This window comes from Corynebacterium ihumii, assembly GCF_028609825.1.
Lineage (GTDB): Bacteria > Actinomycetota > Actinomycetes > Mycobacteriales > Mycobacteriaceae > Corynebacterium > Corynebacterium afermentans.
The window spans coordinates 391,957-504,580 of record NZ_CP063190.1; the positions used below are offsets into that span (position 1 = coordinate 391,957).

At 66.0% G+C, this 112,624-nt stretch carries 106 protein-coding genes (2 of these 106 running past the window's edge); 69 read left to right on the top strand and 37 right to left on the bottom strand.

Annotation, left to right across the window (positions count from 1 at the left end):
- The 15 genes from rpsE to CIHUM_RS02045 form a co-directional block, all read left to right on the top strand.
- Positions 1-462, top strand: the 3' portion of a protein-coding gene (gene rpsE / locus CIHUM_RS01975) for a 30S ribosomal protein S5 (protein WP_034997281.1). Its footprint begins 183 nt before the window's first position; only the last 462 of its 645 coding nucleotides appear in the window; its start codon lies off the left edge, out of view; it ends in the stop codon at positions 460-462.
- Between the two features lie 5 nt (positions 463-467).
- Complete coding sequence (gene rpmD / locus CIHUM_RS01980) at positions 468-653, top strand: 50S ribosomal protein L30 (protein WP_034997282.1); 186 nt, start codon at positions 468-470, stop codon at positions 651-653.
- Between the two features lie 7 nt (positions 654-660).
- A complete protein-coding gene (gene rplO, locus CIHUM_RS01985; protein WP_034997284.1) occupies positions 661-1,128 on the top strand; it encodes a 50S ribosomal protein L15 in 468 nt (155 codons plus the stop codon).
- 426 nt (positions 1,129-1,554) lie between these two features.
- Entirely contained in the window at positions 1,555-2,883 is a 1,329-nt protein-coding gene (gene secY, locus CIHUM_RS01990; RefSeq protein WP_034997286.1) for a preprotein translocase subunit SecY, read from the top strand.
- Entirely contained in the window at positions 2,883-3,428 is a 546-nt protein-coding gene (locus CIHUM_RS01995; protein ID WP_034997287.1) for an adenylate kinase, read from the top strand. The genes secY and CIHUM_RS01995 overlap by 1 nt, the downstream gene beginning before the upstream one ends.
- 81 nt (positions 3,429-3,509) lie before the next feature.
- Positions 3,510-4,301, top strand: coding sequence for a type I methionyl aminopeptidase (gene map, locus CIHUM_RS02000; RefSeq protein ID WP_034997289.1), 792 nt, complete (start codon positions 3,510-3,512; stop codon positions 4,299-4,301).
- A 51-nt stretch (positions 4,302-4,352) separates the two neighbouring features.
- A complete protein-coding gene (locus tag CIHUM_RS02005) occupies positions 4,353-5,156 on the top strand; it encodes a L,D-transpeptidase (RefSeq protein WP_034997291.1) in 804 nt (267 codons plus the stop codon).
- A gap of 165 nt (positions 5,157-5,321) precedes the next feature.
- Positions 5,322-5,540 (top strand): translation initiation factor IF-1, encoded by a 219-nt coding sequence (gene infA / locus CIHUM_RS02010; protein ID WP_019193979.1) that lies wholly within the window; start codon positions 5,322-5,324, stop codon positions 5,538-5,540.
- Positions 5,541-5,715: 175 nt separating this feature from the next.
- Positions 5,716-6,084 carry a 30S ribosomal protein S13 gene (gene rpsM, locus CIHUM_RS02015; protein ID WP_034997293.1) on the top strand — a complete coding sequence of 123 codons (369 nt, stop codon included), beginning with the start codon at positions 5,716-5,718 and terminating at the stop codon, positions 6,082-6,084.
- Between the two features lie 3 nt (positions 6,085-6,087).
- Positions 6,088-6,489 carry a 30S ribosomal protein S11 gene (gene rpsK / locus CIHUM_RS02020; RefSeq protein WP_034997295.1) on the top strand — a complete coding sequence of 134 codons (402 nt, stop codon included), beginning with the start codon at positions 6,088-6,090 and terminating at the stop codon, positions 6,487-6,489.
- 26 nt (positions 6,490-6,515) lie between these two features.
- Positions 6,516-7,121, top strand: coding sequence for a 30S ribosomal protein S4 (gene rpsD, locus CIHUM_RS02025; RefSeq protein WP_034997297.1), 606 nt, complete (start codon positions 6,516-6,518; stop codon positions 7,119-7,121).
- Between the two features lie 113 nt (positions 7,122-7,234).
- The gene (locus tag CIHUM_RS02030; RefSeq protein ID WP_034997298.1) at positions 7,235-8,248 is read left to right on the top strand and encodes a DNA-directed RNA polymerase subunit alpha; all 1,014 of its coding nucleotides are present in this window, start codon (positions 7,235-7,237) and stop codon (positions 8,246-8,248) included.
- Between the two features lie 46 nt (positions 8,249-8,294).
- Complete coding sequence (gene rplQ / locus CIHUM_RS02035) at positions 8,295-8,798, top strand: 50S ribosomal protein L17 (protein WP_034997300.1); 504 nt, start codon at positions 8,295-8,297, stop codon at positions 8,796-8,798.
- A 109-nt stretch (positions 8,799-8,907) separates the two neighbouring features.
- Positions 8,908-9,738, top strand: a complete 831-nt coding sequence (truA, locus tag CIHUM_RS02040) for a tRNA pseudouridine(38-40) synthase TruA (RefSeq protein ID WP_051106259.1) — start codon at positions 8,908-8,910, stop codon at positions 9,736-9,738.
- Between the two features lie 42 nt (positions 9,739-9,780).
- The gene (locus CIHUM_RS02045; RefSeq protein ID WP_051106294.1) at positions 9,781-11,904 is read left to right on the top strand and encodes a DUF6541 family protein; all 2,124 of its coding nucleotides are present in this window, start codon (positions 9,781-9,783) and stop codon (positions 11,902-11,904) included.
- A 26-nt stretch (positions 11,905-11,930) separates the two neighbouring features.
- Here CIHUM_RS02045 and CIHUM_RS02050 read toward each other — a convergent pair whose 3' ends face one another.
- On the bottom strand, positions 11,931-13,502 hold the full coding sequence (locus tag CIHUM_RS02050; RefSeq protein WP_034997301.1) for a PTS ascorbate transporter subunit IIC: 1,572 nt from the start codon (positions 13,500-13,502) through the stop codon (positions 11,931-11,933).
- The gene (locus tag CIHUM_RS02055) at positions 13,499-14,302 is read right to left on the bottom strand and encodes a PTS sugar transporter subunit IIAB (RefSeq protein ID WP_034997302.1); all 804 of its coding nucleotides are present in this window, start codon (positions 14,300-14,302) and stop codon (positions 13,499-13,501) included. The genes CIHUM_RS02050 and CIHUM_RS02055 overlap by 4 nt, the downstream gene beginning before the upstream one ends.
- Before the next feature lie 146 nt (positions 14,303-14,448).
- Between CIHUM_RS02055 and eccB the strand changes: the two genes are divergently transcribed.
- The gene (eccB, locus tag CIHUM_RS02060) at positions 14,449-15,663 is read left to right on the top strand and encodes a type VII secretion protein EccB (RefSeq protein ID WP_034997303.1); all 1,215 of its coding nucleotides are present in this window, start codon (positions 14,449-14,451) and stop codon (positions 15,661-15,663) included.
- A 7-nt stretch (positions 15,664-15,670) separates the two neighbouring features.
- Here the strand turns inward: eccB and CIHUM_RS02065 are convergent, their stop codons facing one another.
- A complete protein-coding gene (locus CIHUM_RS02065; protein ID WP_034997304.1) occupies positions 15,671-16,744 on the bottom strand; it encodes a S8 family serine peptidase in 1,074 nt (357 codons plus the stop codon).
- A gap of 1 nt (position 16,745) precedes the next feature.
- Positions 16,746-18,047, bottom strand: a complete 1,302-nt coding sequence (gene eccD / locus CIHUM_RS02070; protein WP_273680229.1) for a type VII secretion integral membrane protein EccD — start codon at positions 18,045-18,047, stop codon at positions 16,746-16,748.
- Positions 18,048-18,176: 129 nt separating this feature from the next.
- Here eccD and eccCb point away from each other — a divergent pair, with 129 nt between their 5' ends.
- The 6 genes from eccCb to rpsI all read left to right on the top strand — a co-directional run bounded on the left by eccCb (position 18,177) and on the right by rpsI (position 24,492).
- On the top strand, positions 18,177-21,599 hold the full coding sequence (gene eccCb / locus CIHUM_RS02075; protein WP_034997305.1) for a type VII secretion protein EccCb: 3,423 nt from the start codon (positions 18,177-18,179) through the stop codon (positions 21,597-21,599).
- Positions 21,596-22,495, top strand: a complete 900-nt coding sequence (locus CIHUM_RS02080) for a type VII secretion-associated protein (RefSeq protein WP_034997306.1) — start codon at positions 21,596-21,598, stop codon at positions 22,493-22,495. Before eccCb ends, CIHUM_RS02080 begins: the two co-directional genes overlap by 4 nt.
- 103 nt (positions 22,496-22,598) lie before the next feature.
- On the top strand, positions 22,599-22,910 hold the full coding sequence (locus CIHUM_RS02085; RefSeq protein WP_034997307.1) for a WXG100 family type VII secretion target: 312 nt from the start codon (positions 22,599-22,601) through the stop codon (positions 22,908-22,910).
- Positions 22,911-22,920: 10 nt separating this feature from the next.
- Positions 22,921-23,205 (top strand): WXG100 family type VII secretion target, encoded by a 285-nt coding sequence (locus CIHUM_RS02090; RefSeq protein ID WP_034997309.1) that lies wholly within the window; start codon positions 22,921-22,923, stop codon positions 23,203-23,205.
- 298 nt (positions 23,206-23,503) lie between these two features.
- Complete coding sequence (rplM, locus tag CIHUM_RS02095; protein ID WP_034997310.1) at positions 23,504-23,947, top strand: 50S ribosomal protein L13; 444 nt, start codon at positions 23,504-23,506, stop codon at positions 23,945-23,947.
- On the top strand, positions 23,947-24,492 hold the full coding sequence (gene rpsI, locus CIHUM_RS02100; RefSeq protein WP_034997311.1) for a 30S ribosomal protein S9: 546 nt from the start codon (positions 23,947-23,949) through the stop codon (positions 24,490-24,492). The genes rplM and rpsI overlap by 1 nt, the downstream gene beginning before the upstream one ends.
- A gap of 58 nt (positions 24,493-24,550) precedes the next feature.
- On the opposite strand, the gene CIHUM_RS02105 is transcribed toward rpsI, so the two are convergent.
- Positions 24,551-25,624, bottom strand: coding sequence for an HNH endonuclease signature motif containing protein (locus CIHUM_RS02105; RefSeq protein WP_034997312.1), 1,074 nt, complete (start codon positions 25,622-25,624; stop codon positions 24,551-24,553).
- Positions 25,625-25,779: 155 nt separating this feature from the next.
- On the opposite strand from CIHUM_RS02105, the gene glmM reads away from it, so the two are divergent.
- The 4 genes from glmM (at position 25,780) to CIHUM_RS02125 (ending at position 28,936) form a co-directional block, all read left to right on the top strand.
- Entirely contained in the window at positions 25,780-27,123 is a 1,344-nt protein-coding gene (gene glmM / locus CIHUM_RS02110) for a phosphoglucosamine mutase (RefSeq protein ID WP_034997313.1), read from the top strand.
- 108 nt (positions 27,124-27,231) lie between these two features.
- Positions 27,232-27,558, top strand: a complete 327-nt coding sequence (locus CIHUM_RS02115) for a hypothetical protein (protein WP_034997314.1) — start codon at positions 27,232-27,234, stop codon at positions 27,556-27,558.
- A gap of 8 nt (positions 27,559-27,566) precedes the next feature.
- Positions 27,567-28,655, top strand: coding sequence for a hypothetical protein (locus tag CIHUM_RS02120; protein WP_148363822.1), 1,089 nt, complete (start codon positions 27,567-27,569; stop codon positions 28,653-28,655).
- A 2-nt stretch (positions 28,656-28,657) separates the two neighbouring features.
- Entirely contained in the window at positions 28,658-28,936 is a 279-nt protein-coding gene (locus tag CIHUM_RS02125; protein ID WP_034997315.1) for a hypothetical protein, read from the top strand.
- 7 nt (positions 28,937-28,943) lie between these two features.
- Here CIHUM_RS02125 and CIHUM_RS02130 read toward each other — a convergent pair whose 3' ends face one another.
- Positions 28,944-29,798, bottom strand: a complete 855-nt coding sequence (locus CIHUM_RS02130) for a dienelactone hydrolase family protein (protein WP_034997316.1) — start codon at positions 29,796-29,798, stop codon at positions 28,944-28,946.
- A gap of 80 nt (positions 29,799-29,878) precedes the next feature.
- Here CIHUM_RS02130 and CIHUM_RS02135 point away from each other — a divergent pair, with 80 nt between their 5' ends.
- The 10 genes from CIHUM_RS02135 to groL all read left to right on the top strand — a co-directional run bounded on the left by CIHUM_RS02135 (position 29,879) and on the right by groL (position 37,332).
- Positions 29,879-30,529 (top strand): GAP family protein, encoded by a 651-nt coding sequence (locus CIHUM_RS02135; RefSeq protein ID WP_034997318.1) that lies wholly within the window; start codon positions 29,879-29,881, stop codon positions 30,527-30,529.
- Positions 30,530-30,536: 7 nt separating this feature from the next.
- Positions 30,537-31,604 (top strand): alanine racemase, encoded by a 1,068-nt coding sequence (alr, locus tag CIHUM_RS02140; protein ID WP_034997320.1) that lies wholly within the window; start codon positions 30,537-30,539, stop codon positions 31,602-31,604.
- Complete coding sequence (gene tsaE, locus CIHUM_RS02145) at positions 31,605-32,072, top strand: tRNA (adenosine(37)-N6)-threonylcarbamoyltransferase complex ATPase subunit type 1 TsaE (RefSeq protein WP_034997321.1); 468 nt, start codon at positions 31,605-31,607, stop codon at positions 32,070-32,072.
- 10 nt (positions 32,073-32,082) lie between these two features.
- The gene (locus CIHUM_RS02150) at positions 32,083-32,586 is read left to right on the top strand and encodes a hypothetical protein (protein ID WP_034997323.1); all 504 of its coding nucleotides are present in this window, start codon (positions 32,083-32,085) and stop codon (positions 32,584-32,586) included.
- Complete coding sequence (gene tsaB, locus CIHUM_RS02155; RefSeq protein ID WP_034997324.1) at positions 32,586-33,218, top strand: tRNA (adenosine(37)-N6)-threonylcarbamoyltransferase complex dimerization subunit type 1 TsaB; 633 nt, start codon at positions 32,586-32,588, stop codon at positions 33,216-33,218. The genes CIHUM_RS02150 and tsaB overlap by 1 nt, the downstream gene beginning before the upstream one ends.
- Complete coding sequence (gene rimI / locus CIHUM_RS02160; RefSeq protein WP_034997326.1) at positions 33,215-33,691, top strand: ribosomal protein S18-alanine N-acetyltransferase; 477 nt, start codon at positions 33,215-33,217, stop codon at positions 33,689-33,691. Before tsaB ends, rimI begins: the two co-directional genes overlap by 4 nt.
- Positions 33,688-34,737 carry a tRNA (adenosine(37)-N6)-threonylcarbamoyltransferase complex transferase subunit TsaD gene (tsaD, locus tag CIHUM_RS02165; protein WP_034997328.1) on the top strand — a complete coding sequence of 350 codons (1,050 nt, stop codon included), beginning with the start codon at positions 33,688-33,690 and terminating at the stop codon, positions 34,735-34,737. The genes rimI and tsaD overlap by 4 nt, the downstream gene beginning before the upstream one ends.
- Before the next feature lie 65 nt (positions 34,738-34,802).
- Positions 34,803-35,264, top strand: coding sequence for a hypothetical protein (locus tag CIHUM_RS02170; RefSeq protein WP_051106261.1), 462 nt, complete (start codon positions 34,803-34,805; stop codon positions 35,262-35,264).
- A gap of 155 nt (positions 35,265-35,419) precedes the next feature.
- A complete protein-coding gene (groES, locus tag CIHUM_RS02175; RefSeq protein ID WP_034997874.1) occupies positions 35,420-35,719 on the top strand; it encodes a co-chaperone GroES in 300 nt (99 codons plus the stop codon).
- A 5-nt stretch (positions 35,720-35,724) separates the two neighbouring features.
- The gene (gene groL, locus CIHUM_RS02180) at positions 35,725-37,332 is read left to right on the top strand and encodes a chaperonin GroEL (protein WP_034997329.1); all 1,608 of its coding nucleotides are present in this window, start codon (positions 35,725-35,727) and stop codon (positions 37,330-37,332) included.
- 181 nt (positions 37,333-37,513) lie between these two features.
- Here the strand turns inward: groL and CIHUM_RS02185 are convergent, their stop codons facing one another.
- Complete coding sequence (locus CIHUM_RS02185; RefSeq protein WP_034997331.1) at positions 37,514-37,825, bottom strand: WhiB family transcriptional regulator; 312 nt, start codon at positions 37,823-37,825, stop codon at positions 37,514-37,516.
- A 270-nt stretch (positions 37,826-38,095) separates the two neighbouring features.
- On the opposite strand from CIHUM_RS02185, the gene CIHUM_RS02190 reads away from it, so the two are divergent.
- Both CIHUM_RS02190 and CIHUM_RS02195 read left to right on the top strand, forming a co-directional pair.
- Positions 38,096-38,677, top strand: a complete 582-nt coding sequence (locus tag CIHUM_RS02190) for a sigma-70 family RNA polymerase sigma factor (RefSeq protein ID WP_034997337.1) — start codon at positions 38,096-38,098, stop codon at positions 38,675-38,677.
- Complete coding sequence (locus CIHUM_RS02195; protein WP_148363823.1) at positions 38,674-39,615, top strand: hypothetical protein; 942 nt, start codon at positions 38,674-38,676, stop codon at positions 39,613-39,615. Before CIHUM_RS02190 ends, CIHUM_RS02195 begins: the two co-directional genes overlap by 4 nt.
- Here the strand turns inward: CIHUM_RS02195 and CIHUM_RS02200 are convergent.
- Positions 39,612-39,968 carry a DUF5319 domain-containing protein gene (locus CIHUM_RS02200; protein WP_081634383.1) on the bottom strand — a complete coding sequence of 119 codons (357 nt, stop codon included), beginning with the start codon at positions 39,966-39,968 and terminating at the stop codon, positions 39,612-39,614. The two genes, CIHUM_RS02195 and CIHUM_RS02200, sit on opposite strands and share 4 nt — an antisense overlap.
- 150 nt (positions 39,969-40,118) lie before the next feature.
- On the opposite strand from CIHUM_RS02200, the gene guaB reads away from it, so the two are divergent.
- From guaB to guaA, 4 genes are all read left to right on the top strand, one after another.
- The gene (gene guaB, locus CIHUM_RS02205) at positions 40,119-41,642 is read left to right on the top strand and encodes an IMP dehydrogenase (protein WP_034997340.1); all 1,524 of its coding nucleotides are present in this window, start codon (positions 40,119-40,121) and stop codon (positions 41,640-41,642) included.
- A 9-nt stretch (positions 41,643-41,651) separates the two neighbouring features.
- Entirely contained in the window at positions 41,652-42,806 is a 1,155-nt protein-coding gene (locus CIHUM_RS02210; RefSeq protein ID WP_034997346.1) for a GuaB3 family IMP dehydrogenase-related protein, read from the top strand.
- Between the two features lie 20 nt (positions 42,807-42,826).
- Positions 42,827-44,119 (top strand): PAS domain-containing protein, encoded by a 1,293-nt coding sequence (locus tag CIHUM_RS02215; protein WP_158293358.1) that lies wholly within the window; start codon positions 42,827-42,829, stop codon positions 44,117-44,119.
- 118 nt (positions 44,120-44,237) lie between these two features.
- A complete protein-coding gene (gene guaA / locus CIHUM_RS02220) occupies positions 44,238-45,797 on the top strand; it encodes a glutamine-hydrolyzing GMP synthase (RefSeq protein ID WP_034997347.1) in 1,560 nt (519 codons plus the stop codon).
- Positions 45,798-45,819: 22 nt separating this feature from the next.
- Here guaA and CIHUM_RS02225 read toward each other — a convergent pair whose 3' ends face one another.
- Entirely contained in the window at positions 45,820-46,872 is a 1,053-nt protein-coding gene (locus tag CIHUM_RS02225) for a PspC domain-containing protein (RefSeq protein WP_034997349.1), read from the bottom strand.
- Positions 46,873-46,984: 112 nt separating this feature from the next.
- Between CIHUM_RS02225 and CIHUM_RS02230 the strand changes: the two genes are divergently transcribed.
- Both CIHUM_RS02230 and CIHUM_RS02235 read left to right on the top strand, forming a co-directional pair.
- Positions 46,985-48,112 carry an ATP-binding protein gene (locus CIHUM_RS02230; protein WP_034997351.1) on the top strand — a complete coding sequence of 376 codons (1,128 nt, stop codon included), beginning with the start codon at positions 46,985-46,987 and terminating at the stop codon, positions 48,110-48,112.
- Positions 48,109-48,732, top strand: a complete 624-nt coding sequence (locus CIHUM_RS02235; RefSeq protein ID WP_034997352.1) for a LuxR C-terminal-related transcriptional regulator — start codon at positions 48,109-48,111, stop codon at positions 48,730-48,732. The genes CIHUM_RS02230 and CIHUM_RS02235 overlap by 4 nt, the downstream gene beginning before the upstream one ends.
- Here CIHUM_RS02235 and CIHUM_RS02240 read toward each other — a convergent pair.
- Positions 48,729-50,609, bottom strand: coding sequence for an FAD/NAD(P)-binding protein (locus tag CIHUM_RS02240; RefSeq protein WP_034997354.1), 1,881 nt, complete (start codon positions 50,607-50,609; stop codon positions 48,729-48,731). The two genes, CIHUM_RS02235 and CIHUM_RS02240, sit on opposite strands and share 4 nt — an antisense overlap.
- Positions 50,610-50,727: 118 nt before the next feature.
- On the opposite strand from CIHUM_RS02240, the gene CIHUM_RS02245 reads away from it, so the two are divergent.
- From CIHUM_RS02245 to CIHUM_RS02265, 5 genes are read left to right on the top strand one after another with little or no spacing between them, the layout of a single operon-like run.
- Complete coding sequence (locus tag CIHUM_RS02245) at positions 50,728-52,359, top strand: TIGR04028 family ABC transporter substrate-binding protein (protein WP_034997882.1); 1,632 nt, start codon at positions 50,728-50,730, stop codon at positions 52,357-52,359.
- Complete coding sequence (locus tag CIHUM_RS02250) at positions 52,360-53,379, top strand: ABC transporter permease (RefSeq protein WP_034997356.1); 1,020 nt, start codon at positions 52,360-52,362, stop codon at positions 53,377-53,379. It abuts the gene before it with no gap.
- Complete coding sequence (locus tag CIHUM_RS02255; RefSeq protein WP_034997357.1) at positions 53,376-54,251, top strand: ABC transporter permease; 876 nt, start codon at positions 53,376-53,378, stop codon at positions 54,249-54,251. The genes CIHUM_RS02250 and CIHUM_RS02255 overlap by 4 nt, the downstream gene beginning before the upstream one ends.
- Positions 54,248-55,852: a dipeptide ABC transporter ATP-binding protein gene (locus CIHUM_RS02260; RefSeq protein ID WP_034997359.1), complete on the top strand. Its 1,605-nt coding sequence runs from the start codon at positions 54,248-54,250 to the stop codon at positions 55,850-55,852. Before CIHUM_RS02255 ends, CIHUM_RS02260 begins: the two co-directional genes overlap by 4 nt.
- Positions 55,845-57,047, top strand: coding sequence for an alkylhydroperoxidase domain protein (locus CIHUM_RS02265; RefSeq protein ID WP_034997361.1), 1,203 nt, complete (start codon positions 55,845-55,847; stop codon positions 57,045-57,047). Before CIHUM_RS02260 ends, CIHUM_RS02265 begins: the two co-directional genes overlap by 8 nt.
- 10 nt (positions 57,048-57,057) lie before the next feature.
- Here CIHUM_RS02265 and CIHUM_RS02270 read toward each other — a convergent pair whose 3' ends face one another.
- Together CIHUM_RS02270 and CIHUM_RS02275 are read right to left on the bottom strand one after the other, a co-directional pair.
- On the bottom strand, positions 57,058-57,543 hold the full coding sequence (locus CIHUM_RS02270) for a PspC domain-containing protein (RefSeq protein WP_158293359.1): 486 nt from the start codon (positions 57,541-57,543) through the stop codon (positions 57,058-57,060).
- A gap of 276 nt (positions 57,544-57,819) precedes the next feature.
- On the bottom strand, positions 57,820-58,236 hold the full coding sequence (locus CIHUM_RS02275; protein WP_074431965.1) for a hypothetical protein: 417 nt from the start codon (positions 58,234-58,236) through the stop codon (positions 57,820-57,822).
- Positions 58,237-58,402: 166 nt separating this feature from the next.
- On the opposite strand from CIHUM_RS02275, the gene CIHUM_RS02280 reads away from it, so the two are divergent.
- Complete coding sequence (locus CIHUM_RS02280) at positions 58,403-59,134, top strand: hypothetical protein (RefSeq protein ID WP_243427115.1); 732 nt, start codon at positions 58,403-58,405, stop codon at positions 59,132-59,134.
- Entirely contained in the window at positions 59,131-60,684 is a 1,554-nt protein-coding gene (locus CIHUM_RS02285) for a Y-family DNA polymerase (protein ID WP_034997362.1), read from the top strand. Before CIHUM_RS02280 ends, CIHUM_RS02285 begins: the two co-directional genes overlap by 4 nt.
- Here CIHUM_RS02285 and CIHUM_RS02290 read toward each other — a convergent pair whose 3' ends face one another.
- The gene (locus CIHUM_RS02290) at positions 60,685-61,272 is read right to left on the bottom strand and encodes an AMIN-like domain-containing (lipo)protein (RefSeq protein ID WP_074431966.1); all 588 of its coding nucleotides are present in this window, start codon (positions 61,270-61,272) and stop codon (positions 60,685-60,687) included. It abuts the gene before it with no gap.
- Positions 61,273-61,411: 139 nt separating this feature from the next.
- Here CIHUM_RS02290 and CIHUM_RS02295 point away from each other — a divergent pair, with 139 nt between their 5' ends.
- On the top strand, positions 61,412-62,290 hold the full coding sequence (locus CIHUM_RS02295) for a sucrase ferredoxin (protein WP_034997364.1): 879 nt from the start codon (positions 61,412-61,414) through the stop codon (positions 62,288-62,290).
- Positions 62,291-62,498: 208 nt separating this feature from the next.
- Here the strand turns inward: CIHUM_RS02295 and CIHUM_RS02300 are convergent, their stop codons facing one another.
- The 5 genes from CIHUM_RS02300 to CIHUM_RS02320 are packed head-to-tail and all read right to left on the bottom strand — an operon-like array spanning position 62,499 to position 66,832.
- Entirely contained in the window at positions 62,499-63,269 is a 771-nt protein-coding gene (locus CIHUM_RS02300) for an HAD family hydrolase (protein ID WP_081634384.1), read from the bottom strand.
- Between the two features lie 11 nt (positions 63,270-63,280).
- A complete protein-coding gene (locus tag CIHUM_RS02305; RefSeq protein ID WP_034997367.1) occupies positions 63,281-63,982 on the bottom strand; it encodes a methionine ABC transporter permease in 702 nt (233 codons plus the stop codon).
- Positions 63,979-65,007: a methionine ABC transporter ATP-binding protein gene (locus tag CIHUM_RS02310; protein WP_034997369.1), complete on the bottom strand. Its 1,029-nt coding sequence runs from the start codon at positions 65,005-65,007 to the stop codon at positions 63,979-63,981. The genes CIHUM_RS02305 and CIHUM_RS02310 overlap by 4 nt, the downstream gene beginning before the upstream one ends.
- Positions 65,008-65,898: a MetQ/NlpA family ABC transporter substrate-binding protein gene (locus CIHUM_RS02315; protein ID WP_034997371.1), complete on the bottom strand. Its 891-nt coding sequence runs from the start codon at positions 65,896-65,898 to the stop codon at positions 65,008-65,010.
- Between the two features lie 43 nt (positions 65,899-65,941).
- Positions 65,942-66,832 carry a MetQ/NlpA family ABC transporter substrate-binding protein gene (locus CIHUM_RS02320; protein WP_034997372.1) on the bottom strand — a complete coding sequence of 297 codons (891 nt, stop codon included), beginning with the start codon at positions 66,830-66,832 and terminating at the stop codon, positions 65,942-65,944.
- Positions 66,833-66,998: 166 nt separating this feature from the next.
- Between CIHUM_RS02320 and CIHUM_RS02325 the strand changes: the two genes are divergently transcribed.
- The 3 genes from CIHUM_RS02325 to CIHUM_RS02335 all read left to right on the top strand — a co-directional run bounded on the left by CIHUM_RS02325 (position 66,999) and on the right by CIHUM_RS02335 (position 73,053).
- Complete coding sequence (locus CIHUM_RS02325) at positions 66,999-70,163, top strand: error-prone DNA polymerase (protein ID WP_034997374.1); 3,165 nt, start codon at positions 66,999-67,001, stop codon at positions 70,161-70,163.
- 995 nt (positions 70,164-71,158) lie between these two features.
- Entirely contained in the window at positions 71,159-71,653 is a 495-nt protein-coding gene (locus CIHUM_RS02330; RefSeq protein ID WP_243427116.1) for a PH domain-containing protein, read from the top strand.
- Entirely contained in the window at positions 71,650-73,053 is a 1,404-nt protein-coding gene (locus tag CIHUM_RS02335) for a PH domain-containing protein (RefSeq protein WP_051106266.1), read from the top strand. Before CIHUM_RS02330 ends, CIHUM_RS02335 begins: the two co-directional genes overlap by 4 nt.
- Here CIHUM_RS02335 and CIHUM_RS02340 read toward each other — a convergent pair.
- On the bottom strand, positions 73,000-73,464 hold the full coding sequence (locus tag CIHUM_RS02340) for a tRNA (cytidine(34)-2'-O)-methyltransferase (protein WP_034997376.1): 465 nt from the start codon (positions 73,462-73,464) through the stop codon (positions 73,000-73,002). The genes CIHUM_RS02335 and CIHUM_RS02340 overlap by 54 nt on opposite strands.
- A 24-nt stretch (positions 73,465-73,488) precedes the next feature.
- Here CIHUM_RS02340 and CIHUM_RS02345 point away from each other — a divergent pair, with 24 nt between their 5' ends.
- From CIHUM_RS02345 to CIHUM_RS02370, 6 genes are all read left to right on the top strand, one after another.
- The gene (locus CIHUM_RS02345; RefSeq protein WP_034997377.1) at positions 73,489-74,361 is read left to right on the top strand and encodes a bifunctional methylenetetrahydrofolate dehydrogenase/methenyltetrahydrofolate cyclohydrolase; all 873 of its coding nucleotides are present in this window, start codon (positions 73,489-73,491) and stop codon (positions 74,359-74,361) included.
- 48 nt (positions 74,362-74,409) lie between these two features.
- Positions 74,410-74,760: a DUF3017 domain-containing protein gene (locus CIHUM_RS02350; protein ID WP_051106267.1), complete on the top strand. Its 351-nt coding sequence runs from the start codon at positions 74,410-74,412 to the stop codon at positions 74,758-74,760.
- A 135-nt stretch (positions 74,761-74,895) separates the two neighbouring features.
- Positions 74,896-75,855: an ABC transporter ATP-binding protein gene (locus tag CIHUM_RS02355; RefSeq protein ID WP_243427117.1), complete on the top strand. Its 960-nt coding sequence runs from the start codon at positions 74,896-74,898 to the stop codon at positions 75,853-75,855.
- A 32-nt stretch (positions 75,856-75,887) separates the two neighbouring features.
- Positions 75,888-76,949: an ABC transporter substrate-binding protein gene (locus tag CIHUM_RS02360; RefSeq protein WP_273680230.1), complete on the top strand. Its 1,062-nt coding sequence runs from the start codon at positions 75,888-75,890 to the stop codon at positions 76,947-76,949.
- A 9-nt stretch (positions 76,950-76,958) separates the two neighbouring features.
- Entirely contained in the window at positions 76,959-78,617 is a 1,659-nt protein-coding gene (locus tag CIHUM_RS02365) for an ABC transporter permease (RefSeq protein ID WP_034997381.1), read from the top strand.
- Between the two features lie 74 nt (positions 78,618-78,691).
- Positions 78,692-79,357, top strand: a complete 666-nt coding sequence (locus tag CIHUM_RS02370) for a metallophosphoesterase family protein (protein ID WP_051106269.1) — start codon at positions 78,692-78,694, stop codon at positions 79,355-79,357.
- Here the strand turns inward: CIHUM_RS02370 and metX are convergent.
- The gene (metX, locus tag CIHUM_RS02375; protein ID WP_034997383.1) at positions 79,354-80,490 is read right to left on the bottom strand and encodes a homoserine O-acetyltransferase MetX; all 1,137 of its coding nucleotides are present in this window, start codon (positions 80,488-80,490) and stop codon (positions 79,354-79,356) included. The two genes, CIHUM_RS02370 and metX, sit on opposite strands and share 4 nt — an antisense overlap.
- Complete coding sequence (locus CIHUM_RS02380) at positions 80,491-81,825, bottom strand: O-acetylhomoserine/O-acetylserine sulfhydrylase (protein ID WP_034997384.1); 1,335 nt, start codon at positions 81,823-81,825, stop codon at positions 80,491-80,493. It abuts the gene before it with no gap.
- A 187-nt stretch (positions 81,826-82,012) separates the two neighbouring features.
- Between CIHUM_RS02380 and CIHUM_RS02385 the strand changes: the two genes are divergently transcribed.
- A complete protein-coding gene (locus tag CIHUM_RS02385) occupies positions 82,013-82,891 on the top strand; it encodes a DUF559 domain-containing protein (RefSeq protein ID WP_158293360.1) in 879 nt (292 codons plus the stop codon).
- Positions 82,892-83,138: 247 nt separating this feature from the next.
- Here the strand turns inward: CIHUM_RS02385 and CIHUM_RS02390 are convergent, their stop codons facing one another.
- Positions 83,139-85,316: an NADP-dependent isocitrate dehydrogenase gene (locus CIHUM_RS02390; RefSeq protein ID WP_034997385.1), complete on the bottom strand. Its 2,178-nt coding sequence runs from the start codon at positions 85,314-85,316 to the stop codon at positions 83,139-83,141.
- A 91-nt stretch (positions 85,317-85,407) separates the two neighbouring features.
- Between CIHUM_RS02390 and CIHUM_RS02395 the strand changes: the two genes are divergently transcribed.
- The 4 genes from CIHUM_RS02395 (at position 85,408) to bsaP (ending at position 88,494) form a co-directional block, all read left to right on the top strand.
- A complete protein-coding gene (locus CIHUM_RS02395) occupies positions 85,408-86,331 on the top strand; it encodes an exodeoxyribonuclease III (protein WP_034997387.1) in 924 nt (307 codons plus the stop codon).
- Positions 86,332-86,333: 2 nt separating this feature from the next.
- Positions 86,334-87,125, top strand: coding sequence for a trimeric intracellular cation channel family protein (locus tag CIHUM_RS02400; protein WP_051106271.1), 792 nt, complete (start codon positions 86,334-86,336; stop codon positions 87,123-87,125).
- 119 nt (positions 87,126-87,244) lie between these two features.
- Positions 87,245-88,291, top strand: a complete 1,047-nt coding sequence (gene bioB, locus CIHUM_RS02405; RefSeq protein WP_034997388.1) for a biotin synthase BioB — start codon at positions 87,245-87,247, stop codon at positions 88,289-88,291.
- The gene (bsaP, locus tag CIHUM_RS02410) at positions 88,291-88,494 is read left to right on the top strand and encodes a biotin synthase auxiliary protein BsaP (RefSeq protein WP_034997390.1); all 204 of its coding nucleotides are present in this window, start codon (positions 88,291-88,293) and stop codon (positions 88,492-88,494) included. Before bioB ends, bsaP begins: the two co-directional genes overlap by 1 nt.
- Before the next feature lie 16 nt (positions 88,495-88,510).
- On the opposite strand, the gene CIHUM_RS02415 is transcribed toward bsaP, so the two are convergent.
- From CIHUM_RS02415 to CIHUM_RS02445, 7 genes are all read right to left on the bottom strand, one after another.
- Positions 88,511-89,194, bottom strand: coding sequence for a hypothetical protein (locus CIHUM_RS02415; protein WP_034997391.1), 684 nt, complete (start codon positions 89,192-89,194; stop codon positions 88,511-88,513).
- Positions 89,191-89,874: an ATP-binding cassette domain-containing protein gene (locus CIHUM_RS02420; RefSeq protein ID WP_034997393.1), complete on the bottom strand. Its 684-nt coding sequence runs from the start codon at positions 89,872-89,874 to the stop codon at positions 89,191-89,193. The genes CIHUM_RS02415 and CIHUM_RS02420 overlap by 4 nt, the downstream gene beginning before the upstream one ends.
- Positions 89,871-90,224, bottom strand: coding sequence for a GntR family transcriptional regulator (locus CIHUM_RS02425; protein WP_034997395.1), 354 nt, complete (start codon positions 90,222-90,224; stop codon positions 89,871-89,873). Before CIHUM_RS02425 ends, CIHUM_RS02420 begins: the two co-directional genes overlap by 4 nt.
- An 85-nt stretch (positions 90,225-90,309) precedes the next feature.
- The gene (locus CIHUM_RS02430) at positions 90,310-92,109 is read right to left on the bottom strand and encodes an acetyl/propionyl/methylcrotonyl-CoA carboxylase subunit alpha (RefSeq protein WP_034997396.1); all 1,800 of its coding nucleotides are present in this window, start codon (positions 92,107-92,109) and stop codon (positions 90,310-90,312) included.
- 14 nt (positions 92,110-92,123) lie between these two features.
- Entirely contained in the window at positions 92,124-92,318 is a 195-nt protein-coding gene (locus tag CIHUM_RS02435; RefSeq protein WP_034997398.1) for a hypothetical protein, read from the bottom strand.
- Positions 92,319-92,329: 11 nt separating this feature from the next.
- The gene (locus CIHUM_RS02440) at positions 92,330-101,356 is read right to left on the bottom strand and encodes a type I polyketide synthase (protein ID WP_273680231.1); all 9,027 of its coding nucleotides are present in this window, start codon (positions 101,354-101,356) and stop codon (positions 92,330-92,332) included.
- Positions 101,357-101,392: 36 nt separating this feature from the next.
- Positions 101,393-103,024, bottom strand: coding sequence for an acyl-CoA carboxylase subunit beta (locus CIHUM_RS02445; protein WP_034997401.1), 1,632 nt, complete (start codon positions 103,022-103,024; stop codon positions 101,393-101,395).
- 124 nt (positions 103,025-103,148) lie between these two features.
- Between CIHUM_RS02445 and acpS the strand changes: the two genes are divergently transcribed.
- Positions 103,149-103,556: a holo-ACP synthase AcpS gene (gene acpS, locus CIHUM_RS02450; RefSeq protein ID WP_034997403.1), complete on the top strand. Its 408-nt coding sequence runs from the start codon at positions 103,149-103,151 to the stop codon at positions 103,554-103,556.
- Between the two features lie 156 nt (positions 103,557-103,712).
- Here acpS and CIHUM_RS02455 read toward each other — a convergent pair whose 3' ends face one another.
- Genes CIHUM_RS02455 through CIHUM_RS02465 form a run of 3 tightly spaced genes read right to left on the bottom strand, consistent with a single transcriptional unit; the run spans position 103,713 to position 104,745 of the window.
- A complete protein-coding gene (locus CIHUM_RS02455; protein WP_034997404.1) occupies positions 103,713-104,402 on the bottom strand; it encodes a type 1 glutamine amidotransferase in 690 nt (229 codons plus the stop codon).
- A 2-nt stretch (positions 104,403-104,404) separates the two neighbouring features.
- On the bottom strand, positions 104,405-104,566 hold the full coding sequence (locus tag CIHUM_RS02460; protein WP_101494221.1) for an RNA helicase: 162 nt from the start codon (positions 104,564-104,566) through the stop codon (positions 104,405-104,407).
- Complete coding sequence (locus CIHUM_RS02465) at positions 104,563-104,745, bottom strand: hypothetical protein (RefSeq protein ID WP_034997406.1); 183 nt, start codon at positions 104,743-104,745, stop codon at positions 104,563-104,565. Before CIHUM_RS02465 ends, CIHUM_RS02460 begins: the two co-directional genes overlap by 4 nt.
- A 314-nt stretch (positions 104,746-105,059) precedes the next feature.
- Here CIHUM_RS02465 and trpS point away from each other — a divergent pair, with 314 nt between their 5' ends.
- Positions 105,060-106,070: a tryptophan--tRNA ligase gene (trpS, locus tag CIHUM_RS02470; protein WP_034997408.1), complete on the top strand. Its 1,011-nt coding sequence runs from the start codon at positions 105,060-105,062 to the stop codon at positions 106,068-106,070.
- A gap of 22 nt (positions 106,071-106,092) precedes the next feature.
- Here trpS and CIHUM_RS02475 read toward each other — a convergent pair whose 3' ends face one another.
- Both CIHUM_RS02475 and cmtR read right to left on the bottom strand, forming a co-directional pair.
- The gene (locus CIHUM_RS02475) at positions 106,093-107,985 is read right to left on the bottom strand and encodes a heavy metal translocating P-type ATPase (protein ID WP_034997409.1); all 1,893 of its coding nucleotides are present in this window, start codon (positions 107,983-107,985) and stop codon (positions 106,093-106,095) included.
- Complete coding sequence (cmtR, locus tag CIHUM_RS02480) at positions 107,982-108,341, bottom strand: Cd(II)/Pb(II)-sensing metalloregulatory transcriptional regulator CmtR (RefSeq protein ID WP_034997411.1); 360 nt, start codon at positions 108,339-108,341, stop codon at positions 107,982-107,984. Before cmtR ends, CIHUM_RS02475 begins: the two co-directional genes overlap by 4 nt.
- A 155-nt stretch (positions 108,342-108,496) precedes the next feature.
- Between cmtR and CIHUM_RS02485 the strand changes: the two genes are divergently transcribed.
- Positions 108,497-109,591: a YhjD/YihY/BrkB family envelope integrity protein gene (locus tag CIHUM_RS02485; protein WP_034997412.1), complete on the top strand. Its 1,095-nt coding sequence runs from the start codon at positions 108,497-108,499 to the stop codon at positions 109,589-109,591.
- Here CIHUM_RS02485 and CIHUM_RS02490 read toward each other — a convergent pair.
- From CIHUM_RS02490 to CIHUM_RS02500, 3 genes are all read right to left on the bottom strand, one after another.
- Positions 109,551-110,807: a D-alanyl-D-alanine carboxypeptidase family protein gene (locus CIHUM_RS02490; protein ID WP_074431967.1), complete on the bottom strand. Its 1,257-nt coding sequence runs from the start codon at positions 110,805-110,807 to the stop codon at positions 109,551-109,553. The two genes, CIHUM_RS02485 and CIHUM_RS02490, sit on opposite strands and share 41 nt — an antisense overlap.
- Entirely contained in the window at positions 110,808-111,947 is a 1,140-nt protein-coding gene (locus CIHUM_RS02495) for a trimeric intracellular cation channel family protein (protein WP_187370367.1), read from the bottom strand. It abuts the gene before it with no gap.
- A gap of 67 nt (positions 111,948-112,014) precedes the next feature.
- A protein-coding gene (locus CIHUM_RS02500; RefSeq protein ID WP_034997414.1) for a hypothetical protein crosses the window boundary here: on the bottom strand, positions 112,015-112,624 show its 3' end. 629 nt of this gene lie beyond the right edge of the window; 610 of the gene's 1,239 nt are visible here — the last part of the coding sequence; the start codon falls outside the window, past its right edge; it ends in the stop codon at positions 112,015-112,017.

Here is a 112,624-nt window from a genome sequence, read left to right on the forward strand (position 1 = left end):
AAGGGCGGCCGCAACATGTCCTTCACCGCACTCGTCGTTGTCGGCGACGGTGAGGGCATGGTCGGCGTCGGCTACGGCAAGGCAAAGGAAGTCCCCGCCGCAATCCAGAAGGGTGCAGAGGAAGCTCGCAAGAACTTCTTCCGCGTCCCGATGATCGGCGGCACCATTCCGCACCCGGTTCAGGCAGAAGAGGCCGCAGGCATCGTCATGCTCCGCCCGGCTGCTCCGGGTACCGGTGTGATCGCCGGTGGCGCTGTCCGTCCGGTGCTCGAGTGCGCTGGTGTTCAGGACATCCTGGCCAAGTCCCTTGGCTCGGACAATGCCCTGAACGTGGTCCAGGCAACCGTCGCTGGCCTGAAGCAGCTTGTCCGCCCCGAAGAGGTGGCTGCCAAGCGTGGCAAGTCCGTCGAGGAAGTTGCACCGGCTCGTATGCTGCGCGCACGCGCAGGACAGGAGGCCTAAGCACCATGGCACTGAAGATTACGTTGCACCACGGCAAGATCGGCGAGAAGCCGGTTACCCGTAAGAACCTCGAGGCTCTCGGTCTGCGCAAGATCGGCCAGTCCGTCGTGAAGAAGGACAACGCTGCTACCCGCGGCCAGATCCTCAAGGTGCGCCACCTCGTCACCGTTGAAGAAGTTGCAGGGGAGTAGATACAACATGGCTGACATCATCAAGCTCCATGATCTGCGCCCGGCAGAGGGCGCAAACAAGGCCAAGACCCGCGTTGGTCGCGGTGAGGCATCCAAGGGCAAGACCGCCGGCCGCGGCACCAAGGGCACCAAGGCTCGCAAGCAGGTTTCCGCTGCTTTCGAGGGTGGCCAGATGCCGCTGCACATGCGTCTGCCGAAGCTGAAGGGCTTCAAGAACCCGAACCGCGTCGAGTACCAGGTGGTCAACGTCGCGGATCTGGCCGAGGCCTTCCCGGAGGGTGGCGACATCGCCATCGCCGACATCGTTGCCAAGGGCCTCGTTCGCCCGAAGCAGCCGGTGAAGGTGCTGGCAGAGGGCGACATCAACGTCGCGCTTAACGTCACCGCGAACAAGTTCTCCAAGTCCGCTGAGGAGAAGATCAAGGCGGCTGGCGGTACCGCCAACGTCGTTGAGTTCTCCAAGCGTGCTAACTAAAAGCATCTAGCTTTTCGACGTCACCCCCGCCCCGGGCCCAGCGCCCGGGACGGGGGTCTCGCGTTGTTTGGGGGCGTTGGTGCTGGGGTGCGCTGACAGATTACGGCGCGAAGTGTCGGGAGCGGGTGCACAATAGTTCACTCGCGCAGCACCGGGCCGTGAACTTTCCCGCACAGCCACTAAAACGACCTGCGGAAAATGAACTATCCCGCCCGCGGGTGCAGACAGGTTCATCGGCGAGTGAACTTTCCTGCACCGGGCCCGCACCGAAGCTAACCCAACCTGAAATATCAACTTTCCAACGGGTGCTGTTAGTGTAGTGGGGTCAAAAGACCGCCCCGCCGGTTTCGCGTGCCGTGAAACCAGGGCGAGGAGTCGAATGTCCACTACCTCCCGTCCGTGGCGCGGCGGGGGCCAGGAGGCTTTGTGTCCGCTATTGCTCAGGCGTTCAAGGATCCGGATCTACGCAAGAAGATCCTGATTACCCTTGCGCTGATGTTTCTGTACCGCGTCGGCGCCCAGATCCCCACTCCGGGCGTGGATTACGCGCTGATCAACTCCCGTCTCGAGGAGATCTCCCAGGGCGACCAGGCGACGATGTTCTCCATCATCGGCCTGTTTTCCGGCGGCGCGCTGCTGCAGCTTTCCATCTTCGCCATCGGCATCATGCCGTACATTACGGCGTCGATTATCGTGCAGCTGCTCACCGTGGTGATCCCGAAGTTCGAGGAGTTGAAGAAGGAAGGCCAGGCCGGCCAGGCGAAGATGACGCAGTACACCCGCTACCTCACGGTGGCGCTGGCGCTGCTGCAGTCCGCCGGCATCGTGGCGCTGGCGGACCGCGAGCAGCTGCTCGGCCAGGGCATGCCGGTGCTGATCGAGGATCGCAACATCTGGACGCTTCTGATGATGATCATCGTCATGACCTCCGGTGCGGTGCTGATCATGTGGCTCGGCGAGATCATCACTGAAAAAGGCGTGGGTAACGGCATGTCCCTGCTCATTTTCGCGGGTATCGCTACCCAGATCCCGTCCGAGGGTGCGTTCATCCTCCAGCAGTCCGGCGCTGTCACCCTGACCCTGGTGGTGCTCGCCCTGATCGCGCTCGTGGTCGGCATCGTGTTTATCGAGCAGGGCCAGCGCCGCATCCCGGTGCAGTACGCCAAGCGTATGGTGGGCCGCCGCCAGTACGGCGGGTCCTCGACTTACCTGCCGCTGAAGGTCAACCAGGCCGGCGTGATCCCGGTGATCTTCGCGTCCTCGCTGATGTACGTGCCGGTGTTGATCACCCAGATCGTCACCATGAACAACCAGACCCCGCCGGACAACTGGTGGATGAATCACGTGATGGCGTGGCTGCAGAACCCGGGTTCCTGGCAGTACATCCTCACCTACGTGGTGCTGATCATCTTCTTCTCCTACTTCTACGTCTCCATCCAGTACGACCCGGTGGACCAGGCAGAGAACATGAAGAAGTACGGCGGCTTCATCCCCGGCATCCGCCCGGGCCGCCCGACCGCAGAGTACTTGGCGTTTGTGATGAACCGACTATTGTTCGTCGGCGCTATCTACCTTGCCGTGATCGCCGTCCTGCCGAACCTGGCCATGGACGCTGGCATCACTGGCTCCGGCCAGATGGGCATGAGTGCGTTCGGCGGCACCGCGATCCTGATTATGGTTTCCGTGGCCCTGACCACGGTCAAGCAAATTGAATCCCAGCTCCTGCAATCCAACTACGAAGGACTTCTGCGATAATGCGTCTCGTTCTCCTTGGCCCTCCCGGTGCCGGCAAGGGCACCCAAGCTGCGATCCTCTCCGAGAAGCTCGGTGTGCCGCACATCTCCACGGGCGATCTTTTCCGCGCCAACATCGGCGAGGGCACCCCGCTCGGCGTTGAAGCGAAAAGCTACATCGACGCTGGCAAGCTCGTGCCCACCGACGTCACCGCGCGCATGGTCGAAGACCGCCTGAACCAGGATGATGCGAAGGACGGCTTCCTGCTGGACGGCTTCCCGCGCACCGTGGAACAGGCCGAGATCCTCACGGAGCTGCTGGCTAAGAAGGGCGAGAAGCTCGACGGCGTGCTCAACTTCGTGGTCGACGAGGACGTGGTGGTCGAGCGCATGCTCGCCCGCGGGCGCGCAGACGACAACGAGGAGACCATCCGCACCCGCCTCGGCGTCTACCGCGACGAGACCGCCCCGCTGATCCAGCACTACGGCGACCAGATCATCTCCATCGACGCTGTCGGCGACGTGGACGAGATCAACCAGCGCGCCATGGAAGCGCTGGGCAAGTAGCCCTTTCAATCGAAGGCCGGTGTGTGTTCGCACCGGCCTTTCGCATTTTTGCCTATCGACGAACCAAAGGACCACAACGCAATGGTTTTCAGAAAACGCAAGATCGCGGCCAAGACAGCGGCTGAACTCGACGCCATGGAGTCCGCCGGGCGCATCGTCGGCATCGCCCTGCAGGAGGTCCGCGCCGCTGCCAAGCCGGGCGTAAGTACGCTCGACCTCGACAAGGTGGCCGAGACGGTGATCCGCGACCACGGCGCGATCCCGACGTTTTTGGGCTACCAGGGTTTTACCGGCTCCATCTGTGCGTCGGTGAATGAGGTGGTCGTGCACGGGATACCGTCATCAAGCATTGTGCTCGAAGAAGGCGACCTGGTTTCGATCGATTGCGGCGCAACGTTGAACGGCTGGGTGGGCGACAGCGCGTGGTCCTTCGGCGTCGGCGAGTTGGCGCCCGAGGTGGATGCGCTCAACCGCGCCACCGAGTGGGTGCTCGCGGAAGGGCTCAAGGCGATGGTGCCGGGCAACAAGCTCACCGACGTCTCGCACGCGCTCGAGCTGGCCACATACGCCGCCGAGGAGCGTTTCGGGGTGGAGCTGGGCATCGTCGACGGCTACGGCGGACACGGCATCGGCCACACGATGCACGAGGATCCGTACCTGGCCAACGAGGGCAAGCCGAACCGCGGCCCCGTCATCCAGGAAGGATCTGTGCTGGCCATTGAGCCGATGCTGATCCTCGGCGGGGAAGTAGACACCGAGGTGCTCGAGGACGAATGGACCGTAGTGTCCGTGGACCGCTCGCCCGCGGCCCACTGGGAGCACACCGTCGCGGCGACCGCCGAGGGCCCGAGAATTCTTACGCCGCGCGTGTAAATTTCTGGCGCGTTGTAGTGCGTTTGTTGGCAGGGAGGTTATACTTCCGCCATGTCTTACCGTCCCCGCCACGCAAAGCAGTCGCCGCTGAAGCGGCGCGCAACCACCTTCGCTGCCGGTCTCGGTGTCGTTGCCTCCCTGGCAGCCCCGGTGAACGCACAGGCTGCGCCCGCGCAGAACCCGGTGGCCATGTCCAGCCTGGACTCGCTGTCCAACCAGGCAACCTCGTCCTTTGGCAACCTGGACAAGTCTGCGCGTGAGACCGCGTGGAACATTCGCAACGGTCTGCGCCAGCAGGCCGACGGCCTGGCCGCCATCGACCCGGAGCTGCCGGCGAAGGCGAAGAAGCGTATCGACGAGATCTTCGAGACGTTCTTCCCTGGCCTGATCGCGGAGAAGACCCCGAAGCCGAAGCCGAAGCCGGCTCCCGCCCCGAAGCCTGAGCCGGCACCGGCTCCCGCCCAGGAACCGGCACCGCAGCAGAACCCGCGCGGGGACTTCAACTACGGCCCGTGCCCGGCTGACGCGAAGGTCTGCGTCGACATCGACGGCCGCCGCTCCTGGCTGCAGAACAACGGCGTTATGTACTACCAGTCCGGCCTGATCGGCCCGGGCAAGCCGGGGCAGGAGACCCCGCGCGGCACGTTCTACGTCAACCGCAAGGTCAAAGACGAGATCTCCTGGGAGTTCGGCAACGCGCCGATGCCGTACGCGACCTACTTCACCTACAACGGCATCGCGTTCCACCAGGGCGACCCGCACTACCTGTCCAACGGTTGCGTGCGCATGTACCGCGGTGACGCGCAGCGCTACTTCAACGACCTGCAGATCGGCGACAAGGTCTACGTGTTTTAACACGCGCCCGCTTCAAGCCCCGGCTATCGCTGGGGCTTTTTGCGTTTTCGCAGGTAAATGGCTAATGTAGTCCAGCGGTGTTTGTGCATACCTGCACGAGCACCGCATGTAACCGGTAAATACGTCTGCTGCCTGCACTTTCAGGCGGCGTAGGAAGTGGAGTGTATGGCGAAAGAAGGCGCAATCGAGGTTGAGGGCCGCATTGTCGAGCCCCTGAAGAACGCGATGTTCCGAGTCGAACTGGACAACGGGCACGAAGTTCTCGCCCACATCAGTGGCAAGATGCGCCAGCACTACATCCGCATCCTCCCGGAGGACCGCGTCGTGGTGGAACTTTCCCCCTACGACCTGGACCGCGGGCGTATCACTTACCGCTACAAGTAAGCATTTCAAGCCTTCTCACCCAGATCCGCCCCACGGCGGATCGTGCACCTCTGGCCACGGTGGCTGGAGCCGCGCGTAATCTCAACCCACTCTCCGGCACGGCCCGGACAAAGTGTTGTTTGGCGTGGACGGGTGGGGAGAAAACCACCGTAACAACCCGAAAGGCACGTACCTCATGGCACGTCTAGCTGGTGTTGATCTCCCGCGCAACAAGCGCATGGAGATCGCACTTACCTACATTTACGGCATCGGTGCAACCCGAGCCAAGGAACTGCTCGAGAAGACCGGTATTTCTCCGGACCTGCGCACGGACAATCTGTCCGACGATCAGCTCGCTGCTCTGCGCGACGCGATCGAGTCCTCCTACACCGTAGAGGGCGATCTGCGTCGCGAGGTGCAGGCAGATATCCGCCGCAAGATTGAGATCGGCTCCTACCAGGGCATGCGCCACCGTCGTGGCCTGCCTGTCCGCGGCCAGCGCACCAAGACCAACGCGCGCACCCGCAAGGGCCCGAAGAAGACCATCGCAGGAAAGAAGAAGTAACCTATGGCTGCTCAGACTCGTTCCGGCGCGCGTCGCGGACGCCGCGTCGTCAAGAAGAACGTGGCCGCAGGCCACGCGTACATCAAGTCCACCTTCAACAACACCATCGTGTCCATCACGGACCCGCAGGGCAACGTGATCTCCTGGGCATCTTCCGGCCACGTCGGCTTCAAGGGCTCCCGTAAGTCCACGCCGTTTGCCGCGCAGATGGCTGCCGAGAACGCTGCCCGCAAGGCAATGGATCACGGCATGAAGAAGGTCGACGTCTTTGTCAAGGGTCCGGGCTCCGGCCGCGAGACCGCAATCCGTTCTCTCCAGGCCGCCGGCCTGGAGGTGTCTTCGATCTCCGACGTGACGCCGCAGCCGTTCAACGGCTGCCGTCCGCCGAAGCGTCGTCGCGTTTAAGGCTGAAAGGAAAGAGGTAAAGAGACATGGCTCGTTACACCGGCCCTGCTACCCGTAAGTCCCGTCGCCTCCGCGTCGACCTCGTCGGCGGCGACATGTCCTTCGAGCGTCGCCCGTACCCTCCGGGGCAGGCTGGCCGCGCCCGCATCAAGGAGTCCGAGTACCTGCTCCAGCTGCAGGAGAAGCAGAAGGCTCGCTTCACCTACGGCGTGATGGAGAAGCAGTTCCGCCGCTACTACGAAGAGGCGAACCGTCGCCCGGGCAAGACCGGCGACAACCTGCTGATCCTGCTGGAGTCCCGTCTGGACAACGTGATCTACCGCGCTGGTCTGGCTAAGACCCGCCGTCAGGCACGTCAGCTGGTCTCCCACGGCCACTTCACCGTCAACGGCAAGCACATCAACGTGCCGTCCTTCGCGGTGACGCAGTACGACATCATCGATGTCCGCGACAAGTCCCGCAGCATGCTGTGGTTCGAAGAGGCCCAGGATGCCCTGCTCGACGCCGTCGTTCCGGCGTGGCTGCAGGTCGTTCCGGACACCCTGCGCATTCTCGTGCACCAGCTGCCCGAGCGCGCCCAGATCGAGGTGCCGCTGCAGGAGCAGCTCATCGTCGAGCTCTACTCGAAGTAAACTTCAGTTTGCTTCACCCCGCGCACTGCCGACGTGTTCGGCCGGTGCTCGGAATCTTCCAAATATCCGTTCCTACCGGCTTCAAATAGCGGGAGCCGACAAAGGAGAAGTCCATGCTCATTTCTCAGCGTCCTGAACTGACCGAGGAGTACATCGATACCAACCGCTCGAAGTTCATCATCGAGCCGCTCGAGCCTGGTTTCGGTTACACCCTGGGCAACTCTCTGCGCCGCACGCTGCTGTCGTCCATCCCGGGCGCGGCCGTGACCTCCATCAAGATCGACGGTGTGCTCCACGAGTTCACCACGATCACCGGCGTGAAGGAAAACGTCTCTGAGATCATCCTCAACATCAAGGACATCGTGCTGTCCTCCGACTCTGACGAGCCGGTTGTCATGCAGCTTGCTGTTGAAGGCCCTGGCGACGTCACCGCAGGCGACATCGAGCCGCCGGCTGGTGTGGAGATCCACAACCCGGATCTGCACATCGCGTCGCTGAATGAGCAGGCTCGCCTCGAGATGGAGCTTGTCGTCGAGCGCGGCCGCGGCTACGTCCCGGCTATGCCCAACTCCGGCGGTGAGGCCGGCCGCATCCCGGTCGACCAGATCTACTCGCCGGTCACCCGTGTCGCTTACAAAGTTGAGGCGACCCGTGTTGAGCAGCGCACCGACTTTGACAAGCTGATCATCGACGTGGAGACCAAAAACTCCATGACCGCACGCGACGCCCTCGCGTCGGCCGGTTCCACCCTGGTGGAGCTCTTCGGCCTGGCGCGCGAGCTGAACACCGCGGCCGAGGGCATCGAGATCGGCCCGTCGGCGCAGGAGACCGAGTACATCGCCGCGTACTCCACGCCGATCGAGGACCTGAACTTCTCCGTTCGCTCCTACAACTGCCTGAAGCGCCAGGACATCCACACCGTCGGTGAGCTCGCAGAGTGCACCGAGTCTGACCTGCTGGATATCCGCAACTTCGGCCAGAAGTCCATCAACGAGGTCAAGATCAAGCTCGCCAGCCTGGGCCTGACCTTGAAGGACGCTCCGGAAGATTTCGACCCGACCCAGATCGAAGGCTACGACGCCGAGACTGGCGACTACGTCGACACCAGCGCGGACGAGACCGAGTAACACCACAGAGCACGCGCTCAACTAACCGCACACGAGGAGTACGAAAATGCCTACCCCGAAGAAGGGCGCCCGTCTCGGAGGCTCGGCCGGCCACCAGAAGCACATTCTGTCCAACCTGGCCCTGGCCCTGTTCGAGCACGGCGCAATCAAGACGACGGACGCGAAGGCACGTATGCTGCGTCCGTACGCCGAGAAGCTGATCACCAAGGCGAAGAAGGGCACCGTGGCTGACCGCCGCGCCGTGGCCGCTGAGCTGTCGAACAAGGAAGTCGTTGCTTACCTGTTCAACGAGCTCGCACCGAAGTTCACCAACCGCGATGGCGGCTACACCCGCTCCATCAAGCTGGAGAACCGTGCCGGCGACAACGCTGCGATGACCCAGATCTCTCTGGTGCTCGAGGAGACCGTGTCTTCCGAGGCAACCCGCGCAGCACGCGCCGCCGCTTCCCGCCAGGCCGAGGAAGCCAAGGCTGAAGAGGCTCCGGCTGAGGAGACCAAGGCTGAGGAGGCCACCGAGGCTCCGGCCGAGGAGACCGCAGAGGAGAAGTAGCAGCAAGCTACACACCCCCTTTTGCGCCGAGCGCCCGGGAGGTACTGCAACGTCAGTGCCCCCGGGCGCTTTGCTGTGCGCACCATTTCCGGCGATACAATGCCTCACCATGGACAACACGCTGCGCCTGCGCCTGGACATCGCCTACGACGGCACCGACTTCCACGGCTGGGCCCGCCAAAAGGGGGATCTGCGCACCGTCCAGCAGACCATTGAGGACGCGCTCTCACTCGTCTTGCGAACTGACGTGGCGCTCACTGTCGCCGGCCGCACCGACGCGGGCGTGCACGCCGCCGGGCAGGTCGCGCACACGGACATTCCGGCGGAGTCGCTCAACCAGCGCTCGATTGACGGGGATCCGGGGCGGCTGGTGCGTCGATTAGCAAAATTGCTCCCTGAAGACGTCCGCGTGTTCGGCGTCGCGGAAGCCCCCGCGGGCTTCGACGCGCGCTTTTCCGCACTTACCCGCACCTACGTCTACCGGGTTACCACCCACCCCGCAGGTGCCGTGCCCACCCGCGCGCGAGACACCGCCGTCTGGCCGAAACCCGTGGACTTGGGCGCGGTGCAAGCCTGCGCCGACGCACTGGTCGGCCTGAACAACTTCGCCGCGTTTTGCCGCCCGAAAGAACACGGCACCACGATCCGTGAGGTGCACAGCTTCACCTGGCGCGAAGTCGAGCCGCACCTGTTTGAGGCGCGAATCACCGCCGACGCGTTCTGCTGGAACATGGTCCGCGCACTCGTGGCCACCTGCCTCACCGTCGGCGAAGGCAGGCGCGCGCCCCAGTGGCCGGAGGAGCTTTTGCTTCTCGACGCCCGCTCGCCCGACGTCCCCCTCGCCCCCGCCCGCGGACTGACATTGGTGGGCGTGGAATACCCGGAAGATAGCGAACTGGCGGCGCGAGCCGAAGCGACCAGAGCCACCCGCGAGATGTAGCATGCTTGGGTTACATCAGAACCGGGAGGTGCCATGACCACCATGACCACAGTCGCAGCCGCGTGGTTCGCCGTGGTGTTTTTCACCCTCCCCGGCTTCGTGTTCTCCTGGGTAGCCGGCATGAAAGCCCCAGCCGCCGGCGCGGCCGCGCTGCCGGTGACCTTCGGCCTGTTCGGCGTGACCTCCTGGTTCTGGGGGCTGACCAGCGCGCCGTACGACCTGTGGACGTTCGGCGTGAGCATGGTCGTGGCCCTTCTAGCGGCCGCGGCGTGGCGGTACCTGTTCGTGCGCCGGGCCCGCCGCGGCGGGGCAGTGAGCTGGCGCCGAGCGCTGTTTCCCGGCGACGTGCGCAAAGGCAGCATCGCCGACCCGTACTGGGTGCTGCCCGCCGCCGGCGTCGGCGTGGGGGCGTTCATGGCGGCGTCGGACAGGCTGCGCTGGCTCGAGCGCATGCCCAACGGTGTTTCCAACATCGTCCAGGGTTGGGACGTGCAGTGGCACGCCAACCTGGTGCGCTTCATCATGGACGAGGGCATTGCCTCCGCCACCCGGATGGGCGAGCTGCAAAACGTGGAGTCGCAGCTGAAGCTGTTCTACCCGTCCGCCTACCACGCAGGTATTGCCCTGTTCGGGGAAACGGCGGGCCTGGACCCCATCCCGGCGCTGAACATCGCCTCCGCCGTGCTGCCCGCGCTCGCGCTGCCAGCCACACTCGCGTGCCTAGTGTTCGCGTTTTTGCGCTCCACCGGGGTCACGGCCCAGATTGCCGCGGCGCTCGCCGCGATCATGGGGTATGCCGCCCCGCAGCTGTTCTGGATCCCGGATTACGTGGGTATGTGGCCATACCTACTCGCCGTGGCGCTCACCGGCACCGTGACGTGGCTGCTTGTCACCGTCCCGCGCCGGCGCGCCAGTGCCCTGCCTGCGGCACTCGCGTTCGTGGCTGTGCTGTGCGTGCACCCGTCCGCAGTCACCATCGTGGTGCTCGCCGTGGGCCTGTACTGGCTAACCTCCACCTTGATCTCCCCGGAGCGCACGCGGCTGACGGACACGCTATGGATCGCGCTGCCCGCCGTCGCCGGCGTTGCCATGTTCGTCCCGCAGGTGCTCGCCGGCTCTGCCCAGGCGGGCGAGGTGGCCTCTTGGCGCCCCGAGGAAACCCTCGGCGTCGGCGGGGCGTGGGGCACAGCGGCGCGGATGGAAACGCGCCACGTGCTGCAGTTCTTCCCGGCGTACGACCCCACCGTGCTGCTGTGGCTCGCCGCCGCTGGCGCCGTGGTGTGCCTGCTGTGGCGCCGCCAGATCTGGCCGGTGCTGTTCTACGCGGTGTCCCTGGCCATTACCGCCAACGCTTTAGTTTCGTTCGACAACACCCTCGGCCGCGTGCTCGACTACGTGGGCAACCTGCATTACAGCACCGGCCACCGCCTGATCATGCCGGTGGTCATGGCGGTCACCGCGTCGGCCGCTATCGCCGTGGCGGCGGGCATTCGCGTGGTCACGGCAGCGCCCGTCGCAAAGCGGTATGCGAAAGGCGAACGCATCAGCGCAACCGTGAGCATCGTCGTCGCCTGCATCGTCGCCTCCGTGGCGGTCCCGATGATCCGCGAGCACACCGACCACGGCGCCGAGAAAACCTACGCCGCAGCCCGCGTCATCGACCGCATGGTCGACGCCGACGACCTCGAAGCCTTCGACTGGCTGGCCACCCAACCCGCCGCCTGGGAGGGCCTGACCGCAGGCGACCCGGCCGACGGCTACTCCTGGATGTACGCCTACAACGGCGTGCCCACGTTGAACCGCCACTACCTGTGGCCCAACGGCGGCCGCGGCACCAACGGCGACATCATGTACTGGAACGCCGACTTCATCGGCGAAGGCGAGCACAACCTCGTCGACGAGACGGTGGAGAACTTGAACGTGAAGTTCTTCCTGCTCAGCCCCGGCGCGTTCTGGCACTACCAGTACCCGCCGTACGAGATGCTGCGCGACTTCTGGGTTTCAGAAGGCGTCACACCCGTCTACCGCAAGGGCTCCACGGCGATCTTCGCGGTGAACAGCCAGTTCAGTAAGGCGGAGCTGGAGGACATGGTCGCAGACGGGCAGGAGCACGGCTCCGACGAGTTGTTTGCGCTCGCGGAGCCGGGAACTGCTGCACCGTACTAGGTGAACTGTTGCTTCGCGACGGCCGCCTACGGCTGCAGCGGAGCAGGCGGAACAGGTGCGCCGACCGGTGGCGCGATTTTCGCGTAAGTACGACGACGCGTACCAGCGGAGTCTGCGCTGAGGTCTTTCTGCTTCGGGCTGACGCGGTGCCCACCAGCATTGCGGCCAGCAGCGGGGTCCCAGTTGCCGTCTACAAGCTTCTTCTGCGAGTAGTAACCGAGTCCGAAGATTGCCACACCGAGCAGCACGATCAGCACAATGCCCACTGCCTCAGGCGCGCGGGTGGACAAGCCGAGCAGAATGCCGAACCAGCCGAAGTCGGCATCGCCGAACGTGGTGTTCTCGGAGCCGAAGCTGCCCAGGACCTGAAGGAGGAATGCGGGCAGGATCGTGATCAAGAGACCGTTGACGAAGGCGCCGCAGATCGCACCACGGCGGCCACCGGTGGCGTTGCCGTACACGCCTGCGGCACCACCGGTGAAGAAGTGCGGCACCAGACCGGGCAGGATGAGCGCGATGCCGAAAGCAGGGTTGAGCCACAGCGCGAGAACAGCCAGACCAGTGAGGCCGCCGACGAACGAGGACACGAAGCCGATGAGCACGGCGTTTTGCGCGTAGGGGAAGACAATCGGCGCATCGAGGGCTGGGATGGCCCCTGGTACAACCTTGGCGGCGATGCCCTGGAATGCGGGGATGAGTTCGCCCAGGATGGTGCGCACGCCGAAGAGGATGACCGCAACGGCCACACCGAAGGACAGACCTTGGGTCACGGCCTGCATGTAGTAGTTGCCGGCGTCGGATGCGCCGTCAGGGAAGGCGCTGAACGCTTCATCCGCGCCTACACGCAAATGCGCCAGGGCCGCGATGATGACGTACATCAGCACCATCGACAGGGCAGTGGAGACCATCGAGTCGCGGAGGAAGCGCAAGCCTTCGGGGAGTTTGAGATCCTCGGTCGAAGGTGACTTTTTCTCGCCTTTGCCTCCAACGAGTTTGCCGGTGGCCCCGGCGGCGACGTATCCAGCGGTGCCGAAGTGCCCGATCGCGATCGAATCGTCTCCAGTTACCTTCCGGGTCCACGGGTGGGCAATCGCTGGGAGGGAAACCATGAGCACGCCGAGCAGAACTGCACCGAGGATTACCACGACCCACGGGTTGTAGCCTGCCGTGGCGAGGATGATGGTGATCATCGTTGCCATAAAAAGCACGTGGTGGCCGGTGAGAAACACGTAGCGCAGCGGCGTGATGCGGGCGAGGAGAAGTGAGACGGCGAAACCGAGGATCATGAGCCAGGCGACTTGGCCGCCGTACTGGTTCTGCGCAATGCCCGCAATCGCCTCGTTGGTGGGGATGACGCCCTGTGCGCCTGTTGCGGCCTGGATCATCTCGCCGAGCGGCTCAAGGGATGCCACGACTAGGGTTGCTCCGGCGCCGATGAGGAGGAAGCCCAGGGTCGCCTTGATTGCGCTGCCGATCACTTGGCCAGCAGGCTTGCGCAGCGCTGCTAACCCGACTGCGGTGATGATACCGATGAGGAACGCGGGGACGGACAGGATTTCGTTGACGAAGAACTGGGGGATACTGAGCAAAGCGTTCACTGCTGCATTCCTTCAATGTCGTAGAGTTCGCGTAGCGCGGAGTCGATCTCGGCCTCGGATGTGAAGTCTTCGATCACGTGCACGGGCACCCCGAGATCTCCTAGCGTTCGGGCGATCTCGCCCGAGGTGAGGATCAGGTCAGCCTCTTTGGCCTTTCCCTTTGCCGAGATGGTGTCTGTGGCCTCAACGCTGATGAATGGGCCCCATCCCCACCTGTTGAGCACGCTTTCGAGGGTGTTTTTGAGGAACAACGACGTCCCCAATCCGTTCCCGCACACGGTGAGGATCTTGTCCTTCGTCGACCGTTCCGCGGATTCCGGGGTTGCAGCGGGGTGTTGTGCACCACCCTGTTTCGCGGTTCCTTGCTGGAGGACGGCTCGAAGCTCGGTCGGCGTGCGTGCTGCGTCGAGCTCTGCACGGCGTTTGCCGAGTAGTTTGGCGATTTCCGCCATCGCCTGCTGGTGCGACGTTGCATCGGTGGCAGCCAGCGCGACCACGAGGTCGACGGGATCGTTTTTCGGGTGACCGAACTCGACCGGCTGCTCGAGCCGCAGCCACGACATTGCCGGGCGTTGGACCGCTTTGGACGGGCGCGCGTGCGCGAACGCGAAGCCAGGGGCGACCACAATGTAGGGACCGTTGTCCTCGACGCTTTTCACCATGGCATCCGTGTATGCGCTGTCTACTGTTCCACTCTTCTCGAGCAGTTGTCCCGCGCGGCGGATTGCCTCTTCCCAAGTAGTAGCTCGGCCGGAGAGATCGATTGAACTTTCCGCCAGCAAATCATTGATTCTGGACATAATTGCATGCTACAACCTGGGTTCGAGGGGCCCCTGGCTATCCGTGGGACGGAAGAACGGCTCCGACGAGTTGTTTGCGCTCGCGGAGGTCGGCGCCGCGCAGTAAGCTTTGCGCCAGGTGTTTTTCTCGGGGGAGGGGAATTGTCATGGCGAAGCTTTTGCCAACCACGCGTGCCCAGGTGTCGGGGCACAAGTTCATGCGCCGACGTATGGAACACGGCCTGATCTTCGGCGATATCCGCATGATCCACGATCCGCTGGCCGCGCGGCGCCGTGCGACCATTTTCGGCACCGCGGCGGTGGTGATGATCGCGGGCGTGATGGGGCTGTTTGCGTGGATGCGTCCGAACGCTGATCCGGGGGATGCGCCGATTGTGCGCGCCACGGACGGCACACTGTACGTGCGCGTGGGGGCGGCGGCGCACCCGGTGACGAACTTGGCGTCGGCGCGCTTGATCGCCGGCCAGGCGGCTGAGCCGGCGCGCATCGGCGACGAGAAACTCGCCGAGTTGCCGCGCGGTGTGCCGGTGGGCATCGTCGCAGCACCAGGCATGTTCGCGCCCGAAGACACGCCTTTGGCCAACTGGTCGGTGTGCGGCGCGGACACGATTACGGTGGTTGCGGGTGAGGCTCCGGAGCCATTGCCTATCGACGCCGCAGTCCTCGCCGCCGATGCCACCCGTGAGTGGGTCGTCACCGCCCAGGGGCGGCGCTTGCTGCCGGAGGCAAACACCCCGCAGGGCCGCGTGATCCGCCGAGCGCTGGGAATCACCCCGGACACGCCCCGGTGGTCGCCGCCGACGCAGGTCATCTCGGCGTTGCAGGAGCTGCCGCCGGCGGCGCTGCCGGATCCGCTGCCGCAGATCATCGACGCGGACGACACATCCTGGGCGCTTTTAGACGGCCGCATCCAACCGATCACCGCCACCCAACGCACCATGCTGCTGGACGCCGGGGCGAAGGCCGCCGTCGCGAGCCGTGAGAGCCTGGCGTCTTACCCGGACGCCGAGGAGGAACTGCGCCTGCCGGGGCAGCGGCCGCGGTGGATCGAGCCGCACCTGGCGTGCGTGGACCAGGGGCGCGGCGGGGCAACCGTGGACGAGGTGCCGGAGGGCATCGAGCTTTCGGGAACGTCCGTTGCCACGCACTTCGCAGGGCTTCACGGCGGTTCTGTCGGGGTGGATTCGGGCCACGGGTTCCACGTGGTCTCCGCCAACGGGCTGCGCCACCGCGCACCGGACGCGGAAACCCTGGCCACAGTGGGCGCGGCGCACGTGGAGGACGTGCCGTGGGAGATCGTCGCCTTGCTGCCGGAGGGCGCGGAGCTTACGCGCGACTCGGCGCTTCACGCGACCTATTAGGTCCGTATTACCGTCGGCCGGCGCGCAGCGCGACCACCAGGGCCGCCATGGCGAGCGCCGCCCCGGCGAGCAATCCGAGCCTGCCCACGGCCGCGTTGGGCTGCTTATCGACGGCGCGCACCTGCGCCGTCGGGCGGTCCGCCAGCTCGTGCGGTGTTAGTTGGGTCAGCGCGGCAAGCGGATCGATCGCGCCGCCGCCGGGTTGAGCGGAGGCGTCGATCAGCGAGCGCACATGCTCCGGAGTAATGCCGGGGTAGCGCGACTGCAACAGCGCCACCGCGCCGCTGACCACCGGGGTGGCGAAACTCGTGCCGGCGTAGGGGCGCACCCCGTCTTTTTCCAGCGTGCCCTCTGCCCACCCGCCCGGCGCGAGCGCGGCCGGGACATGCCCCGGCGCAGACAGCGCGGCGGGCAGGGAGTAGTCGGCGAGGGTGTGGTCGTTTGCGCGCGCGGCCACCGCGAGCACGGTGGGGAAGAGGGCGGGGAAAACCTCGAAGCCGGGTTCGCAGTCGGGCCCCGCGTTGCCGGCGGCGGCAACGACCACCGCGCCTTGCGCCTCGGCGCGGTGGAGGGCACCGGTGATGCCGGAGGCGTCGATACGCGAGGCGAATCCGGGTTCCAGGCAGGACACGACGGAAATGTTGAGCACGCTCGCGCCCTCGTCGAGGGCGTTGTGGATCGCGTCGGTGAGCGTTTGTAGGTTACCGGCGTCAACGTCGCGGTAGTGTGCCGAGGTCTGCCGGACCGAGATGATCTCCGCGTCCGGGGCGATGCCGAGGGTGCGCCCGGCGATCACCCCGGCGACGGCGGTGCCGTGGTTGTCGCAGTCGTGCAGCGCGTCCGCGGCGACGAAGTCGCGGCCGCCGCGAAGGTGGGCGATCTCGGGGTGCGGCGCGACCCCGGTGTCGATCACCGCCACGCGCACCCCGGCGCCGGTGGCGAACTCCCGCAGGTTTTCGGTCGCGGGGGAAGCAGCAGGCTTATCGACGAGCGCCGGCACCGCGCACGCCACATCCTGGGCGGAAGCAGACACCGGTGTGAGGCTCAGCGCGAACAGAGCGATGGCGGTGAGTTTGCGCATCTTAGAGCCCCCGGATCAGGCCGAACAACCCGGTTAAGTGCACCGCCAGCGGGATCACGGCGATGGTGGCGGCGATCTCGGCGCGCTCGAACCACACGATGGTGGTCGGCTCCACATCCGGCACGCGCGGCGCCCACGCGACCGTCGCCGCGGCAGCGATGGCAGCGAGCGCGGCGACGGCGATGCACGCCGGGTGCCCGGTCTTCGCGGCGGCGGCCGCGGCGGCGATGACGGCGGAAAGGGCCACCGCGGTCAGGCAGGCCCGCGGCACAGCCCAGTGCTGGCGCGAGGCGTAGACCACCAGCGCCGCCGCCACCCCCAGGCAGAATGCGAACGTCCACGCCCCGCCGGCCCGGCCCAGCCACCAAAGCGCCGGCACGCAGCACGCGGCGATCGCCGCCGAGATGGCGGAGGCGATGATGGCAGCGGCGGCGCTGCGGGCGTCCACGTCGCGTTGGTAGTCGTCGGAACGGTCGAACTCTTCGCCGGCGGTGGGCACCCGCGGCACCACCAACCCCGCCGCGCGGGTGGCCGCGCCGGGCGTGGCCACCACCCCGAGCACCCCCGTCAGCACCGTCAGCGCGGGCGGGGCGAGCGGGCCCGGCAGCCACACGCCGGCCGCCCCGGCGCCGCCAAGCACGCAGACCGCGGCCGTGAACGCCACCTGCGCCGCCCCGGCCAACCCCAGCGCGACGCCGATGCCGACGGCCACTGCCGCCGTGAGCAGCGCCGCCAGCGCCCCGAGCCCAAGAGAGGACGCATCGCCGCCACCGGCAACCCACACGCCCGCGGCGAGCCCCGCCAGCAGCGGCACGGATAAAAACGCCGGGTGCGACCTGCCAATCGACGCCACCACCAACGCCAACAGCGCCACCGCACCCAACGCGACCGGCCACGGCGCAAACACCCGCGCAAGCAGGAGCACCGCCGTCAGACCCGCGAACGTCGCCGCCGCGTCCAACCCGCGAATCTGCCGTGCCGACTCGGCTGCCCCGGCCAGGGCGTCGGCCGCGTCGCGCACCACCGGCGGGGGCGTGGGTTCTTGGGGGTGGAGGGAGACGGTGGCGCCGTCGTGAAGCTTGAGCGCGTACAGCGGCGTGTGCATATCCAGCACTACTCCGCCCGCGGTGGTGGCTTGCCACGGGCGGTGCACCTCCGGCAGCTCCACCAGGCGCGCGAGTTCCGGCAGCACCTCCGAAAGCGTCGACGACGTCGGCAGCGTGACGTCGATGTCGCGGTGGAACGCGACAACCGAAATGCGGACAGTAACGCGCACGATGTGGTGCGCAGACGTTGCAACCAACTTTCAAACCCCCGAAATATCAGGCGCGGCCCCCATTCGCCGCGCGACGGGACACAGTATGGCCTACAATCCTCAGCGCGTCCACAGTTCGGGGGAACTGTGAGAAAACACAAGGGGGGAAAATCCACGATGCTTGGCCTCGACTACGACCAAGTGCTCGCACCAACAACCGGCGCACCAGACGCCGCGATCGACGCCGCGCCGCCACCGACCGGCACCTTGCGCGCCGAGCCCGTGCCCGCGGCGCAAAAGCCGCAGTCGCCGCCGGTGATAAAGATCCTCCTGCCGGTGGTGATGGTGGTGGCAGTCGGCGCGGTGATGGTGCTCATGGCCACCTCCGGCCGCGCTGTGAGCCCCATGATGCTGATTTTTCCGCTGATGATGCTCTTCGGGCTCGTCGGCATGTTCAACCCGCAGGAAAAGCAGGGCGACATCGACGAGACCCGCCGCGTCTACCTGCGCCACCTGGACGCGCTGGCGAAGAAAGCCCGCGCGAACGCCGCAACACAGCGCACGCACGCCACCGCGCTGCACCCTGCGCCGGGCGAGCTGGTGGCCGCGGTGCCGGTGGAGCGCATCTGGGAGCGTGCAGGCGCCCCGACGGTGCGGCTGGGCACCGGTGCGGGCGCGCTGTGCACCCCGGTGGACGTGGACGACCCCGGCAGCCCCGAGGATTTGGACCCGGTGTGCGCGGTGAGCCTGCGCCGCGCCGTAGCGGCGGTGAGCACGGTGCCGGGCATGCCGATGCTGGTCCAGCTCAACGCGTTCGACGCGATCACGCTCGCCGGGCCGGCGGCGGCCGATGTGGCGCGCTCGATCGTGTGCCAGCTGGCGTTTTTCTACGGCCCGGAAAAGGTCCGCATAGACGCGCCGTTCGCCTGGGCGAAGTGGCTGCCGCACGCGCGCAGCGACGGGGCGTTTCGCATCTCGCTTATCGACGGCCACGCCTCTCCCGCACCCACCGACTCCGACCTGGTGGTGACCATCCACGACGACCCGGACTTCTTCGCCGACCCGGACGCGTTCCACCTGGTCTGCACCGACGTGCTGGAAGCTGTCACGGCGCAGGGGGTGGAGCAGCTGGGCGTGCCGGATAGGTTCACGGATGCGGAGGCGGAGTTCGTCGCTAGGCACTTAGGCTTTTATCGCCGCCCCGACGGGGCGGTGGAGGCTGGCGGGGATTTTCTGTCCATGCTGGGTGTGCCGGACGTCGATGCGCTGGATGCGCACACGATGTGGCCGGGGGTGCGCAACAAGCTGACAGTGCCGATTGGCGCGACCCCCGACGGCCATCCGGTGTACCTGGATTTGAAGGAGGCGGCGCTCGGCGGGATGGGCCCGCACGGGCTGTGCATCGGGGCGACGGGCTCCGGTAAGTCGGAGCTGCTGCGGACCCTGGTGGTGGCGCTGGCGGCGACGCACTCGCCGGACGAGCTGAACTTCGTACTCGTGGACTTCAAAGGCGGCGCGACGTTTTTGGGCTGTGAGTCGCTGCCGCACACCGCCGCGGTGATCACCAACTTGGAGGACGAGGCGGTGCTGGTGGAGCGCATGTTCGACGCCATTTCCGGCGAGATGCACCGCCGCCAGGAACTGCTGCGGGCCGCCGGCAATTTCGCCAACATCACGGACTACACCAAGGCGGGCAACACGCTGCCGTCGCTGGTCATCGTGGTCGACGAGTTCACCGAGCTGCTCACCCAGCACCCACACTTTGCGGACCTGTTCGTGGCGGTGGGCAGGCTCGGCCGTTCGCTGGGCGTGCACCTTTTGCTCGCCTCGCAGCGGCTGGAGGAGGGCAAGTTGCGCGGGCTGGATTCGCACCTGTCCTACCGCATCGGCCTGAAGACGTTCTCCGCCGGCGAGTCCCGCCAAGTCCTCGGCGTGCCGGACGCCTACGAGCTGCCCAGCGAGCCCGGGTCCGGCTACCTCAAAGCCGGCATGGAGCTGACCCGCTTCCGCGCGGCCTACGTCTCCGGCCCGCTGACGCGCACGGTGGTGGAGCACCCCGGCGAGCAGCACGTGCGGCTGTTCACCGGCAACGAGATCGAACAGGCGCCCACCGCCTACGTTGAGGAGGACCGCTCCACCACGCTGCTGGACGCGGTGGTGGCTAAGGCCCGCGAGGTCGCCGATGCCCGCGGCATGCACGCGCACCAGGTGTGGCTGCCGCCGCTGCCGGAGCGCATCCCGCTGTCGCAGGCGCACGGGGCGCTCGGGCTTATCGACGAACCCTTCAAGCAGCGCCAGACCCCCTTCCACCTGGACCTGGATACCGCCGGCGGGCACGTCGCCATCGCGGGCGGGCCGCAGACGGGCAAAACGATGGCGGTGCGGAGCATCGTGGCCACGCACATGCGCGAGGGGTTGGCCGTCTACGTCATCGGCGACGTACCGGAGCTCGAGGCGCTGCCGCATGTCGCCGGCGTGGCCAGCATGAAAGACGCCGAGCGCACCCGCCGCATCGTCGACGAAGTCACCGGGTTCCTCGACCACCCGCGGCCTGTCATGCTGGTTGTCGACGGCTGGCACGCCCTCGACGAGGACCTGCGCGAACCGCTCGCCCGCATCGCCTCCGAAGGCCCCGACGCTGGCATCCACCTCGTGGTGACCACCCAGCGCTGGAGCGCGATCCGCCCGAACGTGCGCGACCTCATCGGCACCCGCCTCGAGCTGCGGCTGACAGAACCGATGGACTCGTTGATCAACCGCAAACACCAAGAGAAGCTGCCCGCCACGCCCGGCCGCGGCCTGACCCCGGACGGCAAAACCATCCAGCTCGTCTTCACCAGCGGCGAGGACATCGCCCACCTCGCGGCCACCGCCGACCAGGCGCCGGTGGAGAAGTTGCGGGTGCTGCCGGAGGCCGTGGCTACGCACTCGCTTCTCGACGGCCAAAGGATCCCCCTCGGCATCGGCGGCCCCGCCCTCGAACCCGTGTACTCCTCCGGGCACATCCTCGTCATCGGCGCTGGCGGCTGCGGGAAATCCACCTTCATCGCCAGCACCATCGCAGCGGTGGAGCACATGGGCCGCGAGGCCGCCCGGATGGTGGTGCTCGACCCGAAGCGCGCGCACCTCGGACGCGCCGACGAGGACATGGTCGCCGCGTACGCCGCATCCACCAGCGCGATCACGCAGGCCGCCAAATCGCTCGCCGTCACGCTGCAGTCACGCCTGCCCGGCGCTGAGGTGACCCCGGAGCAGCTGCGCGAGCGGTCCTGGTGGAGCGGGCCCGAGCTGTATCTGATCATCGACGACTACGAACTCGTCGGCGAAGACCCACTCCGGCCGATCGCGGATCTTCTGCCGCACGCGCGCGACATCGGCCTGCACGTCGTGGCAGCCCGCAAATTCGGCGGCGTCTCGCGCGCCCTGTTCGGGCCGTTTTCGACCGCGCTGAAGGACCTGCAGCCCGACGTGCTGCTCATGGACGGCACCCGCGACGAAGGCGCCATCTTCGGCGTGCGACCCAGCCCGCAACAACCCGGCCGCGCCACCTGGATCCACGGCGAAGCGCGCGGCACCGTCCAACTTCCGGAGGCACCATGACCGAGCTGCGCATCACCGCCACCGACGCATCCACCGTGATCACCGGTGCAGCCAACATCCACCGCTTCGACGCGCCCACCAGCCGCGAAATCGCCGGCACCGTCCGCAGCGTGCTCGGCCCCGACCCGCACGGCGCGCCAGTGCACATCGCAGCCGACCCACAACGCCTCAGCGAGCTCACACACGCACTCGCCGACTACGACATCGACCTGACCACCGAGCCCCTCCAACCAGTCGCGCCCACACCCGACGACACCCCGGAACCCTTCCACCGACCACCACCGCCCGAGCAGGAATCGCGCTCCGGCGTGTGGATCATCGCCGCCGTCGTCGCCGCAGTCGCCCTCGCCTGCGCCGCAGTGATTTGGGGTCTGACTAGCGGGAAAGCGCAGTCGTCGGGAGAGGCGGAACCGCCACCGTCGCAGCCGCCGGAGACGCAATCAACTCCAGTGTCGTCTCCTGCGCAGGAGGAGGAAGAGGCGGAGCAGTCGTCGATAAGCATTGAGCGCGACGGCTTAACCGTCCAACTCCCCGCAGGTTTCACGCTCGAAGCCGACGACGACATGTGGCGCGCCACAGGAAGCGACCCCAACTTCCGCCTGCAGATCGCCGTCGAGCACCTCTACCAGCTGCCAGCGCGCACCATGGCCGACCAACTTCTTGCCGACATCGAAACCGACCCGGAGGTCGAACTCGTCGACACAGACGGCATCTCCGTGACCTACCTGGAGCGCGCCGGCGACGGCTCGCAATCGCTGTGGAAAACCTGGCCCAACGGGACCGTGCAGCTGTTCGTGGGCTGCCACACGCGCACCGAACCCACCGTCGTGCAACGCGCCACCTGCCGCATGGCCATGGAATCCGCTGAATATAAGGGGGCTGACGTGGGTCCATAAAAAAGTTTTGAAAACGATGGAACCGATTGGGCTAAACGTCAGTCAGATATACGGACAGCACAGAAGTTGTCCGTCCCAACACACAACGAGGGGGAAAGAGAACATGGAGCAGTTCGCAACCGAAGCCGAGGTCATGCGCGCCGCTGCAGACCGCACCGACGACACCAACGCCGACGTCAACCGCGAAATCGACCGCGTGCAGCAAGTCGCCGAAGCCACCCGCGGCTACTGGGTGGGCAACGCGCAGCGCAGCTTCGACGACTTGATGCTGCGTTACGACGATGCCCAAAGGCGATTGTCTGAAGCACTGAGCGCGATCGCTGTGAACATCCGCGACAACGCCAAGAACTACGAAACCACCGACGCCACCAACACCGACAGCCTCCGCCAGATCGCCGGCGGACTCGCACTGTAAAGGGGAAACAATGCAGATCAAGTATGATTTCGCTCAGATCGCCGGCGCCGCAGAGGACATGCGCGCCTCCGCCTCCCGCATCAACGGCGACCTGGCCGAACTCAAGCAGATGCTCCAGCCCATGGCGCAGACCTGGGAAGGCACCGCAGCCGCGGCCTACCAGGCGCACCAGGCCAAGTGGGACCAGGCCGCGCAGGATCTGAACCAGATCCTCAACCAGATCGCCAACACCGTGGAAGACGGCAACACCACCATGCTCGCCGTCAACAACGCAGCGGCGAACAGCTGGGGCTAGAACACAACAAGACTTGCGTCGCAGGCCGTGCAAGGGGCCGTTTTCATCGGGGGACGGGCACGGCTTCACACGGCCCGCGGCGCAACCGCTCGGGGGATACGGGGGACGTGCCGCCGCAGGTGATGGGGGAATCACCTGCGGCGGCACTTTTTTGTTTTCGGGCAAGCGTGCCGTAGGGTGTTATCCCTGTGTGTCCCGCCGGATGCGCTTTTCGGGTCTCCACCGGCCGCCGTGAAGCGCAAAGGGGCAGACGAAGTTTTGGCCGGCAGCCATCTAGACAGACTTTAAGGAGTCATGCATGTCTACTTACCACCCGAAGAGCGGTGACATCACCCGCAAGTGGTACGTCATCGACGCAACCGACGTGGTGCTGGGCAAGCTTGCTTCCACCGTCGCAGACATCCTGCGCGGTAAGCACAAGCCGCAGTACGCACCGAACGTCGACACCGGCGACCACGTCATCGTGATCAACGCCGACAAGATCCACATCTCCTCCAACAAGCGCGAGCGCGAGATGCGTTACCGCCACTCCGGCTACCCGGGTGGTCTGAAGTCCATGACCCTGGGCCGCGCGCTGGACGAGCGTCCGGATCGCGTGATCGAGGAAGCTGTCAAGGGCATGATGCCGCACAACAAGCTTTCCCGTCAGTCCATCAAGAAGCTGCACGTCTTCGTCGGTGCCGAGCACCCGTACGCTGGCCAGCAGCCGGAAACCTACGAGTTTAAGCAGGTGGCACAGTAATGACCGAGCCGAACAACTTCGAAAACACCGCTGAGTCCCTGGGCACCGACGTCGACGCCGCAACCGCCGCGACCGAGGAGTTCAACTACACCATCGGCGACGCCATCGCCCCCGAAGCTGAGGCAACCGAGGAGACCGTTGAGGCCGCTCCGCTGCACGAGGGCCCGATCCAGACCGTTGGCCGCCGTAAGCGCGCCATCGCCCGCGTGACCGTCGTCGAGGGCGAGGGCAAGATCACCGTCAACGGCCGCGAGTTCGAGGACTACTTCCCGAACAAGCTGCACCAGCAGGACATCCTCACCCCGCTGACCCTGCTCGAGCGCGAGGGCCAGTTCGACATCAAGGCCAACATCTCCGGTGGCGGCCCGACCGGCCAGTCCGGTGCTCTGCGCCTGGCTATCGCCCGCGCACTGAACGTCTACAACCCGGCTGAGCGCACCACCCTGAAGAAGGCTGGCCTGCTCACCCGTGACGCCCGTGCCGTGGAGCGCAAGAAGGCAGGTCTGCACAAGGCCCGTCGCGCACCGCAGTACTCCAAGCGTTAATCGCTTCTACGCGCGCGTTGTACGCCGTCGTCCGTTTGGGCGGCGGCGTTTCGCGTTGCTAGGTGCTTGGTGGTCCGAAGAGTTGGTCGAGTGCTCCGCGGTCGGTGTTTTTGATGTGGTACCCGCGGGGTGAGACCCACCAGGGCGCGCCTCTGATCATGGTGATGTGTCCGCGTTTGTTGCGCCAGGGGTCGTCGTCGTTGATCCGGTTGTGATACCTGCATAGCGGCACGAGGTTGTTTATGTTGGTGTAGCCGCCGTGTTTCCACGCGTCCACGTGGTGGATCTCGGAAGCATACGCCCCGTGGCGGCAGCCTGGGAAGGCGCACACGGGGGAGACCATGCAGGCCATATCGCGCTGTTTCTGGTTGGCGAATCGTTCGGTGTCGTAGAGGTTCACCGCGCCTTCCTCGGGGTGGAAGGCTGCGACCTCGAGTGCCTCGCCGAACTCTTGCTGGAGGTACTCCGCACCCGTCATGCTGGTGCCGTCGGTGAGTGTGAGGATGATGTCGTCGCCGTCGCCCGCCATGATCCGGGCGTGCTCGGTGATCGGCACCATCACGATCGGCCGTGGCGCGGCGGCGACCACCCCGCCAGCCTTACCTTCGACGATGCGCCAGAACGCATCCTCCATCTGCGCCGCCGCCGGCAGCGTGGCGTCGATGTCTTGGCGCAGGCGGTGTTCTAAGTCGGCTGCTTTGCGGTCGGTGGTGTCGATGGTGATGCGTGCGCGCCCGTTCTTCGGTTGCGAGAACGCCACCTGTTTCTTTGTCGGGATGGTGTCGTCGCGGGGGATGAGCTCGCGGGCGGCGCGTTCGATCGCGCGGTACCCGCCGGTGACATCCAACAGTTCTAGCCGCAGCCGCCACCGCTCGCCGGCATCCTTTACTCCGCTGATGCGGCGCTCGATCAGCGCGAGCTCGTCCAGGGAGAACCCGCGGGCTTTCTGCACCGCGTGGGCTTGTTTGCGGGTGAATTTCGTTTTTCCGTAGTAGACGTCCTGCATCTGATCCCACGCACGCGCCCGATCCGGCGCCATGCCGGCAGCAAGGGCAACCGGCAGGTCGAAGTGCCGCAGTGTCTCCATGGATACTGCGGACATCGCCTGGATGAATGCGTCGAACGAGTTCATGGCCACAGACCCTAAACCCAACGCAACCCCATCCCGGCCCGCCCTGTGGAATTCGCAACATCACCCCTGTGGATAACTCGCAAAACGCCAGGTTAGATTGCGCGGAAGTTGGGGTGGCGGAGCGATCGTCGATAGGCAAGTGCATAATTGTGCGCATGACTCGATTGTTCGGAACTGACGGTGTCCGCGGCCTGGCTAACGAGGCCCTCACCGCATCACTTGCCCTCAAGCTCGGCGCCGCGGCTGCGACCGTGCTGACCAAGGACCGCGGCTCGGAGAAGCGCCGCCCGATCGCGCTGATCGGCCGGGACCCGCGTGTCTCCGGCGAGATGCTTGCTGCCGCGATGGCGGCCGGTATGGCGTCGAAAGGCGTGGACGTGCTGCGCGTCGGCGTCATCCCCACGCCGGGCCTGGCGTTTCTCACCGACGACTACGGCGCCGACATCGGCGTGATGATCTCCGCGTCCCACAACCCGATGCCGGACAACGGCATCAAGTTCTTCGCCGCCGGCGGCAAGAAGCTGCCGGACGACATCGAAGACGAGATCGAGCGCGCCATGGCCGTGCTGGAGGAAACGGGCCCGACCGGCACCGCCATCGGGCGCGTGATCGAGGAAGCGCCGGACGCGCAGGAGCGCTACCTCGCCCACCTCAAAGAGGCCATCACTGAGCCGCTCAGCGGCATCAAGGTCGTGGTGGACTGCGCCAACGGCGCTGCCTCCGAGGTCGCCCCGAAGGCATACGCGGCCGCTGGTGCCGAGGTCACCGCCATCCACAACACACCGAACGCCTACAACATCAACGACGGCTCCGGCTCCACCCACATGGACCAGATTCAGGCGGCCGTGGTCGAACAAGGCGCGGACCTGGGCCTGGCGCACGACGGCGACGCGGATCGCTGCCTGGCCGTGGACGCGCAGGGTAACGTCGTCGACGGTGACCAGATCATGGCCATCCTCGCCACCGGCATGAAGGAGTCCAACAGCCTGAAGGACAACACGCTCGTCGCCACGGTGATGAGCAACCTGGGCCTGAAGCTGGCCATGGAGCGCGAGGGCATCTCGGTGCGCGAGACGAAGGTGGGCGACCGTTACGTGCTCGAGGAGCTGAGTAACGGCGATTTCTCCCTGGGCGGCGAGCAGTCCGGCCACATCGTGGTGCCGGCCCACGCCACCACTGGCGACGGCGTGCTGTCCGGCCTCATGCTCATGGAGCGCATGGCGGAGACCGGCAAGGCGCTCGCCGATCTGGCGGAGGTGATGACGGTGCTGCCGCAGACGCTGATCAACGTGCCGGTGTCCAACAAGGCGCTGATCTTGGAGGACCAGTCCGTCAAAGACGCCATCGCCGAGGCGGAGGCTGAGCTGGGCGATGCCGGCCGCGTGTTGCTGCGCCCGTCTGGCACGGAGGAGCTGTTCCGCGTCATGGTGGAGGCCGCTGAGGAGGAGCAGGCGCGCAAGGTTGCCGGTCGCCTCGCGGCGGTCGTTGCCGCGGTGTAGGTTTATCGGCGGTAAAAGTTTTTTGCCCCGGCAGGGAACCGCCGGGGCATTGGGGGAGTCTAAGTAAAGGTAAGACAGTTCAACTGCGAGCCTTTCGGGGGTGGGCATATGACACATGTTGGGGCGCTCGACATCGATATCGATGCGGTGCGCACGAAGTACACAGAGGCTATCGAGGCGTACCGTGGCGCCGCGCGCGAGCTCGACGCTGGGCGGCCGGTGGTTGCCGCGTCGGCGTTCGGCGCGGGCTTTGCGCGGGAGGGCCAGCGCATCGTGGATGCGTTGGAGGCGTTGCATTCCACGTCGCAACGTTTCCTCGCGGCGCGCGGGGAGAATTGGGCGCAGGTGCTTTCGCTTAGCGACGCCACTGTAGCCGCCGACCAGCTCTCATCCGAGTTCTTAGAGTCGATTGCGGGTGGGGTGGAGAACGCATGATGGCGGCGGTGAAAGACGACGTCCAGTCGCTGGTGTGCGCGGTTGATGTCGCGCCGGAGGTGGGGCCGGCGCAGCGCGCCGCGGTGCACGGCCTGGCCGGCGAGCTGTTGGAGCAGGTCGCGGAGACCGACGGGCTAGATCTGAGCGCGTTTCTGGCCGCTGGCCTGCGGTTGTCTGCGGGTGGGCAGCGCCCGGAGACGCCGGCGCGGACGTGCTCGTGCGATGAGAGCGCCTGGTTCGACGAGGTGGGCATCCGCGAGCGTGAGCTTTGCGACGAAACACGCGAATCCGAGCATTTCGACCGCGCAAAAACTGCCGGGGAGAGCATTGGGCAGTGCGGGGAGGCGATCAAAACGATTGTGGCCACCGCGGAGTCTGCGGTGCGTGCCCTGCTGGAGCCGGCGCGACGCATGCTCGACATCGTGCTGAACTGCGGGATTGTGCAGTTGATCCAGCCGGCGGTGGAGATGGTCATCGAGGCGCTGCGCAGCGCGCGCGAGACCGCCAGCGACCGCAACTGCGTGATCAAGGAATGCCTGGGGGAGGTCGCCACCCGCGTCGACACTGCGGCCGCTGAGCAGCCCGCCCCGCCGGTGGACTTCGGGGAGAATACGCATTCGCCTTGCGACGTCAGTACCCGCCCCGCCGCCGCCAGCATTTCCGATGAAGCTTCTCGCAGCGCCTCGTCCAGCGATAGTGCCGATTTGGGCCTGGAGCTGACGCTGGGGCTGACGTTGGAGGCGAACCTGGAGGCGACGCTCGACGTCGACGAGACGGCGCTGGAGGACTGCCCGACCGAGCCGGCGGCGACGCCGGAGTGCGAGCCCGAGCCGGAGTGCGAGCCCGAGCCGGAGCCAGAACCCGAGCCGGAGCCGGAGTGCGAGCCGGAACCGCCACCGCCTCCGCCCGCGCCCGCAGATGACGGTGTGATCGCTCCGCCGCCGGAGCTGTCGCAGGTGGAGGAGCCGACGCCGCCGCCGAAGAAGCTGGAGAATCTGGAAACGCAGCCAGCGCAGGCAGGAGATGCTGGCGACACGGGCGACACCGGCGGGGTGGATGCTGATCCGTGGGCAATGAAGAAGTCAGGGGAGTGGTAACGATGGATTTCGAGCAGTTTGTGGCCCAGTACCAGAGGCGTACCGCGAAGCGAATGGCGGATTTCGAGGCGTTGATGAAGGAAACGCAGCAGAAGATGGAGATGACCGCCAAGCACCACGCGCGGGCCCGGGAGACCATGCCGCGGCAGCCGGTGACGGTGCCACGGGGGGATTACAGTATGCCGCGGCCTCGTCGTAACGCTGCGCAGAAGTCGCAGAAGCAGCAGATCCAGGCGGTGCTGCGCGCGATTGGCCCGAACGGCGAAAACCCCGTCGTGTAGCCGGGAGCTAGAACAGGGAGAAGCCGGCGTTGTCGCGCACCAGGCCGGCGGCCTTGGACAGCTTCTCGCCGGTCAGGGATCCCACGCCGGAGCCTTCGGCGTCAGGCTCGGAGTAGGAGGCGTACGACTTGTCTTCGTCGAGCTGGTGCAGAAGGTAGCCCACGAGCAGGCCGCGGATGGTCTCCTGCAGGCCGCGGTCGGACTTGCCCAGGCCGAGGATGCGCTTGACCAAGTTGTCTTCGGAGAAGGACTGCTGGTCGCCCTTCTTCGGCGTGCGGTAGACCACTTCGCCGGCCCAGTTGTAGGCCAGCTTGGCGGGGTTGCCGGGGTCGAACAGCGAGTCGCCGTCTTCGCCAGGGCCGACGACCATGCCGGGGACGAACAGGTTGCGCGCCGCCTCGACTGCGGACGGTGCCACGTTGGCCGGGTACACCGCCGCCACGGCCTTCGCCTTCGGGTTGTCCACCGCGGCGAGCACGGCGGCACCGCCGCCCATGCCGTGGCCGACGATGCCGAGCTTGCCCGGGGAGACGGAGATGTTGCCGTTGCCCAGGCGCACGCCGCCGAGGATCTGCATGGCGGTTTCCAGGTCGGCGGCCAGGCCGGCGTGGTCGGGCTTGAAGCCGGTTTCGGTGTCCGGCGCGGCCACGGCGATGCCCCAGCTGGCCAGGTGGCGCAGGGTGTCCTCGTAGGCGGCGACGTCCTTGAGCCAGTCGTGGCCGAACGCCACGCCGGGCAGGTTCTTGCCTTCGGCGGGGGTGTAGACCTTGCCGGGCAGGCCGGTGTAGCCCAGGTCGCCTTCCAGCACGCGGTGCGGGCCGCGCTTGGACAGGTCGGAGAGTTTCTTCAGCTTCGCAGACACGCGGGCAATCCTACTGCAATCTTTCCTCGACTAGGGTGAGTCCGACATTGCCAGGCTACCCCGCACACACAGGAGGTCGGATGCTCGGTGCTTTGCAGCTGGCGTTCATTGATTCGGTGAATCTGCTTCTCATCGGCGTCATCGTCGCGGTCGGCATCGCCGCGCGGCGCAACTACGCCAAGACCACGGCGCTGCTGATCGCGGGCGATTGGTGCGGTGTGGCCGGCTTGGCACTGATCATGCTGGTGATTTTCGACGGCCTGGGCCCGGTGGTGCAGCGCTTCGTCGAGGGCCCGGTGTTCGGCATTTTGCTCATCGCCACCGGCATCCTCACCGCCTTCCTGGCGCTGCGCGGCGGCGACAACCAGGCGCTGACGCAGAAGATCATGCGCCCGCTGCACATCCCAGGTCCGGCTACGGTGGCCACCGGCGTGGTACTCGGCCTGATTCAGTCGGCCACGTCGATGCCGTTTTACGGCGGGCTCGCGCTGTTGTCGGCGGCCGGCCTCGAGGCGCAGGTGCGCTACGCCGCGATCCCGCTCTACGCCACGGTGGCGCTGTCGCTGCCCACACTCGCCGCGTTGGCCGTGGGCTGGGTGCGCGCGAAGCCGCACAGCGCGGCGGCGCGAGGCTTCGACTGGGCGCGCGCCCACCCCGACCAGGTCACGGCCGCGGCGACGTGGTCGGTGGCGGTGCTGCTCATCGTGTTGGGCGTCACTCACGTGATGTAATAGGCCCGTGCTGAGAACAACGATCGATCTGGACGCAATCGCGCACAACACCCGCCGCCTGCGCGAGCAAACGTCGGCGGAGCTGATGTGCGTGGTCAAGGCGGACGCCTACAACCACGGCGTCGAGCGCTGCGTGCCGGTGATGGAGGCGGGCGGCGCGGACGCGTTCGGCGTGGCCACGTTCGCGGAGGCGCGTCGGGTGCGCGAGTTGACTACGAAGCCGGTGCTGGCGTGGCTGTGGGACCCGCAGGAGGAGCTCCCGGCCGGGGTCGACGTGGGGGTTCCGTCGTTTACGCATTTGCAATCGCTTATCGACGCACCAACGGCGCCCACCGCCTACCTCAAGGTGGACACGGGGATGCACCGCTCCGGCATCGATGAGGTCCGCTGGCAGGAGGCTTTCGAGCTCGCCCTGGACGCGCAGCGCAAAGGCAAGCTCACGGTCGCGGGGCTGATGACGCACCTGAGCTGCGCCGACGACCCGGCGGACCCGTACACCGACCAGCAGGCCGCCGCGTTTCGCCGCGCGATCGCCCAGGCCCGCCAGGTGGGCCTGGAGGTGCCGCGTAACCACGCGGCGAACTCGCCGGCGACCTGGACCCGACCGGACCTGCACTTCGACATGGTCCGGCCGGGGGTGAGCCTGTACGGCCTGGAGCCGGTCGATGGACTCGACCACGGACTCAAACCCGCGATGACCTGGTCGGCGCCGGTGGTCGCGGTCAAGCCGATGCGCAAAGGCGAGGCCACCAGCTACGCGCGCACCTGGGAGGCGCCGGTGGACGGGTTCACCGCCGTCATCCCGGCGGGCTACGCGGACGGGGTGCAGCGCTCCTGGCAGGGCGCGGTGGAGGTCGACATTGCGGGCCGGGCCTACCCACAGGTGGGCCGGGTGTCCATGGACCAGATCGTGGTCTGGCTCGGCGACAACGACGCTCACGTCGCCGCGGGCGATGAGGCCGTAATTTTCGGCGACGCCACCGCGCTGGCCAACCGCGCCGGCACCATCAACTACGAGGTGGTCTGCGCCCCGCGCGGTCGCACCACCCGCACGTACATCGGGGAAGGCAAGTAGATGAAGTCGATTTTTCCGGAGCAGGGCGAGCGGCTGTGCGAAGGTGCCGCGGATACGCAAAAGCTCGGTGAAGAGCTGGGCGCGGCGCTCGAGGCGGGCGACCTCGTTGTGCTCGACGGCCCGCTCGGCGCGGGCAAGACCACCTTCACGCAGGGCATCGCGAGGGGTATGGGGGTCAAAGGCAGGGTGACAAGCCCGACGTTCGTGATTGCGCGGGAGCACTCGTCGATAGGCAATGGCCCCTCGCTGGTGCATGTCGACGCCTACCGGCTTGGCGACGACCCGCTAGGTGAGCTCGACGCCCTCGACCTGGACAGCGCCCTCGAGGAGGCCGTGGTGGTGGCCGAGTGGGGCGGCGGGCTGGTGGAGCAGCTCGCGCTGCGCTACGTGCACGTCACGCTTGATCGGCGCACGCACGCTGAGACGGAAGCACGCATCATCTCCTGGCGCGTCGAGGACGGGATGTAGGCTTACACGCATGCTCAACCTCACTAGCCAGTCCCGCCGCTGGGTCGCGCTCGCAGCCGTGCTGTGGCTCGTGCTCCTCGCCGGGATCATCTTCATCCCGCAGTCCCGATCCAACGATCTCGCTCAGGTCGAGCCGACGAACTCGCTTTCTCGCTCGCTGCAGCAGACCCGCCCGGGCGGCGACGCCGTGGCCGCACAGCTGGTGGACCCGGCGCGCATCTACGACCCGGCGCGCTACCTCGGCTATACCACCCTGTGCCCGGGCGAGCCGCAGGAGCTGGTGGACGCCAAGGTGGAGGCCTTCGGTATCAGCGTCGACGACCTGGACCTCGGCGGCGACCTGGGCTACGTGCTGCTCATCCCGGGCAGCGAAGGCGAAGTCCCCATGGTGGACCCGGTGGAGCTGAACAAGGTGGATATCTGCACCGTCCCGCAGTCCGAGTCCTTCCCGCTGAACACGGCGATGCCGTTCCACATGCACCAGGGCCGCTGGACCCTCGGGTTGGGCCAATAATGCTCGTCCTCGCCCTGGACACCGCCACGACTGACCTGGTCGCAGGCATCGTGGACGGGGACCGTGTGCTCGCGGAGACGGCGGTTGCCACCCGCGCGCACAACGAGACGCTCATGCCGGAGATTACTCGGCTGCTGGGGGAGGCGGGCGCCGAGTTCGCGGACTTGGGCGCGGTCGTGGTGGGGTGCGGCCCGGGGCCCTTTACGGGCCTGCGTGTGGGCATGTCTACCGCGTCGGCGCTGGGGCAGGCGCTTTCCGTTCCGGTGCATGGGGTGTGCACGCACGACGCGGTTGCTGCGTCGCTTAGCGGGGAGGCGCTGGTGGTCACCGACGCGCGCCGCCGCGAGGTGTACTGGGCGCGCTACTCGGGCGGTAAGCGGGTGGCGGGCCCGGACGTGTGCAAGCCGGCGGATCTTTCCTCGCCCGCGGTGGAGGTGGTGAGCGTGCCGTCGTCGCTAGCGGAGCTTTTGCCTATCGACGCCCAAAGGGTGACCTACCACCCCCCAACCCCCGCCGGCTTAGTCTCAGTCGCCGACCTGGACGCGCAGCCGGAGCCGCTGGTGCCGCTGTATTTGCGCCGTCCCGACGCTGTGCCGCCGAAGCAGGCCCCGAAGTCGCCGGCGCTGCCATGAGCGTGCGCTTCCGCGAGCTGACGGTCGCGGACGCCCCGGCGGCCGCGGCGATCGAGGCGGTGCTGTTCGCCGGCGACAGCCCGTGGTCCGAGGCGGCGTACCACTCCGAGATTGCCGCGCGTCACACCTTCTACCTGGGCGCCTTCGACCGCGAAGAGCTGGTCGGGTTTGCGGGCCTGGCCATGCTCGGGCCGAAAGACGACCCGGAGTTTGAGATCCACACCATCGGCGTCGACCCATCCAGGCAGGGCGAAGGCATAGGCCGAGCGCTGATGGACCAGCTCATGCACACCGTGGACCTGTTAGACGGGCCGTGCTTTTTGGAGGTGCGGGTGGACAACACGCCCGCGATCCGCCTGTACGAAAGTTTCGGGTTTTTCACCGCGGGCGTGCGGAAGAACTACTATCAGGCCTCCGGCATGGACGCGTACACCATGACGCGGCCGAACAAGAGCGAAAGGCGAGACCAGTGATTGTGTTGGGCATTGAGTCCTCGTGCGACGAAACCGGCGTGGGCATTGTTGAGTTGCATGACGACGGCACGATGAACATTCTCGCCGACGTGGTCGCCTCCTCGATGGAGCAGCACGCCCGCTTCGGCGGGGTCGTGCCGGAGATCGCCTCGCGCGCCCACCTGGAGGCCATGCCGCAGGTGATGGAGAAGGCGCTGGCGGACGCCGGCGTTGCCAAGCCGGACGCGGTGGCCGCCACCGTCGGCCCGGGCCTGGCAGGCGCGCTGCTGGTCGGCGCGTCCGCCGCTAAGGCATATGCGGGCGCATGGGGGGTTCCGTTTTACGGGGTGAACCACCTGGGCGGGCACGTCGCGGTGGCCAACTTGGACGGCGAGCCGCTGCCCCACGCGGTGGCGCTGCTGGTCTCCGGCGGGCACACGCAGCTGCTGGAGGTCGAAGCCGTGGGCAAGCCGATGCGGGAGCTGGGCACCACGCTCGACGACGCCGCCGGCGAGGCATACGACAAAGTCGCCCGCCTCCTCGGCCTGGGCTACCCCGGCGGCCCGGTGGTGGACAAGCTCGCGGCCGAGGGCAACCCGGAAGCGGTGAAGTTTCCGCGGGCGCTTTCGCGCGCCGAAGACCTGCGCGGCGAGCACCGCTACAACTTCTCCTTCTCCGGATTGAAGACCGCGGTGGCCCGCCACGTCGAGGCCGCCGAGCGCGACGGCCGCGTGATCTCGCTGGAGGACGTCTGCGCGTCGTTCCAGGAAGCGGTGTGCGACGTGCTCACCGCTAAAGCCGTCATGGCCTGCGAGGACACCGGCGCGCGCACGCTGCTGCTCGGCGGCGGCGTGGCAGCCAACCGCCGGCTGCGGGAGCTGGCGCAGCAGCGCTGCGAGGCCGCCGGCATCGAGCTGCGGGTGCCGCGGTTTAACCTGTGCACGGACAACGGGGTGATGATCGCGGCGCTGGCCGCCCAGCTCATCCATGAGGGCGCCGCCCCGTCCGGACTGGGCGTGGGCACGGACACTTCGCTGGAGGTCGAGGTGCCGCTCGTGTCGTCGTAAGGCACGAAATGCCCGTTGCGGATACGCTTGGGGCCTGCACGTCTTGTTCGACGAAAGGATGACCCGTGTCCGCTGAAACTACAGAACAGTTCGACCAAAACCAGGCCGACCGTGAACGGTTCGGGTTCCTGGTCAACCCGGATCTGACCTACCGCCGCATCGTATTCGACGAGGAGACGGTGCGCGAGACCCTCGGCGGCGTAACCGAGAAGTTCGACGATGTCGCCTTCGACCAGGACGGCAACCGTTTCCACGCGATCTTCCGCCCGGACGCGGCACAGCTGGGCCAAGAGCCGAACCCGGTGGCATCGCTAGCGCGCAACACTTCGGAGACGGATAACCCGGAGTTCCTCACCGACCCGACCCGCGCGGTGTGCGGCCCGGTGATCTTTACCGCCGCCGACGGCGGCAGCGTCAATGAGGACACCATCGCGGAGGTGCTTCAGGCGATCCGCGCGGTGGAGAACTACCGCGACGACAACGCCGAGGAGTTCGATCTGTGGCGTAACGCGGTGCTCAACCGCTAGATCACACCGCCGCACAGCCTGTGGTTGTTGGCTGGCACTCTCAGGGGTAGAGTGCCAAAGCAGGTTGTGTGAAGCACAGTTGTTCACCCGCGACGACGGCTGCGCCTCTTCAGACCTGAACTGTTGAATCATTCACCAATGAAAGGTTGCTGATCATGGCAAACGTCAACATCAAGCCGCTGGAGGACAAGGTCCTCGTCCAGATTGCCGAGGCTGAGACCACCACCGCGTCCGGCCTGGTTATCCCGGATTCCGCTGCGGAGAAGCCACAGGAAGCCGTCGTCATCGCTGTCGGCCCGGGCCGCCTGGACGACAACGGCAACCGCGTCGCCGTGGACGTCAAGGAGGGCGACACCGTCATCTTCTCCAAGTACGGCGGCACCGAGCTGAAATACGGCGGCGAGGAGTTCCTGCTGCTGTCTGCTCGTGACCTGCTGGCCGTCGTCGAGAAGTAAGCGCCATGGCAAAACTCATCGCATTTGACCAGGAGGCCCGCGAGGGCATCCAGCGCGGCGTGGACACGCTCGCCGACGCGGTGAAGGTCACGCTCGGCCCCCGCGGCCGCAACGTCGTGCTGTCCAAGTCCTGGGGTGGCCCGACCGTCACCAACGACGGCGTGACCATCGCCCGCGACATCGACCTCGAAGACCCGTTTGAAAACCTCGGCGCGCAGTTGGTGAAGTCCGTCGCCGTGAAGACGAACGACATCGCCGGCGACGGCACCACCACCGCAACGCTTTTGGCCCAGGCGCTCGTCGCCGAGGGCCTGCGCAACGTCGCGGCTGGCGCGAACCCGATCGAGCTGAACAAGGGCATCAAGGCCGCTGCCGAGAAGGTCGTCGAGGAGCTCAAGGCCCGCGCGACCGAGGTGCAGTCCTCCGGAGAGATCGCGAACGTTGCCACCGTGTCCTCGCGCGACCCGGAGGTCGGCGAGATGGTCGCCGGCGCCATGGACAAGGTGGGCAAGGACGGTGTGCTCACCGTCGAGGAGTCCCAGTCCATCGACTCCTACGTGGACCTCACCGAGGGCATCTCCTTTGACAAGGGATTCCTCTCCCCGTACTTCATGACGGATCCGGACGCCGGCCAGGCCGTGCTCGAGGACGCCCGCGTGCTGCTGGTGCGCGGCAAGATTTCCTCCCTGCCGGACTTCCTGCCGCTTCTGGAGCAGGCCGCCTCCGAGTCCGTGCCGCTGTTCGTGGTGGCAGAGGACATCGAGGGTGAGGCGCTGCAGGCGCTGGTGGTCAACTCCATCCGTAAGGTGCTTAAGGTCGTCGCCGTGAAGTCGCCGTACTTCGGCGAGCGCCGCAAGGCGTTTATGGACGACCTCGCGGTGGTCACCGCCGCGACCGTGATCGACCCGGAGGTCGGCGTCAACCTCAAGGACGCCACCCTGGAGCACCTCGGCTCCGCCCGCCGCGTGACGGTGACCAAGGACGACACCGTCATCGTCGACGGCGCCGGCACCGCCGAGGCCGTGGAGGACCGCCGCAACCAGATCCGCCGCGAGATCGAAACCACCGACTCGACCTGGGACAAGGAGAAGGCGGAGGAGCGCCTGGCCAAGCTGTCCGGCGGTGTGGCCGTGCTGCGCGTCGGCGCCGCCACCGAGACTGAGCAAAACGAGCGCAAGCTGCGCGTCGAAGACGCCATCAACGCCGCCCGCGCGGCAGCGGAAGAGGGCATCATCGCCGGCGGCGGCTCGGCGCTGGTGCAGATTGCCAAGCAGCTCGAGGAGTTCGCTAACGGCTTCGACGGCGAGCAGAAGACCGGCGTGCTGGCCGTGGCCCGTGCGCTGTCTAAGCCGGCGTTCTGGATCGCCGATAACGCGGGCCTCGACGGTGCCGTTGTGGTGTCCAAGATCGCCGACATGCCGAACGGCGAGGGCTTCAACGCCGCGACGCTCGAGTACGGCAACCTGATTGAGCAGGGCATCATCGACCCGGTGAAGGTCACCCACAACGCGGTGGTCAACGCCGCGTCTGTGGCGCGCATGGTGCTCACCACGGAAGCGTCTGTGGTGACTAAGCCCGCCGAGGAAGACGAGCACGAAGGCCACGCGCACTAGTCGCGCATTGCCGAAGGTTCGTCGCTAAGCAAAAACGCCCCGAAACCGGGGCGTTTTTCTGTATCTCAGGCCGGTAATTTCGCAAAAGTTGACGAACCGGCCGTTTTGGGCTGCTATTTCCCCTGGCCGCAAATCGTGATTGTCAGGCTTTACGAAACCCCCGCCAGGTGGTTGCAAAAAATTACTTGGCGGAAGCCGCGGCGACCTTCATGCCGCCGGCGGTGCCGCGCAGGATGGCGGAGCGCTCAGATTCGCTCATGCCGCCCCAGATGCCGTACGGTTCGGCTACGCGCAGCGCGTGCTCGCGGCACTGGGTAAGCACCGGGCACTCGAAGCAGATGGCCTTGGCGCGGTTTTCACGCTGCGTGCGCGCCCGGCCGCGCTCCCCGTCGGGGTGGTAGAAGATCTCGGAGGCCTCCCCCCGACACTTGCTGTGTAGCTGCCAATCCCAGAAGTCGGCGTTGGGTCCGGGAAGCTGGTGCGGCAAAGACATAATCGGGAGTGCTCCTTTGTGGAAGTACCTCAAACGTGTAACCGGCAACGAGTGTGGACTGTTCTGGTTAACGTTTGGTGTCGCTGCGGTTACGGTCTGCTGTCGCCTAGTCGAACTGCGTGAAAATACCCGTGTCTTACTGCGCCAACGCAGCTGGTTACAGGCAGGTGAATTCCTGGCAAAAGGTCGGTAGCGCGAATGCTAAGGCAAGTGCGTTTATTATGAACGGGTTACGCGAAATTGGTGCAAGCTGACAGACGAGGGAAGGAGATGCGTGTGGCTGCAGGCGATGAAGACGCAGAACTCGCTGGCCTGGTTCCCGCCGCTGCGCAGGGCGACAGGCGGGCGCTGCAGCGCATCATCTCCATCATCCACCCGCGAGTGCTGCGCTACGCCAGGGCGCGCATCGGGGGCGGGCGGATGCCTACCCCCGAAGATGTCGCCCAGGAAATCTGCCTGGCGGTGGCGACGAGCATCGACCGCTACAACGACACCGGGCGGCCGTTCATGGCGTTCGTGTACGGCATCGCGTTTAACAAGGTGGCGGACGCGCACCGTGCGATGGCGCGCGACAAGCTCAGCCCGGTGGAGGAGGTCCCCGACACCGAAGTGGCGACAATCACTCCCGAGGACGCGGCGATGGTGTCGGTGGGGAGTAACGCTGTGAGGGCTTTGCTCGATTCACTTAATGAGAAGGCCCGCGACATCGTGATTCTGCGAGTGTTTGTGGGTCTGTCCGCGGAGGAGACGGCTGAAGTTATGGGAAGCACGCCGGGTGCAGTGCGTGTTGCCCAGCACCGTGCGCTGTCCAAACTGCGGAAGCAACTGGATGGAGGGCAAGCGGAGTTATGACACGTCAGGACGATCACATGGAGGAGTTCGCGCGCAGCGACGCGTTCTTTGACGCGCTCATGCTTGGCGACGATCCTTCGGCTGGCACCGACCCCCTCGCCGCCGCTCTGTTGGATTTGAAGGCTGATGTTGACCGCCCGATGCCGCCGGCGCCGCAGCTGTTCACCGAAAATACTCAGCCCTCTGGCAACGTTGCCTCGTTGGAGGAAAAGCGCGTGAAGAAGGCGAAGCGCCGCGTCAGCCCTTGGCTGTCCGGCTTGATCGGCGCGGCTGCTGCGACCGTGGTGTGCGTCGGCACCGGTGCCGTCCTGTTCGAAAGCGACACTACCGACGAGGACACCACCGTGGTGGAGCTTGCCACCACCCTCGACGAGCTTGAGGTGGCCAGCGAAAGCGGCGACGCTGCCGCCGCCCGCGACCTGCTGGAGCAGGCGCGGGATCTGGTGGCGACTATCCAGGAGCGCGAACGCCGCGCAGGCGCGTCCGCGACGGTGACGGAGACAAAGACGGTCACGGAAGCGGCCACGGAGGCGTCCACGGTGCCGCCGGAAGGCGCTTCCTCCGAGCGCCCGGCTCCGGAACAGGTCCCCGCACCGCCGGTGCAGCAGCCGACCCAGGAGCCGCAGGATCCCGCGCAGCGCGGCCCTGGGGCGGGAAATGGCGCCGGCACAGGCCATGGGAGGCCCACGCAGTCCACCCAGCCGACATCGTCGAGCCCGCAGCCGAGCACGACCGCCGGCAGCGCGGCACCGTCGCAGGGGCAGGACGCGGCCAGCGAATCGCCGTCGTCGGAAGCGGGTGCGGAGCAGGAGAGCCCGTCGCTGCGAGTCAACGACCCGGCAACGATGGTCAGCCCGCCGGCCGACTTTGGCGCGGGTGTCTCCGGCGGCGCAGAGGGCGGCCCAGTCGTCCACCCGGGCGCCGGCAGCAGCTCCTAGCGCCCCTCTAAGCCGTCGAGGTAGCCCATGGCGTAGTCCCAGGGCACGTACGCCTCGATGCTCGGCTGCGCGCTGGGCTCATGCACGGGCGGAAGCTGGTTGTTCAACGAGGCGATCATGTTTTGCTCCATGATCTCCCAGTCGTAGTAGTGGACTTGGTCGCAGTCCTCGCAGAGGAATGACACCCCGAGAATGCCGCGGGGTTTGAGTATGCGCTTCGCGTCTCGCACGTGCGAGAGATCCTGGATCACTGCGACGCGTTCTGCGGGCGACAGCGGCTCGGCGTGCTCATCGTCCTCGATGAAGGATGCCGGGTCGTTAGGGTCGTCCGCGAACGGGTCCAGTGGCATCATGTCGTCGTAGTTCACCCGTATAACCCTATACGGTGTGGCAAACCGGCTGGATCGCCCGCTGGAAAGTGCCCTGAACTGGGTGGCACGGTCGGTATTTGCGCCACGTTATATCATGGCGGAAAACATCTGCGCGGGAGAGGAGACAATGCGATGGCTAACGAGCGTGTGTGGACTGGTGGGGACGATCCGGAAAAGGTCGCGCTGCGTGGCCTGACCTTCGACGATGTGCTGCTGCTGCCGGCGGAGTCCCACATTGTCCCGTCAGAGGTGAGCACCGCCTCCCAGTTCACCAAAAACATCCGTCTGGGCTTGCCTATCGCCTCTGCCGCGATGGACACGGTTACCGAGTCCCGCATGGCGATTGCGATGGCGCGTCAGGGCGGCATCGGCGTGGTGCACCGCAACTTAAGCGCCCAGGACCAGGCGGAGCACGTCGACATCGTCAAGCGCTCCGAGTCCGGCATGGTTTCCAACCCGGTGACCGCAACCCCGGACATGACGCTTGAAGACGTGGACGCGCTCTGCGCTCGCTTCCGCATCTCCGGCCTGCCAGTGGTGGACGACGGCGGCCGCCTGGTGGGCATCATTACCAACCGCGACATGCGTTTTGAGGCGGATTTCCAGCGCAAGGTGGCTGAGGTTATGACCCCGATGCCGCTCGTGGTGGCACCGGAGGGCGTCGATAAGCAAGAAGCTTTGGCGCTGTTGTCCTCCAATAAGGTGGAGAAGCTGCCGATCGTGGCGGCGGACGGCACCCTGGCCGGCCTGATCACCGTGAAGGACTTTGTCAAGAGTGAGCAGTACCCGAACGCCTCCAAGGACGCCGACGGCCGTCTGCTCGTCGCCGCTGGCGTGGGCACCGGCGAAGATTCCTTCGACCGCGCGGGTCTGCTGGTGGAAGCTGGCGTGGATGCGCTCGTGGTGGATTCCGCGCACGCGCACAACAACCGCGTGCTCGAGATGGTCTCGCGCGTGAAGAAGGAATTCGGCGACCGCGTGGACGTCATCGGAGGCAACCTGGCCACCCGTAGCGCGGCGAAGGCCATGATCGACGCTGGCGCCGACGCGATCAAGGTGGGCATCGGCCCAGGCTCCATCTGCACTACTCGCGTGGTGGCAGGCGTGGGCGCGCCGCAGATCACCTCGATCCTCGAGGCGTCCGTCCCGGCGAAGGCCGCAGGCGTTCCGATCATCGCCGACGGCGGCATGCAGTTCTCCGGCGACGTAGCCAAGGCGCTGGCGGCGGGCGCGTCCACCGTGATGCTCGGTTCCATGCTTGCCGGCACCGCTGAGGCCCCGGGCGAGATCGTGGTCGTGGGCGGCAAGCAGTACAAGCGCTACCGCGGCATGGGATCCATGGGTGCCATGCAGGGCCGCGGCCTGACCGGCGAGAAGCGCTCCTTCTCCAAGGACCGCTACTTCCAGGCTGATGTGACCAGCGAGGACAAGCTGGTGCCGGAGGGCGTCGAGGGTCGTGTGCCGTTCCGCGGCGAACTGGACTCCATTACCCACCAGATTGTCGGTGGCCTGCGCGCCGCCATGGGCTACACCGGTGCTGCCTCCATCGAGGAGCTGCAGACGAAGCAGTTCGTCCAGATCACCGCCGCCGGCCTGCGCGAGTCGCACCCGCACGACATCACGCAGACCGTCGAGGCGCCGAACTACCGCCAGTAGGGGATATTCATGCGCGACTACGTGGAAATCGGCCTCGGCCGCGAGGCCCGCAGGGCGTACGACTTGGGCGACCTTTCAATCGTGCCGAAGCGCCGCACCCGTTCTTCGAAGGACGTGGACACGAGCTGGAACATCGACGCCTACACCTTCGACATCCCGCTTGTTTCTCACCCGACGGACGCGCTGGCCAGCCCCGAGTTCATCATCGAGATGGGCAAGCAGGGCGGCCTCGGCGTGATCGACGCCGAGGGGCTTTGGGGCCGCCATGCCGACCTCGAGGGCGCGGTGAAGAAGGTCGTGGACTCGTGCGAGGACGCCTGGGGTATCGACTCGGAAGAGAAGTACCAGGAGTACATGGACTCGGAGGAGCGCTCCGTTCGCACGCTGCAGGAGCTGCACGCAGCGGAGCGTGATACCGATTTGCTCACTGAGCGCATCGCCCAGGTGCGCGACTCCGGGGTCACAGTGGCGGTGCGCGTGAGCCCACAGAACGCGCGCGAACTGGCACCGGTGGTCATCGCGGCAGGTGCGGAGATTCTGTTCATCCAGGGTTCTATCGTCTCCGCCGAGCACGTGCAGCAGGGCGGCGAACCGCTCGACCTTAAGGAGTTCGTCGGCTCGTTGGACGTGCCGGTGGTCGCGGGCGGCGTGTTCGACTACTCCACGGCAACACACCTGATGCGCTCCGGAGTGGCCGGCGTGATTGTGGGCTCCGGCGACGCCAACACGGTGGTCAACGTCCCCATGGCGACGGCGATCGCCGACGTGGCGGCAGCGCGCCGCGACTACCTGGATGAGACCGGTGGGCGCTACGTGCACGTGCTGGCGGACACCTCCCTGTGGGAGCCCGGCGCTGTTGCCCTTGCTATCGCGTGCGGGGCGGATGCAGTCATGCTCGGCCGAGATTTGGTGCAGGCGTCCGAGGCTGCGGCGAACGGGGTGTACTGGGAGGCGCAGACGGCGCACCCGCGCTTTCCCCGTGGTGGCGTGAGCAAGCATGCGGTATCGGGCAAGCGTGTGCCGTTGGAGACTGTTCTGTTCGGGCCGTCGAGCGATCCATACGGCCGTCTGAACATCGTCGGAGGTCTCAAGAGAATCATGGCCAAGTGTGGTTATACTGATGTGAAAGCTTTTCAGAAAGCAGATCTGGCAATCCGTAATTAAGAAATTGGATGAGTACGCCCATGTCTAGCCGTGTAACCCTTCTTCGCGACGCACCAGAGGGTGCCTCCCATGAAGTGGATGTCAACGACATCTTTTTCTCGGTCACCGACGCGAAGGGTGTGATGACGCATGTTAATGATGTGTTCATCAAGTACGCCCAGTACAGCGCGGACGAGATGATTGGCAAGCCACACAACCTCATCCGCCACGACGAGATGCCGGGTGCCGCCTTCAAGCTCATGTGGGACACCATCGAGGATGGCCGCCCCTTTGCCGCATACGTGCGCAACCGTGCCAAGAGCGGCTCGGCTTACGACGTGCTCGCCACCGTCACCCCGCTGCCCAACGGCGGTTACCTCTCCGTGCGCACCCGTCCGATGACGGAGCGCTTCGAGGCCGCGGGTCAGCTCTACCAGGAGGCGAACCTGGTGGAGCACGAGGCGAAGGCCAACGGTGTGGGCCGCCGTGAGCGCGCCGTCATGGGTGCGGAGAAGATCGGCGAGCTGCTGCCGGACTACGACGCGTTTATCCAGGCCGCCCTGCCGGCCGAGGTGCAGGCGCTTGAGGACGCCGGGTTTACTCTGCCGGAGGGCTCGGGTGACATTTACGACGCGGCCCGCGCCCTGTACGCCGAGTTAGACCAATTCATGTCCGTCCAGACCGCCATTCAGGACGCGGCCGACGAGCTGCGCAAGGCGTCCGCCACCCTGGTGGAGGAAAACGCCGTCACCAACAACGTGAAGGCGGAGATGGAAAACGTGGTCACCGAGGGGGCCTCGCGCACCCTGCTGCTCGCGCCGCTGCAGGTGTGGGCGACCATGCGCGGGATCATCGACGAGAACGCCGCCACCCTGGAAGAGGTGGCCGAGGAGCTGTACGCGAAGACCGCAAACGCGCGCATGGCGATTGCGCTGGCGCGTCTGCACACCGCACAGACTGCGCAGTTCTCCACTGAGTCCGGCGCGGATGAATCTATGCGCCTGCTTGTGGACGCGCTCGAGGTTGACGTTCGGGAGATGGACGACGCGGTGTTCCTGCACTCGTCCTTCCGCCGCCGCGTGGAGCTGAAGGTCAACTCCATTTCTGAGCTGACCAAGATTCCGTTGGAGATGATCCGCCGCTGGTCCCAGAACACCAACGAGTCCACCATGGACGCTGAAGTGATGCCGCTGGTGGAGCAAGTCAACAACGCTATGGCCGCCGCCGATAATTCAATCGTTCAGCTGCAGCAGGCCGCCGATAAGCTTGCCCAGGCACCGTCCACGGACGAGGTCCGCGCCGCCCTGGAGCGCCTTAGCTCGGCTGTCCAGTAACGCGTACTACGCCCCGCCGAACCAGCCTTCTTCGTCGCCCGCGCTGGTGCTGGTTATTCAGGGGTTTTCCTGGACGCCGCACAGGCAGTTGGGTCTCGCGCGGGATCGACTACGATCTATGCCTGTGAATACTCCGCAAGCCCGCCCAGTCCTTGTCCTCGATTTCGGCGCGCAGTATGCGCAGCTGATCGCCCGCCGTGTCCGCGAGGCAAACGTTTTCTCCGAGGTGGTTCCTTCCACCATCACCGCCGCAGAAGTCCGCGAGAAGAACCCGCAGGCGCTGATCCTTTCCGGCGGCCCGTCGTCGGTGTACGCAGAGGGCGCGCCGCAGCTCGATGCTGAGATCTTCGAGCTGGGGCTGCCTATCTTCGGCATTTGCTACGGCTTCCAGATCATGACCCGCGCGCTCGGCGGCGAGGTGGCCGAGACCGGTGCGCGCGAGTACGGCCGCACGCAGATGCGTGTCGACGGCGGCGTGCTCCACGCCGGACTCGAACCCGAGCACGCCGTGTGGATGTCCCACGGCGACTCCGTCACGCAGGCGCCTGAGGGCTTCGAGGTCACCGCCTCCACCTCGGGCGCGCCCGTGGCCGCGTTCGAGGACACCTCCCGCAAGCTTGCCGGCGTGCAATACCACCCGGAGGTCATGCACTCCCCGCACGGCCAGGAGGTGCTCACCCGCTTCCTCACCGAGATTGCCGGTCTGGAGCAGAACTGGACCGCCTCCAACATCGCTGAGCAGCTGATCGCGGACGTGCGCGAGCAGGTCGGCGAGGGCCGCGCCATTTGTGGCCTGTCCGGCGGCGTGGATTCCGCTGTCGCGGCGGCGCTGGTGCAGCGCGCCATCGGTGACCGTCTCACCTGCGTGTTCGTGGACCACGGTCTGCTGCGCCAGGGCGAGCGCGAGCAGGTGGAGACCGATTTCGTGGCCGCCACCGGGGCGAAGCTGGTCACCGTGGACGAGCGCAAGGCGTTTTTGGACAAGCTCGCCGGCGTCACCGAGCCGGAGGCGAAGCGCAAGGCCATCGGCGCGGAGTTCATCCGCTCCTTCGAGCGCGCTGTTGCCGGAGTGCTGGAGGGCCAGCAGGTGGACTACCTGGTCCAGGGCACCCTGTACCCGGACGTGGTGGAGTCCGGCGGCGGCACCGGCACCGCCAACATCAAGAGCCACCACAACGTCGGCGGCCTACCGGACGACGTGGAGTTCGAGCTCGTCGAGCCTCTGCGCCTGCTGTTCAAGGACGAGGTCCGCGCCGTTGGGCGCGAGCTGGGCCTGCCCGAGGAGATTGTGAACCGCCAGCCGTTTCCGGGCCCGGGCCTGGGCATCCGCATTATCGGCGAGGTCACCGAGGATCGCCTGGAGACGCTGCGCGCCGCCGACGCCATCGCCCGCGAGGAGCTGACCACGGCCGGCCTGGACGAGCAGATCTGGCAGTGTCCAGTCGTGCTGCTCGCGGATGTGCGCTCCGTGGGCGTGCAGGGCGACGGCCGCACCTACGGCCACCCGATCGTGCTGCGCCCGGTGGCCTCCGAGGACGCCATGACCGCGGACTGGGTGCGTATTCCGTACGAGACCCTCGAGGTCATCTCCACCCGCATCACCAACGAGGTGGCCGACGTCAACCGTGTGGTGCTGGACGTCACCTCCAAGCCGCCGGCCACCATCGAGTGGGAGTGAGCCAGTCACCTACGCCCGCGTCTTAGCGGGCGTAGTACGCGGACACGGACCCGACGCGCTGTGTCACGTTGATCGTGAGCAGCGCGCTGTCCTTGTCCGCGTTTTGCGTTTCTTCGGGGCAGGCGGTCTCGCCGATGGTGACTTGGCAGTTCACATCGACGGGGACGTTGTTGGGCAGGATCACGTCCACCTTGCCGATGGTGTTGCTGACTTCGACGGTTTTCGGCTCGCGCAGCGGCTCGAGCTCGGAGAGGTCAAGGTAGGTCTCGCCGACGAAGCCGTTGACGCCCGGTTGGTCTGGCAGGGTGTCGACGTCGTACACGGTGATGTGCGCGCTGCCGAAGCGCCCGTAGTCGCCGTCGCGCAGGTCGCTGTAAAACGCAAGCCCCACGAGCGAGACTGCTGAGAGAACTAAGGCGACCGGGATCCAGGTCCAATTGCGTTTCTTCGGCTGTGTTGGTGCCGGTTCGCTCGGCTCCGGTAGGTGCCACAGCTCCGGCGCCGCGCCGAGCGGGTCCCAGGCGGGCGGGCGCTGGCCGGGGTGTTCGTGTCCTTCGGGCACCGTCAGGTGAGAGGTGTCCACAGCGGCGCGGTTGCTTGTCCGTGCCCCCTCCGGCTCGCCCACCAGCAACCCAGCCGGCGGCTCGGGCTGGCGCTGGCGCAGGAAGTACCAGCCAGCGGCGAAGAGGATGAACGTGACCAGCACTGCCCGCAGATCGCCTGCGACGGAAACGGACGGCAAAAACAGGAACAGCCCGAGCAGCAGCAACCAGCCGGTGTCGCGATCCTTTATCTCCGCTGCGGTCAGCTGCTCTTTCGGAGTGATGATCGCGGCCCACGGACTGCGGGTCAGCCCGAAGCGGGGCATGTTGATCCAGCACAGCAGGTAGAGGAAGATACCGCCGCCGAACGCGAGCGAGAGCGCGACGAAAACCACGCGGATGAACGTGGGGTCGATGTGGAAGCGGGCGCCAATGCCTTCGCAGACGCCGCCGATGACGGCCTTGCCGCCCTGGTTCTCCGGGATGCGGGGCGGGCGGGTCTCCCACATCTGCGTGAGTGCGCTGTTTTCCATGGCTCCATCCTCCCGCGGGAGCGCGGGCCGCGGTATCGGGAACGACCCTGATCTTTCTTTTCAGGGTTTTCCCCGATGTGCCCGAAGGCGTGCCCGTGCAACGATGGGGGTTATGTCTGCGTTGTATCCCCGGCTGGCCCGGAACCGCTCCCGCCGCGTTGTGGCCGGTGTGGCCTCCGGTGTGGCCGACCACCTGGGGGTGGAGGACAAGTGGGTACGCATGTTCTTCGTCGCGGCGAGTTTCGCGGGCGGGTTCGGCGCGCTGCTCTATGCCGGTTTATGGATGTGTACGCCCCTGGACGACAGCGGGGCGCAGCGCCAGCGTCCGGGGACGATGGATCTCGCGCTGGTGGTGCTCGGGTTCGCAGGCGCGCTTATTGCGCTGCAGCTGTCCTCGGGCGCGGGCGCCACGGTGGTGTTTGTACTCGGCGTGCTCATCGTCGGCGCGGTGATTGCGCTGCAGGCATACGACCGCGGCACGGGGTCGTGGGGCAACATCGCCGCGCTGACCTTGGGTGCGCTGCTGGTCATGGCCGGGGTGCTGGCCGTGGCGTTTGTGGGCGAAAGCGCCGGGGTTGGCGGCGTGGTGGTCTCCGTGCTGGTCACGGTGGTGGGCGTGGCGGTGCTGGTTGTGCCGCTGATAGCCAAGCTGGCCAATTCGTTGGTCGCGGAGCGTGAGGCCAAGGCGGTGGCGGACCAGCGCGCGGAGATTGCCTCACGCTTGCACGATTCGGTGCTGCAGACCCTCGCGTTGATACAGAAGCAGGCGGGCGATGCGGATGAGGTCGCCCGCCTCGCGCGCGCCCAGGAGCGCGAGCTGCGGGCCTGGCTTTTCGACGACTCCGTGCCCAACCACACCACCGCCTTCGCCGCCCTGCAGAAAGCGGCCGGCGAGGTGGAGGACGCCTTCCGCGTGGTCATCCAACCGGTCACGGTGGGCGAAGACGTCGCCTTTGATGAGCGCACCGAGGCGGTCGTGCTGGCCGCGAGGGAGGCAATGGTCAACGCCGCGAAGCACGCTGGTGTGGACACCATCGATGTTTACGCGGAGCATCTCGCGGGCAGGCTCGAGGTGTTTGTGCGCGACCGCGGTTCCGGCTTCGATCCGGACGCCATCCCGGCCGATCGGCACGGTTTGCGCGACTCCATCGTGGGCCGCGTAGAGCGGGTTGGGGGAGAAGTGCACGTGATGTCGTCGATAGGCAATGGCTCAGAGGTGGAGATAGCGTTAGAGCTATGACGAGCGTGTTCTTGGTGGACGATCACTCCGTGTTCCGTGCCGGGGTGAAAGCTGAGCTGGCGGACGCGGTGGACATCGTTGGTGAGGCCGGCACGGTTGCTGAGGCGGTGCGTGGGATCGAGCGCACGCGCCCGGACGTGGTGCTTTTAGACGTGCACATGCCCGATGGCGGCGGACTGGCCGTGCTCAAGCGGGCGCCGGGCCCGGCGTACCTGGCGCTGAGTGTCTCCGATGCCGCCGAGGACGTCATCGCACTGATCCGCGCCGGCGCGCGGGGGTACGTGACCAAGAACATCGCAGGCGCCGAGCTCGCCGAGGCGATTGCACGGGTGCGCGGCGGGGACGCGTATTTCTCGCCGCGGCTGGCCGGGTTCGTGCTCGACGCCTTCGCCTCGGGGCCGGTGGTGGAAGAGGACGACCCGGCGGTGGATTCGCTGACCCGCCGCGAACTCGAGGTGCTGCGGCTGCTCGCGCGCGGCTACACGTACAAGGAGATCGCCGAGCGTCTGTTCATCTCCGTCAAGACGGTGGAAACACACGCGTCGAACATTCTGCGCAAGACGCAGACCTCCAACCGCCACCAGCTCACCAGGTGGGCGGTGGCCCGGGATCTGGGCTAGAGCACGCCCGCCTGGGTGAGCAGCGAGCGAGCCGTCTTGTCGGTCTCCTGCAGCATCAGCGGGTCGGTGCCGGGCATGGGGGAGATGGTGGTGTCCGCCCACTGCTTGCCGGTGGGGATGCCCACGATGTGCAGGCGCGCGTCCAGCTCGCCGTCGGGGTGGACGGTGCGGCGGGTGTGATCGTCGGTTTCCGGGGAGGCGGTTTCCACGCCACCCGGTGCGAACGGGCGCACGCGGCCGGCCTCGCGCAGCGACGCGGTCAGGGCATCGGGGGAGGTGCGGATGTCGGGGCCGGGCAGGAATGCGTCGGCAAGTGCGGTGGCGCGCACCGAACGGGCGTGGCTGACTGCTGTGTACCCGCTGTCGGTGGTCTCTACCACGGGGTCGGGGCCTAAGAAGGTGACCAGGCCGGCGTCGAACAGCGCGAGTAGCTCACGGGTGCGAAACAGCGGCGGGCCGGAGCCGACCATCTGGCCGAACGCCATGTACTGCGCAAGTGCCGCCTCGCGGGGGCCGCGGCCGTTTTGTGTGGCGATCGCGCTGGGTTTGCGGCCTGCGGAGATGGCCCATAGGCCGGCCTTGAGCGGGGAGTCCCAGGCGGACACGGCCTCGGTGATGTCGGCCACCATGCCTTCGGCGACGCGTCGGTTCAGTTCCTCCAGGTTGAGCGCTTCGGTGCCGGCGAGCGGATCCACCCAGGCGGCCATGTCGAACGGTGCGGTGCTCATCCCGTCAAGTGCCTCGGTCAGCGCGTTCGCGACCGGCAGGATGTCGTCCGAGGTGGCAACCGCGGCAAGGTCGGCGGCGTCGATGGCCGCGAGGATCTCGTCGAGGGCCGCGCTGAGTGCTTCGGGACGCACACGGGCAAGCACGCGGTAGTACTCGGCGTAGGCGTCGCGGGCGAGCGCGGGCCACAGGTCGCGGCCGAAGGACACCGGTGCTTCGGAGGCGTCGATGGCGGCGCGCAGACGGGAAAGGTCGGCCTTCGGAGGCAGGGAGTGGTACTCGGATTTGGGCAGGTAGGGGTAGCCGCGCCCGGAGGTGACCACGAAGTGCGGCTCCTTGCCGGTGGCCTCGTAGCGCAGGCCGGAACGCGCGGAGGCGTCCTCGACGAAGCGGCCGCCGCGGTCGATGGTGGTCAGCGCCATGAGGTCGAAAAAGCCCATGCCCATGCCGCGCACCACAACGTGCTCGCCGGCCGGCAACTGTGAAACGTCCTGCTCCACGGGGTTGCCCGGCGGGATGTAGGTCAGACCCGAGTCGGCGAACGCCTGCTGCGCGGGCGTGGGGGCGGGCAGGACCCAGCCGGAGGCGATGACGGTGGCGTCGGCGTGGACCACGGAGCCGTCGGCAAGTGTGATGGCGTCCTGGGCGCCCTCGGCCGCCAAGGACACGGCGCGGGAGTGGTGCTCGACCACCTCGACCGTGTCCGGTAGCTGCGCGAGCGCGACCTTCCATGCCCAGCGCAGGTATTCGCCGTAGAGCGCGCGCGAGGGGTTGGACTCGGGGCGGGTGGCGCGCAGCTCCTCGTTGTAGTGCTCGGGGAGGGAGGCACCGGAGGCGTCGATAAGCGGGTGTGTTTTCTCGCCGCGAAGCGCCTGGATCCACTCGTACATGGTGGGGCCTTCGAGCACGGGGGCGGAAACGGTCGCGCCGGGCTCGGTGAACAGGGTCACCGCGCCGGCGAGGGTGTTCATGCACAGCGTGCGGGTCTGGTCGGTTTCCCAGATGCGGCCGGCGCCGGTTTGGGCGTCGTCGATGATGTGCAGGGTGAGCACGCCGCCACTGGCGCCTAGGTAGGCGGCGATGCGTTCGGTGATGGAGATGCCGCGGGGTCCTGCTCCGACGATTGCGATGGATGCTGCCACGGTGAAAATACCTCCACGATTTCTGTGAATCTTTGATCGTATGTAGACTGCCTAGTCTATTGCTAAAGAACCGGATTGTCTAACAGTGGTAATGTGCACTGCGCAACCGAAGAAAGAAGGCGATAACGTGCCTAAAACAAAGGTAGCCGCGACGCTTGCGCTCGGCGCCGCAGCCAGCCTGCTCGCCGGATGTGCGACGGCGGCTAACGGCGATGACGGTGACGTGCTCACCTACCTGGAATCCAACTGGTTTAACAGCCTGTACCCGCCGGCCGCCGGGTTTTACCCCAACGGCGGCGTGGTCAACCAACTGACGGACCGGCTGCTTTACCAGGACCCGGAGACGCTGGAGCTTGAGCCGTGGATTGCCACGGACCTGCCGGAGGTCAACGAGGACGCCACGGTGTTCACCTTCGACATCCGCACCGACGTGACCTACTCCGACGGCACGCCCATGACCGCGCAGAACATCGTGGACAACTTCGACCTGTTCGGCCTGGGCGACAAGGACCGGCTGCTCAACGTCTCGGAGCAGATCTCCAACTATGAGCGCGGCGAGGTCGTCGACGAGGACACGGTGCGCTTCCACTTCTCCGCACCTTCGCCGGGCTTTGCGCAGGCGACGTCCACCTACAACGCGGGCCTGTTGGCCGATTCCTCGCTGCAGCTGCGCAACGAGGAGTTCGGCCCCGGTAACGCGGAAAACGTCATCGGTTCCGGCCCGTTCGTGGTGGACAGCGAGACCCTGGGCACCGACCTGGTGCTTAAGGCCCGCGAGGATTACGACTGGGCGCCGCCCTCACTCGAGCACCAGGGCCGGGCTCGCCTGGACGGCATCCACTACACCCTGGCCGCGGAGGAGGCCATGCGCTCCGGCGCGCTGCTGTCCGGCCAGGCCGACGCCGCGCGCACGATCTCCCCGCCGGTGGAGCGCCACCTGAAGGATCAGGACGTGCAGGTGGTCGCCGCCACCGCCAACGGCATGAACAACCAGCTGGCGATGCGTTTCAACCACCCGCTGCTGCAGGATATCCGCGTGCGCCAGGCGATCATCCACGGCGTTGACCGCGAGGAGATCATCCGCATCCTGCTGTCGGATTCCTACCCGCTGGCCACCTCATCGACGACCTCGCAGGCCCTGGGGTACGCGGAGCAGCCTGGCGCGTACACCTTCGACCCGGAAAGCTCGCGCAAGCTTCTCGACGACGCCGGCTGGACCCCCGGCCCGGACGGCATCCGCGAGAAGGACGGCCAGCGCCTGAGCCTGTGGGTCAACCACGCCCTGCCGCAGCCGCGCTCGAAGGAGATTGTCACCATGATCCAGTCCGATCTGCGAGAGCTGGGCATCGAGCTCAACATGGTTGCCGGCGACCGTGCCACCCAGAACGCGGCGCAAAAGGACATCAACCGCGTCCAGCTCATGCACACCATGGTGGGGCGCGCGGACTACGACGTGATCGAATCGCACCTGTCGGTGGACCGCCGCGATTCGCTTTTGAATAATGCCGGCGACGGCACGCCGATCGACGCGGAGCTGCAGGCGCTTCTGGACAAGGTGGTCTCCACCCCGGACGACGCCGGCCGCGCCGCCGCATCCAAGGCAGTGCAGGACCACCTGACCGAACACGCCTACACCCTGCCGCTGTTTGAAGAGCCGCAGGTCTACGCGCTCGCGCCGCACGTGAAGGGCTTTGACACTGAGGCAGTGGCGCGCCCGAGCTTCTACTCGGTGTACTTCGACCGCGAGGAGGACAAGTAGATGGGCAAGTACGTATTCAAGCGCATCGGCCAGGCGCTCATCGTGCTCCTTTTGGCCTACACCCTGGCGTTCTTCCTGCTGTCCGCGCTGCCTTCGGACGGCGTGGCCGCCCGCTACGCGGACCCGGCCCTGGGCCTGTCCCAGGCAGAAATCGAGCAGATCCGCGAGCAGATGGGCGTGGACAAGCCGCTGATCCAGCAGTACTTCGCCACCTTGGGCGGGCTGTTCACCGGAGACTTGGGCTACTCGGTGGCCACCGGCACGCCCGTGTTCGACCTGATCACGGACGCCGCGCCGCACACGTTCGCGCTCGCCGCGACGTCCATCGGGCTTGCAATCGTGGTGGCGCTGGCCACCGCGTACGTGGCCACCCTGCCCGGCGCGGGGCCGCTGCGCAGCTTCTTCCGCACGCTGCCGTCGTTCATGGTGTCCCTGCCGGGCTTCTGGATCGCAATCCTGTTGCTGCAGTTCTTCTCCTTCCGGCTCGGCTGGGTCAACGTGGTTGACCCGACCCCGCTGGAGGGGCTGATCCTGCCCACGCTCACCCTCGCCGTGCCCATGGCGGCACCGCTGATGCAGGTGCTTATCCGTTCTATCGACGAGGTCCGCGCCCAGCCGTTCGTGCAGGTCGTGCGCGCCCGCGGCGCCAGCGAGGCCCGCATCTTCTGGCGCGACGTGCTACGCAACTCGCTTCTGCCCGCGATCACCATGGCTGGCCTGCTGTTCGGTGAGCTCGTCGGCGGCGCCGTGGTCACCGAGACCGTCTTCGGCCGCGCCGGGCTGGGCTCGCTGACCGTGAACGCCGTGTCCAGCCGCGACATGCCGGTGCTGCTGGGCGTGGTCCTCATCGCCGCCACCGCGTACGTGGTGATCAACCTGATCGTGGACCTGCTCTACCCGGTGCTGGACGTGCGCCTGCGCGACCAGGCCGCGGCGCAGACCGCCACCACCCCGGCGGCCCCTGAGGAGCAGACCGCCGCAAACACCCCGGCTACGACCGCAAAGGAGGCCGTCCGATGAGCACGACCAACCTGGTGCACAACCAGCGCGCGCCGCAGAAGCACCACCGGCCGTGCAAGGCCCGCAAGCACCGCCGCTGGAGCTCGCCGGCGACCATCCTGTCGCTGATCGTGCTGGCCATCGCCGCGCTGTGGGCGATCGTGCCCGGAATCTTCGCGCCGCACGACCCGTACAACGACGTCGATGTGGCACTGCTCGCCCCCAATGGTGAGTACATCTTCGGCACCGACGCGGTGGGCCGCGACCTGTTCTCGCGTGTGGTCTACGGCGCACGCCAGTCGCTGCTTGGCGCTCTGATCGCCGTGGCTGTTGGCCTGGTGCTGGGCACTTTGATCGGCCTGATCGCGGGCACCCGGCGCGGCTGGGTGGAAACGGTGCTGATGCGCCTGGTGGATGTGCTGCTGGCCATCCCCGGCATCCTGCTGTCGCTGTCCATTATCATCGTCACCGGCTTCGGCTCCCTGCAGGCAGCGTTCGCTGTCGGCATGACCTCGGTGGCCACGTTCGCGCGCCTGGCGCGCTCGCAGGTGATTCAGATCGCCAACGCGGACTTCGTCGAGGCCGCCTACGGCTCCGGCGCCACGCAGGCCCAGGTGCTGTTCCGGCACGTGCTGCCCAACTCGCTGACCCCGGTGCTGGCGCTGGCAGCCTTGCAGTTCGGCACCGCCATCCTGCAGCTGTCCATCCTGGGGTTCTTGGGCTACGGCGCGCCGCCGCCGACCCCGGAGTGGGGCCTGCTCATCGGGGAGGGCCGCGACTTCATGGCAACCGCCTGGTGGCTGATCCTGCTGCCCGGCCTGGCCATCGTGGCCACAGTGATGTCCACCAACCACCTGTCCCAGATGATCCAACAGGAAGGTGATGCGAAGTGACTACGCCTCTGCTTGAAGTCAGCGGCCTGACCGTCGCGTACGGCGACGCGGACCCGGTGGTGCGCGACATCTCGTTTTCCGTCGAGGCCGGGAAGATGACCGCGATCGTGGGCGAGTCCGGCTCCGGCAAGACCACTTCCGCGATGGCGGCGCTGGACCTGCTGGGGCCTAGCGGCAACGTGTTTTCCGGCAGCATCCGCTTCAAGGGCCAGGAACTGTCTGGCCTGACCAACGCCGAGTGGCGCAAGCTGCGCGGCACGAAGATTGGGCTGGTGCCGCAGGATCCGAACAACTCGCTCAACCCGTTGAAGACCATCGGTGCCTCGGTGCAGGATGGCCTGGAAATTCATGGGGTGGGGGATGCGGCTAAGCGCCGTCGCAAAGCAATTGCCCTGCTGGAGCGCGTGGGCATCGACGACCCGGAGCGCCGCTACGACCAGTACCCGCACGAGCTGTCCGGCGGCATGAAGCAGCGGGTGCTCATCGCGGCGGCGGTGGCGCTTGAGCCCGAGGTGCTGATTGCGGACGAGCCGACGTCCGCGCTCGACGTGACGGTGCAAAAGACCATCCTGGACCTGCTGGACGAGATGCGCGCTGAGCTGGGCCTTGGCATCATCTTCATCACCCACGACCTCGCTGTTGCGGGTGATCGGGCGGACGATGTGGTGATCATGGAGCGCGGCGAAGTGGTCGAGCACGGGCCGGTGGGCCAGGTGCTGACCAGCCCGCAACAGGACTACTCGAAGCGCCTGCTCGCCAACGTGCCCTCGCTTGCGGTCGCAGATGCTTATCGACGTCCTCCGGTTGCCCAGGACGCCCTCCTCACTGTCAGCGGGCTGACCAAGCGCTACGGCGACTTCACGGCAGTCGAGGACATTTCCTTCGACGTGGCGCGCGGCTCCACTCACGCGCTGGTGGGCGGCTCCGGCTCCGGCAAGACCACCACGGGGCGTGCGATTGCCATGTTCAACCAGCCCACCGCCGGACGCATCACCTTGGACGGCACCGAGCTGACTGAGCTTTCGCCGAGACAGCAGCGCGGCCTTCGCGGGCGGGTGCAGATGGTGTACCAGAACCCGTACTCCTCGCTGGACCCGAAGATGCGCGTCGGCGAGATCGTCGCCGAGCCTCTGCGCAACCTCGCCGGCGCCTCCAAGCGTGAGGCGCTCGCACGAGCCGACGAGATTTTGGCGCGTGTGGCGCTGGACCCGGCGCAGTTTGCCAACCGCACCCCGGCGCAGTTGTCCGGCGGGCAGCGCCAGCGTGTGGCCATCGCCCGCGCCCTGATTGTTCAGCCGGAGCTGGTGGTGTTGGACGAGGCCGTCTCCGCACTCGATGTGACCGTGCAGGCCCAAATCCTGGAGCTTTTGGAGGATCTGCAGCGCGAGCTTGGCCTGACCTACGTGTTCATCTCCCACGATCTGGCGGTGGTGCGCCAGATTTCGGATACCGTGAGTGTGTTCAGCCGCGGCCGCCAGGTGGAATACGGGGCGACCAACGACGTGTTTGCGCACCCGAAGCACGACGTCACCCGCGAGCTCATCAACGCCATCCCCGGCACCGTGTTCCGGGCCCGACAGTTAGGAGAGTTTGTTGTCTAACCGCACTGACATTATTGACACCCTGGCCGAGACCCCGGCGGAGCTCGCCGAGCTGCGTCGCCGCCGTCCCGAGGCGGTGGACAACGCTCAGCGCAGCTTTGAAGCGCTGTTCGAGCCCACCGACGACGCGCTGATCCAGGCGCTGCCGGTTGCCACCCGCTACGCCGTTGCCGCCTTCATCGCCGGTGTTTCCGGTGCGCAGCGCGCTGCGGCGTTCTACACCGACCTGCTTGCGGACGAGGACGAGTCGCTCGTTGCCGTGGTCGATAACGCGGTGCGTGCAGGTGTGTCCGCCGGACCCTACGCGGGCGGGGACTTTGTCACCTTCGGCGACAACGCACTCGCCGTCGCCTTCGACTTCGCCCACCTGCTGACCTTCCACCCGAAGGACGCCTCGCCCGCGGCGATCGGGCACCTGCAGGAGGCAGGCTACAACGAGAACGCGATTGTCTCGCTCGGCCAGCTTATCGCCTTTGTGGCGTTCCAGCTGCGTGTCGTGCACGGCGTGCGTGTGCTGGCGGGTGGCGGCGGGGTGCCGGAGGGCGTCGATAGGCGAGCTGGCGTTGCGGATCCCGGTTGGGCGCCCGCCGCTGCCACCCTGCAGCCCGAGGTGGTCGCGCCCGAGAAGTTTGTCGCGCACCCGCTGGGGTGGAAGCCGTGGGTGGCGCCGCTGGAAAAGGGCGAGCTGACCGACGCGCACATTGACGCGCTGATCAAGCCCGAGCGCGCCGACATGGAGTACTTCCGCCTGCTCGCGCGCGACCCGCAGGCGCTGAAAGCCCGCACGCTGACGGACCTGGACATCTTCTATAGCACCGAGGGCGGCCTGGGCCGCGCCGAGCGCGAACTCGCCGCCACGGTGGCCTCTCGTTTGAACGGCTGCGAGTACTGCGCCTCGGTGCACCAGGGCCGCTCCAAGGAGGAGGGCGGCGACGCGGAGGCCATTGACACGCTTCTCGACGAAGGCGTGACCGCCGACCTGAACTCCGAGCTGTGGAACGCCATCCGCGACGCCGCGGTGGCGCTGACCCGCACCCCCTACGAGTTCGGCGCGCCGCACGTGGACGCGCTGCGGGCCGCTGGCCTGGACGACCTGGCGGTGCTGGACGTGGTGAACTCGTCCGCGTTCTTCAACTGGGCGAACCGGCTCATGCTCACCCTCGGCGCGCCGGATGTGCCGAAGCGTTACCGTTAGCTGGTTCTGGCTAGCGCCAGACCAGGTCGTCGTTGCTGTTGGGGCCTGCCGGCGGCTCCGGCTGGCGCGCGTAGGTGAAGAACCAGACGAAGAAGAACACGGCGAAGCTGAGCAGCGCGCCGCGCAGGTCTGCCGCCTGGTTAAGCGCGGGCAGGCAGATAATCAGGCCGAGAAGCAGCCACCACCCGGGCTTGCGTTCCTCAATCTCGTGCGGGGTGAGCTGCTCTTTCGGTGTGACGATCGCCTTGGCCGGGGTGATGGTCATGCCCACGCGCGGCATGACAAACCAGCACAGCAGGTAGGCGAAGATGCCGCCGCCGAAAACGAGGCTGAAGATGACAAACGCGATGCGCATGGACACCGGGTCCACCTTGTAGCGCTCACCGGCGCCGACGCAGACACCGGCGATGACGGCGCGCCCACCCTCGTCCTTCGGGATGCGGTACGGGCGCGTGTCCCACATGTGCTTAAGCGATGTCGAAGATCCTTGAGCCATACGTGCCATTATCCGTGGGTTGGTTGGACTTCGCAGCCGGGGTTTCGGCGCGGCGGGGCTGTCTTGCTGTTTGCCGGCTGCGCCGTGCTGCCGACAGACCCCTAGTGAAAAACCCCGAGTATGCGCCGATTTCGGCCTTAATAGGGCTTTGCTACTAGGGGTCTGTGCGCAGGGGTGCTCCTGCGGAGCTCGAAAGCTACTAGAAAGCTACTCGAAAGGGAATGTTTCTAGGTTGAGCTGCGAAAACTCGTCTACTAGAAAGCCTTTCGAGTAGATCTACGCGTACGCGAGGCGCCGCGTGCCGTCCACGTGCGGGTACAGCACCCAGGCCGCCGCGGCCGCCAGCACACCCGCGACCCACGCGCCGAGTGTGGGCCAACCGGCCAGCGGCGCGAGCATCAGGAGCAGCCACCACAGCATCAGGGGGAGCACCATGCCTATCGACGGCACCCTGGCCACGTTCTTCTCATCCGCAAACGCCCTGAGCTGTTTGCGGTAGGGGTGCAAGAGCGTCACGGCGACGGCGGCAACGACGCACAGAATCGCCACGACTGCTTTGACGCCCAGCGGCGCCTGCGAGGCCATTACGCCGACGGACCCGCCCACGCCGAGCGAACCCAGTGCTCGTACGACGGTCGGGGTGGGGATCGGCGTGACGCGGTTGCGGACCTCTGCTGCGCTGATGGGGATCACGCAGGGCGACGTTACCAGGGCACTTCACCGCCCGAATTAATCATGAGTGGGGAGATCATGGATTATTCGTATGGCCCCATGAGCCAGGTTCTCATGAGGGTGAAGTAGAAAACATGTTCGGCCAGGAGCGTTGCCTGTGTCGGCCCCGGGGTGCATACTGTTTGGCGTGAGTGGAACACCTATTCGAGCTGCGTCGGCAGCGGCGGCAAACCTGGCAGTTGTGGAAGAACCGCCAGCTCAGCCGTCGCGCGTCGACCAGATCGCCGAGCTGCGCGCCCGCATGGCCGCTATCGGCGGGGAGGTTCCGCAACAGGTCGTCGAGGATGCGGAGACCCTGGCGGTGGCGGGCGGGCTTTCGCTCGTGCTGCCGAACGGTGGCCTGCCACGCCGGGCAGTCACGCACGTCAGCGACACCCCGGCGCTCATCGTGGAGCTCATCGGCCAGGTGGCCCAGGCCGGCGGGCGCGCGGGCGTGGTGGGCTGGCCGGAACTGTCCTACGCCAGCATCGACGCAGACGCGATGGAGCGAGTAGTGGCGGTGCCGGACGCGGGCCTCGACGACCTCAGCGTCGCTGGCGTGCTCGCCGAGGGCCTCGACCTGGTGGTGCTGCGCACCCGCAGCCCGTTCCAGCTCACTCCGGTTCGCGCACGCCCCCTGCTCGCCCGGATCCGGAAAGGTCAGGCCGCGCTGGTGTGCGTGAACGTGGAAGTGCCCTCGCCGGCGCTGACGGTCACGGGCCAGCTCGCGCAGTTCCACGGCATCGGCCGGGGCATAGGCCGCATCACGGGCATCGACTTCGACGTCCGCGCGCAAGCCAAGGGATACCGGCCGGCCAGTGCGAGGGTGACGTTGGGCACCGGAGGCGTCGAGAAGCGAAGGCTCCGGGCCGTCACATGAGGGCCGCGGCGCTGTGGTTTCCGGACTGGCCGGTGCAGGCGGCGCGGCTGGAATCGGGCGATGAGCTGACAGAACCCATCGCAATCGCGGCGCAGCACCGGGTAAAGGTGTGCTCGCACGCCGCGCGCCAGCTGGGCATCCGCCGCGGGATGCGGGTGCGCAACGCCCAGGCGGTCGCGCCCGAGCTGACGGTGATAGAGGACAATCCGGACCGCGACGGGCGGATGTTCGCCTCGCTCGCCGCCAGCTTCGACGAGGTCGCCGCCAGCGTGGAGGTGATACGCCCCGGGCTCGTGGTGGTGGACGTGGACGCCGCGGGCCGCTTCCACGGCAGCGAGGGCAAAGCACTCGAGATGCTTATCGACGCCGCCTCGCGCCGCGGCATCGACGCCTTCGCAGGCGCCGCCGACGAGATCGCCACCGCGCTGATCGCCGCGCGCACCTCCCAGGTGATCCCGCCGGGAGGATCGGCCGAGTTTTTGGCAGCGCAGCCGCTCGGCGTGTTGGTGGCAGAAGAGTCGCTCGCTGCGGACATGGACACCGTCAAAGCGCTGGGGCAGCTTGGCATTTCCACACTCGGGGAGCTGGCGAAACTGCCACCGAACGCGGTGACCACCCGTTTTGGCACCAAAGGTATGCGCATCCACCGCATTGCCTCCGCCGCGCCGGACCGCCGCGTCGCCCCGGAGCTGCCGGTGGAAGACCTCGCCGTGGCCATCACGCCGGAGGACCCGATCGAGCGCGTGGACGCCGCCGCCTTCGCCGCCCGTGCCCTGGCCGCCAGCCTGCACGAACGACTCAAAGACACCGGCCGCAACTGCCTGCGCCTGAAAGTTATCGCCGAGCTTCACGACGGCTCCCGCGTCGAACGCGTCTGGCGCACTCGCGAACCGCTCACCGAAGCCGCCACCGCGGACCGCGTGCGCTGGCAGCTCGACGGCTGGCTGACAAACGGCGGCGCCGGCGCAATCACCAGCCTCATCCTCGAGCCGCTCGAATTCGCCGCGCCCGAACCAGTCGGCGAACTGTGGGCCGACGGCGCCTCCACCGACACCGCGCGCCGGGTGGTGGAGCGCGTCCAATCCCAGCTCGGCATCGACGCGGTGCTTCAACCGCGGCTCATCGGCGGGCGCGGGGTGGCCGAGCGCGTGGCGATGGTGCCGTTCGGGGAGGAACCGGAGGACGTCGATAGGCAATCGTGGCCCGGTGCGATCCCTCAACCCCTGCCTGCGCGCCTCGGCGGCGGCATCGACCACCCTGCCTCGCGCATCATGCTTATCAACGCCACCGGCGCCCCCGTCATCGTCACCGCCGAAGCCCTGCTAAACAGCGAGCCGTACGGACTGGCCTGGGGCGACAAGCGCTACCTCGTCACCGGATGGGCGGGCCCGTGGCCCGTGGACGCGGACTGGTGGACGCAAACCGAACTGCCCGCAGGCCGCGTCGCGCGCATGCAGGTCGTGGGCCGCGAAGGCGGGGAAGACGGTGCCGCGACCGGCTGGCTTTTGGTGTGGAGCCGGCGCAGCTGGCGCGTGGAAGCGGTGTACTAGCTACTTCTGCACGATATCCACGACAACGCGCGTGGGATCCTTGAGCACCTGCACCGAGTACGGCAGCTCGGAGCGCAGTCCCACCACGACCTGGCTGCGGCCCTCGTACGTGCCCGCGCTGATCACGTCGATGACGTTGCCGGTGTCGCCCGCCATGGTCACCGGGACGTCGTTGTCCTTACCCAGCTCAAAGGGGTACACGGTGCCGTCGACGTTGATGTTGAGGAAGGAGTTGCCCGCCACCTGCAGCGGTTGGCCCACCGTCTCCTGCATCGGGGTGGAGGTGTAGTCCACGAACCAGCCCGGATCGCCGTCGCCTGCCAGGTCCACCACCACGCGGTCGAAGCCCTCGTGCGCGCCGACGCGCACGCCGACCACGGCCAGACGCGACGGCTCCGACGGGCGCTGCGTTTTCGACGACGAGTCTGCAGCGCCCAGCGGCTGCGGTTTCTTAGCGGGGGAGGCCAAGCTGCCCGTCAGGGTTTTTCCGGCACCGTCGCCGACGACGCTGCAGGCGCTGCACGCCACAGAAGCAGCCACGCACGCGCCCGCGAGCGCCACGCGCGAAAGACCGGAGAATTTAAACACCCAGTCACCGTAGCCAGCGTGCAAGTGAGAACAAAAAGAAAGGAGGCGAAATCGTAAAAGGTTATTTAACCGTTATAACTTGGAATGATGTCCAAGAGGGTGGCTTACGGGTTAGGGCATGCTTAGCTATGGTGGTGCCATGCAACAACTGCCCTGCTCTGACGTAGAGGTTGAACCGCTGCCGGGAACCGCCAAACCCGGCTCCGTGTACGTGCTTTTTGAGTGGCCGGAAGCCTGGCCCCGCGACGTCATGGGCGACGCCGCCCTCGGCGAGGAGCTCACCGCGAAACTTGCGCCCATGCTCGAGGAGCACGACGCGACGCTACTGCTCATCCGCCACCCAACGCGTGAGGGCCGCAACATCACCGACCACCACCTCTACCTCGTCTTCGCCGACGAGGCCGTCACTGAGGTCAAACACATTGACAGCCCCGAAGAGCTGCTGGAGCTGGATCTTTCTGGACCGGGCCGCAACGGCGCCGAACGCCGCGAGCGCCCGCTGCTGCTGATTTGCACCCACGCTAAGCGCGACCGTTGCTGCGCCGTCAAGGGCCGCCCGCTGGTCAACGAGCTGCACGCGCGCTACCCGTTCGGCCCCGGCAACGACGTGGTGTGGGAGACCTCCCACATCAAGGGCCACCGCTTCGCGCCCACGATGCTGCTTATGCCGTGGGCTTACAGCTTCGGGCGCATGAACATTGAGGCCACCGATGCCATGCTTGCCGACGCATCCGCGGGCCGCTACTTCGTCCCCTGCAACCGTGGCCGCGGCACCCTGGGACCCGCCGAGCAGGTGGCTGAGCTCGCCGCCGCCGCAGAGGTGCCCGGTGCTCGCTACGGTCAGTTCGAGGTTGCTGCGTTTGACGGTGGCTCCGTCCTGGTCACCGACACTGCAGCTGGCCAGGCGTACGAAGTGCAGCTGGAGCAGCGCCCGGTGTCTGGCGTGGTCGACTCGTGCGGAAAGGCGCCGAAGGAGAGCACGGCCTGGGTCGCGGTGTCGGTGACCCCGCGGCGTTAACTTCTCGCTTTCCGCCTTCGGCACCACAACCTGCGGATCTGCTAGTTGTCCAATTCAGCTTTCGCGGCGCTCCTAGCAGATCAGCCCGGTGTTGAAACTGGTGTTCAACACCACCTGGGGAAACGAAAAGTTGGACACGTGATCTGCTAGTTGTGGATCGGGGCGGTCGGCGACGAACTAGCAGATCAGGTTTGAGGGTGCGCTGGCGCTACATGTACTCGCCCAGGACCTCCGCCACGGAGCCGATAACGCGGTCCGTGGCCGCGCGCACCTCAGAAGGCGAGTGGTGGAAGCTGTGGGAGGCATCCGCGATGGCGTGCATGGGCAGGTCGTTCCAAGAATCGCCGAATGTGTAGAGCTGGAGGGATTCGCGGGGGAGGCGGAGCTCGTCGAGAAGCTGCAAGATCCCTGCGCCCTTGGAGCGCCCCGGGGCCATGAGATCGATGTAGTCCTGGTTCTGCGCGACCTCGACCTCGCCGAGCGTGGACGCCCAGTCGACGACCTCCGCGCGCAGCTCGGCGTTACCAGGCACCCAGATGGGCACGACAGCGAAGCGGTGGTCGGGGATGTCCGCGGGAGTCATCTGCGCAAAATGCGCGGTGAAGGTGTGGGTGATGCCGGTGTTGTTTGCGAACACCCCGTCGACTTGGCCCAGGGTGGTGCCGAAGATGGCCAGGCCGTCGCGGGACCCGAAGGCGTCCAAAGCCGCCTGCAACACAGAGCCTGCCACCTCGTGGCCGAAGATGAGCTCCCGGTTCGCCCCGTCCGTGGCGGAACCGCCGTTGGACAGCACCTGGTAGTCGAAGGTGAGCCCGCTGCCGCGCATCCCGTGGGCCAGCGCCGTGCGGGAGCGGCCGGTGGCAGAAAAAGCGAGATGCCCGGCAGCGCGCCAGGCATCTATCGCGGCGATGTCCTCCTCGCGGAAGCCATGGGGAGGGTGGTGGAGAGTGCCATCGAAGTCGAACGCCGCAACCTTCATGGCACCCAAACTTACCGGCGCATGACCTTCTTGGACAGCCAGTTGCCCAGGAACTGCGCCAGCTGCACGATGACCACGATGACCAGCACCGCAGCCCAGGTGACCTGAGGCTCGAACGCGCGGTAGCCGTACACGATGGCGAAGTCGCCCACGCCGCCGCCGCCGATGTAGCCGGCCATGGCGGACATGTCGATCACCGCGATGAAGATGAAGGTGTAGCCCAGAATCAGCGGGCCGAGCGCCTCCGGCAGGATCACCGAGGTGATGATCTTCCACGGGCTCGCACCCATGGAGCGGGCGGCCTCGATCACGCCCGGGTCAATGGCCACCAGGTTCTGCTCCACGATGCGAGCAACGGTGAACGTGGCGGAAAAACACATCACAAACGTGGCGGCGGCGCGACCGATGGTGGTGCCCACCACCTGCAGGGTCAGCGGGTAGAGCATCGCGATCATGATGATGAACGGGATGGGGCGGAAGAAGTTCACCGCCACGTTGATGATGGTGTACACCGCCTTGTTCTTCAGGATGCCGCCCGGGCGGGTGGTGTACAAAAACAGGCCTAAAAGCAGGCCGAAGAACCCGCCGACGACCATGGTGATGGCCACCATCCACAGTGTGTCGCCAATGGCTTCGAGGAAGGCGGGGCCGAGGGTCTCCCAGTTCGGCTCGGCGAGGATGTACTCGGTTACGCCAGTGTTCAACGCGGTCATCGGGTGATCTCCTCAATCTCGGTGCTTTGCTGCAGCGTGGACAAAAACTCGTTGATGGCGGCATCGTCGCCGTTAAGGCGCACGGTCATCTTGCCGAAGGAGCGCTCCTGCAGGGTGGTGATGCCGGCGTGCACCGGCTCCACCGTTACGCCGCGCCCGCGGGCGGCCTCGGCAGCGCCGAAGAACCCGGAATCCTCGGTGAGGTCCACGGTGAACAGGCGGCCCGGCTTGGCCAACAACTCGCGCGCCTCCACCTCGTCGGGGCGGTTGCGCAGGCTGGTGGCGGCGAAGCGCTGGGCCACGGAGGTCTGCGGGTTGGCGAACACGTCGTAGACGCTGCCGTACTCCACCACCTTGCCGTCTTCCATGACGGCAACCTTGTCGGCGATGGCGCGGATGACGTCCATCTCGTGGGTGATCACCACGATGGTGATGCCGAGCTCCTCGTTGACGCGGCGCAGCACGCCGAGGACCTCTTGGGTGGTTTCGGGGTCGAGGGCGGACGTGGCTTCGTCGGCAAGCAGAAGCGACGGGTTGGTCGCCAGCGCACGGGCGATGCCCACGCGCTGCTTCTGACCGCCGGAGAGCTGCTCCGGGTAGTTCTCGTCGCGCTCGGACAGGCCGACGAAGTCGAGCAGCTCCGCGACGCGGCGTTTGCGCTCCTGCTTGTCCACACCAGCCAGCTTCAGCGGGTACTCGATGTTGCCGGCGGCGGTGCGGGAGGAAAAGAGGTTGAACTGCTGGAAGATCATGCCGACGTTGCGGCGGATGTCGCGCAGTTTGCGCTCGGGCATGCCGACGACGTCGGTGCCGTCGAGAAGCAATTGCCCCGAGGTGGGCATGTCCAGGCCGTTAATGAGGCGGACAAGCGTGGACTTGCCGGCACCCGAATAGCCGATCACGCCGAGAATCTCGCCCGGCTCGACGGTCAGGGTGACGTCGTCGACGGCCGTGACCTCGCGGTCTTTGGTTTTGAAGACCTTGGATACGTTCCGGAACTCAATCCGGGTGCCGGTGTGTGTCATCTACTTGTACTCCTCCACAAGGCGGTCGAGGACCTCGTTGAGCTCATCCTTGGAGCGCTGGACCTGCACGGCGGTGCCGTTGGAGTCCTCGTTGAGCGCCGCGGTGACTTCCTCGGACTGCCAGACGTCCACGATCTTTTCGTAGGTCTCGTTGTCCAGGTCGTCGCCGGAGACGGTGAAGACGTTGATGTACGGCTCCGCCAGCTCCGAATTCGGATCGTCCGCGGCCACCGAGGAGGCCGGGTCGATGCCGGCGCGCGCCAGCCAGTTGTTGTTGATCACGGCCGGGCGGCCCTCGTTGTAGGCGTTCGGCGTCTGGGAAGCATCCACGGCGACGACCTTGACCTTGGAGGCGTCCTTGTCAATGTCGGCCGGCGTCGGGGTCAGCTTCGGCGCGCCGTCACGCAGGGTGACCAGGCCCGCCTGAACCAGCACGTTGATGGCGCGGCCCTGGTTGGACGGGTCGTTCGGGATGGCGATCTCGGTGCCCTCGATGCCGTCGAGCGAGTCGTGGTCCTTCCAGTACAGGCCCAGGATGTTGATCTCGCCCGAGCCGATGATGCGCAGGTCCTCGCCGGCGGTGGCGTTGTACTGGGCCTGGTAGTTGATGGTCTGGAACTTCGAGATCTCAATCTGGCCCTCGACCTGCGCCGGGTTGACCTGCGGGTACTCGGTGAACCGCATGATGTCCAGGTCGATGCCGGCCTTCTGAGCCTCGTCGGCGAAGACGCTCCATGCCTTCTGGTCGGCGTCGGTGGTGCCGATTTTCACGGTGACCTTGTCGCCGTCGCCATTGTCTGCCGACGACTCCGTCTCCGATGAGCAGGCCACCAGCCCGGTGGCCGCGATGAGCGATGCCGCTGCTGCGGCGATAACGCGGTTGGTGCGCATAAAGCGTGCTCCTTTTGCTTAGTTGAGTGTTTGTGGAGACTTACTAGTTCTGGAGGCGGTCCAGAATCTCGTTGAGCTCAGCCTGATCGCGGTAGACCGGCACGGAGGTGCCCTTGGAGTCCTTGGCCGCGGCCTCGGCGACCTCCGGGGTCTGCCACAGCTCAACCAATTTGTTCAGAGTCTCGTCGTCGATGTCATCTGCCTGGGCTGCGAAGACGTTGATGTACGGCTCGGCCTCCTTGGACTCCGGGTCGTCCTGGAAGATGGCCAGGCCCGGCTCGATGCCAGCGCGGTCCAGCCAGGTGTTGTTGATGATGGCCGGCTTGCCCTCGTTGTAGGCGGACGGGGTCTGGGATGCGTCCACCGGGGTGACGGTGACCTTGGAGGCGTCCTTGTCGATGTCGGCCGGGGTCGGGGCGAGCTCGTCTGCGACGCTGTCGCTCAGGGTGAGCAGGCCAGCCTGGACCAGCACGTTGATGGCGCGGCCCTGGTTGGACGGGTCGTTCGGGATGGCGACGGACTCGCCCTCGATGCCGTCGATGGACTCGTGGTCCTTCCAGAACAGCGCCAGCGGCACAATCTCGGTGGAGCCGACGACGCGCAGGTCGTTGCTGGAGGCCTTGTTGTACTCGGCGAGGTACTTGATGTGCTGGAACTTGTTCACGTCCAGCTCGCCCTGCGCGAGTGCCTCGTTGACCGGGGAGTAGTCGGAGAAGGAGACGATGTCCAGGGTGATGCCGTTGTCGGCGGCCAGGTTCTGGAACACGCGCCATGCTTCCTGGTCGGCTTCGGTGGTGCCGATCTTGACGGTGGTGTTGTCACCGTCGGCTGCGGTGGTGTCGGCGGTGTTGTCGGACTCGTTGGAGCAGGCGACCAAGCCGGTGGTGGCCAGGGCAGCCGCGGCAACGGTTGCGAGGGTGCGCTTGATACGCATTGGGGTCTCCTTGGGTTGGGAATCTATGACGGGTCAGAATCTAGCACCCTATGTACCGCTTAGTCTATTTCTGGTCGAATTTCTTAACCGAGCTGTCTGTCGGGGTGTGGGGCCGACGGGCCATACGAACTAGTACACAGTTTCGAACGGTGGTAGCGTCCTTGACATGAGGTTCAACGGGGGAGCGCCACTGTCGTGGTCGAGGCTCGAGCGCATCCTCTCCGGCCGCCCCGGCCCGGAGCCGGTGCCGGTTGGCCACACCGGCACGCCCGCAGGCGCCGCGTACGGCAAAGCGCAGCCAGCGCCCCCACCGCGGGAGCGATGCCTATCGACGACACCGTTCGCCGAGCTGCACACCGTAAGCTCCTACAGCTTCCTCGGCGGGGCGAGCGAGCCGGAGGATGTGGTTGCCAGGGCTGTTGAGCTGGGGCTGAAAGCGGTGGGGCTGTTAGACCGGGACGGGTTTTACGGCGCGGTGAAATTCGCGGAGGCGGCCGCCACGGCCGGGCTGGACACCGTCTTCGGGGCGGAGCTGACACTCGGCGACAGGGTCCTGCCCGTGCTCGCCCGCGGGCCGGAAGGCTACAAGCGCCTGTCGCACCTGATGGCGGATGCGCACATGGCCACCCGCGAGAAAGACAAGGTGGCCTACCCGCCGCTGGAGCTCATCGGCGACCAGCTCGGCGGCACCTGCGTCGTGCTCGCCGGCTGGCGGTGGACGGAGGAAATCGACCACCTGGTCGACGTGTTCGGCGCAGACAATGTCGTGCTGGAGTACGAGGTGTCCATGACGCCCGAGGACGCGGACCGCCACGCGGCGCTGGATGAACACGCGGGCAAACTCCCCGCCATCGTCACGGCGCTGCCCGCCGCGGCCACACGCGACCATGCCAGGCTGGCGCAGGCGAAGCGGGCGCTGGCCAGGCGCGAATCGCTCGCGCAGGCGCACGGGGACCTGCACCCGATGGGGGCGAACTGGCTGCGCTCCGGCGACCAGCTCCAGCGCATGTACCCAGGCTGCGAGTCGAAATTGGCTTTCAGCGTTGATCTGGCGAAACGCTGCGCGTTCACGCTCGACTTGGTCGCGCCGGAGCTGCCGCGCTACCCCACGCCGGACGGCCGCAGCGAGATGGACCACCTGCGGGGACTCACGCTGGCGAGTGCGCAGTTTCGCTATGCGTCGCGGGGGCCGGAGGTGCGTCGTAAAGCAATGGCCCAAATCCGCTACGAGCTGGAGGTGATCGAGGAGCTGAACTTTCCCGGCTACTTCCTCATCGTCTACAACCTGGTGGATTTCTGCGCGAGGCAGAACATCATGTGTCAGGGACGGGGCAGTGCGGCGAACTCGGCGGTGTGTTTCGCTCTGGGCATCACCAATGTGGAGCCGATCGAGGCGGGGCTGCTGTTCGAGCGTTTCTTATCCCCGGACCGCGACGGCCCGCCCGACATCGACTTAGACATCGAGTCGGGCCGGCGCGAGGAGGTGATCCAGCACGTCTACGACACCTACGGGCGCGACAACGCGGCGCAGGTGGCCAACGTGATCACGTACCGGACCAAGGGTGCGGTGCGCGACGCCGCTCGCGCTTTGGGGTTCGCGCAGGGCGCGGCTGATAGTTGGGCGAAGGGGATGGCGGAGGTTCCGGAGGGCGTCGAGAAGCTTGCGGCGCAATTCAAAGGGCAGCCGCGCCACCTGGGCATCCACTCCGGCGGCATGGTGATTTGCGACCGCCCCATTGCGGACGTGGTGCCCGTGGAGTGGGCGCGCATGGAAAACCGCTCGGTGGTGCAGTGGGACAAGGACGACTGCGCCTCGGCCGGCCTGGTCAAGTTCGACCTGCTCGGCCTGGGCATGCTGGAAGCGCTGCACCACATGGTGGACCTGGTGGAGGAAACCACGGGCCGCACGGTCAACCTGTGGGAGCTTCCGCTTGACGACGCCTCCGTGTACGACATGCTCTGCCGCGCCGATTCCGTCGGCGTGTTCCAGGTGGAATCGCGCGCGCAGATGGGCACCCTGCCCCGGCTGAAGCCGCGGCAGTTTTTCGACCTGGTGGTGGAGGTGGCCCTGATTCGTCCGGGCCCGATCCAGGGTGGGTCGGTGCACCCCTATTTAAGAAGGCGCGACGGGCTGGAGCCGGTGACCTACGACCACCCGGTGCTCGAGCGCGCCCTGGGCAAGACGCTGGGCATCCCGCTGTTCCAGGAGCAGCTCATGCAGATCTGCGTGGATGCGGCCGGCTTTTCGGGCCGAGAAGCCGATGCGCTGCGACGCGCCATGGGCTCGAAACGATCCCCGGCTCGCATGGCGGCGTTGAAGTCGCGGTTTTTCGAAGGGTGCTGGCGCACCAACGAGATTGGTTCGGACGTGGCCGAGGGGCTCTGGCAGAAGATCGTCGCCTTTGCCGCCTACGGGTTCCCGGAGTCGCACTCGCAGTCGTTCGCCTCGCTGGTGTACTTCTCCGCCTGGTTTAAGCGCCACTACCCGGCGCAGTTCTGCGTGGGGCTGCTGCGCGCGCAGCCGATGGGGTTTTACTCCCCGCAGTCGCTGATCCAGGACGCGCGCCGGCACGGGGTGGAAGTGCTGCCGGTGTGCGTGAACAACTCGGGGTGCGAGGCGCTGTGCGTGGACTCTTCGACGATCCGGGTGGGGCTGAACCTGGTGCGGGGGCTGGGTGCGGACGCGGCTTTGCGGACTGAACGGGCCGCGCCTTTCGACGGCATCGCGGACCTGGCGCGCCGGGCCGACCTGTCCGTGGAGCACGTCGAGGCGCTGGCCCGGGCGGGGGCGCTGGACTGCTTCGGGGTCACGCGCAGGCAGGCGCTGTGGCAGGCGGGCGTGGCCGCCACGGAGCGCGACGGCATGCTGCCTGGGTTGTCGTCGGTGGTAGCGCCATCGCTGCCCGGCATGAACCCGTTTGAGCTGATGGCCGCCGACGTGGTGGCCACCGGTGTCACACCCGGGCTGATGCCGGTGGAGATGGTGCGTTCGGCGTTGTCGGCGCAGGGCGTGGTGCCGGCTGCCGAGCTGTTGCACGGGGTGGAGGACGGCACCCGCGTGCGCGTGGCCGGCGTGATCACGCACCGCCAGCACCCGGCCACCGCGGGCGGAGTGACCTTTCTGGGCATGGAGGACGAGACCGGGCTGATCAACGTGGTCATCTCCGTCGGGCTGTGGAACAAGCAGCGGGTGTTGGCGCGCACCGCCAAAGCACTGGTCGTGCGCGGGATCGTGCAAAACGCCTCCGGGGCGGTGTCCGTGGTGGCGGACCGGCTCGAGCCGCTGACGATGGGGGAGCTGCTCTCTCGCGGGTCGCGCGATTTCCGGTGATGGGGTAAAAGTGGGGCAGAGGGGGGAAATGAAAATTTCGACTAATCCGGTGACAAAGACCTCGGCGGAGATCATTCTGGGCTCGCTACCTGAAGCGAGACGAAAGTTTTGCGGAGTGGAATATCCAACACGGCGGAACTCGGGAGTGGATTACCGACCCAGTTGATTTGCTCGCGACAGTGGTGGCACAGCCGAAAAGGCCGCTGAGGTCATTCGCCGATTTGAAAACTGCTGGGCCGAATCCTACCCATGATGATTATGTGGCTGGATTAAGTTTTGGATCGTGGACACAGCTGTTGCCGGTGTCCCACTACCAAAACGACAGAAATCCTCGGCACGTGCTGTGGGTCGAAGCGATCCGTCCACGGTTAAAACACGCGGACGAGACGAACTTTTCTTCTCGAGCGAATAATTTGCGGACCATCCGAAACCGAGCTTCGCATCACAGACCGATTATTTCGGAGGAGAATGCAGTGAGACAGGCGCACCAAGACAGCGTGGAACTCTGCAAAATGATTAATCCGAAACTTGGTGAGTGGCTTCGGCGTGAACGCTGGATTTTAGAAGCGCTCAACCAGTCACCACTGAAATGAGGACAGCCCCCACAACTGAGGTGGGGGCCGTTGCCTATTCGCCGGAAAACCCGGCTCTGTGGGAGAGATCGTACAGTGCGAAACAGGAGGTCGCAACTGTTAGGCACCCGAGGCGCCCCGGCCGGACAGGTGGCGTGAGCGCTGGGGTGGCCACCGAACAGTGTGTAGTCCATACGGGTCCCGGGATTTCCGGTGACAGGCGCGTGACCGGGGCGGGTGTGCCGGGTGTTGGCTGTGGATGCTTACTCCAGGATGCTTACCGCTCGAGGATGCTTACTTCTAAACGCTTACTTCTCGAGAGAGCCAGGGCAGTACAGGGCGCCGCACTCGATGGGTAAGCATCCTGGAGTAAGCATCTACGCCGGAACAGCCCCATCGCGCCGGGCTGGTAGCGTGAGCGCCATGTCAGACGCGCCGCTGCAGCCTTTGCCCACCTCGGTGGAGACCATGCACAAGGTCTCCACGAAGCTGATGTGGCCGCAGTTGGTCAGCAACGCCATCTGGGCGCTCATTGTCTGCGGTGGGCTCTACCTCTGCTACCGCGAGTGGGGCTGGGGTTTTCTCATCCCGCTGGGTATTTTCGGCGTCTTTTTCATCTGGCGGTTCTTCCTTATCCCGTTCCAGGTGCGCAACATGGGCTGGCTGGAAACGGACAATGAGCTGGTGTTGAGCAAGGGCAAGATGTTTCACACCATCACGGTGATCCCGTACGGGCGCATCCAGTTCGTGGACGTGGAGTCCGGGCCGATTTCCCGCTCCCTCGGCCTGAAGGAGCTGAAGGTGCACACGGCGTCCAGCTCGTCGGATTCGGATCTTCCGGGCCTGCTCGCCGAGGACGCCGACGCGCTGCGCGACCGCCTGGCCGTCAAAGCCCGCGAGCGGATGAGCGGCCTGTGAGTACCGCGAGCAACCAGCGCAACCTCCACACCACCCCCGGCATGGAGGGCTACCGCCGCATCCACCGTCTCACCCCGCTGCTTCGCGTGTGGGCGTTCGTGCTGGCCCTGGCCACGATTGCGCTGTTCAACTTCACCATGCCCATCTACCACTGGGCGCAGCGCGAAAACGTCGGCGCACGCGAGATCGCGTGGGCGGCGGCGGGTGCCGTTGCCGCGCTCGCGGTGATTTTCGCGGTCTCCCAGATTTGGTGGCGCCGCAGCGGCTTCAAAATCGGCGAGGAGGAGGTGGAGGTGCGCCGCGGCGTGCTCACCAACCAGGTCCGCGCCGCGCGTTTCGACCGCATCCAGGCCGTCGACGTCATTGAATCCTTCGCGCCGCGGCTTTTCGGCCTCGCGTCGGTGCGCATCGAGGCCGCCGGTAACGCGCAATCCGCCATCGATATCACCTACCTGCCGCGTGATGAAGCGGAGGAGGTGCGCGCGCAACTGCTGCGCCGCATTGGGGGACCGCAGAAGCAGTTGCCTATCGACGCCTCCGGCCCGAACCTCGTCCCCCCAATCCCCATCCGCAGGTCGCTCATCGGCACCGCGTTCCAGATGTCCACGCTGTTCACCATCGCGTGGGCGTTCGTGCCGATTTGGACGGACCTGACCGCCGCGGCGATCATCCCGGTACTGGTGGGTTTTTTGCCAAGGATCTGGCGCACCATCGACCAGTCCTGGCGGTTCACCTGCACCAAGGAAGGGGAGATGTTCCACCTCACGTACGGGCTGGCCAACCGCCGCCGTCAGGCGGTGCCGCGCTCGCGCATCCACGCGGTGCAGCTGCGTCAGCCGATGTTCTGGCGGCTGTTTGGCTGGTGGACAGTCTCCGTTGTGGTGGCCGGCTACGGCTCGGAGGGCAACAAGCAGACCGGCACCTCGAAGCTTCTGCCGGTGGGCACGTGGGAGCAGGCGAAGGCGGTGGTGGACGCCATCGGGCCGATGACCGGGGACGAGCTGACGGACCTATCCGCAGCCGATTACCGCTCGCCGCGCAGCGCACGGTGGGTCTCGCCGATCGATTGGAAACGCCAGACCGTCACCATCCGCGACGGCGCCGTCGCGGCGACCGCCGGCCGGCTGGGCCGCTGGTACCAGATGGTGGAAACGCCTCACATCCAGGAGCTGGCCTTCGAGCAGGGCCCGCTGCAGCGCGCCCTCGGCCTCGCCAATGTCGACCTCGACATGGTGCCCGGCCCGTTCAGTGTCTCCTTGCGCGATGTGGGGGAGGTGCAGGCACGTGAAATCGTCGATAAGCTGCGGGCCCGCAAGCTCCCACCGATGCAGGTGACGGACCCCTTGTCAGATACCGCCGAGGAAGCCGAGCTGGCGCCACGCCTCGTAGACGGCGACTGACGCGGAGTTGGTCAGATTCATGCTGCGCCGCGCCGGTAGCATCGGGATGCGCACTTCGCGCGTGATCCGCGGGTGGGCCAGGTGTACTTCCGGGATGCCGTTTGCTTCGTTGCCGAACAGCAACGCGTCGCCGTCCTGGTAGGACACGTCGTGGAAGTGGTGCTCGGTGTGCGTGGTGAACGCGAAGATGCGGGAATCTGGGATGGAATCAAAACAGGCATCGATGTCCGGGTGGATGATCACATCCGCCAGGTCATGGTAGTCCAGGCCAGCGCGTTGTAAGTGCTTGTCGTCGAAGTTGAAGCCGAGCGGCTCGACAAAGTGCAGTTGCGCGCCGGTGTTCGCGGCCAGACGAATTGCCGCGCCGGCGTTGCCGCCGATGGCCGGGTTGTCGTAGATCAGGTGGAGCACGCCTGACAGTCTAGGATTGGGGCCGTGACTGCGATCAAACTGGACGGAAAACTCTACCGCGAGGAGATTTTCGCGGATTTGAAGTCGCGCGTGGCTCGTCTCAAAGCTGAGCACGGCGTGACCGCGGGCCTGGCGACGGTGCTCGTCGGCGAGGACCCCGCCAGCCAGAACTACGTGCGCATGAAGCACAAGGACTGCGAGGAACTCGGCATCGCGTCCATTATGAAGGAGCTGCCGGGCGACTGCACCCAGGAGGAGCTGGAGCAGCTTATCAGCGAGCTGAACCACGACCCGGCCGTCACCGGCTACATCGTGCAGCTGCCGCTGCCCAAGCACCTGGATGAAAACCGCATTCTGGAGCTGATTGACCCGGCGAAGGACGCCGACGGCCTGCACCCGGTCAACCTGGGCAAGCTGGTGCTCAACGAGCCTGCGCCGCTGCCCTGCACCCCGAACGGCTCCATCAAGCTGCTCGAGCGCTTCGGCGTGGATTTGAACGGCGCGATCGTGTGCGTGATCGGCCGCGGCGTGACGGTGGGCCGCCCGATTTCGCTGATGCTCACCGCCCGCGACGTCAACGCCACCACGGTGCTGTGCCACACCGGCACCAAGGACCTCGCCGCGGAGACCCGCCGCGCGGACGTGATCATCGCCGCCGCCGGCAAGCCACACATGATCACCGCGGACATGATCAAGGAAGGTGCCGCGCTTCTCGACGTCGGCGTCTCCCGCATCGACGGCAAAACCGTCGGCGACCTGCACCCGGACGTGTGGGAGAAGGCCGGCTGGGTCTCTCCGAACCCGGGTGGAGTGGGCCCGATGACGCGCACGTTTTTGGTGCGCAACATCGTGGAAAACGCAGAACGTCAGGCCGGCATCGGCCAGGGCGCCAGCTAGGGTGCCGGTTTGGCAAGTAGCAGGATCCAGCTGCCGGGGAGCGACCGGATGAACGACCGGTTGAACACCGAGCTTCCCGACGGACCCACGCTGGACAACCCCCACGACCGCGGCGCGGCCGCCTCGCCGCTGCCCGCGGCGGTGCAGCGCGCAATGGGCGCGCTGTTCGTAGTGGGGTTCGTGCTCTCCGGTGTCTACGCCGCCACGGAGCACTGGCGCCGCGCCACGTTCACGCTCGGCGCGGCCATGTTGTGGCTGACCGTGATGCGCCTGACCTGCGATTCGAAGGTGATCGGCCTGGTGGCGGTGCGCTCGAGGCGCTTCGACGCGCTGTTTACCACCGCCCTCGGCGCGGCCATGCTGTGGCTGTCCTGGTCGGTGGACTCGCTCGGGTCGTAGCGCCAGAAGTTCACTTCGCGTTCACCTGAGCGTCGGTTTGACGTCGGCAGGCGGTAACCTGGCTCCTCTACTGTGGCACGGGTGAATTCTGGTAACAGTGCTGAAAAAATTGCAAACGAAACGGCTCAAGTCTCTTTGAGGGGAATCCGTCGTGAGTTTGCGGACGGCACTGGGCTCCACGAGACCTCCCTGGACATGGCGAACGGCGAGTTCGTTTCCATCCTCGGCCCCTCCGGCTGCGGCAAGTCCACCCTGCTGCGCTGCATCGCGGGCCTGGAAACCCCGGACGCGGGCGTGATCGAGTTCGCCGGCCGCGAAGTCTTCGGCCCCGGCACCAACGTGCCGGTGAACAAGCGCAACCTCTCCATGGTGTTCCAGGACCTCGCACTGTGGCCGCACATGACGGTGGCCAAAAACGTCGAGTTCCCGCTGACCACCGGCAAGCAGAAGGTGTCCAAGGCCGAGCGCGATAAGCGCGTGGCTCGCGCGATGGACATGGTGGGCATCGGCGCGAAGGCCGAGCAGCGCCCCAACGAGCTCTCCGGCGGCCAGCAGCAGCGCGTCGCTATCGCGCGTGCGCTCGTCTCCGGCCCGGAGCTTTTGCTTATGGACGAGCCTCTGTCCGCTCTCGACGCAGCCCTGCGCACCCAGATTCGCTCGGAGCTGACCCGCCTGGCCTACGAGCTCAACCTCACCGTCGTTTACGTCACCCACGACCAGTCTGAGGCGCTTGCCATGTCGGACCGCGTTGCGGTGATGCACGCCGGCAACGTCGTGCAGTTCGCGGACCCGGTGGAGCTCTACGACCATCCCGCGGACGACTTCGTCGCCGGTTTCGTCGGCGTGACCAACACCCACGAGACCCTCCCGTCGAACCGGCCGGAGGACCTCGAGGTCACCCCGCTGCATGGAAAGCGACCGGATCCACTTCCGGCGAACTCCATTGTCGGCGAGGTGGTGGAAAGCCAGTACACCGGCGGGCGCTACGAAATCCGAAGCGTCGTACCGGGTGCGCCGGAGCCGTGGCTGGCCTACACCAGGCACCGCTTGGGCCGCGGCGACGACGTGTTGCTGACGGTCACCCCACGTTCCTAATCCCGTTTCTTTCTATTTAGGAGTTTCCCAACATGAAGAAGTTCATCGCCGCCCTTGCGGGCGCATCCGCCGCGTTCGGCCTGGTGGCCTGCGGCTCCGTCGAGTCCAGCGACAACGCCGAGTCCACCGGCGCGAACAACGAGACCGTCTCCGCCGACGAGTGGAAGGCCCCGGAGGGCCTGTCCGGCTCCATCGACTACTACTCCGCAAACCCGCAGGGCCTGACCGACGCGCTCGTCGAGGCCTTCCAGGACCGCACCGGCGTGACCGTCAACGTGTTCGCCGGCACCACCGGCGAGGTCACCGCCAAGATCAAGGCCGAGGAAGCGAACCCGCAGGCCGACGTGGTCTACCTGGCGTCCTGGAACGCCGCCAACAAGCAGGCTCAGACCGGTGCCCTGGAGTCCTACAAGCCGGAGAACATCGAGGATGCCAACGCCGATTGGAACGCAGACGACGACACCTTCCACGGCCGCGACGGCTCCGCACTCGCCCTGGTTGCGAACACCGATGTGGTCTCCGACATCCCCTCCGACTGGGAGGATCTGACGGACCCGAAGTACGCCGATCAGGTAATCATGCCGGACCCGCGTGAGTCCGGCACCGCCGCCGACCTGCTCACCGCCATGATCTCCGAGTGGGGCGAGGACAAGACCTGGGAGCTGTTTGACAAGCTCTTCGACAACGGCATGATCGTCCAGGGCGCCAACGGCCCGGCGCTTGACCAGGTCACCTCGGGCTCCAAGGGCATCGTCTTCGGCGGCGTGGACTACTCCGCCTACTCCGCCAAAGGCAAGGGCGAGCCGCTGGAGATTGTCATCCCGTCCTCCGGCACCACTGTGACCCCGCGCCCGGTACTGATCATGAAGTCCTCCGACAACATGGACGCCGCCAAGGCTTTCGTGGACTTCATGTTCTCCGAGGAGGCGCAGCAGATCTCCGCATCGAAGAACATGATCCCGTCCAACAAGAACGTGGACCCGAAGAACGGCCCGAAGCTGGCGGAGATCAACCAGATCTCCGACGACTGGGCCGCCATCTCCAAGGAGTCCAAGAACGTCCGCGAGCAGTTCGCTGACCGCTACCTGAAGTAACAGGCACCAATGACGACGAAGACGAAAGCCAACCCCGGGGTCTATCCGGTACTGCTCATCCTGCTGGTCCTGGTCGCGGCACCGCTGGTGTCCGTCCTGGTCACAGCCGTGACCGGCTACCGGGGCGAAGACTCAGCCCTGGATAGCCTTTTGCGTCCGGAGATGCTGCGCGTCATCCGCAACACGGTCTGGCTTTCCGTCCTCGTCGTTTTTTTCGCCACCCTTTTCGCGGCACCGCTGGCATTCTTCCGCGCCTGGACGTCCATGCGGCGCGCCGGGTGGGTGGAAGTGCTGGTCATGGTGCCGTTTATGACCCCGCCGTTCGCCGCGGCAATGGCGTGGATGGACTTCACCCGCCTGCGCGGCGTGGCGGACATGCTTTTGGGCCTCACGCTTGGCGACGCCGTCCGGTCCGCCATCAACTCAGTGTGGGGCATGGGCTTCATCATGGCCGCCGAACTATTCCCGTTCCTCTACCTGATCCTGCGCAACGCGTTCGCGTCGATCCCCGCCTCGCAGCTGGAGATGGCGCAGGTGGCGGGTGCTAGCCGGTGGCAGCAGTTCAGCCGCGTGGTCGTCCCCGCGGTAGTCGGGCCCTATTCGCTCGGCGCACTGATCGTCTTTATCAAGGCCGCCGGCGAGTTCGGCACCCCGGTCACCCTCGGCAATGCGATCGGCTACGAGGTGCTCGTCTCCTCGATCTACCAGGACGTGACCATCGACCCGCTGAACTTCTCCAAAGCGGCGGCGTCCTCGAGCGTGCTGTTCACCCTCGGCGTGATGGCGTGGGCGGTGCAGCAGTGGGTCGGCCGCGGGGTGCTTGCCTCCGGCGGCAGGGTGTCGAGGGAGGTCAACCTTCGGCCGTCGAGAGGCATGATGGCCCTTGCCTGGGTGTACACCGCGCTCGTGTTCACCTTGACCGTGTTCATCCCGTACATTTCCATCATTTTGGCGGCGATGACCATCCTGCGCTCCAAGCCGCCGACACTGGACAACCTCACGTTCGACTATTTCCAGATCGTGCTGAGCATGCCGTCCGGCCAGGAGGCGCTGACGCGCTCCATCGCGCTTGGCGCAATCGGCGCGACCACCGCGGTGATGCTGGCGCTGGCGGTGACAGTGTTTACCATGCGCAGCCGCCGCTGGCCCGCGCGCTTCTCCGACTTTTTGGCCGTCGCCCCGGACACCGTGCCCGGCATCGTGCTGGCCATCGGCTTCATCCTGCTGTGGAACTCGCCGAAGCTGCCCTTTACCCCCTACGGCTCGCAGTTGATCCTGGTAATGGCGTTTACGGTGCTGTTCGTGCCCATGGCGGTGCAGAACATCAAAACTTCCGCCGCCGCCATGTCCCCGACCCTGTCGGAGGCCTCCGCCGTGGCTGGCGCGACATCCTGGCAAACCTTTACCCGCGTCACCCTGCCCATGCTCGCGCCCGGTATCTTCGCCGGCTGGCTGCTCGCGTTCTTCGTGGGCATCCGCGAGCTGGTCATGTCCTCGTTGATACGGCCTACGCGCATCAACCTGCTCGCGCCGTGGATCATGAACCAGTTTGAGCAGGGCCACCGCGCCGAGGCCATGGCAATGACGTTGATCGGCGTGGGCACCTCCACCGTCGTGCTCGTACTGATCCGGTGGTGGCAGGGCAGATACGCCGCACGCGTGCGGTAGCCCGGCCCCATGCGTTCGTAGAGGCCCAACGAGCTGTGGGACAGCAAAGCTCCGCGCCCGGATACCCTGGGGCCATGCCTCACCTTGCAGCCGATCCCATCCTCGTTGTCGCGGACATCCATTTGGGCCGCAAACAACACGGCGACAAGAAGACCGGTCCGGGCATCGAATGGGCCCTTAACACCCTCGGACGCGGCGCGGAGGCGGGGGCGAGGCATTTGGTCATGCTCGGCGACGTGATCGACCGCAAGCGTTTCACCGACGCCACGTATGGCGAGGTCACCCGGTTTTTCCAGCGTGGGCTCGAGTTTTTCGACACCGTCGTGTTCGTCGCTGGCAACCACGACGTGCACCACGACCTCACTGGAACCATTCCGGGTGGCGTGATCGTCGCAAGGCAAGAGCCCCAGACCATCCGAGCGGGCGGGTGGGCGCTGCACACCGCTGCGGTGGAGGTGGACCGGGACCCGCGTGAGATCGTCGCAAAGTTCCCGGCACCGGTGGCAGAAGCGCCGAACCTGGGCCTTCTGCACACCTCGGTGACAGGGGAGTACTCCAACAACCCATGCCTGCCGTGCACCCGCGACGAGCTCGCCGCGTTGGGGTACGGTGCGTGGTTGCTCGGGCATGTGCACGAGCGCATCACGCTTTCCAGCACCCCGTTTGCCGGCTGGGTCGGTATGGGTAGGGCCTACCTGGCCACTTCGGACGGCACCGAGGTGCAGGTCAACGACCTCTAAATGTCGTAAGCGCCGCGCTCTGCTGCGACTTCGCGCGCGGACGGAGTCTCCTTGGTCAGGGTGATGAAGTTGCGCAGGATCTGGTCCATCTGGCGGGCCTCCACTAAGAAGGCGTCGTGGCCGACGGGGGAGGATAGTTTCGCCATGGCGAGCAGGTTGCCCAGGTTGCGCGAGAGGTGTTCCTGCTGGTGGTAGGGGTACAAGATGTCGGTGTCCACGCCCATGATCATGGTCGGCACCGTCGACGAGGCCAGTGCCTTGTTCAGCCCGCCACGGCCGCGGCCCACGTCGTGGCGGTTGAGCGCTTCGGTGAGGGTGACGTAGCTGGCGGCGTCGAAACGCTCGGTGAGTTTTTTGCCCTGATGTTCCAGGTAGGACTGCGCGGCGAAGCGCTGGCCGTCGGCGCGGAAAGGCCCAAGCGGATTTTCGCCCGCCTGGGCGGAGGTGCCGAAGCGCTCGTCGATTTCCAGCTCGCCCCTGTAGGTCAGGTGCGCGATGCGCCGCGCGGCGGCCAGGCCAGCGTTCGGGGCGCAGCCGGTGCCGTGGTAGTCGCCGCCGTGCCAGTCGGGGTCCTGGGTGATGGAGGTGATCTGGGCGGTCTGGATGCCAATCTGCCAGGCGCTGGCACGGGCGGAAACGGCGAGCACCAGCGCGTAATCCACGGTTTCGGGGTAGAGCAGCGTCCACTCCAGGGTGCGCGCGCCGCCCATGGAGCCGCCGATGATGGCGTGGACTCGGCCGATGCCAAGCGCTTCCAAAAACGCGCGTTCGGCGTGCACCATGTCGCGAATGTTGATCGCGGGAAAGCGCGAGCCCCAGGCACCACCGTCCGGGTGTTCGCTGGCAGGCCCGGTGGAGCCGTAGCAGGACCCCAGTGCGTTGGTGCAGATCACGCACCACTCGTCGGTGTCCAGCGCCTTGCCGGGGCCGATGGCCTCGCACCACCAGTCGGCGGCGTCGGAGTCGCCCGTGAGTGCATGCTCGACCAGCAGAATGTTGTTCTTGCCGCCAAGGTCACCACGGGGGACGCCCCACCGTCGATAGGCAATGTGCGCATCCTCGATCACCGCGCCCGCCTCGGTGTGGACGTCGCCGATAGCGACGGTTGCCAGCTCGCCTTCCGCAGACAGCATTTACACCGCCGCGAAGCCGTGCTCGAGGTCCGCGATGATGTCCTCGACGTCCTCGATGCCCACGGACAGGCGCACCGTGGCCTGGGTGATGCCGGCGCGCGCAAGGCCCGCGGCATCCGACTGCGAGTGCGTGGTGGACGCCGGGTGGACCACAAGGGAGCGCACGTCGCCGATGTTGGCCAGGTTGGAGTGCAGCTTCAGCGCGTCGATGAACTTCCAGGCCGCGGTCTTGTCGTCCGCATCGCCGGCGATGTCGAAGGAGAGCACCGAACCGGTGTACTTCAACCCCAGCTTTTCCTGCGTGGCCTTGTACGGCGAGCCCTCCAGGCCTGCGTAGTTGACCTTGGCCACCTTGTCGTGGGCTGCGAGGAACTCGGCGACCTTCTTCGCGTTCGCATTATGCTTTTCGACGCGCAACGCCAACGTATCGATCCCTTGCAGCGCCACCCAGGCATTGAACGGGGAAATCGCCGCACCTGTGTCGCGCAGGAGGCCAGCGCGGGCGCGCAGTGCAAATGCCGGGGCGCCGAGGTCCGCGTATTTCAGGCCGTGGTAGGCCGGGTCCGGGGTGGTAAACAGCGGGAAGACATCCTCGCCGTCGCGCTGGACGGTCCAGTCGAAGGTGCCGCCGTCCACGATCGCGCCGCCGATGGCCGCGCCGTTGCCGGTGTAGAACTTCGTGGTGGAAAGGACCACGATGTCCGCGCCGAGCTCCAGCGGGCGGACGAGCGCCGCGGTGGCCATGGTGTTGTCCACGATCAGCGGGACCTGGTTGTTGTGGGCCACCTCGGAAATGGCCGGGATGTCCAGCACGTCCGCGATCGGGTTGCCGAAGGTCTCGCCGTAGAACGCCTTCGTGTTCGGCTTGACCGCGGCCTGCCAGCTCTCCGGATCGTCCGGGTTCTCCACGAACGTGAAGTCGATGCCCAGCTTCGGCAGCGTGTGCTGGAAGAGCGTCTCGGTGCCGCCGTAGAGGCGCGGGGAGGTGACCACGTGGTCGCCGGCCTGGGCGAGGGTGAGGATCGCGGCGGTTTCCGCGGCCATGCCGGAGGCGAACGCGGTGGCTGCCACGCCGCCCTCCAGGGAAGCGAGGCGGTCCTCCAGCGCGGACTGCGTCGGGTTGGTCAGGCGGGTGTAAATCGGGCCCGCATCCGAGAGGTTGAAGCGGTTCTCAGCGTGCTGGGCGTCGTCGAATACGTAGCTGGTGGTCATGTAGATCGGCTGGTTGCGCGCGCCGTAATCCTGGTCCACCTGCTGGCCGGCGTGGATGGAGCGGGTGCCAAACGACCATTCGCTGGCGTTGGAGTTGTCGTACTTCTGCTTCGAGTTCGTCATGGGGTGCAATGTAGTCCGCTTTGTCTGCCATTGTGTACCAAGCGGTCTATATGGGGTGTGGGCTGTGGGTTTGGCTGAATATAAATCTGCGAGGGAACCGTGGCGGGTTTTCGTGCGTCTAATTCGCATGGGGATGGACCGAGAAGACACGCATGAACTGGGGCGTTGGGAAGAACGGAAAGGGGAGTTGAGGGCGGAGCTCGTCGATAAGCGAAAGCTCACGCACGGCACCTTCCCGGACGGGGAGTTTGTGGAACTGGAACCGGCCGTGTGGTTTCCGGCTGCGACGTGGGGCGAGCTGAGGTACCACGAACGGCAGTGGCTGCGCGTGGAGGCCGCCGCGATGGTGAGCAACGCCGCTGTGCTGGTGGGGCGCTCGGCGGCTCGGAAGCTGGGGATGTGGGTGATTTCAAGCGGGGAGGAACCGGTGGAGGTGGCGCTGCCGTCGCGGAGTGTGTCGCAGAGCAGGGCCCAGAGCGGGCGCTACGCGTTCCGGTTTTCCAAGCTTCGGCGCGACGAGCAGTTGGTTTACGAGGGGCACTGTCTTACTACGCCGATCCGCACGTTCATCGACATCGCCCGCTACCACGGGTTTATCGAAGGGCTCATCGCCGCCGACTACCTCCTGCGGCGCGGCATTGAACGGAACGCGATTGAAAAGGAGATCCGGAAAATGGGGAGGGCGAAGGGGATCGGTGAGGCCCGGAAGTGCCTGGAGCATGCGATCCCGAACTCCGATTCAGCGTACGAGTCCCTGGCCCGGGGGTTGTTGATTGAGGCTGGGATCGGGCCGGTGGTCGCCCAGGCCCAGATCGAGCGCTACTTCGCCGACCTTTTGGTGCAGGGGTGGCTGATCATCGAGATCGACGGCGAAATCAAATACGAGCGCGACGACGCCGGCGAGGTGTGGAAGAAAGAATTCAACCGACAGAAACGGATCGGCAACAAGGGCTACGTGATCCTGCGGTTCGAGTCCAGGCTCCTGCGGGAACAGCCCCACGTGTTTATCGCGGAAGTTCGGGCTGCGCTGGCCGGCACCGAGGTGCTGGCGGCGCGGATGGGTTAGATGCTTACAGCAGGATGCTTACTCGTTGCTAGATGCTTACTCCCAAACGCTTACTTCTCGACGAACCTTCGGCTGGTTCTCGCGCGTTACTCGAGAAATAAGCATCTTCGGGTAAGCATTTAACCGGGGTAAGCATCCTCGGGTAAGCATCCCGAGGCGGGATAGCCGCGCGGGCGAACTACAGCGCAACAAAAAACGGCCGGCACAGGGTGCGAGACCCTGGACGGCCGTTGTTTAGATCAGCGAGCTACTTCTCCAGTTCGTCGATGATCTTGTTGAAGGTTGCGGACGGGCGCATGACCGCGGAGATCTTTTCCTCGTCGGGCCAGTAGTAGCCGCCAAGGTCGGCAGCGTTGCCCTGGGCGTCGAGAAGCTCGCGATCGATGGTCTCGGCGTTGTCGCGCAGGTCCTTAGCGATCGGGCCGAAGACCTCGGCCAGCTCGGCGTCGTCGGACTGAGCGGCCAGCGCCTCTGTCCAGAACAGGGAGAGCCAGAAGTGGGAGCCGCGGTCGTCGATCTCGTTCACCTTGCGCGACGGCGACTTGCCTTCGTCGAGAAGCTTCTCGGTGGCCTTGTCCAGCGCGGCGGCCAGGACGCCGGCCTTGTCATTGCCGTTGGTGTTCTTCTCGTGGCGGAAGGACTCGGCCAGTGCGAGGTACTCACCGAGGGAGTCCCAACGCAGGTGGTTTTCTTCCTCAACCTGCTGGACGTGCTTCGGGGCGGAGCCGCCGGCACCGGTCTCGAACAGGCCGCCGCCGGCCATCAGCGGGACGACGGAGAGCATCTTCGCGGAGGTGCCCAACTCCAGGATGGGGAAGAGGTCCGTGTTGTAATCACGCAGCACGTTGCCGGTCACGGAGATGGTGTCCTCGCCGCGACGGATGCGCTCGATGGAGGTCTTGGTGGCCTCGACCGGGGACTGGATGGAGATGTCCAGGCCCTCGGTGTCGTGGTCCTGCAGGTACTTGTTCACCAGGTCGATGAGGTTGCGGTCGTGTGCGCGTTCCTCGTCGAGCCAGAAGATGGTCTTCATGCCGGACAGGCGTGCGCGGTTAACAGCCAGCTTGACCCAGTCCTGGATCGGGGCGTCCTTGGTCTGGGTGGCGCGCCAGATGTCGCCGGCCTCGACGTCGTGCTCGATCAGCACGTCGCCTGCGGAGTTAACCACCTGGACGGTGCCGTCAGCCGGGATCTTGAAGGTCTTGTCGTGGGAGCCGTACTCCTCGGCCTTCTGCGCCATGAGGCCGACGTTCGGGACAGTACCCATGGTGGTCGGGTCGAAGGCGCCGTTCTCGCGGCAGTCGTCGATAACAGCCTGGTAGACGCCCGCGTAGGAGGAGTCCGGGATGACGGCCAGGGTGTCCTGCTCCTGGTCGTCGGCGTTCCACATGTGGCCGGAGGTGCGGATCATGGCGGGCATGGAGGCGTCGATGATCACATCCGACGGCACGTGCAGGTTGGTGATGCCCTTGTGGGAGTTGACCATGGCGAGCGCCGGGCCGTCGACAAGCTGCTGCTCGAAGGCCTTGCGGATCTCCTCGCCGTTCTCCAGCTCGGGCAGGCCGTCGAGGATGGCGCCGAGGCCGTTCTCGCCGTTGAGGCCAGCCGCCAAAAGCTCCTCGCCGTACTTGTCAAAGACAGGCTTGAAGTAGGCGCGCACGACGTGGCCGAAGATGATCGGGTCGGAGACCTTCATCATGGTGGCCTTCAGGTGCGCGGAGAAGAGCACGCCCTCTTCCTTGGCACGCTTGACGGCCTCCTCCAGGAATGCGTCGAGGGCGGCGGCGGACATGAAGGTGCCGTCGATGACCTCGCCGGCCTGGACCTTCAGGCCCTCCTTGAGCACGGTGCCGTCGGTCATCTTGATGGTGAGGGTGTCCTCGGCCGGGATAATGACGGACTTCTCGTTGTGGCGGAAGTCGCCGGCATCCATGGTGGCGACGTTGGTCTTGGAGTCCTTCGACCATTCGCCCATGGAGTGCGGGTGCTTCTTGGTGTAGTTCTTCACGGCCTCCGGCGCGCGGCGATCGGAGTTGCCCTCGCGCAGTACCGGGTTGACGGCGGAGCCCTTGACGGCGTCGTACTTCTCCTGCGCCTCCTCGTACTCCGGCAGGTCAAAGCCGGCGGCCTGCAGCTCGGCGATGGCCTTCTTCAGCTGCACCAGGGAAGCGGAGATGTTCGGCAGCTTAATGATGTTGGCCTCGGGCTTCTTGGCGAGCTGGCCGAGCTGCGCCAGGGCGTCGTCAAGCTTCTGCTCATCAGTGAGGCGCTCCGGGAACTGGGAGATAATGCGACCGGCGAGCGAGATATCGGCGGTGTCCACGTCGATGCCGGCGCGGGAAGCGAAAGCCTCCACGATCGGCTTGAGGGAGTACGTCGCCAGCAGCGGCGCTTCGTCGGTGCGAGTCCAGATGATTTTAGCCATTGTGCTCCTCATAATTCTGGTTGGCAGTATTCAACCCTTCAGCGTACAGCTTTTGCGTACCGCTTGTTCTGTAATAGGTAGTCTCGGGGGCATGAGTCTCACTATCGCTTCTGTGAATGTCAACGGGATTCGGGCCGCCACGAAGGTCCGTAACGAGCAGAATCTCGGGATGTTGGAGTGGCTGCGGCACACCCCGGCCGAGGTGGTGCTGATGCAGGAGGTCCGCGCGACCGAGGAGCAGGCGCGCGCCGCGCTCGCCCCAGCGCTGGAGGAGGGCTGGGAGCTTCTCGTCGCACCCGCCGAGGCCAAGGGGCGGGCCGGGGTCGGCATTTTGTCGAAGCGCCCGCTTATCGACGCCCAGATCGGCCTCCCCGGCTTCGAAACCGCCGGCCGACTCATCGCCGCCACCCTGCCGGGCGGGGAGCGCGTCGCCTCGCTGTACCTGCCGTCGGGTGCGGCCGAGACCGCGAAACAGGACGAAAAGTACGAGTTCTTGGACCGCTTCGAGCCGCTTCTTCGCGAGTGGGCGACGCAATACCCGCAGATGGTCATCGGCGGCGACTGGAACATCTGCCACCGCCGCGAGGATCTGAAGAATTGGAAGACGAACCGGAAGAAGTCCGGCTTCTTGCCCTCGGAGCGCGCGTTCATGGACTCGGTGTTCGGCGCGTTCCCGGACGAGGCGGCGCAGGATATAGAGGACAAGGCCGCCGCCGGCTGGGCGGGCGCGGTCGAGTACGGCGCGACCGGCACGGTGCCCGCCGCGCGTACGGCCGCGGCCGAGCCGGTGTGGTTCGACGTCGCCCGTCGCTTGTCGCCGGAAGCTGCGCCGTATACGTGGTGGACGTACCGCGGCCAGGCTTTTAATAACGACGCGGGCTGGCGCATCGACTACCAGGCGGCCACCGCCGACATGCTCGCGCGGGCGCAGCGCAGCTGGGTGGAAAAAGCCGAGGCGGTGGAGCTGCGGTGGTCGGACCACTCGCCGCTTCTGGTGGAGTATGCGGAGGGCTGAGCATGATCGCTGACTACTTCGCCGGCTTCAGTACCGCCGATCTGGTGGTAATCCTGTACGTCATCGGGATTGTCGCCGAGTCGATGACGGCGGCCGTCGCTGCTGGCCGGATGCGGATGGATCTGTTCGGCGTGATCACGCTCGGCGCGCTCACCGCGCTCGGCGGCGGCACGGTCCGCGACGTCCTGTTGGGCACCTACCCGCTGACGTGGGTGGAGCAGCCGCTTTACCTGCTCACGGTGATTATCGCGGCCGTGGTGACGGTGCGGGTGAGTTGGCTGCTGGTGCGTCTGCGTCGCAGCTTCCTCGTCGCCGACGCAATCGGCCTGGCCGCCTTCGCAGTGCTGGGTATTCAGACTGCAGTGTCCAACGGCCACGGTTTCATCATCGCGTGCGTGGCCGCGGTGACCACGGGGGTCTCGGGCGGTGTGCTCCGCGACGTGCTCTCGGACCGCGTCCCGCTCGTCTTCCACAAAGAGATGTACGCCTCGGCCGCCGTCATCGGCGTCATGGCGTGGTGGGGGCTTGACTGGCTGGGCGCGCACGAGTGGGTGGTCATCCTGGTCACCCTGACGGCGGTGCTGGGGGTGCGCCTGCTGTCGCTGAAACGGGGCTGGAGCCTGCCCGTCTACGAATACGACGAGGAGGCGGCAGCCGCCTACGATCCACGCGACGCGCTCACCACGTTTTTGTACCAGCGCGCCCGACGCATCCCGGGTGCCCGGACGGCGTACCGGGGCCTGCGGAAGATGCGGCTGCCTCCGCGCAGCGAGCGCCGCCGGCCGGAAAACTAAAACGTTCTCCCCGCCCCCAGATTTGGGGAAGCGGGGCATTTTTCGGGGATTGACTGAACGGTGTTCAAGGTATGCGGTAGCCTTTTGTCAGTCATTACATTGAGAACGGAGTATTACCTATGTCACATGCACCAATTCTTGATATCGCCCGCGAGAAGGCCCTGGAAAAGGGCGAGGGTCTGAACCAGGAGGAGATCCTCCAGGTCCTCCAAGTTCCGGACGAGGACCTGAAGGAACTGCTGGAGATCGCGCACGAAACCCGTATCAAGCACTGCGGCGTGGACGTCTCGCTCGAGGGCATCATCTCCCTGAAGACCGGCGGCTGCCCGGAGGACTGCCACTTCTGCTCCCAGTCCGGCCTATTCGAGTCCCCGGTCCGCGCCGTGACCCTGGACATCAACGAGCTCGTCGAGGCCGCCAAGCAATCCGAGAAGATGGGCGCGGCCGAGTTCTGCATCGTCGCCGCCGTCAAGAGCCCGACCCAGCAGCTGCTCGACCAGGTCGCCGAGGCCGTCACCGCCATCCAAGAGGAAGTGGACATCTCTATTTCCGCCTCCTTGGGTATCCTCACCCAGGACCAGGCGCGCCAGCTCAAGCAGATGGGCGTGTCCCGCTACAACCACAACTTCGAAACCGCGAAGTCCTTCTTCCCCAACGTGGTAACTACCCACACCTGGGAGGAGCGCAAGAACACCCTCGAGTACGTGCTGGCAGAGGGCATGGAAACCTGCTGCGGCGGCATCATCGGCCTGGGTGAGTCCCTGGAGCAGCGCGCCGAGTTCGCCGCCCAGCTCGCCGAGATTGAGCCGCACGAGGTGCCCATGAACTTCCTCGACCCGCGCCCGGGCACCCCGTTCGAGGACCGCCCGCTGGTTCCGCAGGGCGAGGCGCTGCGCGCCGTGGCCGCGTTCCGCCTGGCTATGCCGACCGCCCAGCTGCGCTTTGCCGGCGGCACCGAGCTCGCGCTTGGCGACGACGGCACCGAAGCCGGCCTCCTCGGCGGCGCCAACGCGATTATCGGCGGCAACTACCTGACCACCTTGGGCCGCCCGATCGAGCAGGACCGCGAGGCCGTTGACCGCGTGCTCGATCTGGGCATCACCCCGGTCGGCCAGAAGATGAAGTCCGGCCACGGCGCGCTCTACGACACCATCAAGGCCCTCTAATGCGCGTGCCTGAGAGCACCGAGCTTGCCGACGCCATCCTGTCCGGCGAGCTCCAGCTGCCCGTCAACTCGAACCGCCCCTACGACGCGCCGCGGATCTGCCCGGTCTGCGAGCGCCGCATGGTGGTGAAGATCAGCCCCTTTGGGTGGGAGGCCTGCTGCTCCCGCCACGGGCTGCTGCGCTCGGAGTGGCTGGAGCGGTAGAGGGCGCGAGTGGTTGCTAGGGCACGAAGCGCTTTGTGCTACGAAATGCCACCGCGCTGACGGCGAGTGTGACTAGGCATGCGGCGCATATGCCACTGGCAGCGGCGGTGTCCCAATCGCCTACAGGGGACTCTATTGCCCAGTACAGCGCCACCGCCATGAGGAAGGTGGAAAATGCGGTGATGAGGACGCGCCCGGTGCCGTAGGAGGCGTAGACCAAACCGAGCGCAACCCCCACGATGGCAGCCACGAAGAAGAACGCGATGTGGAGCAGTATCGTTAGGGTCATAGATGTGGTGTCTTGCCCGGCGTTCGCCATGATGTAGACATCGCCGTTCGTGTCCGTCCAGGGTACGTCTGCGCCGTTGGTGAATAAGAACAGGTCATAGGGCTGGTAGTACGGGTTCTTGAACTGGTTGTAGATCGAGGATGCCGCGGTGGACACTCCAAGTACCACCGCAGCAATGACGGCGGTGATTGTTGCCGAGTTCATCCACGCGGAAAAGCTCGCGCCGAGCTGGTTTAACGCGCTCCACTGCGTGCCAGCGAGGGTAAATAGGGCGGTCAGGGCGAAGCCTCCGAAGATGGTCCAGAAGGAACCATCTCCACTGTAGAAACGGCCCAGAGGGGCCAGGATCAGTAATATGGCCAACGCCACCAGGTAGGACAGCGGCTTGAAGGGGCTGAGGAAGAGTTTCATCGTGCGGGCCTTTCTGTCGCAAGGAGGTCGATGAGTTCGGCATCGTCCGGGTATTCGATGGGCAGGTGGACATCGTTCTCACTGATGGGTTCAGCGAAAGTGGCGCGTGTCGTTGGCCCGAGGCTCGCCGTCTCGGCGACGGGGAAGCGGGCGATAAGTTCTTTGATCTCGGCGGTGGGGCCGGTGACCGTCGGAAAACACAGGCGGGCGTCGTCGAGTGGGACAGGGCGCGAGACCTCGTGATCAAATGTCTGCATGACATGGGTGGCCAAACCGGCGAAGTCCTCGGCGCGATGCGACGCCATCACCACGCTGCGCTGCGGGTTCTCCGCGATGTAGTCAATCAGCCGCCGGCGGACCTGTTTGCGGGTGGTGGTGTCGATGCCGTCAAACGGCTCGTCGAGGAGTAGCAGGTCCTTGCCGATGGCTAGGGCTACCTCGATGGTGAGGAGGCGGCGCTGCCCAACGGAGAGGTCCCTGATGCGGGTGTTGGGGAAGTCGAGCTCTACATGTGGGTGGATGGCCGCGACCGCGCGCAGGTGGCCGTCTACGGTCGTGCCCGCAAACTTCGCGTCCGCACCAGCCGGGACAAACGCGGCGTGCGGGCCCATGAGCGTGTGTAGGAAGTGTGTTTTGCCGGCGGCGTTTGGGCCGACCAGCGCGTAGAAGCCGGGGTTCATTGGGTGCGCTCCTTTTCGATCATTGCCGTCAGCTCCTCGGTAGTGATGCCGAGTTGGTTGGCCTCATGTACAAACGGTTGGACAAAATCGCGGGCGAATGCTTCGCGACGCGTACGTAACACCTGCTCACGCGCACTCTCCAGGACGAACATGCCGAGCCCGCGGCGTTTCTCCAGCAGACCCTCGTTGAACAGTTCGGTGAGCGCTTTGGCGGAGGTGGTGGGGTTGACAGAGTGGTAGGCGGAGAGCTCGTTGGTAGACGGCACACGGTCGCCGGGGGCGAGGGTGCCTGCCCCGATGAGGTCACGTAACTCATCTGCTATCTGTAGGTATATGGGTTTACCACTCATGTGAGTAACCATAGAACTGGAAAGCCCGGCGCGTCAAACCCCAATTTTTGACGCGCCGGGTGCGATCCCCGGGAAAGTACAGAAACTACTCGTCGGTGATGTCGAGGAGTGCCGCGCCCTTATCTACATGGCTGCCGGCCTCCACCGCGAGGTTCTTCACAACACCGCTCTTGTGAGCCTTGACCGGGTTTTCCATCTTCATGGCCTCGAGGATGACCACGATGTCACCGGCTTCGACTCGAGCACCTTCGGTGACTTCGGACTTCACCACGGTGCCCTGCATCGGTGCGGTCAGGGTGTCTGCGCTGGCTGCGCCATTGCCGGAACCCTTGCCTCCCGATCCACCGCTACGGGAGCGGCGCTTGCGGTCGCGGCGAGTCAAAGCAGAGGCTCCGAGAAGCAACGTCTCCGGCAGAGTGATCTCGATCGATCGGCCGTTGACCCCGACGGAGACGGTGCGGCGTCGCACCTCATCCTGGTCACTGTCTTCGCCAGCGCCGTCGGACTCGTAGGGCGCGACGTCCGGGTCCCATTCCTCTTCGATCCAGCGGGTGTATACGGCGAATTGGGAGGCGTCGCCGGTGAAGGCGTCGTCGTCAAGCATGCGCTGATGGAAGGGGATGATGGTCGGCATGCCTTCGACCCGGAATTCGGCGAGGGCGCGCTTGGCGCGGGTGATGGCCTGGTCGCGTGTTTCGCCGCGAACGATGAGTTTGGCCAACATCGAGTCGAACTGGCCGCCGATGGTGGAGCCTGCGCGGATGCCGGAGTCGACGCGCACGCCGGGGCCTGCGGGTTCGATGTAGGCGGTGGCGGTGCCGGGCATGGGCATGAAGTTGGTGCCGGCGTCTTCGGCGGTGATGCGGAACTCGAAGGCGTGGCCGGTGGGCTCCAGATCGGCGTCGAAACGCAGCGGCTCGCCGGCGGCGATGCGGAACTGCTCGATGACAAGATCCACGCCGGTGGTTTCTTCGGTGACGGGGTGCTCGACCTGGAGGCGGGTGTTGACCTCAAGGAAGGAGATCAGCCCGTCAGCTCCGACGAGATACTCCACGGTGCCAACGCCCACGTAGCCTGCTTGCTTCGCAATCGCTTTAGCGGACTCGTGGATGCGTTCGCGCTGCTCGTCGGTGAGATATGGGGCGGGGGCTTCCTCGATGAGCTTTTGGAACCTGCGCTGCACGGAGCAGTCGCGGGTGCCAGCGACGATGACGTTGCCGTGCGTATCCGCCAGCACCTGTGCTTCAACGTGGCGGGCGCGGTCGAGGTAGCGCTCCACGAAGCACTCGCCACGGCCGAACGCTGCTTTGGCTTCGCGGGTGGCGGACTCGAACAGTTCGCGGATCTCGCCACGCGTGCGGGCGACCTTCATACCGCGGCCGCCACCACCGTACGCCGCCTTGATAGCCACCGGTAGACCGTGGTTGTCGGCGAATGCGACCACATCGTCGGCGCTGTCTACCGGGTCCTTTGTGCCCGGCACCAGTGGGGCGTCGACCTCTTCAGCGATGCGTCGGGCAGTGACCTTGTCGCCAAGCGCGTCGATGGCCCGCGGCGGCGGTCCGATCCAGGTCAGCCCCTCGTCGATGACGCGCCGGGCGAACTCGGCGTTTTCCGCCAAAAAGCCGTAGCCGGGGTGGACGGCGTCCGCACCGCTGTCGCGGCAAGCCTTGAGCACTTTGTCGATATCCAGATAGCTTTGCGACGACGTCTCGCCACCGATCCCAATCGCCTCATCCGCCATTTCGGTATACGGCGCGTCCTTGTCGGGGTCGGCGTAGATCGCCACGGAGGCAAGGCCTGCGTCGCGGGCTGCGCGGATGATACGGACCGCGATCTCGCTGCGGTTGGCGACGAGGACCTTGCGGAACGGAAAGTCATGCATATGTGCGGTCCTTTCTAGAAGTATGTGACGTTGCCGATGGTTTGCCGGCCGAACGCATCGCCGAACACGTTGTCTTCGTAGGCAGCACCGGCGCCGGCCTCAGTAGCGGAGGTGGCCTGCCAGGTTTGGGCCTCGGCGAGCACGGTGGTCAGTGCTGCCAGTTCGTCGTGGGACAGCGACGTGTCGTCGGTACGAAACAGTGGTGTCATGGTGCCTCTCCTTAAACGGTCGGGTACGTGCCGTCGGCGTTGAGACGGGCATCGGGGTTGAGCAGGAGTGCGATCTCGTCGGCGTGGTCGTCGATACCAGCGAAGCGGCGGTTCTCCACCTGGGTGAAGAGGTCGGCGCGGCCGATCATCCCGGCCTCGAGTCGGCTTGCGCCCTGGGCGAGGCGTTCGGTGGCGCGCTCACGCCAGGCGTCGGCGTCACGGCCATCGCGTGTCAGTGCGGCTTCGAACACACCCGGGTGGCCCAGCACGACGAGCGCGCCGACGTGGCCGAAACCAAGCGAGGTCAGGGCCGCCGCCTTCACGTTGCCGGCTCCGAGAGCGAGCGGGGAGCGCAGCCACACCAGGTTGGTTGCCTTCGACTCGATGAGCGGGTCGACGCAGTCCAGCGAGGCGTTCGGCGGGAGGCCGCCGGTTGCCAGGACGTCGATAAGCCCGCCGGTCTGCAGCAGCGCCGCACCTGCCTTGGAGTGGCCGGTGAGGGTCTTCTGCGAGATGACGTACATCGGTGCATCCGGGTCGCGGCCAACGGCCGGCCACAGCACGGAGTGCAGTTCGGATTCGTTCGGATCGTTGGCGTTGGTGGAGGTGTCGTGCTTGGACAAGACGGTGACGTCGTCAGGCGTCAGCCCCAGCGAGGACAGGGAACGGGCGAGAGGCGAGTCGGTACCGCCGCAGGCCGCCGCCAGCACGCCGAGGCCTGGTGCCGGGATGGAGGTGTGTGCGCCGTCGCCGAAGCTGGAGGCGTACGCGACCACTGCCAGCACCGGCAGGCCGAGCTCGGCGGCGAGGGTGCCGCGGGCGAGCAGGACCGTGCCGCCGCCTTCGGCTTCGAGGAAGCCGCCGCGTCGACGGTCGTTGGCGCGTGAGATGAAGCGGCCGTCGATACCTTGTGCCGTCATCTTGGCGGTTTCGGCGGTGGCGTTCATGTCGCCGAAGCCCTGGAGGGATTCGACCTGGACGTCGTCGATACCACCGGCGACGACAAAGTCGGCCTTGCCCAGCGCAATCTTGTCCACCGCTTCTTCGATGCTGACTGCGGCGGTGGCGCACGCGCCGACCGGGTGGATCATGGAGCCGTAGCCGCCGACAAGCGCCTGCATGGTGTGGGCGGCCACCACGTTGGGCAGCGCTTCCTGCAGGATGTCAGTCTGGCGTTCCTCGCCGATGAAGCGGGAGACGAACACCTTGTGCAGCGATTCCATGCCGCCAATACCGGTGCCTTGGGTGGTGGCGATGAAGGACGGGTGGACCTTCTGCATGAGCTCTGCCGGAGTGAAGCCGGCGTTGATGAACGCGTCGACGGCGGTGACCAGGTTCCAGGCGGCCATGCGGTCCATGCCGTCGGCCATCTGGGCGGGGATGCCCCACTTGGTCGGGTCGAACCCGTCCGGCATCTGGCCAGCGACGGTGCGCGACAAGGTGGCCTTCTTCGGCACGTGTGCCAGGGCACCGGCGTGGCGGGTCACGCTCCATTCGCCGTCGATCTGGCGGATAGTGGTCTTCTCACCGTCGGCTTCCACGTATGCAAGTGCTTCTTCTTCCGTGGTCACGGTAAACGTGATGTCGCGGTCGAGGTAGACCTGCTCAAGGTCGATGGAGCCTTGGTCGGTGAGGAAGTACTTGTCCGTCAGCGTGCGGATGCCGCTGCGTGCGATGACGTCGTCGCGGAAGCGCTCGTAGATGTCCTCTTCGGCAACCTCCGCGCCATCTTCGTCGTACCAAGCCGGGTTCGGGTCTTCGGACCAGGTGATCAGGCCCATCATCCACGCCAGTTCGAGGACGCCGGCTGCAGTGAGGTCGACCTCGCCGGTGCGCGCGATGCCGTATTCGGCTTCGCGGCGGGTGCGCCCGGAGCCCCAGCTGGATACTTCGCCGATGCCGACGACAACCACCATGTCGTCCAGCGAGCAGGTGACATCGCCCACGCTCGCCGGTGTGGGTTGGCGCGGGGTAGTGACGTTTGGCAGTGCGCGCACCGTGGTGCCATTGCTTGTCGACGACTCCGTGCCCGCCACATCAACACGTGCATTACGCGCCAGATCGGCGATGGACACGCCTGCGTCCTCGAGCCCGCCAGTGAGGTCGAGATCCAGCGGGGACTGCTTCGCCTGCTCACGGGATTCCTCGGTGACCAGGCCGAGCAGCTGCGTGGAGATTTCCTCCGGGCTCCACACGTGAATACCTGCGGCCTGTGCCGCCGGGACGAGGCCGTCGTTGCCGCCCATCAGGTGCGTGCCGGCAACCCAGCCGATGCGGGCCTGCGCCAGGGTGACACCTTCCGGCCAGCCGGTTTCCGCAGACCACTTGTTCACAATCGCGTCGAAGGCTGCCTTGACCTCGCCGTAGGCGCCGTCGCCACCGAACGTGCCGCGGTTCGGCGAGCCCGGCAGAACGATGTGAGCGCGCTCGGCAGGGAAGTTATCGCCGCGCTGCGCCAGGTCGGACAGGCCGGCAATGGTGCGTTCGACCGACCACAGCAGCAGGCGGGCCTGCGTTTCGGCGTTGCCACCGACCTCTGCGAGCGAGCCGGACACAGGAGGTGCGGCGAACGGGAAGGCAAGCGTCGGGGTGAGTGCCGGTTTGATGATCTTGACGTCCTTGCCGACGGTTTCCTTCTGCTCGGACTCGATCCAGCCGATGAGTGCATCGATGTCGCGGTAGGACGACAGGTTCGTCGGCACCAGCCACAGGCGCGCGCCCACGGAAGCGTGCTCGGCGAAGAGGGTGCGGGCGAATTCCTTGCGCGCCTGGCTGACGTTGGATGCGGTCATGATGACCGTCGCACCGCCTGCGAGCAGGCGTTCCACCACTGCGGTGGCGATGGAACCCGGCGCGGCTCCGGTGACTAAGGCGACGTCGTCTGCGTACGGCTCGTTCGCGTCGGCGATGGCGGCTGCTGCGATCTCGCCGAGTACGTTGCGACGATCACCTTCCACGCGCTTGGCGTACCACTCGGCCTGCTTTGCCACGGTGGAGCCGGTGCCAGCGAAGCGCTGTGGTGCGAGGTCGATCTCGCCGAGGGCGACGCGTGCGAGGTCTTCGCGGGCTTGGGCCCAGCGGTCGTCGAAAAGCACTGCTTTGCGCTCGTCGAAGACTGGGGTGACCTGCTTGACCCAGCCGGAGCCGAGTTCTGCCTCGATCGTTTCCACGATCGTGGTGTCCGGTGCGGGGATTTCCGCGACCTCTTCTTCGATGCCGAGCTTGTTTAGCAGCGTGCGGGCGGTGGCCACCAGGGTGTCGGTGACTTCGTCCTTGTAGGCGTCGAGTGCAGCCGAATCCACCACGCCGCCGCCGGAGGAACCGCCGCTGGTGGCCTGGGAGACTGCAACGCCGTAGCGTGCGGCGACGTTTTGTACCGCCTGGTCGATCAGTGCGGTGATCTCCGCCTTGGTCGTGGCCGGCGGCAGGCTGTTGAGCGAACCGCCACGCACCGATTCCTCAGTGCGGCTGCCCAACAAGATCTCAGCTTCGACGTGCGCGGTCCAGGTTGTGGGCAGGCCCCACGCGGCCGCGAGGTGCTCGCCGACAAACGCCGGCTTCAGGCCTGCGCTGCCGAAGAGTTGGCGCAGGCGGGTGCCCACGGCCTCGGACAGGACAGCGCCGAACGGGGTGTAGCCCGGTGCGGCGGTGTTCACGCGCGTGTTCAGCGTAGCCACGTCGGCCTCCGCTGCGCCGTCGATGGCAGGCACGCCGAGCTCGGCGGACATGTCCATGAGCAGCTGGTTGCGTCGCGACGACACCCCGCCGGTGAGCTCCTCAATCGTGTCCGAATCGTTGATCTGCTCGGGACGGATCTTGTTCTGCAGCGCGAACAGGACGGTGATCGCATCGGCTGCGGTGAAGGGAAGGTCGGACACGGGCGCACCGGATGCCGGTGCAGCCGGTGCTGGCTCTGCCGGTGCTGACTCTGCTGGTGCGGCGGGTGCTGCCTCGGCTGCCGGTTGTGGGGCGGATTCGGTCGCTGGGGTCGAGTCGGCTTCTGTGTCGGCCGGGGCGTCGTCGACAAGCACGGGCTCCGGCGCAGCAACCACGTCGTTGAGCATGACGATGTCCTGGCTTGCCTCAACGTTGAAAACCGGCACGTGAATGCCGATGACATCCATCTCGCGCTTTGCCAGGTTGGTCAGCGTCGGTGAAGAGGCAAGGCCGACCTCGATGGCCTGGTCGACGCGACCAAGCAGGTAGTCCTGGGTTTCAATCCAGCGCACAGGGGAGGCGAACTGCCACGCCAACAACTCGATGAGCAGCGTGCGCGCGAGCGCGTTGCGGTCGGTGTTCTCCGGCGTCATGCCCTTGAGGCGCTCGGAGGGGACCTCGTCGGTGACGGCGTCGATGAACTCTTGCGTCAGCGCAAACGGCTTGGCCACCAAGTTCGGAATGTAGCGGTCCACCAGCGTGTCCACGTCGATGATTTCCGGCATGTGCTCGTCGAGCTTTTCGGCGAAGTCTGCAACACCCTCGCGCAGCACGCGTGAGTGGAACGGAACGTCCACGCCCGGAACCGTGACGTAGGCGCGTGGATTAACCGAGTTAGCCTTGCGCTCCAGGGCGGCAAGGCCGCGCTTCGTGCCAGCCACGGAGTACTGCTGGCCCTTGATGTTGTAGTTGACAATCTCCAAGAACTCGCCGGAATCCTGCGCAACACCAGCGACGTACGCTTCGACCTCTTCCGGGCCGACACCGATCATGTTCGGGCGCAGCGCGCCCATGCCGTAGTCGGAGTTGCCCTCCGCATCGCGTGGCACCAGGGAACCCATGGCGGAGCCACGCGAGTACACGATGTCGATGACCGCTTCCAGGTCAAAGATGTTGCCCAGGGCTGCAAGCGCGGTGTATTCACCGAGCGAGTGGCCCGCAAAGTACGCACCGGAGGCCAACGTGTTGGCCTCGTTCAGTCGCTGCGTCTGCGCGTAGGCGACAACGGCCATGGCCACCTGCGTGAACTGGGTCAGGTGCAGGACGCCATCCGGGTGTTTGAACTCCAGACCGCGGATGACCAGGCGCGACGGGTTGTCCTCCACAATGCGCTGGATGGAGAACCCGTGGGTCTCACGCGTGTGGCGGTCAGCGCGGCGCCACACGTCGCGCGCGGCAGCGGAAGCAGCACGGTCGCCGTTGCCCATGCCCTGGGTTTGAATGCCCTGGCCGGGGTAGACGTAGGCGGTGCGCGGTTGGGCCAGAAGCGCCTGACCACGGGAGACGACGTCGCCGGCGATGCGGCAGGTCACCTCAAGGGCCTGCTGGATGCCGACGCGGCCGACGCGCTCGACGGTGATCTCTACATCGTCGTCAAGCTGCACCATGCCGTACATGGAGTAGGTCCAGCCGATGACCTGGCCGTGGCCAGCAGCCAGGTGCTGTGCGGTCGCGGATAGCCACATGCCGTGCACCAGCGGCGCAGCCAGGTTGACCAGGGCTGCTGCGTTGGCGGAGGTGTGAATCGGGTTGTAGTCGCCGGAGACCAGAGCAAACGGGGTCATGTCCGACGGTGCGCGCACCACGGTGCGGTCCACGAACGAACGCAGGGTCGGCTCAACCTGCTCGCTTGCTGCGCCACCACCATAGGCCGGTGCCGGGACTGGTGTTGCAGTACCGGTGGCGCGACCACGGATGGCAAAGCGCTGCATCTGGGTTGCCACAACCTCGTCGCCGGAGCGCAGCTCCAACTCGACGGTGACAATACGGCCAGAGGTGGACTCAGCGATCGAGGTGCACTTGGAGGTCACGTCGATGCGCCGGCCATCTGCAAGCTCGGTAAGCGGGACGCGCAGGTCGATGACGTGATCCAGGTGGACGGCGTTGAGCAGGCCTTCGATCACCGGCGTGCCGTCAGCCAACTTGCCGGAGCCCAGCGCTGCGTAGATCGCCGGCCAGCAGGGGCCAACCAGCACGTCTGGCGTGCCCACCACAGCGTTGTCGGCCACAGCGCCGCCGGTGACCGCGGAGTGCGATGCCAAGAGGGAAGCGGGCAGCGTAAACGATGAGCGCGCCACACCAAACGGCGCGTCCTCGGTCGGTGCCTCGATCTGCGGGATCTCAGTAATCGTGTCGCCGGCCTCGCTGACCGAACCGACACCAGCCAGGCCAGACAGCAGCTCGAAGACGCTGTCAGACAGGCGATCGCCGTCCACAATCGGGGAGGCACCCGTGCCTGCACCGGCAGGGATCTCGACGGGGATGTTCACCTCACGCACGTAGAACGGACGCTGGTCGTCCTGCAGGTGGTCCCACGCGGAATCAGCGTGGATTCGGATCGTCCACTCGCGCTCACCAGCCGCGTTGGTGGTTGCCCCCACGTCGAAGGCGTCCTCGTCCAGCGCGTATGCAGGGTTGGCCATCAGGTGGCCGTGCCACACCAAGGTCGGGCAGGAGCGCAGATACGCGGCCTCGTCGGCGGCGTCGCTGCGTCGAGCAAAGCGGGATTCAGCGGTGGCGCCGTCGTCGATAAGCATCTGCGTCGCGGCATCCTCAAAACGTGCCAGCAACTGCGCAACCGGCTCGTTCTTACGCGTAATACCAGCAACCGCAACCGGGCCCGGGATAATGCGCACCTGGTCAGCGGTGTAGCGCTCATCCTGTGCCTGCCACAAGGTGTCCTTGCCAAACCAGGACTTCAGATCCGCATCAAGTGCTGGCACCCACGGCATCGGCTTCGGGTAGGCATAGTGCAGACCGATCCACCACGCCGCATCGCGCGGGGCAACCACGACCTCGCGCGCCTGCGGGTAGTGCTGTAGCAAGGTGCTGAGACCATCGCGCGGGGAGATCTCGACATCGTCGGGGAAGAGGGTCGGGATCTCGCCGTGGTCGGCCTCGTTCAGACGTGCCTCGATGCGCTGGAGCAACGCAACAAAGCGCGCGTTCCAGGTCTGGTCGATAAACGGATCGGCGAGCTCGATGAAGCGCTCGACCCACTCGGCGTACGTCATCGTCTCCACGTCGCCGAAGTACGGCTTCGCCGTCTTCGACAGTGCCTCGATGATCTCCTCACGGTGCGCCGGGTACTCCTCAATATCCAACGAGGCGATGAACCGTGCCGCCTTGGCAAAGGAGTTGTCCAGGTCGTGCAAGTCCGCCAGCAGGTGCGATTGCGACGACGCCACACCCGCCACGCCGCGACCGCGGCCGACCCAACCGCCGTTGTTCTCCGGCGGCAGGCCAGGTGTGTCCACGAGCAGCTGCTTGACCGAATCCGTGGCCTTCGCCTCCTTCGTGGCCATAGCCACGGTGCCGACGAACACTCCATCCACCGGCATCGCAGGCAAACCGAACTTCTCAGACCAACGGCCCGTAATCAGCTCCGCGGCACGCTCTGGCGAGTACACGCCACCGCCGACGGTGAGCACCGCGTTGTCGTACGCGCGGATCTCGGGGTAGGTCTCCAACAGCATGTCCTCCAGATCAACCCAGGAGTGGTGGCCGCCAGCGTGGCCGTCCTCCACCATCAAGATGACCTGGTCGTCCGGGTTCGCCGCAGCGATTGCGAGCGCGTTGCGGATCTGCTGCGTTGTACCGGGCTTGAGCGCAATGTAAGGGAAGCCATCCTGGTGCAGCTGCGCGAACAGCTCTGTGGCCTCGTCGACGTCCGGAATGCCCGCGGAGATACACACGCCGTTAAACGGAGCACCAGCAGCGCGGGCCTTTGGCACCATGCGCGTTTGGCCGAATTGCAGGTTCCACAGGAAGCGGTCGAAGAACATGGTGTTGAACTGCGCGGTGCGACCAGGCTGCAAAAACGCCTTGAGGTTGGCGGTGTGCTTGCCAAACTCCTCCTCGGAGTACATGCCGCCACCGGCAAGTTCCGCCCAGTAGCCGGCGTTGGCAGCGGCGGCGACAATCTCGCCGTCCGCGGACGTTGGGGTCATGCCACCCAGGATGATTGGGGACAGACCAGTTAGCGACGAGAACTTCGTCTGCGTGTACGTCTTGCCATCCGGCAGCGCGATCACTCGTGGTGCGTAGGCCGAGTAGTCCACGCCCTGCGGCAACTCAGCGCCCGGGCGTGCAAGCTCGTCGCGCTTCGCGGCGGTGGACGCGTCCAACACAGCGACGCCGGAGCCGTTGGCCAAGTTGGTCGCAATCGTCGCCGTAGCCGTATCAAACGTGAAAATGTGGCTCGCGCCCTGGGCAATCAGGTCGCGCACGGTTTCGGTGAAGTCGAACCGGTCCACCAAAATCGATTGCGCCAGTTCACGGGGAGTGGTGGTTTCAAAGGTGATGCCGCATGCGTCCGCCCACTGCTGCGCCAACTCCACACCGGGGGCGTTCGTGTCCACGTGGAAGGGGTACGCAACATCAAGCGAGTCGAACACCGGCGTGATTTCGGATCCGCCGTACTCCACTTCCAACTTGGCGTTGTAGTTGCTCGCAGCCGCTTCGATGTCCTTGCGTGCCTGCGCGAGCGCCTCCGGGCTGCCAGACAGCACCACGTGGCGGTGCCCATTGATCACGCTGATAGGAGCCGCTTGCGTATCGACGACAAACTCACCGACCTGCTCAGGCGTCAGCCCACGAACCGAAAGCATCCGGCTGCGCGAGTCGGCGCCACCGTACACGTTGGTTGCGGCAGCACCCATGATGAAGGCGAACGCAAGAGCTTTCTCCGCAGCCTGTGGGCCGTTGGCGCGATTGAGCGCGGCGGCACCCAAGATGCCCTGGGAGTGTCCAGCGAACAGTGCGTCGGTGGTGTCGAGCCCGAGCTGCTCGAGATCTTCCGCGGCAACAATCTGCGACAGCAGAATCGCCGGTGCACTGACCGCGGGCAGGGCGTCGATCGCCTCGTGCGAGGTGTCCGCATCCATCGCGTCGCGAATACGCTGCACAACTCCTGGCACGACAGAGGCCAACGGGCGGGCAACAGCGGCGGTGAGGGACTGGGCGTCGTTAAGAAGCTGCTCCATGCGGATACGTGCCACAGGAGTCGCGGCAGCATCAGCGAGCGCCTGCTGCCAGGAAGAACCCTGCCCCGGGAACAGGATTGCGGCACGCTTCAGGGAAGAAAAAGAGGTGGAATTCATAACAGTGTCCTTATGGTCCTTTGCATCGGAGCGGGATTAGAGCGGGATATTGCCGTGCTTGCGCATTGGACGCGCCACGGTCTTGTCACGGAAGAAACGCAGTTGCGTTGCGATAACAGCAGGGGTTTCGCTTGGGAGGATGACCGAATCGATCAGGCCTCGCTCAGCGGCCTTGTACGGGTTGAGCATCTCGTCCTCGTAGTTGCGCTCGTACTGCGCAATCAGTTCGCGGAGCTCCTCGTCGTTCACGCCGGAATCGCGGGCGTTTGCAATGTCTTTGCGGTTGATGAAGCCGACCGCGCCAGACGCACCCATTACCGCGATCTGCGCGGTAGGCCATGCCAAGTTCACATCGGCGCCAAGGCCTTTTGAGCCCATCACGCAATACGCGCCGCCGTATGCCTTGCGCATGGTCACGGTCACCTTCGGCACGGTTGCTTCGCCGTAGGCGTACAGCAGCTTTGCACCGCGGCGCAGAATGCCGCTGTGCTCCTGGTTCGCGCCGGGCAGGAAGCCGGGTACGTCCACCAGCATGACAATCGGGATGTTGAAGCTGTCGCACGTGCGGATGAAACGCGCGGCCTTTTCCGCCGAGTCGATGTCCAAGCAACCTGCGAGCACCATGGGCTGATTAGCGACGAAGCCCACCGGCTGGTCCTCAATCCGACCAAACGCAGTGACGACGTTTTCAGCACGCTGCGCCATGACCTCCAGGAATTCGCCGTCGTCCGCGATATGGGCAATCACGTCGCGGACCTCGTAGGGGGTGTTGGGCGAGTCTGGGATCAATGAATCCAGCGCGGCAGCATCGGTGGCGTCTGCCTCTGCATCGGTTGGGGTTGCGGGACGCGGCGCCGACTTCTGGCGGTTGTTCGACGGCAAGTACTCAAGCAAGTCAGCCACCCAGTCGAGCGCATCCTCATCGGATTCCGCAACGTAGTGGCAGTTGCCGCCCTGCTGCATGTGCATCCAGGCGCCACCGAGCTCTTCTTGTGAGATTTCCTCGCCCGTGACCGTCTTGATTACGTCCGGGCCGGTGACGAACATCTTCGAGGTCTCGTCCACCATGACCACAAAGTCAGTCAGCGCGGGGGAGTAGGCGTTGCCACCGGCGCAGGCGCCCATGATCACGCTGATCTGCGGGACCACCCCGGACGCTTCGATGTTGTGGCGGAAGGTGCGCGCGATCCAGTCCAGCGACACCGCACCGTCCTGGATGCGGGCGCCTGCGCCTTCGTAAAGCCCGATCAGCGGACGGCCGGTGGTCACGGCGAGGCGCTGGATCTTGGTCATCTTCTCGCCGTAGACCTCACCCAACGCGCCACCAAAGACGGTGCCGTCCTGGGAAAAGATGCAGACTTCGCGTCCGTCGATGGTGCCGTGGCCGCACACGATGCCGTCTGTTGCCGGGCGCTTGGCCTGCATGCCGAAGTCGTGGGTGCGGTGGCGCACCAGCTGGTCGGTTTCCACGAAGGAGCCCTCATCGAGCAGATAGTCCAGGCGCTCGCGTGCGGTGAGGCGGCCGGCGGAACGGACCTTGTCCAGGGGTTTCGGGCCCACTGGCTCGTGTGCCTCGGCACGCCGGCGTCGAAATTCCGCTATTTTGTCGGCTGTTGACGAAAGTGGTTGTTCATCCAAAATAGTTTTGGAGGCAAAATTAAAAGCCATGCGGGCATAGTAAACCTACTGAAGCGTAAGTAAAAGGATTGGCCACGATTCACAGAAAATAGCCAGCATTTCTAATGCGATCGCAAACACAACAAAGTCGCAACCGCCGACGGAAGGAACGTGCATGCACATCGGCACCGACCTGGTCCACATTCCCGGTTTGGCTCAGCAAATGAAGTTGCCGGGATCCACCTTCATGCAGGTGTTTACCGACCGGGAGCGGCGCGAATGTGCCGCGAAGCCGGACCCGGTCACATCGCTGGCTGGCCGCTGGGCCGTTAAAGAGGCTTACGTCAAAGCCTGGGCGTCCACCCGCTTCGGGCGGCCGCCGCAGATCGCCCCCGACGACTTCAATTTCGCGGAGGTGGAGGTAGTCCAGGATGCGTTCGGGCGCCCCGCGGTCCAGCTGCACGGCCGCGCCGGGGAGGTTGGGCCGCCGGTTTGCAGCGTGAGTATCAGCCACGACGGCGACTACGCCGTGGCCGTGGTTGCAGTGCAGATGGCCACGGGGGCGGGCCGCGGCAGCCTCTAGATGCTTATCCCAGGATGCTTATCCCTCGAGAGCGATCGACCGTTGTGGAGTGTGCCACTCGAGAAGTAAGCATCCTGGAGTAAGCATCCTCGGAATTGGGGGGGGATTGGGCCGGAGCGGGGACGGAGAGCGGGGGCACAGCGGCGACTAGAGCCGTCAGCGCCAAGCGCGGGCCGCGGCGACGAAACCCTCGGCGAGTATTCTGCCGGTGAGGGTGAGATGGTCGTCGTGGCGCAGCAGCTCTGCTTCGACCGCGGCATCGTCGTGGCCGCCGTTCGCCGCCCACTGACCGGCAACCTCCGGCGAGCACTCCGGGTGGAACTGCACCGAGACGATCGACCCCAGCCGCATGGCCTGGATCGGGCAGCGCTCGCTGGATGCCAGGAGCGTCGCGCGGGGAGGGAGCGTGACTACCGCGTCGTGGTGGGATTGCTCGACCATCAAGGTTGCGCCGAGGGGGCCGAGCAGGGGATCGTCCACACCGGCGTCGGTCAACGTCACCTGGGTAGCGCCTTCTTCGTCCTGCGCCGCCAGGCCGGCGGAAACTTCGCCGCCGAAACAGTCGGCGATGATCTGATGGCCCAAACAGATGCCGAGGACGGGCGTGCCCGATTCGAAGGCGCTGCGGAGCAGCTCGTGCACCGCCGGCAGCCACGGCGAAGCGTGCGTGTCCAGCGCATTCGCGCGCCCGCCGAGGAGGATGAGGGGGTCACCGGAGGCGTCGATAGGCAACGGCTCCTCGCCGCTGAGATCGACGGTGCGCAGGGTGGCGCCGGCGCGCTCGAGCCACGGGCCGAGGCGTTGCATTGGCGCGAACGAATCGGGCTGCAGAACGGTGATACGCATGGCTAGAGGTCGAAGGATGCTGCGCGGAGAATGTCCGGCGTAATGGGAACCTTGCCTTTTCCTTCCTTATCGCGCTTCACGATGAGCTTGGCCGCGGCGATCTGGCTCCGGGAAAACTCCGGCTTCGGAGACTGAATTTCTCTAGCTTTGGATCGGGCTGTCATCGCTGCTCCTCATAAGGCGTGTTGGGATTTCGGAACACGGCGGTCAAGATCGCGTCGATTACCTCGTGCTGGTCGGCAGGGATTTCCGACTGCCTGTCGATGGAATCGAGAATAGCAATCCCCGCCTCAACTTCACGCTCGCTCGAGGCGTTGCACATGTCAGTCGCCCAGCGAAGCATCGTGTGCCACTCCTTAACGCGGTCCAGCTTTTGCGAGTTATCGAGTGTTTGCTAAACCCCGAGCCAAGCAATGCAAGCAGCTCCAAGAGGCCCGATGATGCGAGACGCGAAGTCGAGCACCATCCAGGCTTCTTCGCCCGAACGTGTTGCATTACTGACAGCAAATCCGAGAGAAACAGCAACTGCGAGCGCTGTAAGCAACCAAGGTCTGTCTGATTTTGTAAGAGCCAACGTGTACTCCTTCTGTGGACGGCATTAAAGAGTTAGACGCGCCCGCACCGCCCCCGGTTCCCTCCCGGCACCGGCCCACTACTATGAACCCCATGCAACGCGTGCTTTCCGGAATCCAGCCCACTGCCGACTCCTACCACCTGGGTAATTACCTCGGTGCCCTGAAGCAGTGGATTGATCTGCAGGACGGCTACGACGCCTTCTACTTCATCCCGGACTTGCACGCGATTACCGTGGACCAGGACCCCGAGGAGCTACGCCACCGCACCCTCGCCGGCTGCGCCCAGCTGATTGCGCTCGGCATCGACCCGGAGCGCTCCACCTTGTTCGTGCAGTCGCACGTGCCCGAACACGCCGAGCTGACGTGGGTGCTGCAGTGCCTGACCGGTTTCGGCGAGGCGAGCCGCATGACGCAGTTCAAGGACAAGTCCGCCAAGCAGGGCCAGGACCGCACCTCCGTGGGGCTGTTCACCTACCCGGTGCTCATGGCGGCCGACATTTTGCTGTACTCCCCGCAGCTCGTGCCGGTGGGGGAGGACCAGCGCCAGCACCTGGAGCTGACCCGCACGCTGGCGGAGCGCTTCAACTCCCGCTACGGCAAGACCTTCACCGTGCCGGAGGGCATGATCGTTGAGGGTGCGGCGAAGATCTACGACCTGCAGGATCCCACCTCGAAGATGTCCAAGTCGGGTGCGAACCCGAAGGGCATTGTGAACCTGCTGGACGCGCCGAAGACGTCCGCAAAGCGCATCCGCTCCGCCGTCACCGACAACGACGGCGTGATCGCCTACGACAAGGAGAACAAGCCGGGCGTGTCCAACCTGCTGGTCATCCAGTCGGCGCTGACCGGCAAACCCATCGACGACATCGTCGCCGGCTACGAGGGTCAGGGCTACGGCGCGCTCAAGGTCGACACCGCAGAAGCACTCGAAGCGTTCACCACGCCGCTTCGCGCCCGCTACGACGAGCTGATGTCCGATCGCGCCGAGCTCGAGGCCATCCTGGCCCGCGGTGCCGAACGCGCTCGCGAGATTGCGGCCCCGCTGCTGGCCGACGTGTACGAGAAGGTCGGCTTCCTCGCACCGAAGCGCTAGGGGGTCCGCTTCCGGCGTAGCCTCAGCGCTTCGTTCGTGCGGCCCGCAGGCCGTTCAAGATGACGATGACTTCAGCGACCTCGTGAACCAACACGACCGCAGCCAGGCCCAGCACGCCGCTGATCGCAAGCGGCATCAACACGATGATGATGGCCAGAGACAGCACGATGTTCTGGTTGATGATCCTGCTGCCTCGGCGGGCGTGCTGCAGCGCCTGCGGGATCAGTCGGAGGTCGTGGCCGGTGAAGGCGACGTCAGCGGAATCGATCGCGGCGTCAGAGCCGGTCGCTCCCATCGCTATGCCCACCGTCGCGCCCGCCAGTGCCGGCGCGTCGTTGATGCCGTCGCCGATCATCGCCGTCGGTGTCTTGGAGGAGAATTCGGCGACGATGCTTGCCTTGTCCTCCGGGCGCAGCTCGGCGCGGACGTCGTCGATTCCGGCGATTTCAGCTAGCGCCCGGGCGGTGCGAGTGTTGTCGCCGGTGAGCATGCTCACTTCCACGTCGTTGGCGCGCAGGGTCTGCACGGCTTCGGGAACCTCGGGCCGCAGCTCGTCGCGGACCCCGATCGCTCCGGCGAGGGTGTCATCGACGGTGACCAGGACGCAGGTCTGGCCCTCGGACTCCATGCGCTCAACGTCTGCCTTCAGTGGCCCGGCGTCGATCCACCGGGGGCTGCCCACCAGCACCCGTCGACCTTCGACGGTGCCGCCGATGCCATGCCCGGCTTCCTCGCTGATGTCCAGGGCGGTGGGCGCTTCGGGCCCCGCTGCCGCGATCGCCGCGGCGAGGGGGTGCGTCGATTGCTGCTCAACTGCCGCCGCGAAAGTAAGCACCTGCGCCCGATCGAACCCGTCTGCCGGGACCACGCCGGTAACCTCGGGCTGGTTGCGGGTGAGGGTTCCGGTCTTGTCCACCGCCAGGTGACGGATGCTGCCGAGCCGCTCGAACGCCGCGCCGGACTTGATGACCACGCCGAACTGGCTGGCCGCGCCGATCGCGGCCACTACCGTCAGCGGCACGGAGATTGCCAGCGCGCACGGCGACGCTGCGACCAGAACCACCAACGCACGGGTGATCCACGTCTCGGGGTCGCCCAGCAGCGAGCCGATCACGCCGACTAGCACCGCCAGGATCATCACCCCGGGCACTAGGGGTTGGGCAATCCGGTCGGCGATCCGGGCGCGGTCGCCCTTTTCCGCCTGCGCCTGCTCGACCAGGTCCACGAGTGTGGTTAGCGAGTTGTCCGTTCCAGCTGCGGTCGTCTCGACTTCCAGCACACCGGCGGAGTTGATTGCTCCCGCGGGCACCTCGTCGCCGGGCGCAACCTCCTCCGGAATGGATTCTCCGGTGATCGCTGAGGTGTCAAGGCTGGAGCGCCCAGACCGAATGATGCCGTCCGTGGCGATCCGCTCTCCGGGGCGCACGAGCATCAGTTCGCCAGCCACGAGGTCCTTCGCTGCGACCTCGACTGACGTGCCGTCGCGCAGCACCGTCGCGGTCTGCGGTACCAACTTCAACAGTGCCCGCAGTCCGCCCTGGGCTCGGTCCATAGCCTTGTCTTCCAGCGCCTCGGCGATCGAGTACAGGAACGCTAGCGCCGCGGCCTCTCCGACGTAACCGAGGATTACCGCGCCGACCGCGCTGATCGTCATCAGCAAGCCAATGCCGAGCTTGCGCTTCGTGACAAGGTTCCGGATCGCACCAGGCGCGAACGTGTATGCGCCCAGCAGCAGACCGACCCAAAACAGTACCGTCGCGGGCGTCTCCTGCCCAGACCAGTCCAGCGCTAGGCCTATGCCGAGGGCTACGCCGGAGAAGATCGGTAGCAGCAGCTCGGGGTCCTTCCACCATGGCCGATCGAGTTCTTCGATCTCCGTGGCGGGTTCGTGTTCGCATCCACATGCTGAACTCATGCGTTCGCTCCTTTCCCGTCGCAGCCGGGCACCGAGCACTCAGGGTCGATGCAGGGGGCGTTTTCGTCGACAGCCAACGTCGCATTCACCAGCGCGTCGAGCGCTGCCGCGAGGTGCGGATCGGCGATTTCGTAGCGTGTCTTGCGGCCCTCCGGCTCGGCAACGACGATGCCGCAGTCACGCAGGCAGGTCAGGTGGTTCGAGACGTTTGAGCGGGTCAGGCCCAGGTCGCGCGAGAGTACGGCCGGGTAGCTCGGGCCTTCGAGTAGTGTCATCAGGATTCTGGAACGCGTCGGATCCGCCATGGCCCGGCCGAGCCGGTTCATGACGTCGAGGCGTGAAGCAATAGTCAGCATGCGCTGAAGTATACAGCATGGACTGAACTATACACAATTGGCTGAACTGATGTGGTGGGCGAAGAGTCTGCCGCCCCGACCCCGGCTCCGCCCCGCCATCGCACCGCCTCCTCTACGATGTGTTTGGTAAATGACACATATTTGAAGGGACGTCGATGGCTACCTCGACCGCGCCGCGCAAGGCGTACACCGACGAACACGGCATTGAGCGCGCCTCGAAGCAGCAGAAAGAAGGCTTCGAGGAGAAGGTGGAGAAGAAGTCTCCCGCCGCTGGTCACCTGCTGCGAATGAATGACCGCTTCGGCACCGAAGGCGGCAACCAGCTAGCCGCTGGCATCACCTATTTCTCCGTGCTGGCGCTGTTTCCGTTGCTGATGCTGGTCTTCGCGGGCCTCGGTTTCTTCCTCAACGCCCGCCCAGATCTGATGGACGACATTCAAAACCAGATCACCCAGTCCCTAGACGGGGATCTGGGCGCCATGGTCAACGAGCTGATCCAGACGGCGATTGATCAGCGCGGCGCAGTTGCCGGCATCGGCTTGCTTACCACCCTGTGGTCCGGCTTGAACTGGATGAACCACCTGCGCGTCGGCGTGTCCGCCATGTGGAAGGTGGATGCGAACGAGGGCGGCAACTTTGTTACCAAGAAGCTCGCGGACCTGCTGGGCCTGATCGTGCTGATCGTCCTGTTCATCGTCGCCGCAGTAGTGACTGCCCTGGGAGTGTCCAGCTGGACCAGCACCCTGATGGAGCGCCTCGGTATCGGCAACTTCCCAGGCGCGCGCCTTGTGGTGTGGGTCGTCGGCTTCCTCGTCAGCGTGCTGGCTAGCTTCCTGGTCATGCTGTGGGTGAACATGTACATGCCGCGCACAAAGGTCCCGGCCAAGTCTGGCTTGAAGGGTGCGCTGCTCGGTGCGGTTATCTTCGCCATTCTGCAGCAGTTCGCCGGCCTGGTCATTTCCTCGGCCACCGGCAACCCGGCGGGCGCGATCTTCGGCCCGATCATCACCCTGATGGTCATGCTGTACCTGGTCTGGCGCGTGGTGCTTTACGTCGCGGCGTGGACCGCCACCACCGAGGAATCCCTCGCGTTGGCGCCTGCGGAGGTGCCGGAGCCGGCCGTGATCAACGTCCGCGCCGGCGCGGTCCGCGGCAGGGAGGAGTCCAAGCCGTCCGGCAAGGCGCTGGGGGTTGGCGCGGCGCTGGGCGCTATCGGCGTCGGCGTGGTTTCTCTCCTGTCCCGAGACTAAACGCGGTGGCCAGCGCAGCGAGCGCGAGTACGGCCACCACAATCAAGTAGGACCACCAGCGGTTCCAGGCCGTCTCCTCCCCAGCATGTTCAGGCGCGGGGGTGGGGGCGGCCGTTGTCGTTTCTGGGGTGGCGGTGGTCTTCTCAGCGAGAGGCTCAAGCTTTGCGACGGAGCCTCGCACCCCATACGCCTCGTGCAAGAGCATCTGCGCCTGCTCCCAGGGGCGGTGGTCGTAGGCCGCGGTGTCCAGCACAACCGCCACGAGGCGGCGGCCCTCGTGGTTCACGGCGCCGACGAACGTGTGGTTCGCGTCGTCGGTGTAACCGGTCTTGCCGCCGATGCCGTCCGGGTCGTTGAGGTAGAGATGGTTGTCGTTCCACAGCTCGAACGCCGGCAGATCGTCGAAGCCGGGGAAGGTGGTGTGCTCCGTGTCGACGATGCGGGCGAAGGTGGGGTCCGCGAACGCCGCGGTGTAGGCCAGGCCCATGTCCCAGGCGGAGGTGGACATCCCGGCGCCGTCCAGGCCGGAGTAGGAGGTGGCGCGGGTATCGGCCATGCCGAGATTCTTGGCTAGCGCGTTGACCTTGCCGAGTGCGAGCTCGTCGCCGCCGAGGGCTTGGGCGAGCGCGTGGGCGCAGTCGTTGCCCGAGGACAGCAGCAGGCCGGTGAGCAGGTCTTCGACGGTGTAGTCGCCGCCTTCGCCGATGCCGGCGGCGGAGCCTTCCTGGCCGGCGGATTCGGCGGAGACTTCGACCTTCTGGTCCAGCGGCAGCTCGTTGATGACGGTCAGTGCCAGCAGCACCTTGATTATCGAGGCCGGCCGGTAGCGACCGTGCGGGTCCTTCATCGCCACCACGTCACCGGAATCTAAGTCGGCGACCAGCCAGGCGGAGGCGACTACGCCGTCGGGGGTGGTGTAGCCGTCGGCGGCGGTCACGCCGCACGGGCCGTCGAAAAGCACCGGCAGCGGGTCAGGGGAGGTGGCGGCGCGCTCGGAAGTGGACACCGGCTCCGGTGGCCAAGTGGCCTGTGGGCAGTTGTCGGTGTCGGGCGCGCGGTCACGGCTGGGCGGGACCCAGTTGCCACCCTCGTCGTAGTAGCCGACGGTCGGGCCTGCCGGGGAGGTGGTCTCGGTCGGGGTTTCGGCGTCTTGGGCGTGAGCTGTCGTCGACAAGCAAAAGCTCAATGCTGTCGCTGCTGCGAGCGCACGCTTCATCTAGGACTCCTTTTGGTCGTAGCGGGCCACGAGCCGCTCGATGAGCTCGTCGGTCAAAGCCTCGTCGGAGAGAATAATATCCAGCATGTCCGCGTTCATCGCCTCCGTCTCGGCCGGGTCCGGCTCCTCCGCGGCGTCTTCCTCGTAGGAATCTCCGGCCAGGTCCACGCCGATGCTGTCGAAGAGGCCCTCGTCTTCCGTAACCTCCGGCTCCGCCGTCGCGCCGACCGCCTCGGCGAGCATCTCCGCGTCGATGGCGGGGAACTGGGTGGTGAACTCGGTGAGGAAATCATCCGCGTCGCTGACCGCCTCCGCCGGGCGCTTGCCCTTGCGGATCTCCGCCTCAATGCGGCGCTGCAGCGCCTTTTCCATCTGCCGGTGGCGCCACGAGCGCACCCGCGTCGGCTCCAGCCCGCGGGCCACCGCGCGCGACTTGTCCTCCGCCTTCTTGGCCAGGTGCGCGACCTGCGTGGCCGTCATGTTCACTGTGGTGTTCACCGGCGCGAACTCGGAGTCAGTGGAAACGCGCCAGTTGCCCCAGTAGCCGGCGAGGAACAACGCGAAGCTGGCCACGGGGCCGATGACCATGCCGAGTGCCGGGTAGCCGGTGGCGTTGCCCACCAGCATGATCACCGCGCACGCCACTGCCGGGATGACGGTGGGCTGGTTACCGCCGAACACACTGGGTTCACGGCCGGTGACCACGTCGCGGATCATGCCGCCGCCGGTGGCGGTGAACACCCCCATCATGATGGTGGGCAGCACCGGCAGGCCGTATTGGATGGCCTTGGATGCGCCGGTGGCGGCCCACAGGGACGACGCGAGCGCGTCGCCGTGGGACTGCATCATCTCCCAGGCGCGGCCCTTGAAGTAGGTGAACCGGGCGATCAGCGCGCCGGTGAACGCCAAGATGAGGTACTCTGGCTGGCTCATCGCGGCGACGGTGCCCTGGTTGATCAGCACATCCCGCAGCATGCCGCCGCCGAGGGCGGAGAGCATGGCGATGAAGAAGAAGCCCACGATGTCGTAGCCGAGCTGGCGGGCGAGCGTGCCGCCGATGATGCCCATCAGCAGCACGCCGGAGATGTCCATCCAGTGATAGATGGAGCTGATGAGCGGGTCGACCTGGTCCACTGGCATGAGTGAATTGTAAAGGTCGCACGTTTGCCCGGCATGTCGGCATGCCCTGGGCGAACGGCGAAACGGCTTAGAACTTGGAGAAGCGCTTGATCAGCTGGTTTTCCATCTCGGTCCAGGCTTCCGCCTTATCGGTAAAAGGCGCGGATGGCACGTAGCCTGCGGCGCGGGTGGAGCCGAGCATGTACGCCAGGTAGTCCTGCATGCGCGGGTTGGCCAGAAGCAGGGAGTTCAGCGAGTCGTCCTGCGCCCAGTCCGCGGCATCTGCGAGCAGCTCGTAAGCCTTGGACATCTGTGCGGTGTCCACGGCGTCGGGGCCCTTGTTGATGTCGGCGGCGATGCCGTTGAAGGAGTAGGAGTTGTCCGGGTGGACCTCCACCTTCAGCTCGCCAGCGTTGGCGGTGTCGATGAGGTCCTGCCAGGTGGCCACGCCCGCCAGGTCGTGGTCGTCGTGCTCCAGGATCCAGCGGCCCAGGTGCTTGGCGGAGGGGAAGGTGATGATCTCGCCGTACTTGCCCAAAAACACCGGGGCGCCGCGCAGGTAGGTGCGCAGCGTGTACACGCTCTGGCCCTGGATGGAGATCTTAACCGGGTCGATGCCGGCGCGGCCCCACGGTGAGGAGTCGTACGGGTCTTCCGCGGCGGCGCGCGCCTCTTCGTCCGCGCGTGCCTGCTCAGCG

Bases quoted from the DNA above. Each gene is read 5' to 3' on its own strand.
- rpmD (WP_034997282.1), top strand. From the start codon at position 468: ATGGCACTGAAGATTACGTTGCACCACGGCAAGATCGGCGAGAAGCCG.
- rplO (WP_034997284.1), top strand. From the start codon at position 661: ATGGCTGACATCATCAAGCTCCATGATCTGCGCCCGGCAGAGGGCGCA.
- CIHUM_RS01995 (WP_034997287.1), top strand. From the start codon at position 2,883: ATGCGTCTCGTTCTCCTTGGCCCTCCCGGTGCCGGCAAGGGCACCCAA.
- map (WP_034997289.1), top strand. From the start codon at position 3,510: ATGGTTTTCAGAAAACGCAAGATCGCGGCCAAGACAGCGGCTGAACTC.
- CIHUM_RS02005 (WP_034997291.1), top strand. From the start codon at position 4,353: ATGTCTTACCGTCCCCGCCACGCAAAGCAGTCGCCGCTGAAGCGGCGC.
- infA (WP_019193979.1), top strand. From the start codon at position 5,322: ATGGCGAAAGAAGGCGCAATCGAGGTTGAGGGCCGCATTGTCGAGCCC.
- rpsM (WP_034997293.1), top strand. From the start codon at position 5,716: ATGGCACGTCTAGCTGGTGTTGATCTCCCGCGCAACAAGCGCATGGAG.
- rpsK (WP_034997295.1), top strand. From the start codon at position 6,088: ATGGCTGCTCAGACTCGTTCCGGCGCGCGTCGCGGACGCCGCGTCGTC.
- rpsD (WP_034997297.1), top strand. From the start codon at position 6,516: ATGGCTCGTTACACCGGCCCTGCTACCCGTAAGTCCCGTCGCCTCCGC.
- CIHUM_RS02030 (WP_034997298.1), top strand. From the start codon at position 7,235: ATGCTCATTTCTCAGCGTCCTGAACTGACCGAGGAGTACATCGATACC.
- rplQ (WP_034997300.1), top strand. From the start codon at position 8,295: ATGCCTACCCCGAAGAAGGGCGCCCGTCTCGGAGGCTCGGCCGGCCAC.
- truA (WP_051106259.1), top strand. From the start codon at position 8,908: ATGGACAACACGCTGCGCCTGCGCCTGGACATCGCCTACGACGGCACC.
- CIHUM_RS02045 (WP_051106294.1), top strand. From the start codon at position 9,781: ATGACCACAGTCGCAGCCGCGTGGTTCGCCGTGGTGTTTTTCACCCTC.
- CIHUM_RS02055 (WP_034997302.1), bottom strand. From the start codon at position 14,302: ATGTCCAGAATCAATGATTTGCTGGCGGAAAGTTCAATCGATCTCTCC.
- eccB (WP_034997303.1), top strand. From the start codon at position 14,449: ATGGCGAAGCTTTTGCCAACCACGCGTGCCCAGGTGTCGGGGCACAAG.
- CIHUM_RS02065 (WP_034997304.1), bottom strand. From the start codon at position 16,744: ATGCGCAAACTCACCGCCATCGCTCTGTTCGCGCTGAGCCTCACACCG.
- eccCb (WP_034997305.1), top strand. From the start codon at position 18,177: ATGCTTGGCCTCGACTACGACCAAGTGCTCGCACCAACAACCGGCGCA.
- CIHUM_RS02080 (WP_034997306.1), top strand. From the start codon at position 21,596: ATGACCGAGCTGCGCATCACCGCCACCGACGCATCCACCGTGATCACC.
- CIHUM_RS02085 (WP_034997307.1), top strand. From the start codon at position 22,599: ATGGAGCAGTTCGCAACCGAAGCCGAGGTCATGCGCGCCGCTGCAGAC.
- CIHUM_RS02090 (WP_034997309.1), top strand. From the start codon at position 22,921: ATGCAGATCAAGTATGATTTCGCTCAGATCGCCGGCGCCGCAGAGGAC.
- rplM (WP_034997310.1), top strand. From the start codon at position 23,504: ATGTCTACTTACCACCCGAAGAGCGGTGACATCACCCGCAAGTGGTAC.
- rpsI (WP_034997311.1), top strand. From the start codon at position 23,947: ATGACCGAGCCGAACAACTTCGAAAACACCGCTGAGTCCCTGGGCACC.
- CIHUM_RS02105 (WP_034997312.1), bottom strand. From the start codon at position 25,624: ATGAACTCGTTCGACGCATTCATCCAGGCGATGTCCGCAGTATCCATG.
- glmM (WP_034997313.1), top strand. From the start codon at position 25,780: ATGACTCGATTGTTCGGAACTGACGGTGTCCGCGGCCTGGCTAACGAG.
- CIHUM_RS02115 (WP_034997314.1), top strand. From the start codon at position 27,232: ATGACACATGTTGGGGCGCTCGACATCGATATCGATGCGGTGCGCACG.
- CIHUM_RS02125 (WP_034997315.1), top strand. From the start codon at position 28,658: ATGGATTTCGAGCAGTTTGTGGCCCAGTACCAGAGGCGTACCGCGAAG.
- CIHUM_RS02135 (WP_034997318.1), top strand. From the start codon at position 29,879: ATGCTCGGTGCTTTGCAGCTGGCGTTCATTGATTCGGTGAATCTGCTT.
- tsaE (WP_034997321.1), top strand. From the start codon at position 31,605: ATGAAGTCGATTTTTCCGGAGCAGGGCGAGCGGCTGTGCGAAGGTGCC.
- CIHUM_RS02150 (WP_034997323.1), top strand. From the start codon at position 32,083: ATGCTCAACCTCACTAGCCAGTCCCGCCGCTGGGTCGCGCTCGCAGCC.
- tsaB (WP_034997324.1), top strand. From the start codon at position 32,586: ATGCTCGTCCTCGCCCTGGACACCGCCACGACTGACCTGGTCGCAGGC.
- rimI (WP_034997326.1), top strand. From the start codon at position 33,215: ATGAGCGTGCGCTTCCGCGAGCTGACGGTCGCGGACGCCCCGGCGGCC.
- groES (WP_034997874.1), top strand. From the start codon at position 35,420: ATGGCAAACGTCAACATCAAGCCGCTGGAGGACAAGGTCCTCGTCCAG.
- groL (WP_034997329.1), top strand. From the start codon at position 35,725: ATGGCAAAACTCATCGCATTTGACCAGGAGGCCCGCGAGGGCATCCAG.
- CIHUM_RS02185 (WP_034997331.1), bottom strand. From the start codon at position 37,825: ATGTCTTTGCCGCACCAGCTTCCCGGACCCAACGCCGACTTCTGGGAT.
- CIHUM_RS02190 (WP_034997337.1), top strand. From the start codon at position 38,096: ATGCGTGTGGCTGCAGGCGATGAAGACGCAGAACTCGCTGGCCTGGTT.
- CIHUM_RS02195 (WP_148363823.1), top strand. From the start codon at position 38,674: ATGACACGTCAGGACGATCACATGGAGGAGTTCGCGCGCAGCGACGCG.
- CIHUM_RS02200 (WP_081634383.1), bottom strand. From the start codon at position 39,968: ATGATGCCACTGGACCCGTTCGCGGACGACCCTAACGACCCGGCATCC.
- guaB (WP_034997340.1), top strand. From the start codon at position 40,119: ATGGCTAACGAGCGTGTGTGGACTGGTGGGGACGATCCGGAAAAGGTC.
- CIHUM_RS02210 (WP_034997346.1), top strand. From the start codon at position 41,652: ATGCGCGACTACGTGGAAATCGGCCTCGGCCGCGAGGCCCGCAGGGCG.
- CIHUM_RS02215 (WP_158293358.1), top strand. From the start codon at position 42,827: ATGTCTAGCCGTGTAACCCTTCTTCGCGACGCACCAGAGGGTGCCTCC.
- guaA (WP_034997347.1), top strand. From the start codon at position 44,238: ATGCCTGTGAATACTCCGCAAGCCCGCCCAGTCCTTGTCCTCGATTTC.
- CIHUM_RS02225 (WP_034997349.1), bottom strand. From the start codon at position 46,872: ATGGAAAACAGCGCACTCACGCAGATGTGGGAGACCCGCCCGCCCCGC.
- CIHUM_RS02230 (WP_034997351.1), top strand. From the start codon at position 46,985: ATGTCTGCGTTGTATCCCCGGCTGGCCCGGAACCGCTCCCGCCGCGTT.
- CIHUM_RS02235 (WP_034997352.1), top strand. From the start codon at position 48,109: ATGACGAGCGTGTTCTTGGTGGACGATCACTCCGTGTTCCGTGCCGGG.
- CIHUM_RS02250 (WP_034997356.1), top strand. From the start codon at position 52,360: ATGGGCAAGTACGTATTCAAGCGCATCGGCCAGGCGCTCATCGTGCTC.
- CIHUM_RS02255 (WP_034997357.1), top strand. From the start codon at position 53,376: ATGAGCACGACCAACCTGGTGCACAACCAGCGCGCGCCGCAGAAGCAC.
- CIHUM_RS02270 (WP_158293359.1), bottom strand. From the start codon at position 57,543: ATGGCTCAAGGATCTTCGACATCGCTTAAGCACATGTGGGACACGCGC.
- CIHUM_RS02285 (WP_034997362.1), top strand. From the start codon at position 59,131: ATGAGGGCCGCGGCGCTGTGGTTTCCGGACTGGCCGGTGCAGGCGGCG.
- CIHUM_RS02295 (WP_034997364.1), top strand. From the start codon at position 61,412: ATGCAACAACTGCCCTGCTCTGACGTAGAGGTTGAACCGCTGCCGGGA.
- CIHUM_RS02300 (WP_081634384.1), bottom strand. From the start codon at position 63,269: ATGAAGGTTGCGGCGTTCGACTTCGATGGCACTCTCCACCACCCTCCC.
- CIHUM_RS02305 (WP_034997367.1), bottom strand. From the start codon at position 63,982: ATGACCGCGTTGAACACTGGCGTAACCGAGTACATCCTCGCCGAGCCG.
- CIHUM_RS02310 (WP_034997369.1), bottom strand. From the start codon at position 65,007: ATGACACACACCGGCACCCGGATTGAGTTCCGGAACGTATCCAAGGTC.
- CIHUM_RS02315 (WP_034997371.1), bottom strand. From the start codon at position 65,898: ATGCGCACCAACCGCGTTATCGCCGCAGCAGCGGCATCGCTCATCGCG.
- CIHUM_RS02320 (WP_034997372.1), bottom strand. From the start codon at position 66,832: ATGCGTATCAAGCGCACCCTCGCAACCGTTGCCGCGGCTGCCCTGGCC.
- CIHUM_RS02325 (WP_034997374.1), top strand. From the start codon at position 66,999: ATGAGGTTCAACGGGGGAGCGCCACTGTCGTGGTCGAGGCTCGAGCGC.
- CIHUM_RS02330 (WP_243427116.1), top strand. From the start codon at position 71,159: ATGTCAGACGCGCCGCTGCAGCCTTTGCCCACCTCGGTGGAGACCATG.
- CIHUM_RS02350 (WP_051106267.1), top strand. From the start codon at position 74,410: ATGAACGACCGGTTGAACACCGAGCTTCCCGACGGACCCACGCTGGAC.
- CIHUM_RS02360 (WP_273680230.1), top strand. From the start codon at position 75,888: ATGAAGAAGTTCATCGCCGCCCTTGCGGGCGCATCCGCCGCGTTCGGC.
- CIHUM_RS02365 (WP_034997381.1), top strand. From the start codon at position 76,959: ATGACGACGAAGACGAAAGCCAACCCCGGGGTCTATCCGGTACTGCTC.
- CIHUM_RS02370 (WP_051106269.1), top strand. From the start codon at position 78,692: ATGCCTCACCTTGCAGCCGATCCCATCCTCGTTGTCGCGGACATCCAT.
- metX (WP_034997383.1), bottom strand. From the start codon at position 80,490: ATGCTGTCTGCGGAAGGCGAGCTGGCAACCGTCGCTATCGGCGACGTC.
- CIHUM_RS02380 (WP_034997384.1), bottom strand. From the start codon at position 81,825: ATGACGAACTCGAAGCAGAAGTACGACAACTCCAACGCCAGCGAATGG.
- CIHUM_RS02390 (WP_034997385.1), bottom strand. From the start codon at position 85,316: ATGGCTAAAATCATCTGGACTCGCACCGACGAAGCGCCGCTGCTGGCG.
- CIHUM_RS02395 (WP_034997387.1), top strand. From the start codon at position 85,408: ATGAGTCTCACTATCGCTTCTGTGAATGTCAACGGGATTCGGGCCGCC.
- CIHUM_RS02400 (WP_051106271.1), top strand. From the start codon at position 86,334: ATGATCGCTGACTACTTCGCCGGCTTCAGTACCGCCGATCTGGTGGTA.
- bioB (WP_034997388.1), top strand. From the start codon at position 87,245: ATGTCACATGCACCAATTCTTGATATCGCCCGCGAGAAGGCCCTGGAA.
- bsaP (WP_034997390.1), top strand. From the start codon at position 88,291: ATGCGCGTGCCTGAGAGCACCGAGCTTGCCGACGCCATCCTGTCCGGC.
- CIHUM_RS02415 (WP_034997391.1), bottom strand. From the start codon at position 89,194: ATGAAACTCTTCCTCAGCCCCTTCAAGCCGCTGTCCTACCTGGTGGCG.
- CIHUM_RS02420 (WP_034997393.1), bottom strand. From the start codon at position 89,874: ATGAACCCCGGCTTCTACGCGCTGGTCGGCCCAAACGCCGCCGGCAAA.
- CIHUM_RS02425 (WP_034997395.1), bottom strand. From the start codon at position 90,224: ATGAGTGGTAAACCCATATACCTACAGATAGCAGATGAGTTACGTGAC.
- CIHUM_RS02430 (WP_034997396.1), bottom strand. From the start codon at position 92,109: ATGCATGACTTTCCGTTCCGCAAGGTCCTCGTCGCCAACCGCAGCGAG.
- CIHUM_RS02435 (WP_034997398.1), bottom strand. From the start codon at position 92,318: ATGACACCACTGTTTCGTACCGACGACACGTCGCTGTCCCACGACGAA.
- CIHUM_RS02440 (WP_273680231.1), bottom strand. From the start codon at position 101,356: ATGAATTCCACCTCTTTTTCTTCCCTGAAGCGTGCCGCAATCCTGTTC.
- CIHUM_RS02445 (WP_034997401.1), bottom strand. From the start codon at position 103,024: ATGGCTTTTAATTTTGCCTCCAAAACTATTTTGGATGAACAACCACTT.
- acpS (WP_034997403.1), top strand. From the start codon at position 103,149: ATGCACATCGGCACCGACCTGGTCCACATTCCCGGTTTGGCTCAGCAA.
- CIHUM_RS02455 (WP_034997404.1), bottom strand. From the start codon at position 104,402: ATGCGTATCACCGTTCTGCAGCCCGATTCGTTCGCGCCAATGCAACGC.
- CIHUM_RS02460 (WP_101494221.1), bottom strand. From the start codon at position 104,566: ATGACAGCCCGATCCAAAGCTAGAGAAATTCAGTCTCCGAAGCCGGAG.
- CIHUM_RS02465 (WP_034997406.1), bottom strand. From the start codon at position 104,745: ATGCTTCGCTGGGCGACTGACATGTGCAACGCCTCGAGCGAGCGTGAA.
- trpS (WP_034997408.1), top strand. From the start codon at position 105,060: ATGAACCCCATGCAACGCGTGCTTTCCGGAATCCAGCCCACTGCCGAC.
- CIHUM_RS02475 (WP_034997409.1), bottom strand. From the start codon at position 107,985: ATGAGTTCAGCATGTGGATGCGAACACGAACCCGCCACGGAGATCGAA.
- cmtR (WP_034997411.1), bottom strand. From the start codon at position 108,341: ATGCTGACTATTGCTTCACGCCTCGACGTCATGAACCGGCTCGGCCGG.
- CIHUM_RS02485 (WP_034997412.1), top strand. From the start codon at position 108,497: ATGGCTACCTCGACCGCGCCGCGCAAGGCGTACACCGACGAACACGGC.
- CIHUM_RS02490 (WP_074431967.1), bottom strand. From the start codon at position 110,807: ATGAAGCGTGCGCTCGCAGCAGCGACAGCATTGAGCTTTTGCTTGTCG.
- CIHUM_RS02495 (WP_187370367.1), bottom strand. From the start codon at position 111,947: ATGCCAGTGGACCAGGTCGACCCGCTCATCAGCTCCATCTATCACTGG.